Raw genomic sequence first — 115,343 nt, forward strand, 5'->3', positions numbered from 1 at the left:
GTATTCAAAATATCAGTAAAATCGAATAAATCAGTCAAAAAACTTATACCACACTTAAATAAATTATTGACTGCTTCAGAATGGAACTTTTTAGAATTGCCGTTCTTGCTTATGTTTGTAAAAAGAAATAGTATGAATATGGTTAAGGTTGCTCCACTTAAAATAAAGGTCGAGCTAAAGTCAGTTCCTCATCCGGTCACTCGAATTATATTGGTACCTGAAAATATTACTATGCTTCAGCTGCACTTAACGATCCAGTTGTGCATGGGCTGGTGGGGGAATCACTTATTCCAATTTATGGACTACAAAAATGACCCCACTATAATAGCATCTTTTGCCAATGATCCAGAGTATTTTTACGATGGAATGGAAGAAAAAGAGGCACATAAAGTAAAGTTGAAGAAGGCATTTTTCGAGATGCGTGAAGCGAGACCATTTTGGTACTGGTATGACTTTGGGGATGACTGGTGGCATCACATAAGATTCCTTAAGCCCAGCAAAAGAGACATGGCCATATTTGAACTTCAGGAGGGTTCCCCCACCTGTGTAGAGGCGATTGGCACATGCCCGCCAGAAGATGTCGGAGGAGTGCGGGGTTATGAGGAATTCTGCAAGGCAGTCAACGACCCTAAACATCCGGAGTACGAGTCATTTAGAGAATGGGCAGATATCGCTGAAGGCTCGGTATATGATTTTGAGCAGGTCGATATCTTCCAAATCAACGAGGAGTTAGAAACCTATTTTGAAAGCAAAAGCTGGAAAAGAAAGACTGCGGAAGTATTTGCCAAGGGACTTTTTGCATAAAAAAAGCCTGAAGCATCAAATACTGAATACGCTTTTACAAGACCAACTCATATAGTCAGTTCGTGTAAAAACTGACAATGCATCCTACAAACAATATTTTCAGCCTTATCCAGCGATAAACTTTATACGGTCTATAGTCTATTGATGGAAGCAGCTTTTATCTCAGTCGCTGAGTTCTTCACACTCAAACCCTTCTCGCTGAAGCAGTAATTTTACTGATGAGATGATTTTGGGATTCAGCGTTTCGATACGTAGAATCTTTTCAGCATCTTCCAAGTCAAAGTTCCATTTGATTTTCTTTAATAGGTTCTGAAGTGCTGTGTGCAATTTAGCCGCATCATCTGCTGTTTTTACAGTGGTCTTAAAAACTTCAACCGGTGTCATAGGAAGTGAATAATGATGGTTAAAATATGATGTATGTATTAGTTCGGTCTACATGATTTTCTCCCTGCTGGCCGGAGAACCTGAAAGATTTTTAAAGGCAAACTGATCACTATTCCCTTTTTGGTATTTTCGCTTACCATCGAAATTTGATGCATGAATTAAAACCATCAGTAAATGATCAACTAGTGGATCCTGTATGAAAACCCAATATAGAAAACACTATTTTTCAGATCTAAGCCATTTACTAGATTTGTGAGGCCATGGCTGTATCGGATGCCAATATTCCAATCCTCAGCAACTTCATACCCCAATCCGACATTGATCAGCAAATCAAAGGTGTCAAAATTATCCAGCCGTATATCATGCGGTACCGAGCTGTTTGAATGGATTGTTAATACACCAAGTTGTGGGCCCAATTCGAAATAGTATCTGTCCTTCAGCCATTTCAACATTATCGGGATATTGATGTATGAGATATTGTACCTTGTTTTATTTTCGGTCTCCTCACCTTGCAAGGACCAAATAATTTCAGGCTGAATTTTAAAGTTATGGGATAGTTTATAATTCGTATAAACTCCAAACGAATACCCTACTTTCCTATCGCTTTCTGGAAAGGCGTCCTTACCAAAAAGTGTTGCATAGTTTACCCCGGCTTTTATTCCAAACTGATACTTTTCTTCCTCCTGCGCATAAGCATATGAGTAGGAAAAAAATAGCATGATGCTAAAAGATATTATTGACTTCATAGGAATTAAGTTTTCACAGAAATTATATGTGCAAACTTATTCCATCATCAGGTGCAATCATTTGATATAAGTCACAAAATCATCTGGCACGGAGACGGCTCAGGGTTTCTCTGGAAACACCAATAAAGGAAGCAATGTGCGTCAATGAAACACGGTTAAAAATTTCAGGCCTTTGGGACATAATGGTTGTAAACCGGTCGTGAGCTGATCTTAAATGAGTGTAATACAGTCTGTCTTCGAGATAAGCTGCGTAGTCTCCAATTACAGGATTGACAAAAGAAGATACTTCCAGGTGTGCTAGCATTAATGGCTTAATCCCTACCATATTAAATGCAATCAGAACGCTGTCTTCAAGCAATTCAACTGTCTCTCTTGAGGGCAAATCATTGTAATTTCTTAGAGAACCTACCACCTCATTTTCAAATGCAAACCATGTGTTCACCTCTACCCCATTTTGCAAATAGTAACTCCTTGCGGCCCCCTGAATGATAAAATAGGCAAAACTATTGGTTTGATTTTCACGAATAATGATTTGCTTTTTAGCAGGTCGAATCACTTTTATATGAGGCATTAAATGTTGCGTGATTTGTTCAGTCAACTTAGGCTCACATCTCCCGAAGAAGTTATCAATTAAGATTTGATCATCGACCATAGTTTTTTTAGATTTTAAATAATATGACACTTCATTAATCAGCTCAAGACCGACTGACTCCCAGCCTTATGTAACGGATTATTAAAACCGCATCAATTTCGGTAAATTAAGAATGCAGCATATTCGGCATCATCCATGCACCATCAATAATCTCTAAGGGCATACCCTAAGGGATTTTGGAGTATTTGCCGATTTACCAAAACTAGGGTATGAAGAATGTGGATTTGGACAAATTTATGGTTTATTTCGAGAATCACCACCTATACATAGATGGATTTTCCATCCGGCAGATCAGTAAGGAGACTGTCATCAGACAGGGCCAGGTAGATTTCGGGGAGTACAAAATGCGCAACACCTTCCATAAGAGGGCAAAAGAGTTTTTCTTTGCCCTTGTACTTTCCCGCTACAAATATGTCTGATTCACCGACGTATAATTCATCTCACAGCTTCCCTTCATGGTCCATGAAAATGCCTTTGTCTACATCACAGGCATCCCAGAGAATCGGACTTTGACTGGGAAACGGTCTTTGTTATCAACTAAAGTGGAGGGTACATTATCCTGTTTCAAAACCAATAATAATCTAAATCAACGTTTTTTTTAGAAAATAGGGGTTAAATAATTTATTTGATTGCATTCAATGGATTTGTGATTCCTGAACTCCAAACTGCGGCTTCTAAATTCTTGAGGTTTTTTTCCGAAAAGAGAGAAAAGCATTCTTCGATAGGTATTTGCTAGGATTAACATCAATATACACTGTATCCTAAAGATTACTAATACTCACCTTTACTCCAGTCACTGTCCGTTATCACTCCATTCTCACTCCGTATTTTTATGTAATAAGCAATAAAACATTAATAAAGCAAATTAAAAAAAAAGAAAACAAACAAGACTAAACCATTATTATATATGGTTTTAAAAACTAAATGATACCGTATTATCCATAGAAGGTTTATTTATCATAAAAAACGGACCCATGAGTTATATACTATTCTTTTTAACTCCATAGGGCTACTCAGGGATTGCTTTTTATAAAACTTTCAACCAACGAAGCATCGATATGGCTAATGCATCCATTCGTGAGCAGGACTCAAAGGCAAAAAGGGCCCTAACGTTTATTACTCCGTCGACAGGATCCCCTTTGTCAGGCAATATGTTCGTCCTGACCATTCCAGCCCTACTAAACTATAACTGGCAGGCTGGAGCAAGTTTAAGGCAGCTACCCGCTTTGCCGGAACGCTCAGGGAAGCTTTGAGGTTGGGCTTCATCAATGACTGGAAGGGTATGCGCTCTCTTGCCAAAGTGGGGCTGGGCAGAGGTGGTGCATAGATTCATGCGCCAGTAATGATGGTAGGCCTGGATCTGTTCAAGAGCTTTGAGGACCTGGATGAGTTCATCATCTGTTTGGGGAGAATTTCGATTAGGAGCTAGCCTAGAGACCACCGCTTCGGATATCTAATTAATAAGATACCTCTTATCGTTTGTGAAAAAATCAAGTTGTTTATAATCCGCCAATTTTTGTTTTTTGATTGAATCAACTTGATAAGGGTAGTTAGCTGGGGTACTACACCAAAGTTTAAATAGTGTGCGGGGATGGTTGAAGGTGTGGTAGTGACAATATTTTTTAAGAGTTTTTAGGTCAGAAAGGAGTATTTATCAAATAGAAGAGGGAAATAATACAGATAACAAAACTATCACCGTTTATGTGCCGAACTAAACTGATTAGGGATGATCCATGGAATGCTCACTTACATGTTGGTAATCCGATCATTATAGATATATTGATGCCAAGTCTGAGAATATAATAATGTAAGGACTTTCTGGACTGTAATTCCTTTTGCCCTCAATTATCCAAAATTATGGTATTTCCCCATGAATATAATGGTTATACATCACTAGGAATATAACCGAAATGCTTCTTAAAACACTTGGTGAAATAGGAAGGATTGCTAAAGCCTACTTCCATAGAAATTTCATTGATATTAAAATTCTTTTCTTCCAACATCTCTTTAGCTTTTTTGAGTCTGAAAGTTTTGATGAATTCATTTGGGGTATAATTTGTAAGGCTTTTTACTTTTCTGTATAGCTGTATTCGTGAAATCCCCACCTTTTCAGATAGCTCCTCCACCCCAAATTGGGAATTGTTTAAATTCAGGTTTAAAATATCTATTACTTGATTGAGGAAGTTCACATCAGTTTTGGAAAGTTTTCTCATAGCTGCTTCTCCCTCTTTTTTCTCGGTTAGCAGCAGATTTGTTTGAAAGGCCTTCTTCCAATTATCTCTGTTTTCCACCATTTTCCTCAGTCGCAGTGATACTAAATTCAAATTAAAGGGTTTGCTGATATAAGCATCTGCCCCTAAACCTATACCGATCAACCTACTCTCTTCTTCTGATTTAGCTGTCAAAAGCACTATCGGAATATGGCTGAAATTAATATCTTTTTTAATGGCTTCACAAAGCTGGAATCCATCCATTTCTGGCATTTTCACATCTGACAAGATGATGTCTGCCGTTTCACCATGAAGGATCAGTAAAGCCTCTGTTCCATTTGAAGCCTCTAAAATTTTAAAATCCCTGGAAAGATTACCCTTAAGGTATGTCCTTAGGTCATCATTATCCTCTACTAATAATAACACCGGCTTGGCATCATCAATTAACGGTAGAGCCACTTCTTTTTCATTATATTCAAAAAGTGAATTTTCAGCATATAATTCCTTTATATCATTACTATCAGAGAAGTCATCTTTAAAGCTGACACTTTTTAATCCCTTAAAATGACTTTTCCCCTTAAGGAAGCTGATTGAAATGACAGTTCCTACGTCCTTTTGGCTTTCTGCAAAAATATGCCCTTTTTGCATCTCAGTAAATTGCTTGCATAGTGAAAGACCAATGCCTGTACCTAAGGAACTGGTATTTACTTGATAATATCTTTCAAAAATCGCCTCAACATCAGCAATTCCTTCACCATTGTCCATGATCTCAATATTGACCTTATCCGGTTCTTCGGAAATTTCTACGGATATTGTTCCGCCTTTTCCGGTAAATTTAAAGGCATTGAATATTAAATTGTAAAAGATTTTTTCCGTTTTATCCTGGTCTAGCCAAAGTAGATCTTCTCTTAAATCCGCCCGGAATGAATAATTGATTTTTTTTACTTGGGCATGGTGGGAAAAAGAATTAAAAATATTTTTTAGAAAGGAGGAAAAAGGAATTGGGCTGATGACCATACCCATTTTATCATCTTCGATCTTACGAAAATCCAATAATTGGTTGATCAATCTTTGTAACATATTTACATGCTTATATATGAGTAAATATGTTTGCTTATCTTGATAGGAAAGATCCGGCCTGGACAATAACTTTTCTACCGGGCTCAATATCAAAGACAAAGGAGTTTTGAATTCGTGGGATATATTAGCAAAGAAAACCATCTTGGCCCTGGTCACTTCTTCAAATCGGTTGTTAAGAAGAATTAAGGACTCATGCTTTTCAGCCAATTCTCTCCGTTGTTTTTCTATAGCTAGATTCTGCTTGTTTAGTTTGGCATTGGCTTTTAATTTTGATCTGTAGGCTTTAACGATGATAAGAGAAAGAACTAGAAAAATCAACAATAATGCTCCGATCAGTAATAAAATGGTCTGTTGGGCATTAAAACGTAAGAGTTGATCACTTATTAATTTGTTCTGATGCTCTATTTTAGATTGTTGCCCAAAGAGCTGTTCAGATTGTAGGGCAAGTACACGTGCATTGGTGGAGTCAATTGCTGCTGTTTGAAGAATGTATTCTTTTTTTATAGGCTGGCCGGTAAGGATATCAATTGCGGTTTTAATAGCTAAATCACCTCCCGTTGGGTATAAAAAAGTCGCATCAATGTGTCCATCGAGAACTGCGGCAACCCCGCCCTCAGGGCCAGGCAACCCATCTACGCCTAAGACTTTTACCTGTTGAAAGGCCGGAAGTAGGGAAAGTTCTTGTTTGATGGCTTTAGCCATTACATCATTATGGGCATATACGGCATCAAATGGAGGATTATCTCTCAGCAAATTCTGTATGGCTTTCCTGGCCCTATCTTCTACCCAGTAACCATTGGCTTCTCCCACTATCTCAATTTGGGAAATCTCCTGTAATTTTTTTTCAAATCCTGCTTTTCTTTCCTGGGCTGCTGAAGCAGCTAGATCACCTGTAATCTGAACCACTCTCCCACTGCTCCCTAGCAGGGACACCAAATAATTGGCAGCGACTTCTCCGATAGCATGATTATCCCCCCCGATATATGAGGTATAAAGGTCACTATCTATTTTTCTATCTACGAGTATAATCGGGATGCCTTGCAGATATGCTTTTTCTACCACCGATGTAATGGGTTCAATGGCATTGGGAGAGATAATCAACAAGTCTACCCCTTCCTCTATAAATTGCTCAATATCTTGGATCTGTTTTTCATTACTGTAGTTGGCATCCCTGATATCTAGGCTGGCTCCCGGATAAAAAAGCAACTCTCCTACCATTTCCCTATGCATGGTTTGCCTCCATGCATCATCTCCTGTAAGCTGAGAAAAGCCTATTTTGTAAGGATAGTCCTGATTCTCTTGACCCGTTGAACAGCCAAAGACCCCCAGGACCATAGCTATAATAATTAGATAATTTGGATATAAGCCGACGAATACTTTCATGCATTATGTTGGGAAAAGCAAGATGGAGCATGCTCCAACTTGCTTTAATTTATCTTATGGCGGGAGCTTCATAAATTCTGACCATTCCTGAGTCACCCTCTCTATTTTCACTCAAATGTACTTCAAATCTAGTAAAAGGGTTTGTATTAAATACCTGGGCGGTCATGACATACATCCCCTCATTGATAAAAACCTCTACTGAAGAGGCATCTACCACGATATCCATATTGATTTTATATAATTTTTTCCTAAGAGGCATTTCCTGAACGCTGGCAAAGGCCTCATGAAAATCTACTTTTCCTGATTGTGATCTATCTAGATAGACTTTTTGATTGGCGTTGTCAAATTGTATGGTTATATTCTCCCCCGACTCATTGACCAGTTTAAATGACTCATTTTCTCCAAGAGATATGTCTTTGAGAGAGATTACAAATCCTTTTTTGCCTGCAAGGGCGATGGTCTGGTCTTTATCAAATGATTCCGCACTTGTTACCTCTTCCAGCATTTCATAAAACTCGCCTACAGGAAGACTTGCCACTATGTTTTCTCCGCCATCCCGTACTAATTTTAATTCTCTTGCGATGGTCATGGCGCTTCTCCATTTTTGAGTAGGGGTAATGTTAGCATAATCCCAATTACTCATCCAGCCTATGAACAAAGTCCTACCATCTTTATCTGGGATATTCGCCCAGGTCACCCCGGCATAGTTGTCTGTTCCCCAGTCCAGCCATTTTTCTTCTTGATGCTCTGGAGTAAAGGTGATACCATCAAAATCCCCGGTAAAATACTGTGTACCACTACCACCGTTTGGTGCACCCGGATTGATGCTGATGAACATTACCCATTTGGATTGCCCATCATCTCCCGCTAATTCAAACAGATCAGGACATTCCCAAACGCCACCTTTAGCTCCAATGCCTTTACCGAATTCACTTTCCAATGACCAATCTTTCAAATCTTTTGAAGAATACAGATGAATGACATCCTTTACTGCTAAAGCCATGATCCATTTTTCGCTTTGCTCATGCCATGAAACTTTAGGATCCCGGAAGTCTGCAATACCCGGATTGGGCAATACCGGGTTTCCTTCGTATTTCTCCCAGGTTCTTCCCTTATCATTGCTATAGGCCAGACTTTGTACCTGACCCTTTTCCTCATGGTGATGGGTAAATATCGCCACTAAAGGAGTCTCTTCCCCTGTCTTAAAACCAGCGGTATTATGGTGGTCTGCGACTGCACTCCCTGAAAAAATATACCCCAGTTCATCCGGATAAAGCTTAATGTCTTGCTCTTCCCAATCTACTAAATCAGTACTGATGGCATGGCCCCAGTGCATAGGGCCCCATTCTGTACCATCAGGGTAGTATTGGTAGAAGAGGTGGTATTCTCCGTCGTAATATACCATTCCATTGGGATCGTTCATCCAATTTTCCTTTGGTGTAAAGTGGAATTGGGGACGGAAAGGTTCAGTGCTCACCTCACTATAACCATCTTCAACATTAGTAGAATTTGATTTAGTCTGAGAACATGAATATGATGAAATGATAATAAAAGGGATATAAAATAATTTTGATAGTTTCATGTTTTTATAATTTGTTATTCAACGGTAATATGGAATCATGCATGTTTATAACCATTCCGGTGTATGTTTCTTGCATCATGCTCGAATTCATATTTTTAAGTCAGTATGTTAAAATTTGGCTATTTATAAAATTCTGTTTAAAAACTTTATGAGCTAAATTCTGCTCTATCGATAAAGGTAATGCAGTTTTAATAGAAGGGGAAATTTTTACCCCTTCAGGTAAAATCATTTTAAGAATGATGGCTGATATATCAGTGGATAGCTGAGTAGATCCTCGTTTTGGTTTTATACAGTGTTTTTATCATATTAAATTGATGTATTTTGGTAGCAGTTTTACTTGTTTTTGTTTATGTTTTTATTTTTATTTTCCCAAATTGATGCTAATTCCCATGCTTTAAAATCAGCAATTCTTGATATCCCATGATTGGAGAAAAACTCAATTCCTGTCTGTAGTTCATTGGGAAAAGTCAATAAACTAAAGACGATTTCCCCATGATTGGTGAAAATTTCAACAGAAGACTGGTCTACTAATATATGTAGGCGCAACATGTTGTCTACAGGTGCTACTATTGCTGACATAGTGGTCGGAAACACTTCATTAAACTCGGAATTCGAAACATAATCAGTACAATTGGTTCTGTCAATGTTTAAGTTTTGAGTTACCGGATTATATGAAACACCCAATTTTCTCCCTTCTCCTACTAATAGGTTCAACCCAAAAATAGAATCATTCAAGCTGGTGTCCCAAGTGATATCTAGCTCATACATGTTTTTTAATGGGGAAAAACTTTCAATTGAGGTAGTCCCTTCTATATTTAAGTTAGACAGCTGCTGATATTTCTTTCGGAGTTTTTGTAATTCTGGGATAGGATTTTGAATTATCCTTATACCATCCTCAAATGTTTTTAAGGCCATATCCCGGGGAATAGATTGGAATCCTTTTCCCCAATCCGATGGCACTAGGTTTGCATAGTCCCAATTCCCCATCCAGCCTAATATAGTTATGCGGTCAGAGGTTTCATCAATGTCCCTCCATGTACGTCCTGCATAGAAATCTGGGCCGAAGTCAAGCCAAAGTGCATGTTCCAACCGATGATTTTTTAAAACATCAGAAAACATGATATGATCTATGGCTATGAAATCTTTCTCAGAAGACCCAGAATGTACGATTTCAATAAGCGCATTTTTACCTTTAAAATGATGGACATCCCAGCCTTTCCATCTAAACACATCATCATTGTCACCGGAAGTAGATTTCACTATTTCATTGTCAATAATCAAATTGATACCTGTTTGACCGGAAAGATCAGTCCCCGCTATCAAAAAATTGATGGCATTATGTTCAATGGTGAATTCAGGAGAAATAAGTTTACCTTCTTTATAATTTGTATTATTTGATTTGGCATGGCTGTTACCTAAACTGTTGGAGGTATTTATTGCCGTCGGGGAGTTGCCAAAGGCATCCCCCTGAACTTCCCATTCCCCAAAATCCAGTCCATCAAATCCTTCAAATAACTTTCCGTTGAGACCGGTTCCTTTGAGTAAATGTTCTTCAGTATTTGTGTCCAAAGTAAATTTTTCCCCATCAAAGTTTCCAAGGAAATATTGAACCCTATTAGGCCCTTGACCTATCAGCATCACCCATTTCTTATTAGCGCTATCTCCATCAATGCTCAGCTGAAATAAATCAGGGCATTCCCAAAATTCGCTTTGCGCACCAAAAGGACCAAAGTCACTCATGTATACCCACTCCTTTAAATTTTTGGATTCATATAGCTCAATAACCTGTTTATCGGGAAGCGACACTACCATTACCCATTTTTGCTGGGGAGGGTACCAAAATACCTGGGGATCCCTAAAGAATATCTCTCCAGTTTCCAATACCGGATTCTTATCGTAATATTGGAAGGATACTCCATCATTACTCACTGAAATAGCCTGAGCTTCAGGGAGAGAATCCCCAGGATAATGTCTGGTGTAAATTGCCACCATACTATTATCTCCAAACCCTGCAGTATTTTTTTTATCTACCACCACAGATCCGGAAAAATAGGAAAATGAGTTATCATCCCCTTTCATAGGGTGAGCTAATTCCTCCCAATAAACCATATCTTCCGAAATAGCATGACCCCACCAAAATAGGTGGTATATGCCTTGGGAAAATACTAAACCATCAGGATCTCCAATCCAGCCTTTTTGGGGACTAAAATGGAACTGTGGCCTATATTTCTCACTATACTGTCCAACAACAAAATCTGTATAAAAAAACAACACAATCAGAAGGCAGCATGTCTTAAAGCTTTTATAGTCCATATTTACTTGTCTTTGAGACTAAAGTTTTAATATCCTTTGTTTTGTACATACCTATTCTCACTCCAAAAAATCTGATTTTGAGGAATAGGAAGATATTCGTGCTTTGCAGGAGTAAAATTTCCGTCTTGTAGAAATGGCTTTCTGGATTTTTCAACATTAAAGTAAGCATTCATAACATTGCCGGATATTCCCCAGCGAACCAAATCAAAATATCGACTTCCTTCCATAGCCATCTCCAATCGCCTTTCAAATCTAAGGGCTTCCCTGGCAGTATCTTGATCCCAATTTATATTAACACCTGACGAATAGACGGCTACGTTGTAATTAGCCAAAGAAGCCCCTGATTCATTTACCAATCTACCGGTACTTAAAGCAGCTCTCTGACGAATTTTATTGATAATAGGCAATGCTTCAGCATGTCTACCCAATTCAATTAATGCTTCAGCCTTGAATAATAGGACATCAGCATATCGTAATACTATTCTGGCCTTGGTATTCCCATAAAAGGGATCCACGTTTACAAACCCCTCATCATTTGGGGATATATTTTCTTTTAAGGAATTATAATAGCCGTATATTTCAGGAGTCCTGCTCCAGCTTTCGGTGATCAATAAATTTGATTCATATTTCCAGGGAACACCTGGGCGGGCCACAGTATGATCCAGGCGCGGATCTATAGTTTCGTTGCCGAAATCTACATTGGTTTGATTATATGTTGAAAAGAGAGGAATTCCTCCATTATCGGTACGGTAAGCATTCACCAAATTTTGAGATGGCTTTTGAAAATCACAGCATCCTAAGCCTTGGGGAACGGTAAGCATTGCACCATGATTAAGTCTTCCACGTCCCACACCGTCATTGGTAGAATATTGTACTGCAAAAATAGATTCCCTCCCATTTTCATAGGGGCCAGGCAAGAAATTATTGGCAAAATCAGGTTCTAAACTATAATTTCCTAAAGCAATCAATTCATCAACAGCCTCTACTACTTGTTGCAATTGAACCTGGTTGATGTTTACCACTTCATAATTATCATTTTGCTCATATGCCTGATAAAGTTTTGTTTTAGCCAAATAGGCTAATGCAGCACCTTTTGTAGCTCTACCTATCTGTGGTTGCACTGTGGGTAAAACTTGAGACGCAAACTCAAAATCATCTGCTATTTTTTGCCATAGCTCTTCACTTGAATATTCTACGTTTGAGATTAATTTATAATCTTCAGCTAAAACGTTTTCATCAATGTACGGTATTCTGTTAAAAAGAATTTTCAAATTAAAATAATAATGGGCCCTTAAAAATCTCAATTCTGCTTTCCTTATGTTTACCTCAGGATACTCTTCTTGAGTGAATCCATCCATGATTCTTAAACCATCATTAGTTCGTCTGACACCTATATATAAATGAAACCACATACCATCTAATTCCCACATGTCAGGCCTTATATTGGTAAATGTTTCTATAAAATGAAATCCCTGCCCATCCCCGGGATCCCTACCTCCTTTATAAGAATCGTCAGCCCTTACATTTCCATAAGGCCATAAATTGAACGGCCGGTTTATTTCATCATTTCCTAAAGTAGAGTAAGCAGCAATAACAAAACCTTCTGCTTCGGCAGGCGAATTTATCTGATTCTCACTAAGCACTCCACGGGGGGCAATTTCTAATCTATCATGGCAGGAGCTGAATATTAATATTGCTCCTATAATTAGCATTTTTATAATTTTCATATATAATTCTTTAACCTTTAACACTTTAATTAAAACCTAACATTTACCCCGGCTGTCCCGACAGCTGGATTTGGATATCCAAATCCGGGATTTTCAGGATCAATTCCTGTAAATGATTTACTTTTAAATAATATACCCAAATGGTCTCCACCTATATAAAACCGTAAAGATTGTAACCCCATTCTATTAATCATGCTTTCATTGAAGGTATAGCCCATTTGAAAATTTCTTAATTTCAGATATGACCCATTTTCAATAAAATAAGTGGAAAACCGAGACTCCCAATTATTGTCTACAAGACTAATTGCCGGTATATCCGAAGTCTGATTGGAGAGAGACCATGAATTTAACAAACGTGCACCTTTATTTGAGCCCGTTTCCGAAGCACTCCAAAAATCTGTATTATATTTAAAATCGTTTATTACATCCACGCCAAAAACTCCCTGAAAAAATATGGAAAAATCAAAATTTCTATACTCCAGAGAGGCATTCAATCCTATTGAAAAATCAGGATGGGGATTGCCAATCCATGTCCTGTCATAATCGTCTATTACTCCATCACCGTTTAAGTCTTGGTAACGGATTCTGCCTAAACCTTTGCCTGGTTGAATACCATGGGCTTCTACTTCATCCTGTGATCTAAATAAACCATCCGCTACATAACCAAAAAATGAATTGATAGGTCTTCCCAAAATATTTTGACCTCTTCCGTCACCTCCATAGGCATTAACCACTTCTGAAGGCAAATGGGTGATACGGTTTCTATACAAATCAAAATTTCCATTTAACAATAGAACAAATTCATTCCCGATCCTTGTTCTGCTACCAAGTGTTAACTCAAATCCTTTGTTTTCCATAGAGGCACCATTAACCCATTGGTTTCCACCCTCCCCCAATACTCCGATATAAGGAGGCAATAGTAAAATATCATCAGTTTTCCTGATGTATACTTCAGCACTACCGTATAATTTTTGATTTAGAATTTCAAAATCCAACCCCAAATTTGTCATTGTGCTCGCTTCCCACCTTAAGTTTGGATTGGCATTTTGGGTCAGCTTGAACCCTGATGGTAGTACCCCGCTTTTATTTCCATTGATATCATATGATGTACCATTATAGTCTGTTACATATAGATTGTAAATGGCGTTATTGTCAATTTCTTGATTTCCGGTCATTCCCCAACCAAACCGAAGTTTTAAATCATCAATAACTGAGGTATTGTCACTGATAAATGCTTCATCACTGATTCTCCAACCTGCTGAAAAAGCAGGAAAAGTACCAAACCTGTTGTTTTGGCCGAACCTTGAAGATCCATCATACCTTACAGTAGCCGACAATAAATATTTATCCAACAAGGAATAATTTGCCCGGGCAAAATAGGAAAACAAAACATGCTTAGCGGCACTACCCCCGTTATCCTTGATCCCCGTTCCGGCATCCAAATGCATAAATTCATCATCCTCTACGACAAAACCTTCCCTTGAGGCCCAAAATGATGTATAGTTGTCCTCATAAAGCTCTGTGCCAATAATGACATCTAATCTATGGTCTTTTAATAAAAGATTATAGTTTAAAGTATTGGTCCAGGTGGTTTTGACACTGTGGCTTTGATTAGATTCTAAACGATTGACCGGATTATTTAAAAAACCTGATGTATATCTCTTCCTATATTGTCTGGAATTATAATTTCCATAATCGATTCCATAATTAGTTCTAAAACTCAGACCTTCAAATAATTTAACGTCAGCAAAAAAGTTACCAAATAATCGTTGGAAGTCATAATTGTTATGCCTATTGTCTTCCAACAATCTAACTGGGTTTTGACGGTCATTCATTCCCCCTACAGGACCTCCCCATCCACCGTCTTCAGTTCTTACCGGCAATATCGGTAAAGCCTGCATAGCTTCATTCATAGGATTGCCTTCAACTTCACCGGATTTAGTTAAGCTGAGATTTTGGCCTATAGTCACTCTTCCATTCAAAAGGTGGTAATCTGAATTTAAGCGTACTGATAATCTATTAAATTCAGTGGTTTTGATAACCCCCTGATTTTCAAAATAACCGACTGAAAGTAAGTAGTTCCCATTCTCATTTCCATTGGAAACAGAGAAATCATAATTCTGTATTAACCCTACCCTAGAAATTTCATCAAACCAATCCGTATTAGATGATCTCATTGTTCTATTATTGTCCAAAAACTCAGGAACAGATACGCTATTTAATACAGGCCCAGTTTCTGGGTCAACTGCCCAATCAAATGTATACTGTACGCTATTGATATTGGGATCCGTACCATTATTTATATGGGCCTGCCATAGCGCTCTGCCATACCCTTGGGTATCCAGCATTTCTCTTCTGGTGGTAAATGCAGAAACCGAAGAATAAACATTTGCACTGACTTGCATCACGCCTTTTGTGCCCCTTTTAGTTGTGATAATTATAACCCCATTTGCCGCACGCGATCCATAAATGCTCGTTGCAGAAGCATCTTTCAAAACCTGTAAAGATTCAATATCTGCAGGGTTGAGCTCATGCATCCCTGCCTTGGTAGGTACCCCATCAATAATGTACAAAGGATCATTATTATTTAAAGTACCTATCCCCCTTATTCTCACTGTTGCAGGTGCACTTGGAGATCCATTACCGGTAATGGTCATGCCAGCTACCCTGCCCTGCAAAGCTTTCATAGGATTGGCTACTGCTTGCTTTTTCATTTCACCTACATCGGCTACTGTAACGGCACCCGTAATGTCTTTTTTTCTTTCTGTCTGGTATCCTGTTACCACCACACTTTCCAAAGAAATTAAATCCTCTTCTAAAATAATATTTAAAATAGATTGGTTGCCGATTGGCATTTTCTGTGAAATATAACCTATAAAAGAAAATAGGAGTATAGATGATTCATCTGCATTAATACTAAAATTCCCATCAATATCCGTGACGGTACCTCTGTCAGGGGTGCCTTGAATACGGATATTGACACCAGGAATTCCTTCCTCAGTAACATTATCAACTACTTTCCCTGTAATCAATCTTTCTTGGGCTTTCACCTGAATGATCAACACAAAAATTAAAATAATTAGTAGAGCAATTTTTTTCATAAATCTAGGATTTTGGGGTTAATTTGAATACTTAATTTTTTAAACTTGAATAGGTATAAATTCAAGTAGTTTGGTTATAGGCAAATTCCTGTGGAAGAAACAATTATAGCTTTAAATGTTATCTAGGGGCTTCTCCTATGCCATAGTGCATAATTAAATTTATTTTGAATGTGAAGTAATATGTATCTGAGTATTTAGGATTGCCTGCACTTCATCCTTTGTAAACTGCGCATTTGCTCCTACTTTAGTGGCTGTAAGTGCTCCTAAAGCACATGCGAAGTTTAATGTCTCCATAGGTGTTTTTTCAGACAATAGACCGCTGACCATGGCAGCTAAAAAGGCATCACCGGAGCCGACTGCATCTTTTACCTGCACCCGATAACCTTTATGAAAGTAAGCGCTACCTTCGTATCGTAATATTGCTCCATTAGCTCCTCGTGTAAGGCAAACTGTTGGACAATTGAACTCCTCTTCTAATTGCTTTAATGCTGTTTCCGGATCTGAAGAAAGATGAAACCACTTTATCAATATTTCTAGTTCGTCTTCATTGAGTTTGACTAAATCTGCATAGTAAAGCAGGCCTTCAATATTTTCTTTGCTATAGTGGGGAGCCCTTAAATTAATATCGAATATCTTTTGAGCTTTGGAGGCTGATTCTAAAAACTGAAAAAGCGTATTTTTGGATACATCTTGTCTTGCCAACAGGCTTCCAAAAATCAATGCTTCTGCCTCCTCCACCAATTGGATATTATCAGCAGTCAACTGTAAATCATCCCAGGCTACCGGCTCATGGATTTTATAAGAAATAAAATCTCCATTGCCCACTACGCTCACTTCACTGGTGGCTAACCCTTCATTAGACTGTACATATCGGTCAGAAAAACCGGATTGCTTAAAGACTGAAAGCAATTCCTCACCTGACTCATCATTTCCCACACTGCTGATCAGTTCAACGTTTTCTCCAAGTAGCTTTAAATTTTTGGCAACATTAAAAGGTGCACCTCCGGCTACTTTTCCTTCACCAAATTTATCCCAGAGAATTTCTCCTATGCATACTATTTTTTTAGACCCGCTCATACGTGGATTTTTTTGAGGTTATGTATTTTTTTTCTAAATTTTCCAGCGTCATCCCTTTCGTTTCAGGTACATATTTAAAAATGAAATAGAAGGTGAAAACACTTAAGACCATAAATATCCCAAAGGCAAAAGCCCCTCCCATAAAGGCAAGCATCCATGGAAAAGTCTGAACCACTAAAAAAGTACAGGTCCAGTGCAGGAAAGTGGAAAATGACATGGCAGCCCCTCTCAAACGGTTTGGAAAGAGTTCGGATACCACTACCCACATTACCGGGGCAAGCGAGGAACCAAATGATGCGATATATCCCAATATAAAGATCAGCACCCAATACCCTTCCAACATATCAAAATAAAAAGCACCTACCAGAAAAGCCAGAGATATACTCATTCCGGCAGAGCCATAAAGCATCAGGGTTTTTCTGCCTAATTTTTCTATAAGGGATATGGCCACTAGCGTAAAAATAAAATTAATGGCCCCTATCATTACCGGCTGCCAAAACGAAGATGCCAAGCTGGCCCCGGCATTCATGAAAATCGTAGGAGCATAATATATCACCGCATTAATACCGGTAAGTTGCTGCAAGCAGGCCAATACTGTCCCTATTATCAGGACCTTTTTCATCCTCCCTTCAAAGAGTTCAGAAATTTTTACGCTGTTTACATTTTTTAATGAATCTTTGATTTGATCTAACACCATCCGGCTTTCAGTAGGTGAATAGATTTTATCAAGTACGGCTATAGCTTCTTGCTCTTTATTTTTCTTTACCAGCCATCTTGGACTTTCTGGAATAAAACATAGCGCTACTATAAAGATCAATGCAGGTATAGATTCAGAGGCAAGCATATACCTCCAATTGTCCTCACCTACTCCCAGAAAAAGAAAATTGGTAAAATATACGATAAGTATACCTGAGACGATGGCCAACTGGTTAAGCGAAACCATTTGGCCACGAATAGCTGATGGTGAGATTTCTGCAATATAGGTGGGGGATAATACAGAGGCAGAACCAACCCCTATTCCTCCTATTACTCTCATGATAATAAAAAAAGTGAAATTATTTGTCAAGGCTGTTCCCAATGCTGAGGCAATGAACATTATCCCCGTTATTATTAATACTTTTCTTCTACCATATAAATCTCCGAAATATCCAGAGGTCAATGCCCCCACCATACATCCGAGGATCACACATGCCACTGCCCAGCCTTCGAGGGCTTCGTTAAGTTGGAAATGTTCTTTTATAAAGGGAATTGCTCCTGATATTACAGCTGTATCAAAACCGAATAAAAAACCTCCGAGTGCAACGGTGCTGATGATAGTCAGCAAAAATCTATTTTTCAACATGTACCTTGTATTTTGGGTTTGAAATCGATTGAAATGTAGACAATCTTACCTGTGAGGCACTGTGACAAATGATTCAAAATATATAAAAAATGTTACATCGTTAATTTTCTGCCATTAATGCCAATTAAAGGCTCTTGGATATATGTCAAATATGTAAAAAACTATTAGATAAAATATTGGGGACCTAAAAAAGTCACTACCTTGTGATGGTAAGGATTTTTTTAAATTAAAAATAAATCAAAGAGATGCATTTTTTTTTTAGTCTACATACCGCCATTCGATAGGGCTCATTTTCCAAATTAAACTTATATGTAAAAAATATTCATAGATATCAAAACAATTAAGAATACCGAAAAATTTTGCTTAATATATTTTTCAAGTTTAAAGTTCGTCGGAATACGTTGAATTGACCACGGTTAATGCTGAAAACTTAAAGCTAAACCGTAATTCAAATGGTTTAAAAAAATGAGTAAGTGTGGTATATCCCTATCAGTTTTATTAACCTCATATTTTCAGGGTATCTAAATAGTGTTCATTGTCCCCTAATAGAACTAATTATCATCAATGCGTACCAATATTTGGTTATCAGAGATCAGAAAATTGTTTTAAAATATCAATAAATAACTGATTCCATGAAAAGTTCCTGTGAATGACCCTGTATGCAGCTGTTAATCCTCCCGAGTTGAACCTTGGGTTTTATTTTTACTGGACCCAAAATACTGAGCTCATAGGAATACAATTTTACTTATAGAAAAGTATACGGTTATCATTTACCTTCCAAATGGAAAAATAGATACGGAAGGAGGCTACTTGGAGAATTAATGGGGAGTTACTGGGAAAATTACCGGGGGAGTAAAAAAATTCATGCTAATATTAGAAGGGGCTGAGAAAAGAAATTGGATGCACCGTAAGTTTGATCTCAAAAACATTGGCTTTTTACAGGACACATCACATATCATTAGACCTGTTGAAATGACATAAGCTATGCTTCCCAATTATACACACAGGCTGACACTGAAGGGATTGGCCTTTTTGGTTTATTAAGATAAAGGTATATCTTCATTTTTTAGTAAATATGGATAAAGAACTTAGACAATTTTGGAAAAGGATTTTTGGCTTTAATTGGAAATTAGGCCTTGTTTTAATACTTATAGTTTGTATTCCGCGATTCATACTGGTACTGGATGCCAATGCTACTGGAAGTTATGGTGCTATAGGTTTGATAATGACCATCTCAGCTATGGTACCATTCCTTTTTTTAAGTAAACACGGCCGTACAGCGATAGGAATTACAAAGCCCAGAAAATATAGTTGGCTTATAATCGCTTTTGTTTGTGGCTTGGTAGCAAGTCTATTTCTATATTGGCTAGGCCATATTTTGTACGGAAACAGCTATGAAAATTGGTATGGGTATATAGGGAAGTCTTATAATATCCCTCCTGCTATAAATCATCATGATAGAACAATAATGTTTATCATGATGGCCATTACCGGAATGACATTCAGCCCAATCGGTGAAGAACTGTTTTTCCGGGGAATCGTTCATTCAAGTTTTGCAAAATCAATAGGAGAAAAATATGCATCAATAGTGAACAGTTCCGCCTTTGCATTAACACATATTTCCCATTTTGGAGTGGTGTTTATCCATAATAAGTGGGAATTATTCACCATACCTACTATAATTTGGGTTCTGGGTATGTTTTTTATGAGCATATTATTTTTCTTATCAAGAAAACAATCAGGGTCAATTTTAGGGGCAATAATATGCCATTCGGCATTTAATCTGGGAATGATATTCAGTATATTTTATCTGCTATAATTGGACACTGAAATTAAGACCGAGTAAAAAAACTCCGTTCAAAGTAAATCAGTATCGTTACCATGATTAAAACCCCTGCTGTAATGCTGACACTATCAAGCTCAGGACCATGATGCGTCACAAATTGTACCCCTTTAAGGCTAGAATAGATCAAAAGACCTTTATCAGGTTTGCCCCCACTGGGAAGAATACAGGCTTATAAAATAGTCCCGCTTAACCAACATGCCGTACGTCCGATGGATACAGAAATGATCAATTCATTTTGTTTCCATCATTTAGCTGTAATAAATAGTATGTATTCCAATCTTCTTCCCCAAGAAGCCTTTGATTTTTTTGGACAACAATCTGTCCATTCTTGGTTACAATAGGGGTTGAAATTATACCTGATGGCAATTCAATATCCTCTTGGAGTAATTTGTAATCTGAATCAAAAACTGCGGCATATTTTGGTAAGGATTCAAAGAAATCCAACCACTCAGTTAGATTTTCTCTGTCATAATTTTTCACGATATTTTCGTTAGCTCCCTTTTTGTAAATAAGTATTATTTTGTCCTCAAGCACATAAAGTTGTTCTATCATGGATGGGACTATCAATTCCAGCTTGGAGAAGAATTCATCTGAATTTTCCAAATTTGTATATGGAAAGGGGATTTGGTCTTTCAGATTTAAACTGACACTTTCTTTAAAGATCAGGTCTTCACCCTGTTCCTCATAGACATAAAACTTCATTTCAGCCATTAGGAATAAATACCAATCTTTCCCTTTTTTAATGATATGTGGATGGTATAAGAAATGAAAATTGCCGTCTTTGTACCTTGAAGTTTCCGGGATTTCCATTGTCAGCGATACCTCGTTAGTAATGGGATCCAATACCTCCAACAAGGGTCTATTGTAGTATTTTTTATAGAATTTCTCTTGGTCTTCCCAATCACTGAGATCTCTCTCAGGACGGTAATATGCCAATTTATCCCCCAGTTTAAATGTCGGTCTATTAGAGGGATGCATATAAATATAATCCTCAGGTAAAGGAATAGTATTGGTTAGCACTCCTTCATTTGAAAACTGCATTATTCCCCTATGTAAATCCATTATTGAAAATTTACCATCAAAAAACCCAGCTGTATAGACCATGTTAATCGCATTGGGTCCGTAAGTTTTGAGCTCAATATGAGAGGTGATGTCACCTGTATTGTCAAAAATAAAATAGCTTGATTGCGCATCTTTCTTTGCCAAGAACATTCCGTCTTCCATATCAATTAACGTCAATTCTTCCAGGTGATTGACCCTGATTGAATCCGTAATTTCAAATTTATAATTTGTTAAAATGGATTGGTCTATGTTTTTATCATTTGAGCAACCAAACAATACAGCAAAAAGAATGAGGTAGGTAGAATTTTTCATTCCCCAATTTAATGGAATTATAAATTTCAGACTAGTTAATTTATGTTAGGATGGAATGCCCAACTGGTAATGTATCCATAATTAAGTACTTTGTATACTCCGCTGTCTAAATAAAAGGGTTTATTTACTCCTGATAAAAAAACTACCATACTTTCCGATGATACTTATAACCTAACCAGCCAGTCTATAATGTATGTCATCAACCTAAATTAGACATGCTGGAAAATGCTGGCCAATCTTTACCTAAAAATTTTTAAAAGCGGATATAGTATGCAAACCCCAGGTGAAGGGGATCTTGGGCTATCTGCTGGATATGGGTATAGGTAAATTCTCATATCCAAAAATGGGAGAAATGAGATTATCGAAGAATTGATGAAATGATATACTGGAAACTTTAAATCAACGGCCACCCTAACCTTGCCTAATTTCGGTACATCATCAAGCTAAGATATCTATCTAATTTTTTTAATTTTAGAGATATGGTTTGTAAATCGGTAAATAATATAAATAATGAAAAATATAAGTAAAAAAGCATTCGGTCAAATTATTCTTTTCTTGCTTTTCATAAACTTCCAAAATTGTAAAGTACAGGAATCTAACCAATCTTTAAAGATAGCTGACTTTGAATTCACCTCTATTTTCGGAATAAATACCAATGATTATATTAACCAATACTGTTTACTTGGATCAGGTTATTTTAGGGCACCACGGTCAGAAAATTCCGACAGTCTTATTATAGACTGGTTAAACATACATCCCAGGGCCCGAGTGGTACCTGTTTCTACCGTTAAATCTTCCGATTCCAATGGCAACAATACCAACATGGTATATTGTTGGGTAATAGATAAAGAAGACACTTTGAACAACTATTTAATTAAAAACGGTGCCTATCCGGGGGAAACGATGGTGAGACCCCAAACCTGGGATGAACTGGAGACATGGAAAAAAGCCACATACCAGGGCCGGGACAAAAAGGCTAATGTAGAGGTTTATATTGACAATAAGACTTATGAGACTTTCATTGAACAAATTAAAACTGCCGAACTTTATGCCAGAAATAAAAAGCTTGGCATTTGGGAGAAAGCCTTATCTGAATAATGTAAATCATCAAAAGTGACCATGATCAACTTCTGATGATTTTACTATATTAAAATTGAAGCTATAAGAATAGTTTTCTATCTCCAAAACTTGAATGATTATGACCATGCTAGTAAATACCCCATATAAACCCACCTGGTAAAATAAAGAAGATGAATTCCTTTTTAAGCTGTTATTGGTTAGTCAGTAAAACAAATATTTAACCCATCCAACGTACATGTCAAGCTTAATTGTGAACCACTATTCTATTTTAATACTTAGCCCTATCATAGTCTGCCATCCTTCTTTATCAGTTACCCGTATCATTAAGTGGTAATCACCGGAGTCAATATCTTCCGGAACTTCAATTTCTGTGCTCGCCGGGTATTCCCTTAATCCTTCCGGAATAGGATAATTACGGATAAACAAAAAAGGCTTTTCAGGGACTTTGATCCGATCCAGATCACATTCTTCCACCTCGGTACTATGGGTGTGATGGTCAAAATTATGATGTATATCCAGGCTATAAGAACCAAGTTGCACATTGTCATGGAAAAATGCCCTAAACGTAAAAGTCTCCCCCTTATTGATCGTACTGCACTGAATCGGGAAGGCATCCTGATGCAATAATATTTCCGGATATTCGGTATCGATCATTTCATGGTGATCACTGCAGCCTGCCCATAATAAAAACATGGGAAATAGGTAATAGAAAATTTGCTTTTTCATGAGTGAAAGGTTTTTAGGCTATAAAAAGCCTGTCTTCTAATGGGGAAGACCGGCTTTTTTTAATGTTTAGAATCCTGCCACAGTAAATGGGAAATAATAATATGCACTCATATTGTGTGTGTTATTGGTATATATCACTCCATAATAATATTCCCCATTTTCCCAGGAATTATTTCCCTGAATCTGATTTGGAGAAGGTAAATGGTTATCCATAGATGCTCCAATTTCAAGTGCTAATGGAGTAGCATTGCCAGGAAGTTCTAGATAATTGGTAAATAACCCTACCTCCATTAAATTTTTATGTTCCCTTACATCGACAACAATTACCTTTGTAAAATCGATATTTCCAACAGATTCGGGAAGATGGTTTGCGCTCTTTTTAACAATGACTGTATACAGTATGCCATCATCTTTAATATTCCTTATATCTACATAACTTCGGAGCATTTCACCTTTGAGAAAGGTATTTTGTTCAGGATCTACCAATCCTCTGTTCATGATGTAGAAAAAACCATGGTCTACCTTTTCCACCATCAGTGAGTACACTTCCGGGTTGACGGCGAGATTAGCAGCGCTGACAAGCTCTATTGTATGGATCTGTTCTACCACCATACCTTTTTCATCACGTACCCGTACAGTGAAATCGAATTTACCCTCAGGTGCGTCCGCAGGGATGGTAAAATGTTTGTGAACGTTAGTATTTTTGGCTCCCTTGTATTCAATCCATGTGATTTCATGAGCCCATTCTTTAGAATAGGTTTCACCCGACCTCGGCGAGATCAAGACCTGAATGTGGTCAATCTTGTTTAGGGCAGTGACATCCATATCCAAATGGAAATCCCTTCCGATAATGCCTCTTCCATTATTACCGGAGCCGATTTCCATATTTTCAATGCTAATCCCTGCGTCTTCGGGAACCATATCCTCATCATTGTTACATGAAATAAAAGGAATGGACAATAGAAATGCGAAGATAAGACGGATTCCTACTGCAATACTTAATTGGTGTTTTTTGATCGGTTTCATAGATTTATAATTTGTTTTTAATGGGCAGCTGAAGTCTGGAATGGTGCACCCACTCCCCCCGATAGCTATCTGGGCATACCTGTGTGTGATCCCGTAGTTTACATGCTAGATTTAATATGCTTAATGATAGTTAATTTAGGCCTGGCATTCCGTTGTAGGAGGTTTTCGTCATGCTCGAGTCATATGAATGTACAAATGCCTACCAAAGCCTTACTTTATGCAAAATTTTTATTTTCTGTATTTCATGAATTTGAATTAATTATAATATTTATTAAAGATGGGAATGGGTAGTGTTGGATAAGCCTATATATGGAATAGTCCGTCAATCCGGTAGAACCTTAATCCATATTTACCGAAACTTCAATATATTGGAATAGACCCATATTATAAGTGTCATTATGATAGATTATACCTATGTAATAATCACCTGTTTCCCATGTTTTTAGATCGGTAATCGGGGAAGGTTCCGGGACGTTTTTATCATGAGTGGCGCCTATCACGATGGCAGGTTTGCGGATAGTCAAGGGAGTGGTAGACCAATCTATTAAACTCGTGAAAATTCCGGTTTCGGGCATATCTTTGTGCTGCCAAAAATCTGAAACAATAGCCATGGAAAAATCTATTGCATCAATGGTTTCAGGTCGGTGGTTGTGTTTTTTGTTAATCATAAGGAAGTATACTCTTCCATCCCCCTTTATGCCCGAAACATTGCCAAAAGTGGATATGATTTCATTCCTATTCAATTGACGATCTGTGTCATGAGGACCCTGACTGTAATAGACAGTTCTTTTTTCATCATGGTTTTCATCCACCTCAGTGACGCCTAAAATTGATATTTGTGGATCGACAGGAAGATTCTCGGGGGCATAAATGCTGATATTCCGCTTTTCTTCCAGTTTGGTGCCGTTCTGGTCGTTCACGATGATCACAAAATCGTAAGTACCTTCTATTGCATCATTCGGAATATTGAAATGGGCATGGACATTGGCGTTTTTTGCATCTTTATATTGTGGCCATTTTATTTCAAATGCCCACACACCTCTATAGGTCTCTCCTGACCTTTGCAATATTTTTACCTGAATATCCTCAATTCTATCTCCTGCAATAACATCTGCATTGAAATGAAAGTCCCGGCCTATCACCCCTGTTTCATTGTTATTAAGGCCCACTTCTACCTTTTCGATGGTTGGTTCCTGCAAAACAGGGACAATATCCTCCTCATCTTTACAGGAAAATAGGATTACAGAAATCAGTAGGGCAAATAGCAGCGGTATTCTTTTAAAAGGACCGGTTCGGTTTTTTAAAAATAGTTTGTTCATAGGTTTAATTATTTAGAAAGAGGTGTTTTAATTGATAAGATAATGTTACGCCCAGCTTCGGGCAGCTCAATCAATCGATAGAAACTGGTATGGTTCAAATAATAAGTATTAAGCAGGTTCTGCGCCTGAATGCTTAGCTGGACAGGTTGTTTGTATAATAGCGCTTGGGTTCCTACCTGTACATTCAATACCTGATAACCTGGAGTTTTCTTTTCAGGAGGCACTATATTATGCTGCTTGTCGGTCATGCGATAATCTATGGATATGTATGTTGCCTTTAGCCCCTGCATGATCGCAGGCGACCAGGTAAGGTTGAGCAGTAAGGAAGGCGGGGGTGAAAATGGCAAAGTATAGCCTATTTTATCTCCTGAAAGCTGGCGGGCATATACATACTCCCCCAGCAGCTCCGTCCGCAGATTATTTAGCAGCTGATAGCCTAGCTGCACCTCTCCCCCATATCGCATCACTTCACTTTGGGTGTATTGAAACACCTGATTTCCTGCCCCATAATAATAATCATGCTCGGATGTAGGGTTCAGGTAGATGTAGTTGGAAAAATAATTGAAGAAAGGACTCAGCTCCAGGGACCAGTTGCCGCCTTCCCAAATCCCCCCTAAATCAAGCTGGTAGGACTGCTCCGGGGAAAGGTCTGCATTGCCACGCTCATAGCTGAAATAATGATAGTTCACCCCGTTGGCAGCAAGTTCTTTGGCTATGGGCATCCGGAAACTTTTACCAAGATTGGCTTTGAGTTGGACCTTGTTCAGGTTATAATTGATCCCGGCAGAATAGACCAGACTGTTAAAGGACCGGGAAAGGCTCGATGCCCGTTGTAGGTTTTCGGAAATGGATCCACCCTCTTCCGTTATGATATCAGAAGTAAACCAGTCTACGTATTCACTGGATTGGATCTTCCCATAATCGTAGCGAAGGGCAGCATGCAATAGTAGGTTATCCTTTAGGTTAATCTTGTCTCTTGTCGTACACAAATGCCCCTGCCATGACCTGACGGAATGCAGGTACAAGAAAACTCCAGCCACTGATCGCATTGTCCTGATATTCACCACTCATACCTACAGCGAGCAAGTGTTTGCCATAAGACAGATTATCCCGGAGGTTTACCGAATAGACACGTTTATCGAAGGCCCTTTCCAGACTGGAGGAGACCGGCATTTCTGATGGATAGACCGGTGGCATGTAGCCATGGTTGACATAGGCACTGTATTCCTCCCGTAAATTACGCTGGTAACCCAATTCCATCTCCAAACGGTGACCGGAAAATCTATACGCTGTATGGCTTATTATTTTATAATGGTCCACCTGCTGGTTGGGCATCTGTATATCACGGTCTGAGCTATCATGCAGGTCAGTGTCCACCCTCCGGGGTTCCAGTCCATGGGCATTGGCAAAAAAACCGCTTTTGCTGTAGATGTGGCTGAAATATAGAATGGATTTGGCCCGGTCGCCCAGGTAACCTGCCTGTAAATGAAACCCGGTTTCTTTACCCGCTGTATTGCGCAGGTGGTTCCTGTACAGCTTCACGGGAAAATCATATACATGTACCACATCTGTGGGTACTCTATAGTCTCCGTATCGCTGATAGCTCAGGCGGGTGTCAAAATACAACTTTTCATTTCGGCTAAACAGATTTATAGAAGTGCCCAGGAGGTTATTGTTTGACTTGCCGATCAGGTCCACTGATCCACCAAATGTACCGGGATCCGGTGCAGGCACCGGCTTTACATTGATGGCCCCACCAATAGCATCAGAACCATAGGCAAAAGAAGCTGCCCCTTTGATCAGTTCTACTTCTTCGGCAGCAAACTGATCCAGTTCCAGTCCGTGATCCGCTCCCCATTGCTGGCCTTCATGTTTTATGCCCTTGTCGAGTACCACCACCCGATTAAAACCCAATCCACGGATCAGCGGCTTAGACTGACCGGACCCTATCCCTATGGTACTGATGCCCGGAAGGCGCTCCAAGGTATGCATAAGGCTGCCTCCCATGTACTTTTGGAGAAAATCACGTCCCACTACCTCTACATTCAGAGCATCCTCCTGCTTGCGAAAAGGATTGGTCTCCACCAATACCTCGGATAAGAGTTGGTCAGATGGTATAAGTACTACCCTAAAACCCTCCGCTTTTTGGCCGGGAAAAAAATTGATCCGTTGTGTTACATAACCAATATGGGAAATGAGCAGGTAACTATCTTGCTCGATCCCTTCAGAAAAGGAAAAGTGCCCCCTCCTATCCGTGTCGATCATAAGGCTATCCGGAAAAAGCCATATATTTGCCCCTCTCAAAGGCTCCCCGTTTTCATCCACTACCTCGCCTGATAGCTTTACGGATTGGCCAAAGACGGCCCCGGAAACAAATACTAAATACCAAATTATGATACTCTTCATTTGAGCAATACTGCGTTATAGATGATGTAAACCATAGCTTACTCATCTTAATGATTATTAGCAAAAGGTAAATAAATCAGACCTTTCAAGCCCATATGTCAAAAAGTCAAGAATAAATTATCAAATGACATACGGTTTCGTCTGTCGGAATATTCTATAATAAATAATGCTATATGACCACCAAACTAAGATGGACCATAAGCATGGAAATATTTAAAGATATTGCGGAAAGGTTACACGTATAGCCTTTTAGGTTTGAGAGGCCTTTGTTACAATAATGGTTTATTCAATAGCAGAATATTAACAAAAACCTACATGCAACAAAGATGCAAATAATATCTCAATATTTAAAACCCACCCAAATAATTTATTATTGAAGTTAGAGTAGTGGGAAAAAATTAAACGTTAACAGGTTTAAATATAGTGGCTTATCATCGGGTAAGTACTTAGCCTATGAGAGAAGATGGGGGTTATTTTACCACGCTCCTGCCAGGCCAGGCTTTATACCAGATGTTAACCTTTCACAATTAGGAATGGTAAGCTATAATGGTAATAGTCATACGACAAATCATTTTATTTGTGAAAAATTGTGACGAACAGAAGAAACTCACTTACAAGCTGAAATGCCCTTATATATTTGGCGATGATGAGGTACATGAATTTGTTACCTATTGTGGATAATCCAAAGGAGAAAACAAATCATGTTGCTATATATACCATATAGAGTTTGAAGGCAAAGAGATAACCCCAATCCCTATGGAAAATCACGAAAATACGTCCTTTACAGCTGCTATCTTCTTGAATTAAAACAGACTTGGTTTCAAACTGCGTTGCTACTTTTTTTATAATGCATCTCCCTAAAAGTATGGGATTTGGTATTAAACAATACCTCCTTAGCAAAATCAAGTAGTCAAGTATGACCTATATTTTCATGATGATTATATATTTCATGCTCTGCTGAATGCGATTACCTACAACGGTAAACCGTAAAGTAAACATAATCGGTTTGAATGTCTGACCAGGGCGGTGTATTAAACTTACACTTTTCCACTGATTTTCTTTAGATGATTTTTGCCCCATTTTTCCAAAGGCGCAGCTACCTCTTCGGTAGTTAAACAGTATGCTGTGAGGGCATATTCAATCCTTACTGGGTAATCATCTATTACGGTTCTGCTTATCAGTAAGTTTTCTTCTAAGTGCTTCAACTCTTTGGATAAAACACGGTTCGTAATCGTGGGTATAGAGCTAGCTATTTCATTAAAACGCTTATTTCCTGAGTAGATAGATAAAATCACTGGTATTTTCCACTTACCCCCTAGGACAAACATGGTGTCCTGAATCGCCTTTATTTTTTCCTGGAAATTTGTTTCCTCATTTTTGGTTACCATGACAGTACGTTAAACGGATTAAGTATACTTTAGGATACAGGTATCAAATGTATACTTTTTTCTCTATACTTTTGAAGCCACTCAAACAAATAAATCATATGAAATCTAGCATGAGCAAAAGCTCACACACTGGGATGATTATCGGCCAAATCGAGATCATCCCGACCTCCGGTACGGGACAAGTTATGACCATTAAAAAACAAAACATAAACAGATGAAAACAATCTTCATTACAGGTGCTTCATCAGGCATTGGTAAAGCAACCGCTAAACTGTTCCATTCCAAAGGTTGGAAAGTGATAGCAACTATGAGAACACCGGAAAAGGAAACAGAATTAACACAACTGGACAATGTTACGGTTCTACCGTTAGATGTTACAGATGATGAACAAATCAGGTCAACAGTTCAGGCTGCCCTATCACTAGGCAACATTGATGTGGTGCTGAATAATGCTGGTCATGGCTTATTTGGCCCAGTCGAAGCTGTAGATGATGGAGCGATTTTAAGGCAAATCAATACAAACATTTTGGGGCCCTTAAAAGTAATTAGAGCATTCATCCCGTATTTTAGAGCAAAAAGAGAGGGATTGTTTTTGAACACGACTTCTATGGCGGGTCTAACCGGCTTTCCTCTAAGTAGCATTTACAATGCTACAAAATGGGCATTAGAAGGATTGAGCGAATGTTTGTCTATTGAGTTATCGATTTTTAACATCGTAGTCAAAACTATTTCACCTGATGCAACGAAGACTGCATTGTTTACTTCAGCAGATCTAGTATCTCATCCGGTATACGATGGCATGATTCAAAAAATGCTAGGTGGGATTAATCAAAATACTGATCCTGCAGAAATTGCGGAAGTTATCTACGGGGCAGCAACCGATGGAAAAGACAAGTTGCGTTACCCTGCGGGTGGTGTTGCAAAACAAATTTATAGACGGCGCCTAGACATAGGACCAGAGGCTTCCAGGCAAGAAACCACCAAATGGTTCCTCAGTTTGCAAGACACTTGATTGACCTACATCTACTACAGAATAGTAAGCATTTTGAATTCAAAATTCAAGTTGCTTACTATACTGCAATACCTGAAACATTATGAATCCATCAGCAATTGACAAAAAATATCAGGTCAGGGAATAGGAATAATAGTACACTGACCTCATGGCCGTGATAAATTTCACTCCCTTATGTGCATTTTCCACAAATTTAATGATGGTGATCCATAAAAGGCGGAGAAGATTTATTGAAATCCAGTTTTTTCAGATTCAAAACCTGCCATTTATCTTCGCCCTCTATTATTTTAATAAACTGGTTAGCTCTGACCTTTTTGAGAAGCTGTGTACTTTTACTTCCTGCCCATATTATTTCGATTTCATCTATTACACTGTTTTCGCCCAGCCCCACATGCATGGTTAAAGGATTGCTTCCAAAACTCCCCCCGGAATTCACCTCCCGGTATATGAACCTACCTGTGGCTTTATCTCCTAACTTTATTTTCACCTTGCTTCCAATGGCCGACCTATTGGAAGCTGTTCCTTCGAGTTTTATCGAAATCCAATTCTTTGATTCATCGTATGGGTTTAAATAGAGTGAATTTGGAAAATTGTCTCCCTCAAATGCGCCTCCAAGGACTACATGTATATCCTGGTCGCCATCATTATCAAGGTCAGCAAACGAGACGGCATGGCCTTTTTGAATCTGTCCAAATCCACCGGCTGTGGTTACATCCTGAAATTTCTTTCCTGCGGCATTTCTGTAGACTTTATTGGGAATAATGGAGGAAAATCTTGCTTCACCGGTACTCAGGTAGATATCCAGGTACCCGTCGTTGTCCAGATCTCCGAAATTGGCCCCCATCGCATAAGAGATCTTTTCAAGTCCGACTTCTTTGGCTACATTTTTAAATTTCCCATTCCCTAAATTTTCATACAGACGGGCGACTACCGCTGTATGGGGCATTCCCAGATATTCTGCAGCTATATCTTTGGTGACAGCGCCCGCATTTAATCCTTTTCCGTAACCCGGTACATAAAGATCCAGTAGTCCGTCGTTATTGTAATCCCAAAACCAGCAGGTAAAACTGGAAAAGATGTCTGATACACCGGCGGTTTCCGTTACATTTTCAAATCTGGGAATGTTATTATCATCCATTCCAGTGTTCTTTAACAGGATATTGGGTGTATCGCTGTTGATGGTAGAAATATAAATATCGAGAAAGCCATCATTGTCATAATCGCCTGAGACTACTCCCTTTACATAATGAAAGCTATCGGCTGTACTGATGCTTACTCCGGCCATAGCGGCCACTTCTTTAAAAGTTCCGTCCTGCTGGTTGAGGTAAAGCTCACAGGGATGGATGTTATCTTTGGATGAACTTTCATTTCCGATAAACAAGTCCAACCAGCCATCGTTGTTAAAGTCACCCCATGTGGCTGTCTGTGTAGGATGGAAGGAAAGAAGTCCGGCTTCTATGGTAACATCCTCAAATGTTCCGTCTCCCCTATTTTTAAGCAAGGAGTTTGGATATAATCCCAGCGTATCCATCCATGCTCCTCTCAATAATAAGATATCCATATATCCATCATTATCATAATCTGCCTGTATCATGTTAAGACCTCCGCCGATCTGGTCCAATCCGGATTCAGCCGACGCGTCTATGAATCCGCCCTTTTGATCATTGATGAAAAGCTTTAGGGGATGGGTGATAAACCAGCTGGATACCACTATATCAAGATAGCCATCATTATTAAAATCATCTACAATACTGCCACCGGAAAGCTGGTTTACATCCAGGCCAAGGTGCGGGGCAATATCAGGGAAAGTCTTTAAAGGATACTCCGATCTAAAAACATCATCAGGAATAAGAAATTCTTTGGGAACATTTTCGGGATATTCTCCCAGTGTCATATAGGCAATATTAAGGAGCCATTTACTTTCCAAATCCCATGGCATGGCGGCTAAAATTTCTTTATAAAGTTTAATCGCCTCTGAAGATCCGAACGGAAGCTGATGATAACCTTCTTCCCTGATGGGGACTATACAAGAGGCAGACGAATGATGGTGCAGGCAATTTTCCTGTTCTCCAAGCCGCAGATAGGACAAGGCCAGCATTTTTTCAATACTGGCTTCCTCCTCATTACTTAATCCTACTACTGTATAGGTACGTTTTTTAATGTCATAAAATTCCCTGAAAATCTCAATAGCTTCGATCGTTCTGCCGCTATATAATAAAGCTTTGGCCTTTTCATATTTTATGGAATTTTTGCCATAGACATCGCTTGTTTCCAGCAGGCTATCATAGTATGGGTCAATATTAAAGCCGGAATATTGATTTTCCGGAATAAAGAAATAAGATTTGGCGGCCTCATCTACAATGGAAAAAATTTCTTTTTGCTTTTCTTCCTGGGTACAGCCGGTAATGATGAGTGAAAGCGATACAAAGAATAAGAAAAAAAAGATTTTCATCTGTTTATAATTTGTTTTTGAAAGGTCAGAGCTTATCCCTTACCTAAGGTCGGGATAAAATCTCGCATATTTATAATCGTCGCTGAGTATTAAGTTTCCTTAATGCCGGATTTCATAAGTAAAGGAATTGATTTTTTCAGTAAAAAGACACAAAAGCGGCCTATTAATAAATCTGAAGTTAGCCAAAAATGTCAAACTTCCTAAAGCAGCACCAAAATAAGACGATGTGTGGTATTAAAAAATACCAAACCCCCGACCAATAAAAGCAAGTAGAAAACGAAAGCGGGCGGACATGTTCTCGGAATGTATTTAAACATATTCACCAAATATAATAAGAACCTATTCTGGTATGGATGTTATCTGGCAATAGCCTTATTGGAAAGGTTGCGGTTTCGCTTTGAAATTATATAATGTTTTAAAAAAACTTTAAACCCAAAGTTGTCGGCTACTGGATAATTTTCACCTCCGCCTTTCTTATTGCCATAAATGATAAAACAAAAAGCTAACCTCATGGATATCTCCATAAGGTCAGCTTTTCACTGGATATGATAATGTGGCAGTTATAATTTAAATCACCCAAAGATAATAGCTATGTCAAAATTAATATCCCTATTTACTTATCATATGTTCAAGGTCTATCCCACCAAAGAGGAGTCAGTAAACGGTATTGCTCCGAATTATCACCGATTTGATCGCCGTTTCTGTTTTGTTCATTGGTTTCATAAACCATCGCTCTGATCCATTGATTTGGATCATTGATATCAAATATGACGTTATTAATATTGGATGGCCTTTGTAAGGAGGGCCCGTAGATATCTTGGCTATAGTCCATCCTTCTCATATCCACCCAGGTTTCGGGATGCAAAACTTGAGTAATGTATTTTTGCCTCATGATATGGGACAATCCGGAAGTAAGATCATTAAAATGGGTATCGGCCCCATCTTCCATATGGGCGATCCAATAAGCATTAATAGCTGCTGCTTCCACACCTAATTTACGCATATTAGCTTTGACACCTTCTTCATAAGCTCTAAACGCAGCGACGGCATTTCCTGACCTCAACTGAGCTTCTGCTTCAATAAATTTTAATTCAGAATAAGTTATAAAAGGCATAGGAGAGGTTGGTTTGGTATAAAAACCGCCGTTAGGAAACACGCCATAATCAGCTTGGTCAGTGAATTCACCTGAACCACCGGCGCCTCCTGCAAGACCTAGCCCAGGTTTTAAACCGCGGAACGCTCCATCTGACTCAGCCGGGGACATAATGATACCGATACGGGGATCAGTATACTGTGTTTCTGTCACAGGTAAATGCTTTAGTAAATCAACAAAAAACTGGCTCCATGTAAAGTACCTGTGATTGATCCTGTCTGCCGCGGTGAATCCTCCCCAGCTGAACCATGGGTTTTCATCTGTTTGTTGACCTCCTTGTATATATGCAAATTCAGCATCCATGCCATCACCGTCAAATCCATTCTGAACAGCTGTGAGAATTGCATCAGGGTTATATAAACTTGTCTTCTTTGACATATGATTAAGATACCTTGCTTTAAGCGACCATGCAAATTTGATCCATTTTTGAATATCCCCCTGGTATAAAATATCACCATTACTAAAATTCAATGAGGGTCCGGGATTAGGACTTTGAAATGCGGTTATAGCCTCATCCAGCAGCTGATCTATTCGCTGATAAACATCTTGTTGGGTATTAAAGCTAGGTGTAAGGGTTATCTGAGATCTGCCATCGTAATAATCATCTAGTACTATGTCGCCATATTGGTCTGTCAGTAGTCCAAAGTTCATAGCCAAAAGCGTTTTCCCGGCTCCAACAAAGTGGGGATTCCCTTCATCCTCTCCCAATACAATCAGATCTACACAGTTGGGCATGGTAAATACATAGGCATTCTGCCATAGGAAATAACTGGCCGTAAATCGCCAAGTTTCTGCATTTCTATTAGCCCCTGTGGCTAATCCTGTGGTTGCGTATTGCATGATGCCTGCTACTTCTCTGGTTCCTCGCCACATGGCTGCGCCGTTAGAAGTGGTGATGGCACCTATTACCCTTCTGTGTGCAGGAACAATGGTGGGTAGGTTTGGATCCTGGTTGATATCCAGATAATTTTCACAGCTGGAATTAAAAAATAGCAAAATTACCAGCAAGTATATGATATTGTTTCTGTTCTTCATATTTCAATTAATTAAAAGGTAAGTTTAATTCCCAAGTCAAACCCTTTGGTGGCAGGCACGCCCAAGTTGTCAAACCCAAAGGATCCACTCCCACCCACACCAGCGCCACTACCAGAAACTTCAGGATCTACGCCGGAATAAGAAGTAAAAAGGAGCAAATTCCTTCCTGTCCCAAAAACCTGTAAATTTTGAAATTTAAGCCTTTCAGTAATATGTAGGGGAAAATTATAAGCCAAGGTTACATATCTCAACCTCCACCAGCCTCCATCTTCGACAAAATCAAATCCCTGAAATGGATAGATGGACTGATAATAATCTTGGTTTAAAACTACAGCTTGTGTATTTGGCTCACCGGTGGATTCAATGATACCTTCAAATACTCTAGTGTTTCCCCGTTCAGTAGTTTTGGTACTTAAACCTGATCTTACCAAAGTATTTTCTGTGGCGTTATAGATATGGCCACCTATCCGGATATCCCACATAAAGGATAAGGAGAGCGTTTTATAACTTAAAGTATTGGTAATTCCACCTGTCCAATCTGGGTTTCTATCACCTATATTGGTAAGGGTAGACTGGACTTGTGGATATCCGTCATTATTTAGGAGCAGCACCCCATCGGCATTCTTTCTCCAAACAGTTCCATTTATACCAAACAGAGATCCTCCCAAGAAGGCGGCACCTTGTGCGACGTTACCGGCCACCCAGGCATCCGATAGTTCTACCCTGTCAAGTGTTCCAGGCAATCCCCTCACAGTGGCCACATTTTTTGCAAAATTAAAATCCATCGTCCAGCTGAAGTCTCCTCTACTAAGCGGACGGGTATTGATCATTAATTCTACACCTTCGTTATCAATTTGCCCACCGTTCAAGTAAGCAAGAAATGCCCCTGAAGACGGGGGTGTCCTGGTACCAAGAATTTGTTCATCTGTACTCGTTTTGTAGTAGGTGATATCAACACCCAATTTATTCTGAAAAAACCTTACATCCGTACCCAGTTCAATGGAATTTGTAAATTCAGGACGTAAAGAAGGATTGCCATAGTAATCATTGGCATTGGAGATAAATCCCCGGGGAGCTATGGTAAAGGTATTGGTAGCAGTTGCCAATGTGGTGGCAAGAACATGTGGTGGAGCGTCTTTTCCTACCCTGGCCCATGATGCCCTGATTTTTCCAAAGGAAACACCTCTCTCACCGGTGGCCCATCCTATCTCATGTAACAAGTCTGACACCGAAATAGATGTACTGACCGATGGATAGAAAAAAGATCTGGCAGCTACCGGAAGCGTAGAAGACCAGTCATTTCTCCCCCTTATATTTAAAAAAATTATATTTTTCCAGTCTAGGTTTAAATCTCCAAATACACCGATTATCCTTCGCTGGTTAATGTTCTGAGAGATGGTACGGTCCATTTCCACTACATTATTGATACCTGCAAAGCCAGGGTCAATAAAATTCCTTCCGTACCAAGTAGTGGTTTGTCTACGGAAATCTTCTGCATTATGCCCTAAAGTAAGGCTGGCACTAAAATCATTTACCTCCTTTTTGAGCGTGACTAACAGTGTAGAGGTGGATATTTGATTATTTGTAGTGGATTCTGAAATAGCCCCTTGCTCTTCACTGACTATAGTGGTCCCTGGCATTCTGATACCAGTAAAATTATCCGTATAATAATCAGTCCCAAAACGATAAGTGATATTAAGGAATGGAAACGGATCATAAATAATATTACCTGTACCTATTATACGTTCCACTTCACTTGCATTTGGTTTATTGTATGCTCCCCAAAATGGATTATCATTTACACCTATAGTGCGATGTGTCCCATCTACATTTAGATAGTTGCGCATATCATCATTCCTGGGCCAATATACAGCACCCATAATTCCATTTGCACTTCCTTGCGAAACATAGTTACGATCTGTTTGAACATAATTAAAAGATCCGCCAATCCTCAGTTTATCACCCGCTCTGGTATCCCCAGTAAGTCTAAAGGAGTTTCTTTTAAATTCAGTATTAGGCACTATTCCGCCTTGGTCAAGCCGGGAGGCAGAGGCGTAAAATGTGCTTCTATCATTTCCTCCACTAACGGATACATCATGTCTTTGAGAAAATGCGGGTTCGAAAATGCTCCCAAGGTTGTCATAAACGATATCTTCAGCAGCGAAAACAGGGCCCCATGAGCCGATTGCCTCAGGATCAAATACACCGAACTCTCCTTGTTTATATCGGGATTGTAGTTCTGGGAGTTTATTGACTTTATCAAAAGAAAATGAATTACCATAATTTACTCTTGCTACACCGGCCTGACCTTTTTTTGTGGTGATCACAACGACTCCTTCTGATGCCCTTAATCCATATAAAGCAGCTGCTGCAGGTCCTTTCAGTACAGATATACTGGCAATATCATTTGGATTAATATCAATAGCCCTGTTGGATGCCGGGGCGGTAGCTGCACCAAGCCCTCCCTGCCCTACAGGCGTGGTATTGTCAATCGGAATACCATCTACCACATATAAAGGCTGATTGTTACCACTAAGTGAAGTACCTCCACGGATCATCATGATAGCTGAGGCTCCGGGAGCACCTCCTGAATTGGTGATCTGAACTCCTGCAACTTTCCCCTGAAGTGTATTGATGATGTTGGGCTGCTGCGTTTCCAGAATCCTTTCGGATTTAATCTCCTGCACCGAATATCCTAAAGACCGCCTTTCCTGTTCAATCCCAAAAGCGGTTACTACTACCTCTTGGAGTAGATCATCATTCATATCCATGAAAATTTCCCATTCTGCTGTATTTGCAACCTGCTTTTCTTGGGTTTTCATTCCGATAAAACTGAATACAACCGTCTCATTGGAATTGGCTGAAATAGAAAAATTCCCATCCAAATCAGTCATGGTGTCTTGAGTAACATTTCCTTTGACATACACCGATACACCTGGTATAGGACTTATATCTTCCCTGGAATATACAGTTCCCTCAATGACTCTGCTTTGTGCAATAAGGCTTATGGGGATGCAGTAACATAGGGCAAACCCTATAAACTTTAGTAATTTTTTCTCCATACTACAATCTTTTATATTAATATTTAATTCAAAAACATAAACAATATATTAAGTTTTTACTAATATAATAGGTCATATAATAAATTATTTTTATAAAAAAGCGATTTATATTTCCGAAACTGTAATTAGGCTGTTTCGCTTATACGAAAAATTCATGTTACATAATCACCCCATCTAAGGATAATTCTACTCTTACTAATTTCTAAATTTTTATAGGCTAATCTATAATAGCATTTCTCCCAAAAGGCTATCTAGGCCAAAAGATGCATTTATAACAGATTTCTCCATGGTAAAATCATTAAGATCTTCTTTTATGATGGTGACAGGCTGTTTCAACTGCCAGTGTTTGATGACCCCTTTCAGTGATGCTAAAGCTCCTCATATTATTAAGATATAATTTTAACCTAAAAAAAGGTTTTAAGCCAGAATATAATTAACTTCATCATTTGATATACTGCCTAAAGACCTTGAAGGATTGATCTTTCAAAAAATTATTCATTAAATTCGACAGCTGAAAGCTTTTCCATTCCATAATTGATGGTACAGAAGTTAAATTGGTTGAGGGTTTTCACCATAAATAAATACGAACCTAAGAGAAATTGTATTCGTTCTTCCTTTACGACATGCCCTATCTAACCAAAACAAGATGTACAAAAGATAATAAGGGAAAACTTTTTGACAGGTAATCTTAATCTGAATTATAAACAGGCAACCTAACAAACTATATAATAAACTATTAAAATCTAGCAATGGAAGTACAAAACATGCCGGCAAATACTTTTCCCGAAATTTTTGGAGAAGAAGCAGCTATACCCGAAGCATACCGGGTAGCGGAAATACACCAAAGGGAATATCTTATAAACGGTGAAATAGTGTCATGGGATGGCCCGGTAACCAATATTTACTCACCGGTTTGTGTGGCTACAGATGGAGGTATACAGAGGAAACTATTGGGCAGTGTTCCCAATACTACTCAAAAAGAAGCCATGGAAGCATTGGATGCTGCAGTTGCTGCCTATGATAATGGTCACGGAAAATGGCCTTCGATGTCCTTGGAAGAGAGGATCGCCTGTATGCAAAAATTTGTGTACTTAATGATTCAGCAAAGGGATATCGTCATCAAGTTACTGATGTGGGAGATCGGCAAAACGCTCCCGGATGCTACCAAAGAATTTGACAGGACTGTGGATTACATCAATGACACCATCGATGCCCTGAAAGATTTGGACAGGGAATCTTCCAGGTTTCAGCAGGCAGAAGGGACTATTGCCCAGATCAGGAGGAACCCGCTGGGAGTGGTATTGAGCATGGGCCCCTTCAACTATCCACTGAACGAAATTTTCACTACCCTGATCCCCGCCTTGATTATGGGCAATACAATTTTATTTAAACTGCCCAAACATGGGGTACTGGCCCATTATCCTTTACTGGAGGCCTTTAAGGAATCATTTCCTAAGGGAACGGTGAACACCCTGTACGGTAGAGGGGCAGAGATCATTTCTCCCATCATGGAGAGCGGGAAAGTCAATGTGCTGGCATTTATAGGGTCTAGCAAAGTGGCCAACGGCCTGAAAAAATTACATCCAAAAATCAACCGCCTCAGGGCAATCCTAAGCCTGGACGCCAAAAACGCTGCTATCGTAACCAAGCATGCCAATATAGATGTAGCTGTAAACGAATGTCTGTTAGGTGCATTGTCCTTTAATGGTCAGCGGTGTACAGCGCTGAAACTGATATTTGTTCAAAAAGACATTGCCGAAGCCTTCACTACCAAACTTAGTGCAGCGGTAGCGGCATTAAAACCTGGTTTGCCATGGCAGGAAGGTGTTAAAATTACCCCCCTGCCCGAAGAGAACAAGCCTGCCTATCTCAAAGCCTGTATTGATGATGCCCTGTCCAAAGGTGCTGCCATCTTAAATGAGCATGGAGGACATAATGAGGCTACCTTTGTCTTTCCAGCGGTGGTTTACCCGGTCAATGAGCAGATGAGGTTGTACCACGAAGAGCAGTTTGGACCTATAGTCCCTGTCGTTCCCTTTGAATCTATACAAGAACCTATCGACTATCAGATCAATGCTTCCCACGGCATGCAGGTAAGTATTTTCAGCGAAAATCCTGCTGAGGTGGCCCAGCTGGTGGACTCTTTTGTGAACCTGGTCAGCCGGGTCAATATCAACTGTCAGGCGCAGAGAGGACCGGATGTATTCCCTTTTACTGGAAGAAAAGACAGTGCTGAAGGGACCTTGTCGGTATTTGATGCCTTGCGGTCCTTTTCCATCAGATCACTGGTGGCTACCAAGGTGACTGATTCCAATAAAAAATTATTGAACGATATCGTTAAAAACCATCAATCCAATTTCTTGAGTACGGATTATATTTTCTAATGATGAAGTATTTATAGCCGTATAAAATCCTAATACGATCCGTCCTTCAAAGCACCCTATGGCACCTGTCCAAAAGGGTGCTTTTTTTTATATCCGATACTTGACATCCCTGCGCCACGCCTGTAATAAGGATGTTCTGTATAATATTTTCATTTTTAGTGGTTTTAATTGAGGCATAGTAGCACCAATATTAAAAAGACAGGTTTAGCCAGAAAGCCTTTTAAAATGGGACAAATGTGTGGGTCCCATGATTACCTGTTATAACCCGGTGATGGGTATGAGGTAGAGAAAGCCCATTTGGTATGCAGCATAGTCAGTTAAAGGATCTCCTAAACTCCAAGGGAGAAACATTCATCTTACTTTTGAAAAGCTTACTGAACGATTGAGGATATTCAAATCCCAGCTGATAGGCTATTTCACTAACAGAGTATTCTGTGGTGGATAGGATATCTTTGGCTTTTTCTATCAGCTTCTCGTGAATGATCTGTTGGGTGGTTTGCCCTGTGAGTTGCTTTAGGCAATCGCTTAGGTACTTGGATGATAAATTCAATTGTTCAGCCAAATGTGCCGGGCCTGGTAATTTTTGTACATCGGTACTGAGAAAATAGCTGTTCAAAATTTTTTCCACCTTATATAATAGGTCACTATGCTGCGTCTTACGGGTATTGAACTGACGTTTGTAATAGCGGTTGAAATGTGTCAGTAGCAAATCTATCGCAGAGATCATCACATCCTGACTGAAATCATCGATGGGCAGCAGGTATTCCTTCTCAATTTGCTCGAAAATGGTTTCTATGGATTTTTGCTCTTCATCTGAAAGGATCAAAGCCTCGTTAATTTCATAATCAAAAAAACCGTAGTCCTTAATTTTTACACCGAGGGGATAGGTCCTTAAAAAGTCGGGGTGGATAATGACTAGCCAACCCGATTTAGCAAATTCAAAATCCTTATCGATGACAGTAACTTGCCTCGGGGCAAAACAGGAAATGACGCCTTCATCAAAATCGAAAGGTGTCTGGCCATATTGCATTTTGCAGGGGCATGCTGTCTTTAGGGTGATCTGGTAAAATTCACTGATCAGCTTAGTACGGTGTACGCTTTTTACCACGGGCAAATCCTCAAAACGTTGAATGCTGACCAGAGGGTGTTTGGGTTTGGAAAGCCCGACACGCAGGTTAAAATCAGAAATGGTCTTGAAGTGGATGGTGAGTGTATCGGTATTCATGGCTCTCTTATCTAATACCAAATTTACAAATTAATTTCCCAGCTTTTTTCTGTAGGATCCTGCAAAACTTTTAGCAACAAATGCATTCGGCAATAGCACGGAAAATTTTGCTGCTAAACGGTTCATTCTGCCAGAAACGATATAATGTTTTCTACGATCCAGTGCCATTAACATTTCATCTGCCACCTGTTCGGGAGTTTGTGTTGAGCCGCTATATTCCGCTCCCAGTCCTTTGCCTATTTCGTTTTCTATGCCTGCGGCATTATTGAAATTGGTTTTGGTCAAACCGGGACAAAGTAACATGATGTGTACGTTATAAGGCTTACACTCTTGGGTCAATGCCTGGGTAAAATGCCGGACAAAAACCTTGCTGGCGGCATAGGTCGTCATATATGGGATCGGTATAAAAGAAGCCATAGAGGCCACATTGATGATGGTGCCGCTTTTGCGTGCTTTCATCCCCTGAAGAGACAAATGGGTCAGAGCTACCAAAGACGATATGTTAAGCTGCAGCATATCCAACTCAGACTGCAAAGACAGCGCTGCAAACTCACCACCGGAGCCGATTCCCGCATTGTTAATGAGTATTTCGATTTCCAGTCGGCGTTGTTGAGTTTCATCAAACAGCATTTGTGCCGCACCTGTTTTGGAAAGGTCCGCTACTATATATGTTACAGCTGTTTGATAGTCCCTGGCCAGCTCAGAGGCCAATGTTTTTAGCTTGTCCTCGTTTCTGGCTACCAACAAAAGGTGGTGCTTCCTTTTTGCCAAACGCTTTGCTATAGCTTCTCCTATCCCTCCTGAAGCGCCTGTTATTAATGTTACTTTCATAATTTTTTTTCCTTTAAAAATTGATAGTACAAATTTGGCTCAAACCATCAACTTAAAAGTGTCCGAAAGTCGGTTATTTGTGTTCGATAGGCGGGTAGCGCGCCAGTGGCTGCATATATATCAAAGTCAAAACTAGTTCTGTACCAAAAATCGGGAAAGCATGATCCTTAATTCGGTATAATGCCACCTATTATTCCCGGTTCATCGTAGCATCCCGGTTTGTAAAAATCCTGTCTAGTCTCAAAAAGCTATTCTCTTCCCTATTTCCATCCATACGATATTTGGTACCATGTCTGGATATTGTTCCCTTAAGACCTGTTCCGGATAGAAAATAGGTTCGTCACTCAGGTCAAATGTACCGTAGTGCATGGGCATCCAGCGTTTTGCCTTGAGGTCATTGAAAGCATTGATGGCATCTGACGGGCCTGTATGTGCCGGCCTCATAAACCACTGCGGTTCGTAGGCACCCACTCCTATCATGGCCATGTCTATTTTATAATCATTCCCGATATCTTTAAAATGATTTCCATAGCCGCTGTCACTGGCAAAATATATAGTCTTGCCACTTACTAGGTCCTGTAGCATAAACGAGCCCCAAAGGTGCTTGTTGGTATCGGTAAGCCATCGCCTCGACCAATGCTGACTGGGTAAGTAATCGATGGACAGGGTTTCTGCAGTCCTGTACTGCTGGTACCATCCGGCTTCCTGAACCTGGTTATTTACACCCCACCCTTTTAGTATTTTCCCTATCTCCAAACCAGTTAGGATTACCGCTTCAGGATTTAACCTGGCCAGTTGTTTTACACTGTTTTTATCTATATGGTCACGGTGGTTGTGGGAAAGTAATAGATAATCTATATTGTCCAATGCCGGTATATCAAAAGGCACCTTAGTATATCGTTTTAAAAACCTGTTGGGTGCCACCACTGGATCTATCACTAATCGCTTTCCATTCATATCTACTATAAAGGAGGCATGGCCTAGCGGGATGACGGCATTGGTCCTTTTATCTTTTATATCTTTTATCGTCTGAAAGGAAAGTGGAGTCTGTTGTGTTTTTTTAATTTTGGCCCATGGCTTGGCACTTCGCACCCAACGCATGACTTCGCTTAGGGTTTTGATGTCATCTCCGTAGATATTGGAATATAATCCTTTATCATTAAGATGATTGCCTGACCATTCTGACTTTACAAATTTCAAGTCATTATTATATTTTTTTACTGCCATAGGATAAAGTTATACATATGGCTGATATTTTAATTCTCTGATAATTAAAAAAATTGTAAAATTTCCATCTATGGACGCCACTACCTTCAAATATTGTAAAAAAAACAAAACCTTCGCTTAACCAAAGGTTTTTGGTGGGATCTAAGACCATCATTGATACGAAAAGAGATGATGGACACCTATAAATCGGATAAAATGCTATTTTTAAATTTGTCGTATAATACGCCTGTTAACATATTACTTTTCGTTTAAAGGTATTTTTGATCTACAATAAAAAAAAATGATGGCTATAGGTAGACCAGTCATCTAAATTTCCATTATAATCTTTAGATTTGATGAATGAATAAAAAATTATGAAACAGCACCTTACAGCCGTAATATTTGCATTGGCCATCATCATATCCGCTGCTATACTTGGGAATGCCATCGTCAACAGGAACAAAAAATCTGGTACAGTAGATGTCACGGGTCTAGGTGAGCAAAATTTCTCTTCAGATCTGGTCGTATGGGAAGGAAACTTCAGCCGTGAAAGTTTTGAAATCAAAGATGCCTACGCTGCTTTGGAAAAAGACCGACAAACGGTAACGGATTACCTGAATCAAAAAGGCATTCCAAAAGAACAAATCATTTTTAATGCAGTCAATACCAATCCGCTATATGAACAAAACTACAGTAGCAATGGTAATTTTATGGGGCAGACATTTTTGGGTTACCAATTGAACCAGTCCATACAAATATCCTCCAGCGAGGTGGACAGGGTAGAACAGATTTCCAGGGAAATCACAGAATTGCTGCTTCAGGGTGTTAAATTCTATTCCCAGCCTCCGAGATATTACTATACCAATCTTGAAAGCCTAAAGATAGAAATGATTTCCAAGGCGACCGAAGATGCCAGATTGCGTGCAGAGCGGATAGCCGAAAACTCCGGTTCCAGACTAGGGCAGCTCATCTCCGCCAATATGGGAATATTTCAGATCACCGGGCAGAATTCAGCAGAAGATTACTCCTGGGGAGGTACATTCAATACAAGCTCTAAAGAAAAGACAGCCTCTATCACCATGCGCCTGAGCTATAGGGTGAAATAAGAAAACAAGGTAAAAATAGCATATCTGAAAGCATCATGAGCTATCCAGTCATATTTTTCCCTTTCAGCGCCGGATCGTTCATTTAAAACTGTATAAATATGGTGCTTTATGGCTTTTCCCGGTAAAATGTTTCTCATGTCTTTTCAAAATATCAAGACCCAGCAGCTTTCGTTGAAAACTGGTTCTACGGAGCTTTTCACCTAATATAGCTTCATACACCCTTTGCAGGTCATTCATGGTAAATTTTTCGGGCAGCAACTTCCCTCCGATAAGTTTTCGATCAAGGTGGTAACGGAGTGTATCCAAGGCTTTGGTTACGATCTGCTGATGGTCAAATATGAGCTGAGGCAAGGCATCAATGGGATACCAGCCAATAGAATCTGACAGGGAATCTGGCTGCAAAGTAACTTTCTCAACATCAATCAAAGCATAATATGCCACGGATATAAACCTATCCAAAAGCCAATATGACTCATTTACCGCATACCCATTGGCCTCTAATATTCTTTTCATCACCTCAGCACCATGTCTGTTAAAATCGCCAAAAGTATAAAACTGCTCCAAATAAATATTTTCCAAGCCTGTTCTCTCTTTAAGCCCCCTTTCTACGGCTTGGTTAAGTCCTTCCTTTACCCCCACAAATCCCCCCGGCAAGGCATACCACCCTGTCGCATGGTATTCCATCAAAAGAATTTTTAATTGCCCTTTTGAAAAACCAAATATGACAGAATCAAATGCAATATGGGGCAAATAGTCAGAGATGTCGGGGACAGTCATGGTTTAGATTTTAATCCGAAGGCAAGTAAATAGGAATATTGTAGATAAACAATTATTATTGTCTCAATATGTAACAATAGACCTTTAATCCTATGAAATTCAATTTACTTTTATGGCCCTTTCTGGCAGCCATGTGGCTAGGTAGCGTACAGGCCCAACAGGGCTCCAACTATTTACCCGTACAGGCAAAAATAAAAAATGGTCTGATCGAGGGCCATTATGATGTGGAAAGTAATGTGTCAAAATATTTTGGTATCCCCTTCGCCAAGCCCCCTGTCGGAGATCTGAGATGGAAAGCCCCTCAACCGATAGACAATTGGGAAGGCGTAATGAAAACCAAAAAATTTGGTCCAAAGCCCATCCAGCCAAATGTGTTTGGTGATATGGATTCCTGGTCTGATGGCATGAGTGAAGATTGTCTGTATCTGAATGTCTGGACTCCGGCAAAACGTGGTACTCAGGGTCTTCCTGTATTGTTTTATATATATGGTGGAGGTTTTGTAGCTGGTGATGGATCAGAACCACGCTATAATGGAGAGCGTATGGCCCAAGAGGGTGTGGTGGTGGTTACGGCCAATCACAGGTTGAATATATTCGGTTTTCTGTCCCATCCTGACCTAAGTGCCGAAACACAGCACAAAGGTTCTGGAAATTATGGTCTTTTAGACCAGGCCATGGCGCTACAATGGATAAAGGACAACATTGAAACCTTTGGGGGTGACCCCAATAAAATTACGATTGCAGGAGAATCAGCAGGCTCTATTTCTGTCAGTTACCAGATGGCTTCCCCACTTTCCCGCAGCCTTATTTCAGGAGCTATAGGTGAAAGCGGGGCAGGGATATATCCAACTTTGGCTCCGGTCCCTTTAGCAGAAGCAGAAAGAATAGGGCAGGAATTTTTGGAAGGAAATGATATAAAAAGTATTGCCGAATTAAGGGATATGCCTACAAAGGACATCTATGAGATATACACAGCATCGGATCCATTTAGATTCCCTGTCACACTTGATGGATATTTTATAGACAAAACCCTCCCAGAAATATTCAAAGCAAAAGTGCAGGCCCAAGTACCTTTGCTTTTGGGCTGGAACTCTGCAGAAATGAATGCAATGGCATTTATGCAAGGGGCACCTATGACTCCAGCTAATTTCATAGAAAAGGTAAAAGAAACCTATCCTGACCATCATGAGGAAGTATTAAAATTATATGCCCATTCTACAGAAGAGGAAGTAGGCTATTCAGCGACTGCATTGGCCTCGGATAGGTTTATTTCCTACAGTACCTGGAAATGGTTTGATCTGCACCTTCTGCACTCGGACCAGCCGGTCTATCGGTACCTGTTCAGTAAACTGCGTCCTCCACTGGTTGACAGGTCCCTAAGTGCTGGCCTAGCAGGAGGTACAGTGCAACAGGAAAACCCCGGACCTGCACCAAAGGCATATGGCGCTCCCCATGCCATGGAAATCGAATATGCTATGGGCAACCTGCATTTGGTCGACGAATATGAATGGTCAGCGGAAGATAGAGCTGTCTCTAAGGTGATGTTTCAGTATTTTACTAATTTTGTAAAAACAGGAGATCCAAATAGTAAAGGCCTTCCCGAATGGCCAAAAGCAGAAAGAGGAAGTAATAACCCAACGCTGATAAACATCGATATCAATACGCAAGCGGAAAGAGGTCTTTTAGATGATAGGTATCGCTTTCATGACCGGTACTATGGCAAGCATTGAAAAAACGTAAAGTATCATAAATGAGGACTGTAGCCAATTTGTGGTATCATAAGCTCCTTTAATCCTTACTACTAATTCCTCTTAGTTTAGCGTATACCTTGGGTATCTGTAGAGGAGTAATGTATCAAGTTCATGATCAGTCAAGATGTAAACCGAATTAGATTTTCTGCTATACTTCCAAATTAATATAGCTTAAAGGCTTCAGGGTACAACTTTCTGTTTCATCTTCATATTATTTTTTTTCAGGGAAATCTAAAAAAACAGCATACCGGAATCATGTTCCGGTATGCCTTAACCATCACATTCATGGTTACATAAAATTTGGTATCATTTATCTATTTCTCCATGATAAAGGGTGACGCCATTCTTATTGATAATATCAAACTGTATCTTATCAGATGATAGGGCAAATAACATAAACCCGGCCTCAGAGGCAGTAAACTGCGTATAGGGCAAGGAGGCACTCGCTGTCACTTCTGAAGCTGAACCGGATACAATCTGTCTAAGCCCATCTTTTTCCAGATACTGTAAACTGTGGTCATGCCCACTGATGTACAGATCTACTCCGGATTCCCTAAAAAGCGTTTCTAAAGATCTTCGGATCGCTTTTGTATCATAGCCTTCTGTTCTTCCCCCTGTATACATAGGATGATGGCCTACTACAATTTTCCATTTTACAGCTTCGTCATGGCTGGTCAACAATTCTTTCATCCACATTTTTTGCGCAGTAGAATCGGTTTTGGCCACATTGGGACCGTATATGGAATTGGAATAAAATTCGGGAATCAGACTGTTGGTATCAATGTATATAAATAATACCTTGTCTTTGCTTCCTTTGATCGGAACGGTCTTGGTATAATGTCTTTCCGGCATCTGCCATCTTCTGGACACCAAACTGTAGGCGACCTGTGCATCAGGATCTCCCAGATAATCATGGTTTCCCAGTACTACCTGCCAGTCAATCTGTAGATGGTAACTTTTATAAATGTCCTCAAATGAATATTTCCATAAAGGATCCATGGTACTCTTCACCCCGTTTGGATAAAAATTATCCCCGGTGGAAATGATAAAGTCCGGCTTATGTTTTTTCACCTGCTGCAGCAGCTGGTCAGCCACTGCCAGCTGTTGGTCATCACCGTTTCTTCCCCAGTCCCCTATCACGATAAATTTATTGGATTTTTCCAATGGATTGATACCCTGTGCCAATAGATTTTGACTCAGAAAAGCACCCCATATTGTAATCAGAAATATATTGAATCTCATGTTATAAAATTAGTAACCGCTGTTCTGATTTAATTTTGGATTGGAAGCCAACTCGCCCAAAGGAATAGGAAATACCCTGCGATAGGTATCCTGATTGGTCTTTACCGGCAACCCGGTAGCGGCATCTCTGCCCCATGCAGCTTCCCATTTGCCAAATCTGATCTGATCATTTCGCCTCCAGGTTTCTCCGGCCATTTCACGCCCTCTTTCTTCATATAAATTATCCAGATTTACAGCGGTAAAGGGACTGGCCTTTCTGATGGTCCTCACCTGATTCACCAGTTCCAGAGGAGATTGGCCCAATGGATCAGAGCCACCCCTAAGAATTGCTTCTGCTTTTAGCAGGACAAAGTCTGCGTAGCGGAACAATACAAAATCATTTCTCGAATCCCTGTTAGAAGTCCATGTGCCGTCGGGAGTATATTTTACATTTCGGGCCCCTTGGGCTATCTGCTGCGGAGAACGTCCCCTGTCGAAGGTTTCAATATTGACGAAGGCGATTTCAGGATTTAAATTAACATGATAAGTCCCGTCCATCACCGGTCTGCCATCCTTATAGTACTGGGGACCCGCCAGCCATATCTGTCTTCTGACGTCTTCCGCTTCCTGGAACAAGTAATAAAAATCTGCCCAGGTATGTAAACAGTTCCCGACACTGATGGTCGTAGGCAGTCCATAGTTTTCTCTTAATAAAGGGTGTAATGGAAATCTTCCCAAACGCATACCATTGGCGGCAAAATTCTGGTCAAATGGTACAGCAAATATGCATTCCTTTATCTGTGGACCATTGTCCACATCAAAGATTTTCATAAAATCAGGCTCCAGATCAAAACTGGTATTGCCACCATTGGAGGCAGCATTCAAAATCAGATTGAGGGAAGTAATCGCCTCCTGATAGGCCGGGGCACCTGCATAAACTTCTGCATTCATATACAATTTTGCCAGTAAAGCATGGGCCATCCAGAAAGTGGGCTTACCGTAAGTGGCAGTAGAAATCTCCTTGGAGAGGAAAGGCAACGCCTCATTGATTTCACTTTTTATATATTCATAAACTGCAGCGCGCGGACTGTTAGCGGGAAGCTCCAGATTACCATATTCAGGGCTTATGGGTACATTACCATATAGGTCCAAGGCAAAGAAATAAAACAAGGCACGCATGGTCTTCATCTCTGCTATCGTCCTGTTCTTAAAATCACTATCCGGAGCCAGTGATAAGGCGGAGAGAATTTCGCCACACAGGCTTATCCCTCTATACGTCCAGGACCAGACCCCACTGATGTGTGGGTGGGTTTCGTCCCAGGTATGGAGATTCAGCTGTATATAGCGGCCCCCATCGTAGTAATCAGCTCCCCTTGCGGTCAGTACGGCTTCGTCTGTGGTAAGTTCCTGTAAGTAGTAATAATCGATGGCTATATTATCCCTCAACTGAACATACACGGGACCGGTAACGGCAGCAAATTCAGACTCTGTGGTGGGGAATATATCAGAGGTATAGCTAGATTCAATCGGTAAGTCCAAATCTGTACAGCCAAAAGCAAGTACGGCTAAAAGGAGTGTATATATTATTTTTTTCATAAATGTTTATTTATTAGAAATCCAATGTAAGACCTAGTAAAAATCCGCGTGTTCTGGGATAGAAATTATTATTGTCAAAACCTGGTGTTAATCCGCCCAGATTAACCTCGGGGTCTATACCCGAATAATTAGTAAATACAAATAAATTGTTTCCTGTAAGATAAAGGCTTAGGTTTTTGATATCCCTTCGATTTGCAAATGGAAAACTATAGGCCAGGGTAGCATTATCCACCCTTAAGAAGGAGCCAGACTCCAGGTACCTGTCTGAGTAGAAGTTATTGTTGACATCCGTCATGGGCTCACCCTCTGCAGAAAGGGGGATATTTCTGATATATGCCTGGCTGATACTGCTCAAGACGGCACGGGTAGAGTTCAGCACCTGATTTCCATACACTCCTCGGACAAATATGTTCAGGGACCAGTTACCATAGAAAAAGGTGTTCCCTACACCATAGGTAAATTTAGGTTGCGCATTTCCGATCAACCTTGCATCCGCAGGAAATCTTGGGGCAGCGGTCACCCCTCCCTCTGGAGTAAAGAAGGTGGATATCCCAGCCTCATTTCTTCCGGCATACTGGTATAAATTGAATTGCCCGATGGGGTACCCTTCTTTGATCAACTGTGTAAATACCCCGCTCACACCTGCACCGGATCCTGCAGCAGTAGGAATAGAATCAAGCTGATATTCAAAATTGGAAAGTTTCTCTACCCTGTTTCTGTTATGGGCTATATTACCAGAAATGTCCCAGCCAAATTTACCTTTCCGAAGGGCACTAGCCTGTACTGTAAATTCCAGTCCCTGGTTTGAAATCTCACCCACGTTGGCTGTCATGGTAGGGTGAACAAACAAAGTGGTGGAAACCGGATAATAGAAAATCAAATCTGAGGTATATTTATGGTACCACTCTACCGAACCGGTTACCCTTCTCTGCAATATCGAAAAGTCCAATCCCAGGTTAAGCATGGAGGTTTTTTCCCAGCGAAGATCTGTATTCACATTCGCTACAGAACCTAGTGCCTGTTCGTAGTTCCCATTATTATAGTAAGTACCTGAACTGCCAAATCTAAATACCGTCAGCAATGGATCAAAGCCCAATGAATTGCCTGTAACCCCATATCCGGCCCTAAGCTTTAATGTCTGGAATATGGACTGATTGGCAAAGAATTTCTCCTCATTGATCAACCAGCCAAAAGATGCCGCTGGAAAATTGCCCCACCTGTTATCCCCATTGAAAGCGGAGGAACCGTCTTTTCTCATGGAAAACTGGAACAGGTATTTATCATATAAAGAATAATTTACCCTAGAATAAAAAGAGATGATCCTTAGCGGTATCTGGCTATAGTTTCCATAATCCACCCTGAGTGTATTGGTACCCAAGGCAAGATTTTCTGCTCCTGTCACATTTGATACAAAACCATTATTGGTTGACTGAAAGCCATCATTATTCACATCATCCTGCCAGGAATAGCCTCCCAAGATTTTTAATTCATGGACCATATTGTTGACAGGTGTATATTCAAAAAATGATTCGATGACCTTTCTGTGGTTCTGCACACTGAACCTTTTGGCTATACCTCCCACCTGAGATCCGGAATAGGAAGTTCCTTGATATTCTATGGGCAAAATGGATTTACTGTCCTGGTATTGTTTACCTTCAAATTTTTCTATCTGGTATGAACCTGTCAGGTTAAGATTGAAATTCGGCGTGACATCAAATCGTGCTGACATAAATCCCAATATGGTGTTTTGCTGACGCTCATCCTGGTTGAGGTCTATGATGCCCAGTGGGTTAAAGTAATTGGAGGTGTGGTCGATGGTGTTTTCTCTAAAACTACCATCTTCATTCCGCACATTTACCGTAGGCAGGTAAGATACCATTTGACGGAACACTTCTTCTCTTACCAATTGCTGATTCTCCAAAGAATTTGTCAACTGAAAATTCAGTCTCAAGCGGTCGTTAAATCCTTTTTGATCTACAGACATTTGGGCAATCACCCTTTCCCTGGAGGTACCACGGATGATGCCTTCATTTTTGAAATAATTTATACTGGCATTAAAGGTAGCCCGTTCTGTCCCTCCACCGTAGCTCAGGGTATGGTTTTGACTGAATCCCTGCCTACTTACCACATCCTGCCAGTTGGTATTGACGAAGGTGGTATCCTCTCCACTTACGGTATACTGGTTGTCATTAGGAAATAGGTTTTGGCCATTTTTGGCAAGATAGGACCTTAATTCATCTCCCGTCATCATTCTCAGCGAATTGGCGGCCTGATCTATCCCGGCATAGGCATTATACGTAAAACCATAAGTGGGCTGAGCCTTTCTGGTAGTCACCATGATCACACCATTGGAAGCTCTGCTGCCATAAATGGCTGTAGCAGATGCATCTTTTAATACCTCTATTGAAACAATATTATCCGGAGCCACCAGGTTGATAGAAGCACCAGGTACCCCGTCTATCACATAAAAAGGCTGCTGGGCAGCCCCTTCCCTAAGGGTAGAAGCGCCCCTGAGGACAATATTGGGCGTAGCATTAGGATTGCCGTCTCTACTGATCACCAGTCCTGCCACTTTTCCCTGAAGCAGTTGCTCCGGACTGGCCAATACCCCTCTATTAAACTCCTTTGGGGAAACACTGGTAATGGAACTGGTCAGCTTTTCCCGGCTTACTTCTCCGTATCCTATTACCACGGTCTCATCTAGGAGGTTTTCGGTACCGTTTAACCTGATCGTCCAATCACTTCTGCTCCCTACCGGAACCTCCAGTGACTGATAGCCCAGCATAGAAAAAAACAGGATATCATCATTGCTTAATCCAATAAAACTAAAGTTACCATCCATATCGGTCACTTGCCCCCTGTTCTGGTTTTTCACTTGGATGGCTACTCCAAACAAAGGCTCTGATGTCTCCGCATCTATCACCTGACCCCTTATATCTGGTAAAGTAGGCTCCTTTTTAGTTTCGGTAGTGACATTTTTTGCTGGAGAATGTTTCTTTATAAGGTAAATCCCGTTTTTTTCTACCACTTCTACCACCCGCTTTTCTTCCAGCATCCGAAAAATTTCCTTGGCATTATCACCTCCGAAAACCTGGGAATTCACTTTTATACCATTAAGTTCCTGTGCATCATATATCAGATTTAAATTATGGTCTTGCTGCATTTTTTTTAGGCCATCGGTCAGCAGTGTAGCTTTCATCTCTGCTTGGGCGATTGGCTGATTTTGCTGGGCCACTGTATAGTTTGTCAAAAACAATAGCACAATACATATAAAGACATTGGTAAAAGGGAGAAAAAGATGCTCTTTTCTCTTTTTGTTTTTTTTCATTATCTTAGTTATTACTTGTTAATAGATAGTTTAAAGAAGAGAAGGATATTCCTTTCAGTAAGCTATTCCCGGTACCCGGGCCAACGGGTATCGGGTTACTGAATTTCATATTTGTTCTTTTCGGTTTGGTGTATGGATAGGGTATATTTTTCTAAAACTACATTCAAGGCTTCCAATATACTGCTCACCTCTAGTTTAGCATCCAGATTGGCAGATAGTGTAATACCAGTTTCTTTTGGGTGATTTATCTGAATAGGATAATAGGTTGAAAGCAAGGCTACCATTTGTTCAAGAGAAGCCTCATGTAATATTATCCTTTGGCTGTTTAGCTGTTTATAAAAACTTACTTGGCTCATTTCCGATAAACCAGTGGTCTTATCGATGACCAATTGATGGGATGGATTTAAAATTGCTTTTTCTATATCAAGATGGGAAACGGATACTCTGCCACTCGCTACCGTGATGCGCTGTTCCGGCATATTTTTATAGCTTACCACCTCAAAAGATGTCCCGAGTACCTGAACCAATAGATTTTCGGATGAAACCATAAACGGGTTTATGGTATCTCTTTTAACATCAAAAAAAGCACTGCCCTGGAGCTGAACATTTCTTTCATTGCCAAAGGATGAAGGATATGTCAGCGATGAATTGGGTTTGAGCAGTACCTTTGTACTATCAGGCAGCCATACCTCTTGAAATTCCCCATAAACAGTAGTTACGGTGATGTTTTCTACAGTAGGTGAGAAATACGACCATAAAATAGCGGTCAATAACAGCAAAGGCACCAAAGCTGCGGCCACCTTGGCATATGGGAACAAAACTCCCGGTTCCTTAGCCTTGATTTGATCCATCAACCTTTTTTTGGCCAATTTTCTTTTCACATCGATGTCTATAGGCCGGATGGCAACATTTGAAGCCAGATCGTCTAACCAATCTTCTAGTAGCTGCTGCTCTGTGGCAGTGGCCGTACCACTGAGGTAGCGGTCGATAAGCTTTTCTAATTTATAATTTTCCAATGGGTACTTTGTTTGGTAGGAAGTACCACTCCTCTTATCTTTTAACTATTGGAAAATACGAATTAACATAAGCTTAGCAATAGGCGTAAAAAGGAAACAGCTAGTTAATAATCGGGTAATATACGGGTGCATTTTTTTAGTAGCTGCTGCTATCTGATTTCGGACCGTCTGCTCAGATACTGCATGGTGAAAAGAAATTTCCTTTACACTATAGCCTTCAATTTCATGCAGGATAAAAACCCGCTTTTCTCTTTCCGGTAAGGTCTCCAGCTGAAGGTGGATAGATTTAACAAGCTCATCATGTAAAAAATCTTTGATCGGCAACTCAACACTCCCTACCTTATGGATCAAATGATCAAGGTGCCTCCTGCGTATACCCTGACTTCTAAAGGTTTTCAGCACTTTCTTTTTGAGACAGGAAAATAAATAAGTCTTCCAGTCTGTCCTGATAGGAGAGATGATCACCCTGCTTTCCCAGATTTCCATGAAAAGTTCTTGGACAAGGTCTTCCGCCTCATGCTCATCTTCCAAAATTCCAAATGCATACTGGAACAATACCTCCCAGTAAGTATCAAAAAGTCTCTCAAAAGCCTGCTGATCACCTGATCGAATACTTTTTAATATGGAATCTTCTGAAATTTTCATGCGCTATAGGTTCGCCCGAAACAAAGTTAGCCATTATGCGTATCCGTCAGTCCATGTTAAGTGAAAGTCATATAAAGTTCATGTTAGATTAACCAATTAATAAAATTTCAACGGCTTTTATATCCCTGTAGCTTAATGATTTCTTCTATTTTTTTGGGTATCTATAGTATTAAGGCCTGGCCATTTAGACGGAAACGCTAATATAACCTTGAGGTTTTGGGAGATAGATTTATGATAACCTCACCAAAGGGATTATTTTTTCAATACCAGGAAACCTGTTAAGATAATATAAATTGAAGATAATGACAGCTTTATCAGCTGGTTAATTTTAGGCAAAAATCAACCCCTTCCCTATCCATCCTTTTATTATGGCTCGATTGGAACTTAGTTTAGCAAAAATAAATTTTAATCTATGGTCCTCGATAGTAGACTTAAATCACGAGGGAATTTAAATTCATATAAAATGTCATTATTAGAAGATTTACAATGGCGTCATGCCGCCAAAGCTTACGATCCATCCAAAAAAGTAAGCCAGGAAAATATTGATAAAATCATTGAAGCCGCCAGGTTGGCTCCTACTTCTTCAGGATTGCAACCATTCAGACTTATCGTTATATCTGATCAGGAGACAAAAGAGAAACTTGTAGCTGGTGCTTTAAACCCCGACTGTATGAGGGACTGTTCGCATGTAATTGTATTTGCCGCCTGGGACAGGTATACATCTGAGCGGATTGACAAAGTCTATGATCTGACTACTGACGAAAGAGGTTTGCCCAGAGGGGCTTTTTCCAGTTATACCGGAAAACTTAAAGAAATTTATCTGGAACAACCTGCCTCCCTCAATTTTGAACACACTGCCAGGCAGACATACATAGCCTTGGGACTGGCGATGGCCCAGGCTGCCGAGCTTCGGATAGACTCCACTCCTGCAGAAGGCTTCAGTAATGAAGTAGTAGATGAAGTATTGAACTTAAATGATTTGGGACTTAAAAGCGTTTCCCTCATGTATGTCGGTTATGCAGACGCAGAAAAGGATTGGTTGGGCCAAATGAAAAAAGTCAGGATTCCCATGGATGAATTTGCCATTACCATAGGATAATAATATACAGTAATACACACTTGCTGATATCAAATACCCCCAGACGGAGGTGTAATCCTCCGTCTTTTTTCTCTATGTAAGCACGTATAACTTTATACACCGACTAAGAAAAGGTGATCTATAAATTATCTGGTTATTTTTGACATTGGTATTTAGTATAAAAATGGATATTGATTATGAAAATATAGGCTATTTAAAAAACGGTAACCCGCGCCAGCAAAAAGCCTATAGCATATTAACAGATTACCAGCTCTTGACCCGGTTAGGAGCGTATACTCCCATAGTAGTGGGCACCATACCTATCCATTTAGATATCGAAAACAGTGATCTTGATATCATCTGTCATTTTCATGATATCGAAGAATATATTCATTTCATCAAAGAAGCTTTTTCATCTTATAAACATTTCTATATTCAAACCCACATCCAAAAGCAAGAGCCATCTGTGGTAATAAAAATGGAAATAGAAGGCTTGGTGATCGAAATATTTGGTCAGAATATCCCCACCAAAGCACAGTTTGCTTATAGACATATGTGCATAGAACATCAGCTGCTCTGTGAAAATGATGAAAGCTTTAGATTAAAAATTATTGATTTAAAGCGCCAGGGATATAAAACAGAACCCGCTTTTGCAATGATGCTGGGGCTCCGAGGAAATCCATATGAAGAACTGCTGAAGTACGAGAAAAGATAGGTGCGCAGAAGCAGCTTGTTTTTCTGCCAAAAAGGCCTGCCTTCACGTACGGGCATATCACATTAGTAATTTTCTATTCTTTCCTATCAATTAGAAAGTTGAATAAGTAGCTAAGGTACCCTGCACCTAACAGTCTATGGATATCCGCTTGTCTTTCCACGGCCCTTTATTTAGGAAACACACAAAATTTAGGAAGTGGCATCATGCTAAGCTGTATTCATTAAATGAGAAGTACACTTAATAATCACCATTACTAAACACGTAGTCTAACCCGTCATGAGTAGCCCATAAATGTATGGCAGCTATGAGCGTTGGCCATTTTCTGAATGACTTATCTTTTCCTGTTTGGTAAAAACTCTTGATACTTATTTTAAACTCTTATTTACCAGGCTGTAATACGAAAAAGTGAAGTTCCTATACAAATTTATCCCAAAATATAATTAGAATAAAAGTGCAACATAATTGCAATAAAGAATTCATTTTTTATATTTGCAACCCAATTGCAAAATGATGAAAAAAGCTGTATTCTGTATGTTCATGATGTCCATAAACTTTATGGCCCTATCGCAGGAAAAAAGCATCGTAGGGAAAATCCAAGATGAAAATTTCAACCCATTGCCAGGCGCTTTAATCCAACTAGAACCATCAGGGAAAAACATCATTTCAGATAAGGAGGGTAATTTTAGATTTAAAAATACAGGGGACATTTTAGCTCCCCGCATCATAGTATCTTTTTTGGGGTACACTACTATGGATACCTTGATTGGTGCTGTAGATGACGCAGTATACCTGGAGCTTCAGTTACAGAAGAGAAGTTTGGACCTCCAAGAAGTGATCGTGACGGCACAGGAAAACCGTGCCGGACTGGGTACCTCTTCTACGATAGAAAGATCTGCAATCGAACATGTTCAGCCCAATAGTCTAAGAGACGTCCTCCAGCTTATCCCTGGACAATTGGCCATCAATCCATCATTGAGCAGTCCCCAGCAAATCCTCTTGCGGCAGGTCCCCACAGATGCTTCCTCCAATGCAGTGGCTCAGATGGGAACTGCCCTGATTATGGATGGAAGTCCTGTTTCCAATGATGCTAACATGCAGTTTAATGTAAACATTCTTAATTCAGGTCCTAATACCAGTCCTCCTTTTCAGTCGGTATCTGGACAGGGATTTGATTTAAGGCAAATCCCCGCAGACCAGATTGAATCTGTAGAAGTATTAAGGGGTATACCTTCCGCCAGACATGGGAATTTTACCAATGGGGCTATTATAGTCAATACCCGGGTGGGTGCTTTTGATCCCAATGTAAGGATCAGGGCCAATCCCACGATACTGCAAGCCTCTGCCGGCAGTGGTTTTTCTTTTCATCAGGACAGGCATGCGGTAAGCTTTGACCTGGATTTTGCGGACGCCACCCCAGACCCAAGGGATGTGCTTAATCATTTTACCCGACTTACAGGAAATGTAGCCAATAGGATGGTATTTCCAGCTGCTGCGCTCACGATAACCAACCGGCTGGGTATCAATAGAAATATCGCCACGCGCAGAAAAGATGCTGACAATGACCCATCCCAGAGGAGTTGGGAATCAAAGGATGCCAGCTTTAGGTTTAATTCCAATTTAAGATGGCAGCCAGAGGAATTTATTTTTGACGTCATGGAGGCCAATATTACTGCTCAGTACAGTCAACAGCGGTCCTATTTTAATGAATTCATCACCACCAATGTAGGACCCAGACCGATATTTATGATCGATACCACAGCTGCTGTTCCTTATGGCACAGCGAGGTATTATAACCAAACTAGCGTGGAAGGCAATCCACTGAATATATATGGAAGGCTGGAAGGGTCAAAATCAATATCCCTATGGGGAAACAGCCACAGACTGCTTACGGGAATGGAATATAGACTAGACGCCAATCATGGAGCAGGTAGGCAGTTTGACCTGGTGACCCCTCCCAGGCAAAACTACAATGCCGGTGACAGGCCTAGGAAATTTGACAATATACCAACGCTCAATCAACTGAGCCTATATGCCGAAGACAGGTTTACCTTTCAAATAAGCAGCCTGCCATGGCACTGGCAGCTGGGGATGAGGTACGATCACGCATTTCTGTCCGGTCCGGAGCAGCGGAAAGTCAGTGCCGATCTACTTCCCCGTATCAATACCGCTATAGATGTCCTGCCATTTCTAAGTGTCCGTGCAGGGTATGGGATTACTTCCAAAGTTCCCGCCCTGAGGTTTTTGTCCCCAGGACCCAGATTTATAGATTTAATCAATTTTAATTACTACGCTCCTGACCCAGCAGAACGTCTTTTGATCGTCACTACAAGACGAATAGATATTGACACCAGGTCTTTATCCCCCTTTAAATCAGAAAAGATAGAATTAGGCATAGAAGGCAGTGTGGGCAAAACCAACTATGTCATTACCTATTTTAAAGAAGCCACCCGCGGAGGGCCCAGCTTGATACGTGAGCCATATTTGGCAGCCAGGGGACTTTATGATGTGCTGTCCAGCCCAGCCGGAATGCCACCTACCCTCACGGCGCAACCTGCCCGCTATGACACCTTATTCACCGCCTACGATCGCCCGGTAAACAATCAGGACATCATCAATTCCGGGCTGGAATATATGATCAACTTACCAGAATGGAAAGCCCTTAGGACTTCTCTGAACTTTTCAGGCAGTCTGATCAGGACCAATGGTTTTGTCAATGGCGAACAGGCAAACCCCAATTTTATATTTGAACATATCCAAGCAGATCATATACCTTTTTATCAGGCCGGACAAGGTTACCGGACCTTGCAGTGGAACACCTCATTTAGGTTTATACACCGTATCCCTGAAGCCGGGCTGGTGATATCCACATTGGCTCAGACCGTCTGGGTAAACCGGGATAGAATGACCGGGTTCAATCCCTACCCCACCGCCTTATTAAATAGAAAAGGGGAAATCACCCGACTGAGCCCAGAAGCTGCTGCATCACCGGAAAACGAATTATACTGGAACAGGATATCAGATTTACTGCTATTGGAAGAAAAAAGACCCCCTTTATGGCTGTTCAATTTACGGGTAAACAAGGAATTCGAAAAAGGTAGAGGGTTTGCGTTTTATGTGAATAATTTCTTCAACAACCGTCCCCTATACCAAAACAAACGGTCCAACACCTATACGCAAAGAAACATAGACCTCTTTTTCGGGGCTGAAATATTTTACCAATTATAAACCAATCACCAATATGATGAAAAAACAGTATCGTTTAATGATTTTAGCCCTGACTTTATTAAGTCTTTGGGGCTGTAGTGATGATGATTCCCCTCGTGTGGAATTATTTGATGTCAATGTAGTAGCATTATATCCCGAGGATTTCTCCAGTGATCAAGCGGAGGGGGTTACACTTAAATTAGTCAACAATGCTACCGGAGATCAACAGGAAAAAATTTCAGGTGCTGACGGCAGGGCAACATTTGCTGGGCTGGTACCAGGTACCTACCAACTGACAGCCAGCAGGTTTTTAAATGCTCAGGAAGCATCAACATTGACAGGATCCTCATCCGAGATCAACCTTAACTACCTGGACAATAATCTCCTACTAAGCGCTGCTACCGGTCAGGATGCCCTATCTATCAGACTTTCTGGATCTATCAGTGGAAGCCTGGTCATCAGACAGGTATACTATAGTGGCTCCAAAACCCCTGAAAACACCAATTACTTCTTTGACCAATTTGTGGAAATCTACAATAACTCCAGTGAAAGCATTGCATTGGACGGTCTGATGATATCCAATGTGGAAGGACCTTCCGGCCAAATCAATCCAAATACACAGCCTTCTCCATTTGCAAAAGATCAGGAACATGTATACATCAGTACAGCATGGAGGATTCCCGGTACTGGCAGTGATCATATGCTGGCTCCGTTTACCAGTGTGGTAATAGCCCAACAAGGAATCAATCACCGGTCAGAAGAAGCCAACCCAAACAGTCCGGTAAACCTAAGCAATGCTGACTTTGAACTATTTGTAACTGGTTCGCAAAGAGATATAGATGCTCCTAATGTTCCGAATATGGAAATGATTTATCATCCATTCAACGCTACGTATTCATTGGTGACTGTTTTTGGGCCAGGCACGATCATTTGGAGAACAGATGATTTTGCAGCTTTGGAAAGAGCACCTATACCAGATACCAGTCCTACATTTCCTCAAGTGGTAAAAGTACCCGTAGCCAATGTGATCGATGCGGTGGAAGCCTTAAGAAGTGCTACAGACGGTGCATTTAAAAGAGTACCTGCCCAACTGGATGCCGGGTTTACTTTTGTCAGCAATACGTATACGGGAGAGTCTATTGTCAGGAAATCTACTACTGTAGATGGTAATATCGTCATGAAGGATACCAACAACAGCTCAGAAGATTTTGAAATCAAATCCACACCTGCACCTAAATCATTTTAAAAATTTACAAGGATGACTGGCCGTTTATTTTTACTCGTATGGGTACTCAGACTTTCTATATCCGCTGCTCAGTCACAGGAGGTGGATATTACCGATTACCTGGCCCAGTACAACATGGAGTGGACGGCCTCTCATCCTTATTTACTGCAATATGCCTTTCAGCCGTTTTATCAGGCCAGCATAAGACATGAAAACTTCGGAGGTGATTTTAGACCCGCTTTCAGAGATCAAAATTATTCAGATTTTGGCTTTCACTCCAGATCGCAAAAAGCGATAAAAAACTGGAACCTACTAGGAGCATTTTCATACAGGAAAATCCTGGATAGAACAAAACCATATTTACTTCAAAAAGAAGCTTCATCCTACAATCCATATGTGATAGCAGATAACCAAGTAGAAAGCTGGGGGGCAGATCATATAGATTTTTCACTTTCTGCTATGAGTCCAGCCTGGATGGATCGTTTCAGAACATATGCAGTGGTCCGGTATGACGTAAGCAGTGGACACCGTAAAGCTGAACCCCGCCCACTCTACAGACACAGTAAATTTTTACTGGAGATAGGAAACCAAATGCTTTTGAATCAAAACTTCCATATAGGCATAGGAGGTGCCTTTGCACAGCATCTGGAAGAAAATACAGTTGGATCCTTTGCTGTACAGGATTTTTCACTGCACCAATTGAGAGGTATAAGCACTTTTACCAGAAATACTTATCAAGCCTTTCAACGTAACCAAAAAGAAAGCCGCTTAACCGGCAAAGCTTTTCTGAGCTATGCCAAGAATCATGACTGGGGATTTCTCGAATTTGCTACCCAATCAGGTCAATTTGACGCAAGAGATGGAATAGCAGTTCCTGAGGATGGCGGAAGCGTAGAAAGTAAAACTTACGCTACCAGCTTAGGGTTTAACAAATCGTTTTCCGGTAAAATATGGCAAACAGGTGCTAAGTATACCAACCGATCCTCCATTGGCATAGACCCTATCTTTAGGGCGATTAACTATGATTTTGCATCGACCATTTATAATGCGCGGACATCCCTTACCCAACACAATAGCTTTTGGAGACAAATAGCAGTAGATCTAGCCTTTATAAATGAGCAAAGGGACGAAATAGCAGGAGGTAATTTTCTTCATTTCCAAAATATAGAACTTAAGTTGGGTACAGATCTGGTTTTACCCATCCTAAAATCCAATAAACTGTGGCTTAGCCCCTTAATAGGTATCCGGTCTAACCAAAAATCAGCCTACCAACAAAACAGTACGGGGCTAATCGGAGAAATATTTAATCAGGAAATAGATTATTACAGTTCTGATGCGCTCTTGGCCCATATAAAATTAATGTGGCTGTCTCAATTTAAAGAACAACAGCTGATGTTCACACTTCATCTTTCTACAGAAAGAACAGCTGAGTTACATTACAACACCCTGTCCGTGGATATGGGCCTGTTATTTTAAAAAGCAACAATTATGACATCAAAGCACTTATTGATTATCCCTTTCTATCTCATCGCATATTTAGGCACCGCACAGTCTAAACCAGAGCTAGACCCTATAACTTTGGCCGACAGCCTGATTCAGCTGGTAATAGAACAGGAAGGCCTATACACCCTATACGGAGGCCTGAAACCCATCAGTACCGTCCAACATTTCAGTTATGCCATAGACAGTATCAGCGGAGACTATATCCATAAAGGGGAGATAAAAAAAGACTTGATCCGACTTTCACAAAGCCTTAAGTTACTTTCCAATGACAGCATAGGCTATACCGTAATCCCCTTCAAAATGGTCAGCGGAAAAACGAAAACATTTGAAATTCTGGTATACCATAAAGCTGCTTTGAAAAATATGATTTCTGACAAGACGGATTTCTTTCTTCGGCGGGGTATACTGCCGGATGACAATATAGAAAAACTACTGGCTATCTATGAATTTGAAGATAAGTATGACCGTTACAGAGCATATGGACATTTATTCGGATATCCTGATCATGCCGTGGATTTCTTTGTAAATTCAGCCAGGAGCAATGATGAAACTGGAAAATTTGTCGAAAGGGATTTTAACCAGATACCTGTGGCCAGTGGGCAAAAAGGCAGGTTCGTATATGCCGTTCCCAAAGGATATGAACTGGGTGAATCAGATGAGGAAATTATGTTAAGAGCAGGGATTTTATTGGCTAAATTCCAACATGATTGGGAAATGTACCAGTCCCAGCTCAATCCCGAAGAAAACCCATCTTATCTCCACTTTCTTTATTTTTTAGCTGAACAATAGTATGAAACAGATAAAATGGTAAGTCTTATTAAGGTGTATAAGAGAAGACGAAATATACACTATATTTGGTGATCTTACCATATTAACCAAATATATCAGGCTGTGGAACATTTTAAGCACTTACTAACATCTTATTTCGGACCCTTGAACGACCAAGAGCTGGACATGATTCAATCCTATTTTTATGAAGAAAAACTTACAAAAAATAGTTTTTTCACAAAAACCGATAAGGTCTGTGACAAGCTAAGCATCATTAAGTCCGGTATATTAAGGATTTATTCCTTGTCTGAGGGAAAAGAAATCACCCAATGGATAGCCAGTGAAAATTATATGATGACCGAAGTGTTGGGATTTTTCTTTGACCGGCCTAATCGGTGGAATATCCAGGCTTATAACGACGTAGACTTGTGGACCATAGCTAAAACGGATTACTTAAAGCTATGCAGGGACTTTCCAAAATGGATAGATATAGAAAAACAATTGATGTTAAAATGCTTTGTCATGATAGAAAACAGAATTTTCGCACATTTGTCAATGACAGCCCAAGAAAGGTACGAAATGTATTTTGAGCAGAACAGTCTCTTATTCAATAAGGTACCTTTACAGCATATTGCTTCTGTATTAGGCATGTCTCCCGAAACGCTCAGTAGAATTAGAAAACACCATGCCCAAACTTCTTGATTTATATCAAGATGTTATTGCAAATTAATATTGAATTTTGTGCCTTACTACAACATTCAATGATATGACCAAGCACATGACTTATCTTATAAAGCTGGAGGAATTAGCCCAGTTTATTCTAGCCATATGGCTATTTGCCCAAATGGATTTTGCATGGTGGGTTTTTCCGGCATGTATCCTATTACCCGATGTATCTATGGTAGGTTATGCTGTCAATACAAAAGTTGGGGCGTGGGTATATAACCTTTTCCATCATAAGACACTTGCTATTACCATTTTAATCGTAGGATTTAGCATATCTAATGACATACTTTTATTGGCTGGCATCATATTATTTGCACATTCGGCCATGGATAGGATTTTAGGTTATGGATTAAAATATCCGGATAGTTTTAAACATACCCACTTAGAACAAATGGGTTAAGATAATTATAGCTTAGACAAAAAAAGAGGCTGTCCCTACTTATGAGATAGCCTCTTTATTGTTTCTATCAGCCTACTATTCCTGGGCTGCTTTTTCGTTTACTTCACTTTCTGCCAATTGGGTTAATAATTCATCTGTTTTCTTCTCTTCTTCCAGTGTTTCTGTGAGTAGAGAAGCAATATCATCATGCCCAATCTTTTTGGCCAATGCTATTAGGCTGCCATATGAGGCGATTTCATAATGTTCGATTTTCTGGGAGGCAATAATGATTCCCGCATCTCGCACCATGGTATCTGCTTTGGTGTCTTCCAGGATTTCTTTGCCTTCCTCTATAAGTCCTTCCATGGCTTCGCATTTCTTTCCACGGGCAGCTACATCCAGCAGTCCAAAGATTTTTTCCAGTCTTTCTACCTGACCTTCGGTTTCCTCTTTATGCTTTCCTATAGCTGATGCCAATTTCTCTGAAGTAGCTCCTTTTTGCATTTTGCCCAGTGCTTCTACAAGATGTTTTTCCGCCCAGTAGATATCTTTTAACTGGTCCTGAAATAATTTAAAGAATTTAGAATTTTTAAATTCTTGGATATTTTTATCGACTGCCATAATTAAAATTATTAGTTTAGGTTTTAAGTAATGCTGAATAGAGTAAATATGAAATGTTCAATACATAGCATTCATATTGAAGCATAGCATGCTTATGCTTTATATGCGTCCACTCATTTTTTTTTAATATATATTCTTATTAAAAAGAGGTATTCTCTGTGCTGTTATTCTAGCCAGTCTTTTACTTTCTCAGTAATGCTGCCCCCTCCTGTCATCTGTTCTTTCTGAGCATATCCTTTTGGATGAGGTGGTCCTAATTCAGGCTCCTGACCTTCGGGTTTCGCTTTCTCTATAGTGAAAGTGCTTTTACCGTCCATAGACTTGCCTTCGCTCCATCTTCCTTCTGCCATTTTTTTAGGATCGATGTGCGTGGATAGGAAATTATAGTTGAAATGTTGATTTTCTTCTGCCTGAGGAAATGAATTTGGAATAGGATGCATTCCTTCCAAACCTCCGAGTTCCTCCAAAACTGCCAGCCACTGGTTCTGGTGCATGGTGTCCCTTGCTATAAGAAAAGCCAACATGTCTTTCATTCCTTTATCATCAGTAGCTTCCCATAACCTGGTAGCTAATACCCTTCCAGATGATTCTGCCATTACATTGGCATACATATCCGTAGCCAGATTACCTGTACCTACCACCCAAGATCCGTTAAATGGAACGCCGTTACTGTCCACAGCCATTGCTGCCAGTCCCGATGACAATATGTGACGAGGATTGGCACCACCCATGATAGCTTCTAATATTGGACTGTCGGAAGCCATTTTATCCTTGGTCTCGTTAGGAGCTGTTTCTAAGTTGAGCGCCACGGCTGTAGCCAACATTTCTATGTGGGCCATTTCTTCTGTACCTGTTTCCAGTAACATGTCTCTATACTTTACTGGGCCCCTTGCCCCCCAAGCCTGAAACAAATATTGAAGGCACACTCTAATTTCACCTTCAATACCACCAATCGCTTGCTGGAGCATCTTGGCAAATTGGGGATTAGGCTTGTCAACCTTTACTTTGTACTGTAATTTTCCGTCGTGATAAAACATGGTTTGTTATTTAGTGGTAAATAATATGGTTTTCTTTTTTATAAAAATAACTACAAATATGAAATACACACTACCAAAACTGTTCCCACTTCAAAATATTTAACAATAAAATCGTAAAATAATCATAAACTTCATATTAGAGATTTCTATTTACATAAAGTATTATTATCTAAATTCAAAATAAGTAGCCCACATAAGCAAACTGTATCATTTATGCTACAATTTGAAAAAGTGGGCTTTATTATGTAAAAAACAGTTAAGCTACCTGATTAATCATATATGTCTGCTTCCATCTTTATGTGGCTCATGGGAATCCGGCCTTATGGAGAGCCGCCTACCTGAATTTTGGATATTGCTTAGTGCGTAATGTCTACTTATAACCGGCCGGATGAACTGTACTTCATTTTATAAATAATCTGGGCTGCCTAAATTTCCTATAGCCTGATCCTATCAATTCAAGCCATATACCTCGTTTACCGATAGACAGGTTCAATGTCGGGTGATTATAGCCATTTTATTACTATTAGTCCATTTTGGCAAGGACTTAGCGAGCGTTATCAAAAAAAAAAGCGAATAGTACCCTATGGAAGAATCTATTTATTTGATCATCGGAGTAATATTGCTGTGCATTGGCTTCTTCGACTTTTTCTACACTACATTATCTGCCAGCAAATCATCCTTTATCACTTTTACGGTAAGTAAGTTTGTTCATATCAGCATCCTGTCTTTAGAGCGGAAGTTTGGCAGGGGGATTTTTGCCCTTAGCGGTATGATTCTCAACCTTACCATCATACTTGTCTGGATTTTGATTATCTGGGCAGGACTTTATTTTGTATTTACCTATGATGCCGATGCTATTTTAAACAATGAAGGCATAAGGGCTACTGACTCAGAACGGCTGTACTTTACCGGCTATGTCCTTTCTACTTTGGGTAACGGTGACTTTTTTCCCATTTCCACTTATACACAAATGATAGCCAGCAGTTTTTCTTTTTTTGGTTTTATATTTTTTACCACAGCCATGACCTACCTTATCTCTGTCTATTCGGCGGTGATCAATAAAAGGCATTTGTCATTGGCTATACTTAATCTGGGCAACAGCCCTGAAGAAGTAATCCGTACTTTACATAGTGCACAGCCATCCTTTATTTATACGCAGATCAATTCCCTTCAGGAGAAAATAGATTTGGTCAATGAACATTATCAGGCTTTTCCACTTATCCACTACTATCATAATGTAGAAATAAATGCTTCTTTTTCTCTAAATGTAGCCAAACTGGATGAAGCACTGACCATCATGCTCATCAAATCTACATCCCCACATCATCAGGAACTATGTTTTCTTAAAAAATCTATGGATGCTTTATTAAAACGTTTTGATGAATTTCATGATATCCCCAATTTTGAAGACTCTTCAGAAACCTTACATTGGGAATATATAGGCAGTACCAAAGAACTGTCGATAAAGGAATTGGCCAACAATCCACGTATCGCCCAAAGGAGAAAAATACTCACATCCTTACTGCTGCATGAAGATTTAAACTGGAAACATGTATATGAAACCCAAAAGCTGTCCAGTGACGATTAAAAAAATTCAATTTTCTTAATATCTGCATACACATTCCTTTAATGAACCAGCTGACTCATCCATACTTGCGGCCCAATTTTTTGAAGTAAACTCAGGAATCGATATATGATAAAATGAAAAAGCACGATTTATTCTTAGAACAAAAGAGGTTCCCTTACAACCCAATGCTATTTTAACCATTACTTCGTTGGTGACAGGAGGACTGGTGATAACCCTTCTAAAAGAATTGTATCATTGCATCAAAAGCCGAAAAATGAGGTTTGCCAGGTACTGACCTCCCCCGCATGTCCAGCAGAAAGTTTCGGAAACCAAAAAAAGGTGAGATGGCATTTGGAGCTGTGTTTTTAAACGGGTTCTCATGAGAAGGGAGGATTTAAGCCGGCGAAGAATCCTCCAGTTCTTCTTCATTGTCCACATCATAAGTGATCGCCTGAGTAATCATAAATACAGCATAACTAATAGTCCCTAAGGCTACCAGTATAAATAAAGGTGACCAGGTGTCTCCCAAAAAATCAAATGCTTTGTCTGTATTGACTACCCTACCGGCATCCTGCTCTAATCCAGCTTTGATATAAAAAAAGCCTATAATCCCAATGATTATTCCTCTGGCAAAGTAGCCTATATCAGCTATCCAGTGAATGAGCCTTTTCTTCCACGCTCTAAAGTGGGCTATATCCAGACGCTCCCGGTACCCACTGGTCACCCCATAGTAAAACTGTACAATTGCAGTAAGCAGTATCACACCTCCGAACAGGGTGATCAAAACATCCCCCATCGCCATATCTAGCACTGCTGTCACCATTTCCCTTTCTTCCTCCGGATTACCATCTTCCCGTATGCCCGTAGTACCGAAAAGCACTCTAAAAGCTGAATAAGCTATAAATGCATCTGCCATCGAACTTAATGCGATACCAGTTCTTCTGCCGTACCCAATCCATCCATCCCCATATTTATAAGGATCTGTATATGACTCAAAAAGCCTCCATATGATAAAACTCACCGTACCCAACAAAATAAGCCCTACCAAAATCTTACCTGCTAGATAATCATCCAAGAATACCAGGAGACTGCTCTCATCTGCTCCCCCTTCTTTGATCTGCATAAAAGACAGTAAGGCGATGATGCCTATAGCGCCATAAATGATACCGGTACAGATACACCCGAACATGGGAAAGTAATGAATAAAAACCTGCTTTTTTTTTGATAAAGTCATATTGCTTTGTTAGTCCCTATGCGGATGTTCAAATATGGTTCCGATATTCTCTAAATCCTAAAAAACTGATGTGCATCCAAAACATGTAAAGGGCACTGTCCCAATCCCCGTCACGGAAACGAAACCTGGTCCATCAATAAAAAAAAATTGTTCAAACCACTATACCATCAATAATATAATGTTAAAAAAAAGTGAGATCACCGCATTAATAAGGATGATCTCACTCCATTTGTATACTTAACAGGCAAATGGACAATTATGGCAAGATAAAGACAGGGTATGTTATGGAAATATTAAACCTATCCAAATTCATAACCCGGTCTTTTTACTTTTGAACCAAAATATCCCAATAAAATAATGGAACAGCACCGACAAAGGAAATCTGGCCATTTGATCCTGTCTTCATGATCCATCCATCGCCCATTTTTAATGGCATGATGTGATCTCTAAAAACAGTTTCATGGCACATATTATAATGTCCTACTATGATATGGATCCCGTTTGGCGTAGGGGTATTTTTGATGATGGCTTCTACATCATCAAACATAGGATCTTTTGAATTACTATTCTCATGATTCAATCTGGCGTCCTCAATGACAGGCAAGCCGAAATCCATGTATTGTACTGTTTTAATAGCCCTGCAGTATTGACTGGCAGTAGTAGCCGCTACAGGAATATTTAATGCTTTCAGGCTGGCACCTATTTTCTTGGAATCATCGATTCCTTTCTGGCTCATTTGTCTGGCTATTTTAGAATCACAAGATTTAAACCATTCAGGACTAGAGCCCACTTTATCAGTTCCGATATCAGAGTCTCCATGGCGTAGGATTAGAGAATATCCTGCTGGATCATCTTTCATTTTCTTGACAGCGGCAATAGCCTCACGGGCATATGGCTTATTCTTGGTGATCAATACAGGAAGGGTATGTACATTTGACGGTTCATCTTCAAAATGGTACTGCACCCAATATGCTCCTTCCGGCAATTTGTAATTTCCTTGCCCTGTAGGGTTTATTTCAAATGTTTTACGGCTGGGATGGGCCGAAAAAACTGCAGGATTGGTGGTTTCTATATGAATGGGATATTCTTTCTCTGAATACCCTATGACATAGATACCTTCTACATAATCTTCGGATACAATAGCATTATCCAATATTGGATCAGGTTCTTCATTTTGTTCACAGGAGCCTAATATGGTCAATACCAAAGCGAGGCATAAGCTTAAAACTAGATTAAATATTTTTTTCATATAGGTGATAGGTGGATGATAATAGTGCAAAATTTACAACCCCAAAGATACAAAAGCATTTTTGATTTATAATACATTTTTAACACCTTTAAATTCATAAAAAAGCCTATAATAATATTAAGATCTATTATTGCAAATTTATCATCACCATGGTTTAAGTCCCTGAATGTAAGCACATCACACTGTAAATATAAATATTTCTATATTCAAATGTCCTATTTGAAAATATGAAGGATAGGGTATAAAAAAATCGTAAAATATAGACTTAAATATAAAATATCCCTAATATGAAACTAGTAATTTCTGAACATTTCCTGCACTGGTTTCCATTTGTTTTAATTTTGGCAATGCTTCTTCTTCGTACAGGACATAAGGAAGGGGGCAATCCCGAACTGACGCCCTGATAATGTCCCTGGTTCCCCAAGGCTTTTAGAAAATTTTAAGGTATGGCGTTTTTCTCCATGTCTAAGGGTTGTACTATGCTATAGGTATTTTCATTTACCCCCTGAAAACAGCTAAATCACAAAATCACTGAAAATCTAAACCTGTTTATTGATATATTAGATTAAAATTAATCCTCACATTAGGCGCTATGATAATGAGTTGTCTTTTTCTAAAATCCAAGACGTACAGACCCCTCGTAGCCATTATTTCAAGATCATGAACAGCTACCACATATCGATCTTCTATAGTCTTCTTTCCAAGCCCATCTTACTGCCCATAATATGGTTCCAGGTTCTTCTACTCCCTGCTATAGAAACAAATGCCCAATTAAAAAACCTTATTTGGGAAGAAAGATCGGATTTAACCATTTTATTGCCAGCGTCTGTGAAGGTTTATGAACACCAGGGATTATTAACGGATGGCGAACCCATCAAAGCTATCTATGCTTCTATTGACCTACGAGATGAACACCTTAAAATCAGGGCTGTGGGCAGTAATCTCGATAGGGAAACCACTTTGGAATCTTATGAAACCAATCAAGGGATTTTGGCCATCAATGGAGGTTATTTTTCCAACGTAGCTTCTGTCAGCTTATTGATTTCGGATGGGGAGGTCATATCGATGGGACCAAATCAGGGCATAGCAAGGGGAGCGTTCGGAATGCATAAGGGTAAACCCCATATAGGTTGGCCACATCAAACAGACCAGGGAATATTCCTATTTGACCATCCTACAGCTCCTCTTAAGGATCCCAGTGGGTCGGGCGCTGTGCCTTGGATGGCCTCCCAAGCCGTAGGTGGAGGCCCCATATTGGTCAGGGAAGGGCGTATAATGGTATCGGATAAGGAAGAAGGTTTTGGTGGCAGCCACCTATCCAGACACCCCAGAACAGCGATAGGATATATAAATGATGATACCATCATCCTGCTGGTGGTCGACGGTAGGCAGGAAAGCAGTGCAGGGGTGACGCTGGACGAACTGGCAGCGATTATGCTAGATTTAGGCTGCTCTGAAGCATTAAATTTAGATGGGGGCGGATCCTCCACTATGGTGGCCGCATCAGAAATAGTCAACATCCCCACCGATATACCCAATGGCAATAGAAACCTGCTGAGACGAAATGCTTCAGCTCTGGTGGTATCAGAAAAAAGACCCACGGTTCACAAAAAAACATACCTGATCGATACTGACAGTCCCAGTTACATAGAAAAAGGACTTTGGGAAGACAGTAATCTGGCCAACCACTATAACGCAACCCCCGGTAGGATAGCGTCAGGAAATTATTCTTATAACACCGCCACCTATCTTTTTGATGAGATTGAATCTAAAACATATCAGCTAGCGAGCTGGTGGACACCAAGCCCCACCAATACAGATAGTGCGCACTATCTCTTACATTACGGTAATAAGATCGACAGCATTTTAATAGACCAGTCCTCTATACGAAATAGCGGCAAATGGAACATATTAGGAGAATACCCACTGAGTACCGGAGATTATCTTGAACTCATAGGCACTGGTAAAGAAGGTAAAATTGTCGCAGATGCCATTCGGCTGGTAGCTGTAGATAAACTTCCAGAACTGCCCTTGAGAGGGGACCTCAGAGTGGCGGTAATCAGTGACTTGAATTCAGGCCTGGGTGCGGCTGATTATGAATGGCAGGTGGACAGTATCGTACAGAGGATACCACGGATCTGGCAACCAGATCTGGTCATCTGTGGAGGTGATATGGTGGCCGGTATGGGAGTTTCAGATACCCTTACACTAAAAAAAATGTGGGCCGGTTTTGATAAACATATTGCCCAACCTTTTAGAATGGCCAATATACCTTTTGCCTTCACTTTAGGCAATCATGACGGTCCACGGTCCTATCCTATAGAACGTAATGCCACACAAACATACTGGAATGACAGCCAAAACACTACCGGTCTGACATTTGTGGACAATACCCACTTTCCAGATTATTATTCTTTTGTACAGGACAGTGTTTTCATAGTGTCATGGGATGCAGCTTCTCCTACTATCACCGATGAAAATCTTGAATGGCTAGAAAGCCAACTCGGAATGCCTGTCGCTAAAAATGCCAAACTTCGCTTAGCTATGGGCCATATGCCACTTTATGGGGTAGCACAGGAAAGAGATTCAAAAGGCAATGTGCTTGAAAATCCAGAAAGACTGAGAAGCCTACTGGAGCAATATGACGTCCATACCTATATCAGTGGTCATCAGCATGCATATTACCCAGGTAAAAGAGGACGGTTAGAATTACTTAATACCGGTGCAGCGGGTTCAGGGCCCAGAAGCTGGCTGGACATGGATCATGCTCCTATCAATACCATTACTATAATGGACATATTTTATAATCCAGACACCATAATCTATACTACTTATAACATATCTGAAAAAGAAGCTGACAAGATGGATGTCATCAATGATAAAAGCCTGCCCACTGCATTCTTTGGGATGAATGGACATATAATCCGCCGCGATATACTTCCTCAATCACTGGCGGAAGGAAAATTATTGGCTCTATCGTCTCTTGAAGAACTAGGTTGGGTCAAAATAGAGAAATCAGATAATGAATACCTATTTACAGGACAATATAACGGACCTCGCCAAAAAAATATAAAGCTTCTGCTATCTAAAGGAAGAAACAGTGATCAGGGAGAAATTTTACGTACGCTAGAACCTGAAATTAGCCAAGATGGCACATTTAGTGTCATTTTTAAAGCATCCGAGGATTTCCATGAATGGATGTCTGCCGGAACGTTATTTATAAGTATAGGAGATGATATCCGTGCTCAATTATATCCCCCCAGCAATCAGGCTCCTTCCATCCCAAAAATCACTTCTCATCATAGCCGCCATACCTATGCAGTGCGGGATATTGAAGCACTTTATAATATACAATGGGACCCGGTAAAAGATCCAGAAGGGGATTTTGTGACCTATCATTACGAGCTTGCCACTGACTCTGCTTTTGACCATACGGTAATAGAAGCATCCACCGGAAGAAGGCATGAATATAAGTTGACTGAAAAGGAATGGTTTGCACTTTTGGAAGATTTTGGAGAAGGGGAACAGGTAGTGTTTTATCACCGGGTCACCGCTACTGATGGGAAAAACCTCACGGTCTCCCAAGTGAGCCAATTGAAAATGATGAAGAGCTTTGAACCATTGGAAGACTATATAGAAATCCCCGCACCATCGCTACGTTTGGAGGGAAAAGTGGTCAATGCCACAGGTGCTGGATATGGCGCAGCCTGGGATAAGGCGGAAAATCTATGGTTGGCTGATTATGGAGGGAAGTTAATAATAAAAGATAAGATAGGCCAGGATGTGCCATTCTCACCTTTGACAAGCGTCTCTGTAAAGGGGAAAGAATACGCTCTCAATCCAATCAATGGTATCGGAACCGATCTAGACGGGCATATATTAGTCAGTAGAAACAGGCATTTGATCAAAATTAACTCCAGTACGGGAGAAGGTATCGCCATATGGGAAGTACCAGAAGGAAACCGGGCCATTACCTCCCCACGTGTGAATGAAAAGGGTGAAATTTATGTCATGTCCCTATTCGCTGAAGATGCTAATTATGTACTAAAACAGCAAAAAACAGATACTACAAGCTTCGACCTTATCAGAACATTAGATTTACCTGGAAGGATATTGGCCAGAACTTTTGATATGAATCCTGATGGCTATACGATTTACTTCCCCAGCCCAGGTAGTCCCTTTGTCCAAAAATACACCAGTATGGATGGCATAACCTACCAAAGGGAAGAAGATATCACCAGTTCCGCTGCCGGATCCAATGCCCTCTATGTAAACAAAGAAGGCCAAATTTACGTAGCAGTTAGGGCAAATGGGGTTCGACCTTCGACCCTTCACTTTAGAGATGATCATAAAAAAATCATGTGGACCCTGGACCTCCCAGAACTGGACGGAGCAGAAGCCAGAGGTATAGGCCTGTCTCCAGACGGGAAAACCTTAATCATTTGCAGTTATGATAAGGGTGGCGGATTTTTTAAATATGTATTAGAATAAGTTTTTAAATAAATACTCTGTTAATATAAAGCTTGGACTTTTATCTGAGATTCCTCCATTTTACTATTTTCTAAGGCCTCGTACACCACCTGCATGACATTGGTCCGAGTATTTAGTTTATATAGCCTGGTATTTTCCCTTGTAGGATAGACCCGGTTCGAAAGGAATACATAGACGAGCCCATTTTCGGGATCCATCCACCCATAGGTGCCCGTAAATCCTGTATGCCCAAAACTGCTGGCCGGTGCCCCAGCAGCCGCATTGCCGGCAGGATCTCCCGGTCTATTGGGTCTGTCAAATCCCATAGACCGATAGTTACCTGTTTCACAATGCACGCATTTACTGTATATGCTTACCACTTTATCCTTAATAAATTCATGGTCCGCATATGTACCATCATTGAGGTACATCTGTAAAAGTTTAGCCAGATCATTGGCATTTCCAAATAGGCCTGCGTGGCCGCTGATGCCGCCAAACATGGCGGCACCTTCATCATGGATAGTACCTTTTAACAATTGCTTTCTAAAAAGGCTGTCATATTCGGTCGGCACTATTCTATCCATGGGGTAGTTTTTATAAGGATTAAAGGTCAGCGTACCGGCACCTAATGGAGCATAGAAATTTTGTTGAAGATAAGCTGTAAATTCCTGTTCGGAAAGCTGCTCGATGACCTTTGGCGCTAGGATAAAGGATAAATCACTGTATACATATTTGCCCTTTTCAGAAAGCGGGGAAGATAAGATCTGTTGGTACATTTTATCTGCATATCTTCGGTGAATATAAAGTCCATCAGCAGCTTTGGCAGGAAACCTCCTGGAGGAATCTGATTTGAAGGTAAACCATTTGAATTTCCCGCTTTTCCTGACTGTCTCTTTCCAGAAAGGGATCCAGGCATATAGCCCTGCTTGATGGGTAAGGATATCTGAATACAAAAGATTCTCCTTATCGGTTCCTCTGGCCATAGGCAGATATTCTCCCAAAGTCCGGGATTCATCAAATTTCCCTTCTCCTTTTAATTTCATGAAGGCAGCCAGGGAAGTGCTGATTTTAGTCAGAGATGCCAGATCATAAAGATCAGTGAGCCTAACTTCATCCGATTGGTCATAGGTGTGATGCCCAAATGCGTGGTGATAAATCACCTTACCATCCTTGGCCACCAGCACCTGTGCTCCGGGTATGGCCTTTTGGGAAATGGCTTCCTCCACCAAATCCCGTATAGGTTCTAGGTCTTTTGCATCTATCCCCACCGCTTCAGGTTCGGTGTAAGACAAACGAATACCTCCCACCGAACTTAAACCATCCCCCAGCTTAAAGTCGTTGTTAATATTTACAGGCAAGCTTCCTTTTGCCCCTACTCCTCCAAAAATAAGCTGAGAGGCTACATCCTGGGTCATCGAGGTTTCTTGATAAGCAGCGATCACGGCATGCGCATCTCCCAGGTTCTCAAATTTTGACAGGCTGTACACATTTCCAAAAACCGCTACCACAGTTGGTTTGGAGTGGATAAGATCTTTTAGAAACAGGTTCATCTCAGCAGAGATGCCAAAGTTATTCCCTGCTCGGAGCTGTAACTTGTGCACACCGGCAATGACGAGCGAATATTCTTTTAACCGCTCTTTCATTTTTTCCATATCATTAAGACTGGCATTAGGTGAAAGGAAAAGCGTATCCACCTCTCCGTACCGCATCAGACCTTTCTGAAAATCTGTCATTTCTATGGTCCCAATGGCCAAAGCAGCTATCCGGTGTCTTTCAAGGTTTTTGATTGGTATTACTTCATCCTTGTTTCTTAGTAGTGTCAAAGATGCCTCTGTCAGTTGCCGGTTTAAATAAGCCGAATGAGAACTGTTCAAATCACTGATCAGATTTTCGGTCTCTATAGGCTGCATCTTATCCATCCCCAGCCACTGCTTTGCCAGCAATACTTTCTTTACCCTTCTATCTATCTCTTCTTGGGTAATTTCACGATTAGATATGGCTTTTTTGATTTCTTCTATGGTCGTCTTTACGTCCATGGTATTCAGCAGCATGTCGTTGCCGGCAAGCAGGGCTTTCACATCCACTACACCTGGTGGATAATATTTAGCTACTCCCTGCATGTTTAATGCATCAGTAAAAACCAGCCCTTCGAAGCCCATATGATTTTTCAACAGGTCAGTGACAATAGGCTTGGATAAGGTAGAGGCCAAATTCTGTGTGGTATCCAGGCTCGGTATGTTCATATGAGCCACCATTACACTTCCGAGTCCCTGATCGAAAAGTTTTCTAAAAGGATAAAGCTCCAGTGCTTCTAGCCTATGCTTGGAAAAATGGATGACGGGAAGGCCATAATGGGAATCCACATTCGTATCCCCATGCCCGGGAAAATGTTTGGCATTGGCCAAAACCCTTTCATCCTGCATGCCTTTCATATAGGCCAACCCTTTGCGTGTCACATTTTCTTTATCCTCGCCAAAAGATCTGAAGCCTATCACCGGGTTATTGGCATTGTTATTTATATCCACCACGGGTGCAAAATTGACATGTATGCCCAGCCGTTTGCACTGACGGGCGATATCTCTGCCCATTTCATAGATCAGTTTTTCATCTTCTATCCCACCCAAAGACATTTGATAGGGAAACCTCACTGTGCTGTCCAGTCTCATGGCCAGCCCCCATTCGGCATCTATGGTTACCATCAGTGGGATTTTTGATTCACTTTGAAACCTATTGGTCATATGGGCCTGTCTCACCGGCCCCCCCTGAAAAAATATAAGTCCTCCGACATGATGGTTTCTTACCAAAGAACTTATTGAATCTATATGGACCTGGTCTTTATTGGAATAAACGGGAATCATGATGAGTTGGGCTATCCTTTCCTCCACTGTCATGGACCTTAAAACCGAATCAGCCCATTGGCTATTTTCTTTCATAAAATCGGGCTTACCGTCAGCAAGCATTTTATTTTCAGAAGTGCCCTGTAGGTTGCTCTGCGCAAACAGAGCAACAGATAAATACAGGCAGTTAAAAATGGTTATATAAAGAACCCTAAAGCAGAATTGAATTTGAATGTTCATTAAGAAAATAATTTTAAGCACAAAAGGCCCTTCTACCAAATGGTGAAGGGCCCTTTAAGATAATTAAAAGATGGTTACCATCCAGGATTTTGTTCTAATTCCACACCATTTTCTCTGTAAAGCGCTATCTGATCGATGGGTACAGGATCAAGGTATACCCTGGGATTATTAAAAATCCTTTGGGAAGCCGCCACAGAGGCCGGGATGATATACCCCTCACTGCCTTCAGATAGGACCACACTGCTTTGGAGCAGGGGATACGCTGCTCTGGTGATCCAAGCTCCTCTATTGATGGACGGGTTGGCCTGCGTGTCGGTGTATTCAAGTTTTTTCCACCGTCTCAGGTCATCCAGCCTGAAACCTTCCATCATTAATTCTATCCGGCGCTCCCTCCTTATTTCCCAAAGAACAGGTGGAACGGACTGGTCTTGATTGGGATCTGTATAGGCTATTCCGTTTACCGCAAAACCATTGCCGGCCAAAGAAACGGGCGGCATATTGATGCCGGGCCTTGCTCTGAGTACATTGATAGATTTATCCAGGTCAGCCTGAGAGAATGCAGTCCCACCTAAAGATGACAGTTCTGCAGCTGCTTCTGCATAATTCATCAGCACCTCTCCATAGCGTATGACTGGAGCATCGGTTATATTGAGATTTGAAAACCCTTCTACAGAATTTCTGATTTCCTCATTCAAATATTTATGTGTAGCTATTCCCGTAGTACTGTAATTGGGCACGATGCCATTGATCCTGTATTCATAGGAAACAAATGTTTCATATAAGCGGGGATCTCTGTTGGCCATCATCTGTTCACGGGTTCTGTCTCCCTGATATTTGGAAGAAATACCTATAGGCAGACCATCATCAGCCAGATAGGCATCTATGGCATTTTTAGAAACACCCGTCTGAGCTTCTCCGGTATTATTGTAACTCATCAACGAATGCGTCAACATACCTGCTTCATAATGTCGGTATAAAATGACTTCAGGGTTTCCGGCCAGATTTATAGAGGTAAATACTTCCCTATAATTACCCAAAGTATACCTGCCGGAATTGATCAGCTGATCCGCAGCCCATTTAGCGGCTTCGAAATACTCGGAAGCCTTCGTATTGTTCCCGTCATGATATTTCTGCCAGGACCCCTCAAACAACATGACCTGAGACATAAATGCCAGGACCACATCCTTGTTCACTGTAAGGCCGGCGGTACCGTCCTGGGTCCTGACATTTGCTACTGCAAACTGAAAATCTTCCAGCACCCTGTCCATGACAAAGGTCCGAGGATCACGGGGCCTGAAGAGCTGACTGGGGTCCTGATCGCTTACTTCTTCTTCAAACCAAGGTACATCTCCAAACTGATTTACCATATTGGCATATTCCAGGGCACGAAAAAATCTGGCCACCCCGGTCCAGTGATTTATGGCCTCTTCACTCATAGGCACGGTCTGTATCCTATTTATAAACAAATTAGCTTTTCTAATCCATGAAAACCTCCAATAGTTAGTACCGGCAGCAGTTACTGGCTGAAGCCTGAATTGTGCCGGATTACTGGCTGAGAAATCATCATTTAATGACTGACCGGTAAAGTACCTGCCCCAAGTAAATCCACTACCATAACCACTGAAAAATTCGGGATAAAATCCCCAGGCGAAAGTCCGGACGTTTTCTTCTGTAGTCCAATAAGTCTCATCTGTAAGCCTGTCCAGCGGAGGTCTTTCCAGAAAGTCATCCTGACAGGCTACCATGGCAGTGACTATAAGTATATATGCAAATATTTTATATTTCATCTTGATCGGTTTTTACGTATTAAAGCGTGAATTGTACCCCAAATGATAAGGTTCGCTGGAAAGGATAAATCCTACCAAAGGATGCTGGATCATTTAGCCCTGCCGTAGTATATTCTGTCTCAGGATCTATAGGTAAGTTGACATTGTCAAACTCAAAAAGATTTTCTCCACTGAAATAAACCCTCAGGCGGTCAACTTTTATCCTACTGGTCAAGCTACTAGGAATGGTATATCCTACAGTGATATTTTTCATCCTCATGTAAGAAAGGTCCAATAAATACTTGGTCTGAGGAAGAAAATTCCTCATGTTGTTTGATTGTCCATGGTCTGTTGGTCGAGGATAAAATGCATTTGGATTATCCTCTGTCCAGTAGTCAAGCTGATGTGTATACCAGGCCTCTCCAGGTCTAAAGCCTGGGATAAACAATGGGCCATTTGCCCACATTTCTCTCTTCCCCACACCCTGAACAAAAAAGCTAAGGTCAAATCCTTTAAACTCACCGCCTAATCTGATACCATATTGGTATCTAGGCGTAGTATTACCTATCACCCGCATATCACCCGGATCATCCACTGTATTGGTACCACGGTCAATAACACCATCTCCATTTAAATCTTTGTACTTAATGTCTCCGGGACCATAAAAGAAAAATCCGCTTTCAAAGAAAGCCTGTGAAGGAACTCCATCCATTAGCACATACCTACCGTTATCGAGTACAAATTCACCATTGGCGTCGCGCACAAAATCATCTGCAGTAAAAAATCCATCCGTTTCAAATCCCCATATCTCGCCCAATACCCTGCCTGGCCGGTTTTGATTGACACCTCTATTATCAGCAAAATCAGTGATCACCTCTTTAAAATCTGATAACATAACGGAGCTATTGATTCTCAGCCCATTGGTAAACTGGTGAGAATAATCCACGGCTAGTTCCCAACCAGTGGTCTGCAGTTCACCCAGATTCTGTTTGGTGGCCATAGTTCCAAAAGAAGATGGCAAAACTACTCCAGCACTGTGCATATCACTGGTAGTCCTTCTGAACCAGTCGAAGCTCATACCAAATTTATCCCTGAAAAATCTGGCATCCACCCCAAAATCCAGAGTACTGACTGTCTCCCAAGTCAAGGCAGATGGCAAGGCTCCAGGAGTAGTGGTGGTCCGCATATTTTCATTGCCGATCATCCAATTAGCGTTAGACGTATTCATTATCCTATAAATATCTCCAATGAAAGCATTCTGATTTCCAATAGCCCCATAGGATCCCCTTAGTTTCATGAATGATAGCACATTAGATAAAGGCTCCATAAAAGGCTCTTCCGTTAGGATATATCCGGCAGACATAGAAGGGAAAAAGCCCCATCTTTCTGTTGGGGAAAGCCTGGAAGAACCATCATAACGTCCATTTACTTCCAGCAATAATTTATCACTATAGATATAATTAAACCTGCTGAAAAAGCCTAAAGTAGCCCATTGATCTCTATTACCTGTTACAAACATATCCCCGGTAGCCAGAGAAAGTTCCCCCCTATTAGGATCCATCAGGTTCCTTCTTTCAGATCCATGGGTCCAAAGCTCAAAGCTTTCTATATCTGAACCCACCATTACCTTGAACGCATGATCTCTTACATCTATATCATAGGTGGCAAAAGCCCTGCCTACATTCCTTTTACTCCATAATGAATTATACTGGGCCTTATTATAGATGGGACTACTATAGGGGGCATACTCTAGATTTGCACCTGTAGCCCAAAAATTATATGCGGACAAAATGCCGCCTGTCTGATGCAGGTTCTGATTATTATTACTATAAGTATAATCCAGATTGATACTTAGTCCTTTTACTGGTCTTAAAGTAGTGCCTAAGTTTATCCTTGACATGGAGGTATTCTCCTCATTCATGTGTGACTGCTCTACTTCATTGATAGAATTTCTGAAGGGAAGCCCTTCATATGTACCATAAGGATAGACAGCTTGCCATCTAAATATATAGTACCAGGGATCATACGTTTCAGGAGAATAATAAAACGGTCTTGTAAATTTTGTTTCAGAATATAGCACTTTTGCCCTTACTTCCATCCAATCGGTGACAGAAGTACTGATGCTAAAATTCAAATTGTACCTGTCAAACTGGTCAGGGTTGGTCTTCAGAACCCCTTCCTGGCCCAGATATCCTGCTCCAAGGTAATAATTGGTTTTTTCCGTTCCTCCTGAAACTGATACATCATGCTTCTGTTGAGGGGTATATTGCCTTAGAAATAGTTCTGCAGGATCCCATGAACGGTAAAAAAACAATCTCCCGTCACGGATCTCAAAGTCTCTACCCATGACCATTTCAGGACCTAAATCCTGTCCGCCGTATTGGGCTTCCCATTCCCTCATTTTCTGGATACCTACCTGATCAAATGCCATTCCTACGGCACTGAACACATTAGTGGCAGGATTTGAACGCTGTAAAGCCCTAAAGGCCATTTCTGCTCCTTCAGCTGCAGGAGCTATTTCAGGGGTATAAGTAGGGGTATTCCAGGCAAAGTTATTGGAGTAGGAAACCCTAGGTTTTCCGCCTTTAATTCCAGACTTGGTCGTAATCAGGATAACACCCCAGGCAGCCCTGGACCCATAAATGGAAGAAGCAGCTGCATCTTTAAGGACCGATATACTTTCGATATCTTCTGGATTGACCAATTGGAGGCTTTCTATCTCCACATTATCTACCAAGATCAATGGCTGTGCACCCTGTGTATTACTCAAAGTGCCTGTCATACCTCTAAGTCTAATATTAGGATTCTGACCTATCTGACCACTCGGTGTGGTGATGGTCAGGCCAGGTGTAGTCCCTTGTAGCCCCCTAGCCACGTCAGTTATCGGTCTGGAAGCCAACACTTCTGTATCTACAGTCGTAACAGCTCCAGTTACATTGCTCCTTTTTTGAGTACCATAGCCAATCACCACCACCTCATCAAGAGCTTTTTCATCCGCTCCTAAAGTTACATTGATGGTCCTACCGTCTCTAACAGTGATTTCCTGGGATAGCATGCCCACAAAACTAAACCGGAGGACCTCTCCAGGACTTACTTCGATAGCATACTTTCCATCTAGGTCTGTCGAAACTCCCTGCGAAGTTCCTCTTACCAGTACACTTACCCCGGGCAAGGTAGTACCATCATCAGCTGAGGTTACCACTCCTGTCACTACCTGGCCCTGTGCCTGGGCATGGAAATGAATCAAGAGAAAGCATAGCACCCAGATGGCGCTTTGTAAAAGTTTTTTCATGTGTAAATAGTTTATGGTTAAAATTTGGAATTGGCAATAGATATTCAGACCGGAGATCTAACCAGCATATAAAGAAGTGGCTAAAATACCGAAGGCTTGATAGGTTTTTCTCTTCGGTAAATTTTTTCAAAAAAACACTTAAATCCATCCCTGAAAACAGTGATATTACCAAATCACTGTAAAAAATCAGCAGCAGACCATGGGGAAGTTTTTATAAAACTTTACCCCTTATACATTACACTTTAATATAAATTCTATTTTTCATCAGCCATAAGCCTATAAACCATAACAGTAGCATGTAAAAAACGGCAAATAAAAGAGAAGCCGGTTTGCCCTCCGTCCAGACCAGAAAAAAATGCTGATATATCCAGGCATTTAGACTCATTTCTGATATGCTGATGATGCCCATAGTTTTTATCAACGCTCCTGAAAGGATAAAAATAAAGAGGGGATTCTTTCCGAATACTTCAAAAAAATATGTCCAATTTTTGGCTTTATATTTTTCTATGATCACTATCAATATAGCCAGCGAGAGAAAACTCCATCCTAAAGTATACAATACATATGAACTCGTCCATATGGGCTTATTGATAGGAAAAATAACATCCCACCACCATCCTACAGCTAGCATGGCTAATGCAATGAATATAAACAAACCGGTTTTATAGTTCAAAGATCGGGAACCTTGGATCAATCTACCTGCCCAATACCCTCCAATAATATTTACCGCAGCAGGTATAGTGCTCAATAACCCTTCCGGATCAAAGGGAATTCCAAAGCCCTTATATAGATGCTTTTCTGCAAAAATCCATATATCAAATTTCAGTGCAGCATTTCCTTCCAAGCTATAGGGATGTCCCACTTCACCATAATACCACATCACTATCCAATAAGATAACAAAATAATACCCCCCATAAGTAAAGCTCCTTTTAACTTTAAATAATGTATCAGCAGTCCGGCTATCAAATAGCAAAGTGCTATCCGCTGTAGTACCCCCATGATCCTCAATGCGGAAAAATCCTTTAGCACCAGTTCACCCTCAGCAGATCTGGTTATAAAAGGAAATGCATTTAATAGTAGGCCCAAAAGGAAAATAATTCCCGCACGCTTTAATATTTTTTCAATTACCTGCCGGTCTCCCATTTTAGCATATTTAGCCATGCTGAAACTCATGGCATTTCCTATTACAAACAAAAACATGGGAAAGACCAGATCCGTCACTGTAAATCCATGCCATGCCGCATGGCGTAAAGGAGGATAAATATGCTGCCAGCTGCCAGGTGTATTGACGATAATCATCAGGGCGATGGTCATGCCCCTCAGTACATCCAGAGACAGATATCTTTCTGTTAAAGTTGATGATGGATGATCCTGAATAGGTATCACGTTCTGCATGGGTTTATGAATTATTCTTTTCCAATTTTAAGTTATAATTCTCGGCCTTCAAAGATTTAAGCCTGAAACTATTAATCATTTCCTTATTCTATCATTTTTGTTCCAGGGGTATCCTACGGTCATTGATTTTTCATCAACAGACTGTAAAACAGTAAATTATTATCATGTTTATATGTCAATATACCACGTGAATTTTTATGGGCAAAAAAAATGTCTAAATTAACGGTTTACTCCCATCACTACTGAAATCAAAAAAACTAGTCTTTATGATTAAAATCTTAATAGCAGATGACCATCAGATGTTTATCGACGGTGTGAAGTCTATGCTTGGAGAATCGATAGACATCCAGGTGGTAGGAGAAGCGATGAACGGCCATGAAGTGCTGGCTTTTTGCGATACCCATGCCATTGATATCGTGATCATGGACATCAGTATGCCCCTCATGGACGGGATAGAAGCTACCCGTCTGCTGCTCAAAAAAAATCCTCGTATAAAAGTCTTGGGATTATCCATGCACAACGATAGGAATTTTATCGCTGATATGCTCAAAACAGGGGCACATGGGTACATTTTAAAGAATACGGGAAAGAACGATCTGCTTACTGCCATACATGCCCTACAGGAGGGGGAAACCTTTTTAGGGGAAGAGGTCAAAAAAACCTTACTGAACAGCTTTATTAAAAAGCCTAAACCTGATCAGATTGAAAAATTATCCAACCGTGAACAGGAGGTACTGGAATCTATAGCTTCGGGACTGACCACCCAGGAAATCGCCCAACAGCTCTTTATATCTAAAAACACAGTGGAATCCCATAGGAAAAATCTCCTCTACAAACTGAAGGCAAAAAATACGGCAGAACTGGTCAATAATGCCTATAAACAAAAGCTGATTCAGTGATTATCGCAAATCACTATTTTCAGGGATAAAAACTAATCCTTTTCGCTACATATTTGCTGAGGCAAGTATTTTTATCCCAACTATTATTCTTAAGATAATGTTTCTAATCGCTGACAGTGGCTCCTCCAAAACCAATTGGAAGTATGTAAATGCTAATGGAGAAATATTGACCTCTCTAAAAACAGTTGGTCTGAACCCGTATTTTAACACCATTCCAGATATGTCCCAACTCATCCTTACAGAGGTAGCGCCTTATCTGAAGGAGGTCAGCAGCATACATTTTTACGGGGCAGGATGTGGCCATGTATTAAAGGCCAATGAGGTAAAACAAGCCATCAAAGAGGCCATACCAGCCCCTTCCGTTCAGGTAGAAAGTGATATGCTGGGTGCAGCCCGCAGCATATTTCTAGAAGAACCTGGCATAGCTTCCATCCTTGGTGCCGGGGCCAATTCCTGTGTATATGACGGCTATCAGATCATACAGAATGTACCCTCTCTGGGATATTTGTTGGCAGACTGGGGCAGCGGGGCAGTGATGGGCAAAGATATGCTTTCTTTAGTCCTTCAGGAGAAAGTGCCTAAGTACATTCTGGAGGATTTCTACCATACCTACCAAATGGATACAAGGGAAATTTTGGATATGGTCTACAATAGGCCTATGGCCAATAAATTCCTCTCTGGTTTTTCCCCATTTTTATTGAAATACGCCCATCAGGAAGAATCATTTAGGGATATGATCATCGATAACTTCCGGAAATTCTTTGACTATTATATACTAACCTATGGCCGGTATGTGAACCATCTTAAAGTAGGACTGATAGGATCCATAGCGTTTCATTTTCAGGAATACCTTATGGCCATCAGCAAAGAAAAGTCCATTCCTGTGAGGACTATCATACAGGATCCTATGGATGGATTGGTCCGTTATCACTATCAGTTTATCCAAAATACATTCTAAAAATGGGACCTATTAAGTATTGTTTTGTAGCACTTTTCTGTTTACTGGTAGGGCATGTACCGGCACAGCACCTCCCAAAGCGGGAACTGCGGGCGGTATGGATAGCCACCGTGGAAAATATAGACTGGCCTTCCTCTAAGGGGATACCTGCTCAGGAACAAAAGGAAGAATATGTAAAAATGCTGGACCATTTTCAGGCCTTGGGCATGAATGCCATCATCATGCAGGTCCGGCCTACTGCCGACTCTTTTTATCCCTCCAGCTATGAGCCATGGTCAGCCTACCTTACCGGAAAGCAGGGGAAAATGCCTGAGAACTATTATAATCCCCTGGCTTTTATGATAGAAGAGGCCAAAAAAAGAGGATTGGAATTCCACGCTTGGTTTAACCCTTATCGGGCCAGCAATTCCAAAGATTTTTTCCCCTCTGAAAATCATCCGCTGATGAGTCATCCGGAATGGTTTGTCCAATATGGGGGCAAATGGTATTACGATCCGGGTATACCTGAAGCCAGAGCGTATGTCTTTGACGCTATCATTGAAACAGTAAAGCATTATGATCTGGACGCTGTCCATTTTGACGATTATTTTTATCCTTACAGAGTAGCCAATGAAGTGTTTCCGGACAGTCTTTCCTTTAAAATTCATGGTGGCCAATATACCCATATAGAGGACTGGAGGAGGGAGAATGTGGATTATTTCGTGGAGGAACTGGGTGCCAGAATCAAAGCAGAAAAACCTTTTGTCAAATTTGGAATAAGTCCATTCGGGGTTTGGAGAAACAAAAACATGGATCCGGCCGGTTCTGAAACACAGGCTGGAGTGACCAATTATGATGACTTATATGCCGATGTACTGAAATGGCTGCGGGAAGGCTGGATAGACTATATTACCCCACAGATCTATTGGCACATCGGGTTTGATAAAGCAGAATATAAAACGCTAGTAGATTGGTGGAGTAAAAACACGTATGGAAAGCATCTTTATATAGGCCAGGGTGTCTACCGTATGGGAGAAAAAGGTTGGGAAGATCCAGCGGAAATTCAAAATCAAATTTTTTATAACAGAGAATTTGATCAAGTGCATGGTAGTATGTATTTCAGTGCCAAAACATTCATGACCAATAAAGAAGGGCTGAATGAAAAGATAAAATCAGTTTACCCCTATAAGGCTTTAATACCAGCTATGCCTTGGATAGATGCCACTCCCCCAGCGGCTCCAATTCTGGATAACATCAGCGGAAGTCAGGGAGGGGGTATCACACTCGAATGGCGTGACGGGCTTCCTATAAATAATTCCTATTATGTCATATACAGGATACCTGCAGGAGAGGCATTAGATCTGGAAAACCCTAAAAACATCATGGCCATCGTACAGAAAAGCCCATACACCAACCAATATTGGACTGACCATTCTGCAGATCGCCGATCTAGGTATACCTATCAGATCAGCACTTTTGACAGGCTGCACAATGAAAGCGAACCAAGTAACAGCATCCAAATACGGACCAGAGGGAGAAGGGGAACAGTGAGGAAGCTATGACCTAATCCACATCCAGCGGATCTAGCGTGATCCTATGATTAAGTATATTTCATATTCAGCAAGTTTGTGGTCTGAGCAGGACTGGGTATCTTGTATTTCAGAAACGTGATAGAAATATATGGCAGCCTCTATTTTCACAGACTTAAGTATAGCCAAAGATGAGAACAGGTCGATCTTTGAGCGTAGCATTCATTCCATATTATCAGGTCACCAACCCAATCTGATCGGGGTGTTGGTCTCCGGGTTTCCGGGTACAGGCAAATCATTTTTTGTAGAAAACTACCTTTATCCATATGCCCAATCATATCCAATGCTTACCATTAAGCACCACCCTCAGCTCAAGAATATTCCCTTTTCTAGTTTTAAATCAGGCCTCACAGATTTTCTTTCCAATCTTTATAATACTTTAAGTGGCAAAGAATATGAACGTTTCTCCTATAGCCTAAAGACCCATTTTGGGGAAACTTATCCTCTGATTCTCGATTATATCCCAGAGCTTTCACTTTTAGCAGGAAACCATTCTTTTAACCAGGAAGGCGTTGTCCAGAAAATAGAAAACCAGCTTTATTCACTCATCAAAAGATTATTTGAATTTGTAGCCTCCTATTTTCAAAAGCCCGTTTTATTCTTTACCGATGACCTTCAATGGATGGGTACATCTGAAATTAACTTATTGAAGTTTTTGCTCGTGGAGCTGGGAACAGACACTTTGATCTGGGTAGGCGCATGTAGGACCGAACACGAAAAGGTCACTCCCGTCAGCCAGCTGATTGACAGTTTAGGATTTAAAAACAGACAAATAGAACATATTAAAATCAAAAACCTAAATGTACATCAAAGCCGCACTTTTCTGGAACACCAATGGGGAAATCCGTGTGCTTCTGATCTATTAAACCTATGCTTTCAGATTACCAAAGGTCATTTATTTCACTTGCAGTTACTTTCCGATAGCATCATGCAATCGGGTTATATCGAATTAAAAGGGGGGCTCTGGACTGGAGATATACCCGAAATCGCTACAGCCTTTGAAGGGTTGAACCTGCAAAATATCCTAAGCAACTATCTGGGTAAAATCTCCTCCAGATCTCTTGAAATCATGGAATTGATGGCCTGTATAGGTTCGTGTGACAGGGCACTGCTAGCCGATTGTTTGGGTGAAAAAGAAAGCCATGTAATAGGGCTAATCAATGAATGCATTACCAACGGCATCCTGGAACAAAAAGCCGAAAAAATCCAGCTTTCAGACCGGCACGTGGGAGAACTCCTCTATCAGGGCCTTTCGGCGGAAAAGGCAGCCTCCTATCATTATCAAATTGCCATGCTGTATTATAAAAGGCAACAAAACCAAAATGACAACCCCCATACCATACTAGCAGCCAGCCATTTAAACCAGGCATTATCTCAGGTAAGAATCCTTGGGGAAATGCGGTTAGGCGCCAGACTGAATTTCCAGGCTGGCCTATACTCCAAACAAAAAAATGCCTTGGAGCAATCCAAATCTTTTTTTAAGATGAGCTGTGCCCTACTAAGGGAATGCCGGGGAGAAGAAGTATCCTCCCTCCTTTGGGAATCCTATCTGGAACGAGCCACAGTAGAATATTACTTAGGAGAATATGACCTGGCAGAAATACACCTGGACTATCTCCTGGATTCATTTATCAATCTGCAAATAAGGGTCCCTGCTTTCAGACTAAAGATCATCATCAATAATCATCTGGGAAGATATAAAAAAGCACTACAGATATTAAAAGAAAGCCTTGATGAACTAGGCGTAACACTACCTGATCGGAAATGCGTGGACAAAGAAGTGCTGTATCTGAAATCCATAGTGGATAATAATGACATCAATCCTTTTCTCGACCCAGATGCCAATAATTTACAAAACCATAACCAGGAAGTTTCCGATCTCCTTTATGTAGGCGGTATGGCGCTGCACCATACATCAGAGGTACTCATGACATGGGCCGCCCTTCAAATTATATTACGATCTGACTTTACCAAAAATTCCGGCGTCAAGGCCATAGGGTATGTTTCTTATGCCAGAATGAGGATTATCGCAGGGGATATTCCCCTAGGGATGAACTATGGCCAGAAAGCAATAGAAATCAACATGCAACTTTGTGACATGCAGCTGAGGTGTAGGGTATATGGCGTCTATGCATTTTATATCCTGCCGTGGCACGGGCACTTCAGCCAAAGCCTGCATCTGCTAAGTGAAGGCATAGAGGCAGGGAGAAGAACCGGAGATCTTATTGGAGTTTATATTCTTAAAACCCATCAGCTGAACCTTCATTTCATATCAGGACGTCCCCTTTCAGATATCATGGCCTATGAATTTGACCAGTCGCTTCCCGGCGTAGAACTGACCTATTATATCACTCATTATCAAAAGGCACTGGTAAATTTTCTTCTTTGCAACACCCCTATTTTTGCCCTTCCTCAGCAGCAGTCCTTATGGCAGGGAGCGAAGCTCACGGTTCAAGAAGAAATGTTTTACCGAAATTACGTCTGGGCCAGGTATTATTTCTTATTCGGACATTATGACCTAGCAGAAAAAGCTGCCTTTGAAGCTAATGAAAACCGTAAACTTCAGGAAGCATCTCCTTTAGTACCTGCCAATACCATTATCCGGTTCTTGTCCATCACCCAAAACTGGTCATGTTATGGCGTAGAGCAGAAGCAGCTATTTATCCTAAGACTGAAGGCAACTTTAGAAAAAATGGAAAGGTGGTACCGATACTCTCCGGATAACTATGAACATAATTACTGGCTCCTCCAAGCCGAATGGTTACGTATAAATGGGCAACACAAAGAAGCCCGGTACTGTTTTCAGAAAGCATTGGATAATTCAGGAGATAACCTTTATCAGTTGGCCATCACACATGAACTGTACGCGAAATATTTATTTTCCATCAAAAACCATGTAAAAGCCCTAAAGGAAATTCAACTGGCCATAAAAGCTTTTACGGCCTGGGGTGCCATAGCTAAAGTAAACCAATTGACCCAACAATACCGGGCCGCCATCCAACCCGTATCAGTGGCATTGGCAGAGATGGATATGGAAACTGTCCAAAGGGAGCTGAGCAGTGACCTGAACATCGATTCCTTGGTAAATAAACTTATGGTGCTGCTGATGCGGATTTCCGGATCTACCGGGGTAGTAATAAGGATGGATAATGATATGGGTGAACTATCCCCGTGCGGCCAACTGTCTTTGCTGTATCAGCAAGGAGAACTTATGGCAAGCCACCACATAACTATACCTGAATCACTCTTAATGATGGCCCACCGTACCCAAAACCCTCTGATCTTACATGATGTTTTTGAAGAAAACACTATAAGAGATCTGGCTTCCTTAAGAGATAGAAACATCCAGTCTTTTATCATAATGCCACTCACCATTACAGGAAATTTATCATTGGTCATCTATTTGGAAAATACTTTTTCCAAACATTGGTATGATGAGCATAGATTAAAGGAGATCAGAATAGTGGCCAATCAGGGGGCGGTCATCATAGAAAATGCAAAAACGCACGAAAAATCCATCAGGCTGAATGAAGAATTAAGAAAAGAAATGGATGAAAAACAAGTGCTGGCAGAGGTGATCGAAAACCAGAAAGACAAACACTTGAAAGATCTGGTAGATATCCAAGATAAAGAACGCAATAGAATAGCCAGTGAACTACATGATAGCCTGGGGTCACTACTATCCACAGTGAAAATGCGTTTTAATAATCTACAGGAAGATGCCAGTTTTTCATACCCTTTAAAAGCTCAAGATTATGAAGATGCTCTCTATATGCTGGATGATGCTATAGAGGAAGTGAGAAAAATCGCACACTCCATGTCTACCGCTTCACTGAAAAGATTTGGGCTTCCAGCCTCTCTGCAAACTTTTATAGAAAAGATAAATGCTGCTAACCAGCTGGAGGTGGAACTGCAGATATTGGGAATGCATCAAAGGATTTCGGACCAATTAGAAGTGGCCATATACCGGATTTGCCAGGAACTGGTACAGAATGTGATCAAACATGCTGGAGCCACCCATCTCAATATTCAGATGATCAATCACCAAAATCTCGTTAATATCATTGTAGATGACAATGGCATAGGGATGGACCTATCAAAAATCAAACAGGGTTTTGGTTTCCTGACCATTCAATCCAAAGTGTCCCTGCTCAAAGGTACGCTTCACATCGAAAGTAGGGAAGGGCATGGTACCATGATCTTAATCGATATCCCATTATAGAGATATGAATTTATCATAGATGATAAAAAATGTAAAATGTTTAATATGAGATTGAAGCGTTGAAGTTAAATTTTTTGGCAAATCTTTACCATTTATTATTAGAGGCCGTTTTACCTTCAACTTTATAATAAAATGACCCACTTTTTCATAAAACCCAAAAGGTCATTGAATTATACTATATTATAAAGCTATGGGCTTATTTATATTAGAAAATACTGAAAAGAATACTTTTGTCCCCTTTCTTTTTCCTGTATTTTTATATGTTTATGTATTATCCAAAGGCTAGATAGTATCCCGTATGCATATAAACATTCCAATGTAGGATGCTTTCATCTTATTTTATCTCCTCAAAATAAGCATTGCTAGCCCTAATTGAATTTCATTATAAATCTCCAAATGTATTGCCCATGAAAAGCATTTCAGAAATATTGGATCATAAAGACCATAGACCCTTCCCCTATCCTGATGCGGCCTATAAAGTGTATCAGGAATGGCACGAAGCTATTTTTTTACATTGGGAATTACCAGTTGCTGTCTTACAAGGAATGCTTCCTGGCGGACTGGAAGTAGATACCTTGAAGGGCAAAGCCTATATTTCACTGGTGGCCTTCAAAGCTGAAAACAGCAGGATTAAATATTTACCCAGCTTACCGATCATTTCTGATTTTTTGGAAGCCAATGTCAGAACCTATGTCATAAAAGATGGGATTCCGGGAATATATTTTTTAAGTATGAAAGCAAATAAAACCATTTCAGCTTTCATGTTTAGAAGTATAACAGGTTTTCCCTATTACCCTTCCCAAATGCATCATGACAATCAAAGTTTTAGTTCATATCAGCAGCAATCAAAAGACTATTTTGATTTTAGCTATAAAGTAGGCCCCCTCCTTTCAGATAAGAGTGAACTGGACCGGTGGCTTACGGAGCGCTACTGTGTATACTTGGATAAATACAATAAATTTTTGAGATTTAACGTACACCATGAAGAATGGCCCATGCAGCAGTTAGCAATACGGGACCTAAGGATACGGTACCAGTTAGAAGGGTATACCTTGAACAATCCCCAGCCTGTGCTGGCCCATTACTCTCCAGGAGTGGAAGTAGTAGGCTGGCTGCCCGAATTCTTGGACATTTAATATAAGTCTATAATCAGATCATCCTGGGGTGAATGACCCAATTCAACTTTCCCTATCCTGTTACATTAAAAACTTAATTGGCAAGAACATATTAAATTCATTTTTCTGCTGCAATATGTAGTCTACCATATTTATACTTATTACTTTTGAGCAATAGTTAAAATAAAATGTCAGCAGATCTCAAAAGAATAGTTATAAAAATAGGTTCAAATGTCCTTACGCAAAATGATGGTACTCCCGACAGAATAAGGATGGCCGCGTTGGTAGAACAGATTACTTATCTGCGCCAAAAAGGCCTACAGGTCATTATCATCAGTTCCGGTGCGGTAGCCTTTGGCAGAGCAGCTGTTCCCTTTCCTGAAAAAGCCGATCCAGTAGTAAAAAGGCAGATTCTTGCCGCCATAGGCCAGATAGAACTTATCCATTCTTATCAGTCCCTGTTTAGCAAACATGACATCAATGTAGCACAACTTATGGTAACCCAAAGTGACTTCAGGGATAGAAAGCATTACCTGAACATGAAGAACTGCTTTGAAGGCCTGCTGCATAAAGATATCATTCCTATCGTCAATGAAAATGATACCGTGGCGGTCACCGAACTGATGTTTACAGACAATGATGAGCTGGCAGGATTGGTCGCTGCCATGGCAGATGCCGACCGCCTAATCCTGCTGAGCAATGTGGCAGGCATCTATAAAGGCCATCCAGATGAACCGGGGGCAGAACTCATACGCACCGTGGATCAAAAATCCCCCCAAGACCTTAACCAATACATCCTTTCCCACAAATCTTCATTTGGAAGGGGGGGGATGCTGACCAAAATCAATATGGCCATGAAATCTGCTGACCTGGGTATAGGGGTATATATCGCCAATGGCAAAAAAGATAACGTACTGGTTGAACTGTTTGATAACACATTAGCCTGTACTTATTTTATACCCAATAAAGCTAAAGAAAGTCCCAAAAAATGGATCGCCCACAGTGATAGCTATTCTAAAGGTACGGTGATTATCAATGAAGGAGCAGAAAAAGCGCTCTTTTCCGAAAAGATAATCAGCCTGCTGCCCATAGGCATCACTGAAGTATCAGGGGAGTTTACTAAAGGTGACATTATCCGCATCCTCTCTCCAAAAGGCATCAAACTTGGGCTGGGCAAAGCGGCATATGGATATAAGTCCGCATTAGAAAAGAAGGGTCTTAAAAACCAAAAGCCCATTATTCATTACGATTATTTATATTTATTTGACCATTGACCACCATGACCATACTGCCGATTTTAGATCAAGTAAGAAAATCGAGTCGCAGCCTCAACGGCCTAACAGCTGACAGGGCCAATAAAATCCTACTAGACCTGGCTAATATGACCTTAGCTGCGGTACCCCAGCTTCTTGAGGAAAATAAAAAAGATCTGGAAAAAATGGACCCTGCAGATCCAAAATATGACCGGCTGAAACTGACCGAGGACCGTATCCGGTCTATAGCTGAGGATATGCGTAAAATCACTGAACTCCCTTCCCCCCTATCAAAAATACTGGAAGAAAAATCTTTGGACAACGGGCTCTATTTACAAAAAGTCACCGTACCCATTGGCGTGATAGGCATTATCTATGAGGCCAGGCCAAATGTCACCTTTGATGTTTTCAGCCTATGTCTCAAATCAGGCAATGCCCTGGTATTAAAAGGTGGAAGTGATGCCCATGCGTCCAATACGATCATCGTCAATACCATTCAGAAAGCATTGCAAAAAAATGGCATAGATCCCCATATTGTCACGCTATTACCTGCTGGCCGTGCATCCACCAATGAAATGCTGATCGCGGATAAACACATCGATATCATCATCCCCCGTGGCAGCCAGGCTTTGATTGACTATGTTAGGGAAAATGCGAAGGTACCGGTCATAGAAACGGGAGCTGGGATTGTCCATACTTACTTTGACGAGACAGCAGACCTGGCCATAGGTACCTCTATTATAGAAAATGCCAAAACCAGAAGGGTAAGTGTATGTAATGCACTGGACTGTTTGATCATACACCAAAACAGGCTAGGCGATTTGGGAGCTATCACGGAAAGGCTGGCTTTTAAAAATGTAATCCTTTATGCTGACCCACTCTCCTACAGCGCGCTGAAAAACATTTATCCTAATGATATGCTTTTCCAGGCAGAAGAAGAGCACTTCGGTACAGAGTTCCTATCCTTGACCATGTCCATCCGTACGGTAGCTGATATAGATGAAGCCCTAGAACACATAGCCCGATACAGCAGCAAACACAGTGAGGCCATCATCGCTGAGAAAAATGATGTAATAGAAAAATACGTCAATGCAGTAGATGCAGCAGCAGTGTATGTCAACACCTCCACTGCCTTTACAGATGGGGGACAGTTTGGAATGGGTGCAGAAATCGGTATTTCAACCCAAAAACTTCACGCCCGTGGACCGATGGGCCTTGAAGCTTTGGTCACTTATAAATGGATTATCAAAGGCAAAGGCCAGATCAGGCCATAACGGGTCTATTTCTAACAAAAAATCAATGGTTGCTCATCAGTAGCACATACTTATTTTATTGCACTATTAGGATATCTTAACAATCATATCTTCTACATCTTAAAATCAAGCTGTATCTTCGTATACATGAAAGCATTGTTTTTTTTATTTTTTATTTCCCTCATATCATTGACCACATACGGGCAGGTACTGACGGGCAATATCATTGATGCTCAGGATCAGTACAATATGAAGGGGGTAAAGGTACAAAATCTCCGTACAGCCGAATCTTTTACCAGTAATGATAGAGGCTATTTTAGGATGGAAGTATTGATGGGTGATTCTGTGACATTTTCAAAAGAAGGATATGTCACCCATCTTATCATAGTGGAAGATATTGACCATGTGATCATTCCCTTGACTTTTGATGCAGTGGGGTTACCGGCTGCATATGTATATGCTGATCGACCTTCTATGTACATACCGGGTATCTCTTTGGATCGGGACCCAGACCGTAAACCAATGGGACCGGGCAGGGTAATGCCAGGACATAGCCGATCACACACCGACCTTACTCCTGGACTGACCCTGGACGGGCCTATTTCCTATTTTACCAAAAGGGAAAGAAACAAAAGACAATATAAAAGAGCGCTCGAAAAACTCAATAGGCAAGCTCCTTACCTCGAAGTGATTCAGTCAGATTCTATCAAACAAGTGCTGATGAACCGTTTTGAACTCCTTGAAGTAGAACTGGATGAACTGATCATCGGCTTTAATATCTACCATCGTGATCATGAATTTTTAGACATGGACCATGATACTGTCTTGGGTCTCCTGTACGAATTCTTAAATGAGAATGTCAGAAGGAGAAGAGAATATTAAGTGCTACTTGGGAGCGTATACTCTATGCTTCATATGAAGGCATTAAATTTGATGGTAGAAAGTGGTACTTTTAAATTCATAAATAAATAATCGGAAACCATGCACATCACTGAAAAAATAACCAATGACAGGGTAAGATCATTTACTTCTTCTGAAATAAATGAAGCTATAGATCAGCAAATGGAAGAAAATGTAGAATTTTATTCCATTCAAAATCCGGTAACCATCAAACGGAGGATAGAAGAACTTGATGCGGAATGGGATATAGAAAGAATCCTCGAACTGAATGCCTCTACTTTGGCCCTCACCGGTATCCTGCTAAGTGCTATTGGCAGCAAGAAATGGTTACTCCTATCAGGATTGGTTACCGCTTTTATGGCACAGCACGCTATACAGGGATGGTGCCCGCCATTGGAACTTTTGAGAAAACTTAAAGTGCGTACGCGAAAAGAGATAGACATGGAAAAACACTTTCTTCTAAAAGCCCTGGAAGCTAGACCTGATCTCAAGTAAGCATTCCTGATACTACCTACCCTGCCCAGGCAGGGTTTTTTTATGGGTTTAAACAGTTTATTTTATACCTGAGATAATATATTCCTTGCCGTCCTCTGCCACTTCATATTGGATATCCGCTTTAAGATGAAGCATCTCTTCTCCTAGATGTGTGAGAAGTAATCTTTTACAGTTTAAATCTTTATTGGATAAAACCTTGTAAGACAAATGGCCAGCACTTTCTGTGCTATAAAAATTACATTCACAGATGAATAAATCTGCTTCATCAGACAAAGGGATGATTTCCTCTGTCCATTCGGTATCCCCGGAATAAGCGATAGTTACACCATCCACTTCCATTCTTACTCCATGAGGAAGGGTATCTGGGGAATGGATGACAGGAAAGGTTTTTATGACCAGACTTCCGAGGTCCAACTGCTGATGGGCACCATAAAATTTATATATAATATTCAAATCAGATAAAATGTCTGAACCCGGATAAAACAAATCAGCTGCTGCTTTCAGCTTATCGTCCATCCCTATAGGACTGACGATATAGAGCGGCTTTTCCCTTTTGTTTTTCTTTTCTTCTAACAATAAAAATATTAACCCACCGAAATGATCCCCATGAAAATGGGAAATGATCACTGCATCTATGCTATGGGTAGGTATGCGATGCTTTTTTAAGGCCAGCAGGGTAGTCGCCCCGCATTCCAGCAAGAAATTAATATGCGAGGTAGAAAAGAAAAAAGCACTGTTAAATTTGCCTCCACTGCAAAAAGCATCTCCGCATCCCAGAATTTTTAAATTTATGCAGGCCATATGTAGGGATTTTAAATTATGTGGAATAAATATTGATTCTAAGAGATAAAGGATTATTTATTTATAACAAAAAGGAGCGGCAGGGGTTTTTAAAACCAGTAAGCAAATTTTTACGGATAAACTGATACAACCAATCTACTATGGCTATTTTTGAAGAAAAAGTAACGTTAAAAAAATTATGGGAAGTGTTAAAAGCTTCAGGTAAACGATGGAATGATGCCGACCCTTTTCGGCAGGCTGCCATCATCTCCTTTTATGCTATATTGTCCCTACCTGCCCTATTGGTAATTATCATCAGTATAGCGGGTTATTTTTTTGGGGAGGATGCCGTCTCAGGCAATCTATCCAATGAAATTTCCGAAATGATAGGATCAGATGCGGCTGTCATGGTGGAGGAATTGGTAGCCAATGCCAGTCAGGCCGAATCCGGTACCATAGGTATAATCATCGGAGTCGGCGTGATCATATTTGGTGCCACGACGGTGTTTTTCCAGTTGCAAAAATCACTTAACCGCATCTGGGGCGTGATGCCTAAGCCGGGAGGGGCCATGAAAAAATACCTTGTGGACAGGCTTTTTTCATTTGGACTTATCCTTGTCATTGGATTTTTACTGTTGATTTCGCTGGTGCTTTCATCTATGATGGCTATACTCAGTGATTGGCTACAGACCTACCTGCCTTCCTATTTATTCATATTGATCAATATTGTCAACTACCTGATTTCTTTGGGTGTGATAGCTACGCTTTTTGCTATGATGTTCAAAATGCTACCCGATGCGAAAATAGAATGGAAATCCGTATGGGTAGGTGGATTTCTTACGGCATTATTATTTGAGATTGGAAAATTTGGGTTAAGCATATACTTTGGTACAGCAGAACCAGAATCAGTGTATGGGGCAGCAGGATCCATCGTCCTTATCCTGATCTGGATATCGTATGTGAGTATGATCCTTTTTTATGGAGCGGAATTCACCCGTACCTGGGCAGTAAAATTTGGCCATGGCATAAAACCAAAAGACAATGCAATATTGATATCCGAGCATTATGACAACCCCTATCTAATGGAGTAAAAATAGTTTTGAGCATACTATTAGGATAAAACAGCCGGCTGAATAAAAAAATATACAGCCCGCTGTATTGATAGCCAATGTTAATAAAGCGTCAGTGCCCAAATCATTTTCTAATGATCTATAGTTCATCATTTAAATTTACCTCCATATCCGTTTTTTTTGATTTTTCAAAACCATTAGCCTCATGACGTGTTGTTTTTATAATTACTATAAACCATAAAATGACTTATTATGAACAATGACCATAAAAATACACCTTCCCCACAGGGAAAATCAAATCCTTCAGATCCCGGTACCGAAGACAAAGCAGCCATTAAGGAAGGCAGATCCAAAGAAGCACTGGAAAAAGAAGAAGCACTTAAGGACAAATACCTAGAAGAGGATGGTTCCATTCCTCCGCATTTGGAAGAAGGAACCAACCGAAACCCCGATAAAACCAAAAACAGTGAACCTACTTACGGAGGGACAAAGAGTAAATAACCAAAGACCTGGGTTTTATCCAGGTCATTTTTTTAACCTAATGGTTTGAATATGAAACAATTGATTTCAATAGTGGGGCTATATGTTCTTTTGATCATGTGCACGGTAGGCTGGAGAACTGTAAGCGCCCAAGAGTTTATCATAAAAACTAGTGAAAACAGTTATGCTAAAACCTTACAGAAACTCAAAGCTGAAATAAAATCCCAAGATATGGAGCTGATCCAACATATCAATCATACGGAAGCAGCTGATAAAGTAGGTCTGGACCTTTTGCCTACAGCTGTAATCATCTTTGGTAATCCTAAAGCTGGTACAATATTGATGCAAGAAGACCCGAGAGTGGCTATAGAGCTTCCCCTACGTATACTCATATGGAAAGAAAATGAAATTACCTATTTAGGATTCCAAGATCCAATCCGGCTTCTCCAAATGTATAATATTGAAACACAAATAGATATACTAGATAATATGAGACAGGCACTGGATCTAGTCACTAACGCCGCTATACACTGATTTTTAAGCCTACCAATCAAATAATTTGATACTGTGGAAAAATTAGCTTTTTCAGGGAATTTCAGCTAATTTTAAGTGTTGAATTGTATTCACAAGTCCCTTGGCCCCTTATTAAAACGTTGTCAACACTCCCATCTCCAGTTGTTCTACATGTTGGGTGGAATGTATTGGCAATTAAATTAAAAAAAACACCTATGGATATCTCAGAAGTTTCCTCTGATAAGCTCGATCAAAAAAAAGAAAACATGAAAGGTTTGCTGTATCTTCCCACTGGCAGACAAATCACCCTACCCACCGATACTACAAAGGTAGCCTATCAGACCAAGTTTTATAATACCGAAGAAATCTCGGATGAGACCCTTAATTTCAAATTCCTAATGCCTGCCATTGAGGTGGCCAAATCTGAAGATCTTGATTTTATTATAGGCTTTGATGTTTCTATGAACCGAATCATTCTGGCTTATAAGAATCTCGAAGATAAATTTCAGGCTTTCAATGCACATCAGCAGGCTGCCCTCATCTGTGATCATGTGGTACAAACCGTAACAAGAGATAGGCCATATGGAGATTCTGGACTTCTCTTAGTAAAATCAATGATACTTTCCGACCAGCTGGACAGTATAGCTACCAAAAATGGCGTCCCGGTTAAAGTATCGCACTCTGGAGTGGAAGCCTTAAAGGATACCATAGCGACAAATGATGATAGCCATGAAACAGTTATGGCGTTTGATGACAGAAATACGGTGATCCTGGACATTGATTTGGATAAAAATCCGGATCGTATCCTTGAACTGTTCCATTCATTCTTTACTTCCTTACTGTCCAAAGATCTGAGTATTCTGGATAAACATATAGACATCCAAACCAGGTATAGACTATATCTGGAAAAAACGTTCAATATCACAAGGGATACCAGTATAAAAAAACTGTTTGATAAATTCAGGACCAAACCACCTGAAGATGATCTGGCTGATGAACTTATCCTGATCACAGATTATAAAAAGCAGACCTTCCAGAACAAACTGACCGGAAGGAAAGGGAAACACGATTTTGCTCAGATGGATATGGTACAGTTGGAGTATTCCAGTGGTTTAAAGATCACAGTGGAATCTTTTGAAGCTGAAAACAGGCTTGCCATACATTTGAGCAAATATACAAATTTTACCTTTAAGCCTAAATTTGCGGAAACGAGAAAGGCGCTTCATGATAGCCTACTTAAGACGGTAGTCACCCTGGGAAAAGTCTGATCCACATAAAAATTACTACTGGCCCACTGTTCACAGACGGTGGGCCATTTTTTTTTATCGCACAGCATACTTTTTAATTAACCGATCACAACACCAGGTAGACGTTTATAGATAAATTAAAATCAGATTGGGATTTTATGCTTATTTTCGGGAACAGAGATCAACACATTACATCATAACATTTTAAACTATGCGTAGAGGTACAATTTTGGTTTTATTCTTTTGGGTCATCTTCCTTCAGGTCCATGCTCAGGAAAAGAATGAAATAATCGAAAACATCATTAAAGAAGCAAATGAAAATTCCCAGCTGAAAAACCTGGCTTACGAAATGACCGATCTGATCGGCCCAAGGCTGGTAGGAACTCCCCAGATGCAGCACGCTCATGAATGGGCAGTCAAAAAATATGCAGAATGGGATATATCTGCCGAAAACGAACAGTGGGGTGTTTGGAGAGGCTGGGAAAGAGGCATCACCCACATCGATCTGGTCTCCCCAAGAGTAGTATCCCTGGAGGGCATGCAACTCGCCTGGAGCCCCGGTATGAAAAGAGCTGTCACTGCAGAGGTTATCATGATCCCGGATCTTGCTGATTCAGCTGCATTTAAAAACTGGCTTCCCAATGCCAAAGGGAAATTTGTCATGATTTCCATGATGCAGCCTACCGGACGGCCTGATTACAACTGGAAAGAGTTTGCCACTGAAGCGTCATTTGAAAAAATGAAAAAGGAAAGAACGGAACAGACCGAAGCCTGGGCCAGCCGCATTCAAAAAACCGGTTATAACCCGAGGACGATAGTGACAGCTTTGGAAGATGCTGGGGCTGCCGGTATAATAGCCTCATACTGGTCTGCAGGATTTGGAGTGAATAAGATTTTCGGGGCCAATACTAAAAAAATCCCTACACTGGATATAGCCCTAGAAGATTATGGCATGCTTTACAGGATGGTAGAAAATGGCGCAAAACCCCAAATCAGGGTATTGGCAGAATCAAAGGAACTGGGTGAGCAGCCTACCTTCAATACCATAGCCACCATACCGGGTACTGAAAATCCTGACGAATACATTATCCTCTCTGCCCATTTTGACTCTTGGGATGGTGGCACAGGGGCTACAGATAACGCTACCGGCACCCTCGTGATGATGGAGGCCATGAGGATATTGAAAAAAATGTACCCTAATCCCAAAAGAACCATCATAGCAGGCCACTGGGGCAGTGAAGAACAAGGACTCAACGGGTCTAGGGCCTTTGTAGAGGACCATCCTGAAATAGTAGATAATATTCAGGCTGTATTTAACCAGGATAATGGAACAGGTAGAGTCGTAAATATAACCGGGCAGGGCTTTTTACATGCCTATGAATACATACCAAGGTGGCTTTCTGCCGTACCAAGAGAAATCAGTACGCATATAGAAACCAGTTTTCCCGGTACCCCGTCTGGTGGTGGATCTGATTATGCTTCATTCCTGGCTGTAGGTGCACCGGCTTTCTCTTTAAGTTCGTTGAATTGGTCATATTTTAGTTATACCTGGCATACTAATCGGGATACTTATGATAAAATTGTATTTGATGATGTGCAGAATAACGCTATCCTTACCGCCATATTGGCCTATATGGCCAGCGAAGATCCAGAAAAGACATCCAGAGAAAAAAGTGTACTTCCGGTCAACCCCCGAACAGGGACACAAATCAGTTGGCCCACACAAAGAAAAGCCACTAGAAAAGGTGGACTTGATTAATATATATCAAAACCTGGCGCTATTTAGCCAGGTTTTTTTTGTTAACCTTAACTTATTGCTCTCCCCTGTAGTTAAAAGAAAACACAACCTAGCCATATCAGACCAACCTGTTTTAAAAAAATGGACAACAACCTTAAACTGCCACTCCTGCCACTGGAAGAATGGAATAAAAGCAAAATTACCCTACACCTCTTTTTACAGATCATCGGAAAGGTTAAGTTGGCCATGATGCCACGTAAAAATCACTGGTGGAACATTTCCCTTAGGATTTCATCAAAAGGTATCACTACTGGTCCTATTCCCTACCAGAATGGAACCGGCAGCTTTTCTATCGAAATCAACCTCTTAAAGCATACCGTCCAAATCAACAATGCCAAAGGTGAAGTAAGAAGATATGATCTTATATATGGGTTATCTGTTTCCAGGTTTTACGCACTCCTCACAGATCAACTCTATCAGTTAAATATTCCAGTCAGGATAAATAAAGACCAACCTTACGATTTGGAAATAAATGATCCCTTCAGCAAACTCACCCATATCCACCATTATGACCCAAACTATGTGCAGCGGTATTGGAAAATACTGCTGTGGACACACAATTGTTTTTCTGTATTTGAGGGCAGGTTCTATGGAAAGACCAGCCCGGTGCAGTTATTCTGGCATCATATGGATCTAGCTGTGACCCGGTTCTCGGGAAAAAGAGTCACCGAAAACAATATGAAAGGATCGGTGGACAGGGAAGCTTATTCTCATGAAAATATCAGCTTTGGATTTTGGCCAGGGGATGAAAAGGTAAAAGAACCGGGCTATTATGCATATACCTATCCGAGTCCATCCGGGCTAATCAATGAAACCCTGTCTCCAGAAGAAGCAGTATGGGTGGATAATAACGGTAGTCCTATGGCGTTTCTATCCTATCATGAACTGATCAAAAGAAAAGATCCGGAAAAATCCCTGTTGGCTTTCATGGAATCAGCCTATCTGGCAGGTGCGGTACTTTCCGGATGGAACATCCAAGAATTAGAGGTTCCTCCCGTCCAAGAAGTATAATCTCATTGCTTACTATCCATACACCTTAATACTTCATTAACCTAAAGGGGTTAATTCATGATCACCCAAATAAATCCTATGGAAAATAAAATAATGGGTATTTTGTCTATTATAATTTGGATAAGTTTTCCGGTTATAGATCTATATGGACAAACGCCACATCTCTCAGGTAAAATAGAGATCTCTGTCAAACACCGAACCCTTAGCTGCAACTTAAATTACGATCATATTCCTGAAGGCTACGAATTACTATTGAACCAGGCCTTTAAAAATCCAAACATCAAAGCAAATGATATAAGCATCCGAACCAATAAGAAAAATAATTCTGAAAACTATGTAGATGCTGTACAGTACGAACTTCCACCCAATACTCGAGGTAGTATCAACTTGGTCTACGAATATAGAGAAACCAGAGCCAAAAGGGATAAAATTGGCCCTTATGACTGGAAAGGGAATTTAGCCTTTAACCATAACTCCATCCGAGCATCAGAACAGACGGTTTGGTATCCGATATGGTATAACCCTACTGATGGAGTACAGCTTACTGATGTAAAGTACGACTTAGAAATATCGTGCAATGACTGCAGTTCAATATTTTTAAACGGGAGTTTACCCCAGGGAGGACAGTATGGAACACTATCTTCGGATAAGGCTGTGCCCTTATTGCTTTTTGCCGGGAATTTTGATTTTGACATTCAACGGGGCATAGCGCTGGTCAATTCCCCACTGAAGGAAGAACAGGATATAGCTGTAATTGATTATCTGGAAAGGGTAAAAGCCTTTTATGCCTCAAAGATACATATGAGTATAGGTCATGACCTGACCATTATGTCATCAGAACCCACCAGCGCGGACAATGCATGGCTATTTGCGACCTATCCTACCATAGCCATCATAGGAACTGATCATCAGGGCATGAAAGGCTTTTTTAAAGAAGGTAATCTGGATGAGGTCAGGATCAGCTCGCTTGCACATGAAGTCGCCCATTATTATATAGGGAATGTCTTTCAGCCCCGTGGCCCACTTTTCTGGGTTCTTTTAGAAGGAGTGACAGAATACCTATCCTTACAGGCTAACAGACATATATTTGGAGATGCTTTTTACGATGCATTTCTAGAAAAATATAAAGAACAAGTGCAGGGATTACCATTTCTGCATCTTTCAGATATCGGCCATCAGGATGAAGTGAGCAGTCTTTACCGTTATGCCTATGTACCCCTGCTACTTACAGCCATTGAGAAAGAAATCGGAAATGATAGCATGTGGCTATGGATACAGCAACTTATCTCCTATAAAGACACAGAGTATTCCGATTATGCATTTTTCAAAAAGTCATTCATCCAAAGCGGTTTAACTGAAAACACCTTTACAGACTTAGAAACCAAATTTATAAACGGACCAAAGACCGGTTACCATATCCACAACACTGTATTCCCATAAGCATCCATATCGGATAGTTCTTATCTGTTTTTTATTTAGTTGTATAATACCAACCCACTATTTATTGGGAAAAATTATATATAGCATGCATAAGGTAAGCTTTAACAGCCTTTTCGAATTAAAAAGAAAAGCTATCTTTTCGTAAAAAAATACAAACAAAATAGGTAGATAGGTGTTTAAATGTTAAATATTAAAGGAATTATACCTTAAGTAATCATTACAAACATATTTTTAACCTATCCTATACAATGAATTTCAAAAAAAACATCATCCCGCTGGGTACCTTAGCAGCCGCTCTATGTTGGTCATCACCTTCTGAAGCACAGGTCAAAGTGACCAATACTGTATTAGAAGAATCGATCGAAAGCGATGAAACCAACTTTAGATTGATAAAAGTAGTGGAAGGTCTGGAAAACCCCTGGGCAATAGCTTGGCTTCCGGATGGAAGAATGCTTATCACAGAACGGCCGGGAAGACTTCACCTCATAGATGGGGATAAGGTCACCGAACTCAAAAACCTACCTCAGATAGATGTGGAGGAAGACATGAAGTCAGCGGATGACGGCGGAAACCAAGGTGGACTTTTAGATGTGGTGGTACACCCTGATTATACAGACAATGGGTGGATTTATTTTACCTATTCCAGTCCCGGAGATGACGATTCCAACTTCAGTGGAGATGAGGAATACGCCACTGGTACTGCATTGGCAAGAGCTAAACTGGCCGATGACAGCAGTGATCTGGAAGATCTGGAGACCCTCTATACCCAAATACCACGAACAGCTCCGGGAAGACACTACGGTTCACGAATCATATTCCCTGGCGATGGTAACGTAATCTTTTCTATAGGAGACCGAGGGATAAGATATCCTTCTCAGGACCTGACAGATCCTGCCGGGTCTATGATCAGGCTAAAAGAAGATGGAGGCGCCACTATGGATAACCCATTTGTCAACCAGGCACCAGGGAACCTACGACCTGAAATATATAGTTTCGGACATAGAAACAATCAGGCGCTGGCCATACATCCTACCACAGGGGAAATCTGGACAGCTGAGCATGGACCTGATGGAGGTGACCTTCTTTTTAAGATAGAAAAAGGAAATAATTATGGATGGCCCCAAGTGGCCTTTGCCCCTGAATATGATACTTCCGAACCGATTGGCATAGGGGAAGAAGCTCCGGGAGTTACGAAACCAATTCATATATGGAGAGATAATATGGCACCATCAGGTATGGCTTTTTACTTTGGGGGCCAGATTAACAGTTGGAACGGAAGTATGTTTGTCGGGTCCCTCGTTAAAGAACAACTTCACAGACTTACCATAGAAGGAGATGAAGTTACTAATGAAGAAATCCTACTTAAAGAAAAAATAGGAAGAATCAGAGACGTTCGCCAAGGACCTGATGGGTTCTTATATATCGCAACGGATGAAAAAGAAGATGGGGCTATCTACAGATTAGAACCTACAAATAATTAAAAAAGCGGCCGGTAAATCAGTTCAAGAGCCTGAGATATGGCTGTATGAAAATTGATCCAGATACCGACCCGAATAAAAAAGAGGCTGTCCCTATTTGAGAGACAGCCTCTTTTTTTTGTAGAGCCTTTTACAGCTCTTCGGATAATTTGGTCAATACTGATTCTATATTATTGTGTTCCCTTAATACCCCTTCAAATAAATCCCCTATTTTTTCTAACCGTTCCGGTACGGATTTGATCGTAAAATCCCCCATCTTCAGTCCGGTTTTTACTTCGTCCCAGTGTAATGGGGCAGAGACTGTGGCTCCGGGTTTTGGTCTGGCACAGTATGGAGCTGCCAGGGTCTGTCCCTTTCTGTTTTGCATGAAATCCAAATAGATTTTGTCATTTCTCTTTTTGACACTTCTTTCCATACTGGTAATATCCGGTACCAGTTCCTGGACATAATAGCAAAGTAATTTGGTAAAATCTCTAGCCTCATCATAACTATAGCCAGGTGCCAAGGGCAGATAAATGTGTAAGCCACTTGAACCAGACGTTTTACAATACCCTTTTACCCCTCCACGATCCAATACCTCTTTCACTGCCTGGGCCACTTCGATAACCTCTTCAAAGGTATTTTTAGAAGAAGGATCAAGGTCGATAACCGTATAATCAGGAGAATCCAGACTTTCTTTTCTTGATATCCAGGGATTGATTTCTATACATCCCAAATTGGCCATGTAAAGTAAAGTAGCTTCATTTTGACAAAGCAGGTATTCAATACTATCTTCTTTGGATTTACTGTGTACCTTTTGGGTTTCTATCCAATGTGGAAAAATACCCGAGGTATCTTTGTGATAGAAACCTTCCCCGTTAATCCCCTCGGGGTGCCGGTGCATATTTTGGGGCCTGTCCATGAGATATGGTAGCATGGTCTCCCCTACCTGTAAGTAATAATTGATCAGGTCATATTTTGTAAAATTTTCTTTGGGCCAGTATACCTTATCTAAATTACTTACCGGCACGGATACTCCGTCCAGTTCCAAGGATCCTCCTCCATTGGTATTGGTATTTTTGCTCCCCGAGGGCTTAGCCGAATTTTTGGAGTTTTCTTTTTCTATTTCAGTCGGGATTTTATCCATTCTAAGGCCTTTATAAACGGGATGCCTCATATGCCCCGATTTTGTCCATTTAGAAAATTTCACTTCGCAGATCATTTCTGGTTTTAGCCAAACAGGCTTCCTTCCTTTAAGGTTTATCTTTTTCCCAAACGGGGAATCTACTGCCTGCAAAGGCTCAAATAATGCCAGTAGAGCCCTGATAGTTTCTTCATCGAACCCCGAACCACAATTTCCAACATAACGCAGCAGATCCCCCTCAAAAACTCCCAATATCAAAGATCCGAATCCAGCACCACCATCGTTGGCCAGAGTGTACCCACAGATGATGACTTCCTGACGCTCGTGGGATTTTACTTTTAACCAGCTTTCCGTGCGCATGCCAGGGCTATAGGTGGAGCCAGCTTTTTTGGCTATCACTCCTTCCATACCCGAATCTATCGCCTTCTGATAAAAGACACTGCCCATGCCCTCTATGTGGTCGCAGTAGTATACAGACCCTATTCCCTCGATCACATCTGGAATCAGACTCTTTCTTTCCAGTAAAGTCAGCGATGTGGTATCATGCCCATTGAGATGCAATATATCAAACACATAATATCTCAATTCACCTTCTTTATCATTGGGGTAATTTTGCAGAGCCTGAAAAACAGATACTCCGCCTTCATTTAAACTGACTATTTCCCCATCCAGTACAGTATCATGAGGGATATCTTTTAGGCTTTCATAGATTTCGGAAAACTTGTCCTTAAATGAAATGCCATTGCGGGAATACAAATGAACCTTTCCTTTTTGGACACTGGCCAGCGCCCTATAGCCATCCCATTTCAGTTCGTATATCCAGTCGGGTTTATTAAAAATGTGATCCGTTTTAGTGGCCAACATAGGCTTATAAAATCCGGGTAGGATATCCCTATTTCCATCTGATTCATAGTCTATATATTCCTCGGCATCATAGGCAATGTCCAATGCATAGCCATCTTTTTTTTTCATAAAGAGCCATTGGTTTCCAGCTTCTCCCCGCTTGGTTTTCACCAGGGAAAATGTACCTTTGACTTTATTGCCATGGATTGCTATTTTAAGATTTCCTTGAGAAAATTGTTTTGAAAGATCATTCAAGTTTTTTCCATAAGCAGGCTCATAATATCCTGTATCCCAAATAACCATGTTACCTGCACCATAATTACCTTTAGGTATGTTACCTTCGAAATACAGGTAATCTATAGGATGGTCCTCTGTCTGGATGGCCAGTCGTTTATCTTCCGGATTCATGGAAGGACCTTTGGGCACGGCCCAGCTTTTCAGCGTCCCGTGCATCTCCAAACGAAGGTCATAATGGAGCCTGCTCGCATGGTGCCTCTGGATCACAAACCGCAGCTGGTCACCCTCTTTAGCCTTACCTCCTTTTGGCTCCGGTGTGGCTTCAAAATCACGCTTTTTAAAATACTCTTTTAAGCTCATTTAAGAAGCCTTTTTTGTTTTCTTTTTTTCCAAACTCGCCTTAAGCTGAGCCATCAGGTCTTTGGCAGGTGTCGCTTTGCTTTCAAATTTCTGGACCTTTGTTTTCTTACCTGAAGCTTTGGCTTTGATGATTTCGGTCAGCTGATCATTATATACATCTTTGAACTTCCCAAAATCAAATTTTTCAGTATAGTTATCGATCAGGTTCAGTGCCATATCCACTTCCTTTTTAGTCACTTTGGTAGTAGGCAGTTTTAGATCAGAAGGCTTCCTGATCTCATCTGAAAACCTTATTACATGTAAGACCAGTGCATCTTCATACACCCCAAGAAGGCTTAAATTTTCTTTTTGTCTCATCACAAATGTAGCTACCCCCAGTTTACTGGTTTTCTTCAGTGCATCTCTCAGCAGGTTGTAGGATTTGCCCCCTTCTTTTTGAGGTTCTAGATAAAAAGGCTTTTTGAAGAGGAGATCTGCCACATCGGTAGACTCTATAAACGCTTCTATCTCTATGGTCCTGCTTTTTTTGACATTGGCCTGTTCAAAGTCTTCATCCGAAAGCACGATGTACGAATCGTCATCATTTTTATACCCCTTTACGATATCTTTCCACTCTACTTCTTCCCCTGTATTTTCATTAACCCGCTTATAGCGTATGCGTGCATTGTCCGCGCTGTCCAGCATATCCAGAGAGAGCCGACGCTCTTCTGTAGCACTGTACATTTTGACGGGTATGGATACCAATCCAAAGCTTACCGAACCGTTCCAAATAGATCTCATAGAAGTAGGAATAAAAGGTTAAATCAAATATTTAAGGGTGTTTCCATTTCCTCATTTTACAAGAGGACTTATAAAAAGTATTGTGGTTCCCCTTGTTTCATATAGCAACTATAGTACCCAAAAAATCCCATCAAATCTTTTTTACAGCCTTAAAAATTTATAAATTGGGTAGACCGACCTCTGTATTCAAAATTTAAATTCACCACATTACACCTATCATATTGCCAAGGCGACTGCTTATGTTCTCTTTCACCCACTCTTCTGCCTTTCCATATCATTCTCCTTAACGTAACAGCTTATGATGACAAATAAAAGAAGGCCTGGATTACAGCGTCAAGGTACCCTCGATCACTGGCTAACATCATTTTCCAGACAGAGCTTATACCCTATCTGACATCCATTTCTACATGGGATAAGATATGCTAACACTCCTACCAAGATGACTTTATAGGTAATATGGAACATATGACACAGGTACTCATAGTAGGTGCAGGACCCACAGGACTGACTTTGGCCAATCTGCTGGCGAAGTTGAAGGTGGATTTTATGATCATTGATAAAAAAAGCTCCCCTACAAAGGAGTCAAAGGCATTTGGAATACATGCAAGATCCCTTGAAATATTCCAGCGCATGGGCATAGCAGAAGAGGCTCTGGCAGCTGGAAACACGGATATCACAGTCCATGTCTTTCGGAAAAATAAAGCTGTGGCAAAATTTTCCCTTCAGAATATTCTAAATGATGAAACCCCTTTTCCACATTTACTGATCCTTCCTCAATCTATGACTGAGCAGCTTTTAGCTGAAGCACTTGAAGACCAAAATCAAAACATCCTATGGGAGCATGAACTGCTATTTTTTACCAGAGAAGAAACCGGATATACCACTCAGTTCAAAACAGCTTCAGGAAACGTGACTACCCTTCATACCACCTTTATCGTCGGATGTGATGGAGCAGATAGCATGGTGAGAAAAAAAGGAAATTTTGATTTCATTGGAAAATCTTTCAAACCTTATTTCTCATTGGCAGATGCCACGATAAAAACGCCCTTGAACCATGGTAATGTCTACCTTTTACTTTCTCCTATGCACCTATCACTATTATTCTCCTATAAAAAAATGGATAGCTTCAGGCTATTTAATTTTGTAAACAGCACCTTTGTTCCCAACCAGAAAGAGGGACTCTATAAAGAGGATGTCCAAAGCATATTAAACTCAAATCCATATATCAAAGCTGCATTGCAACAACTGGGATGGTCTTCCAAATTTAAAATCCATTCGCGGTTGGCTGATAAATTCCAAAAGGACAATATTTTTTTAGCTGGAGATGCAGCACATGTCCATAGTCCCGTGGGGGCACAAGGAATGAATACGGGAATACAGGATGCTTATAATCTGGCGTGGAAGTTATCCCTTGTACTTTCTCAAAAAGCGAAAAAGGAGCTTTTGAATACCTATCATGAAGAACGGTATCCCATAGCCAGAAGACTTTACTACAGTACTGATATCTTCTTTCAGTGGCTTACCAAAAAAAACAAGATGATGGACTTCTTCCGTATGAATATATTTCCATATGTTTTCAGGATTTTATCTATCCGACTGATCAGAAAAAAAGTATTTAGGATGGCGTCGCAAATTTCAGTCAATTACCGCGGAAGCAGCCTGAGCATGGCTACCTTTCACCCATTCTTTTTACTGAAAGCTGGAGATAGGGCAAGATGGGCCCATATCTATTATAGAGGAAAAACAATTGGGATATTTGAATTATTTGATGAAAGGTATTTTACGTTAATCATCACTAGCCCGGATGACAAGCTACTGCAAGTAAAACTATTACTTCATAATTTACAAAAACTTCCTACTCTGCCGGTAAAGGTTCATTATCTCCAGGCAAAGCCAAATAGAGAATTATATAAAAAATATGGCATCATAAATTCAGCCATGATATTGGTACGTCCTGATGGACATATATCATTCAGCCATCATGCATTGGATATAAAAAAATTAGAAGCATACCTAATGGGTATGCTTCTAATCCATTAAAATTTAAAACAGGGCAATACCGTGCTTTTGCGGTTTCTGTCTTTGGCATTTCCGTATAGAAAGGAATACCTGAGGGACACTTCATGGGCACCACCAGAATCTCGGAGTCCCAAACGGGAGGTGTTAAAATCAAAACTATATCCTATATCAAATCCGGTGTCAAAGGTAAAACCAAATGAGGCTATAATGGCTTCATTGTTTGGAAGACTGTATTTGACCGGCAACCCCCTGTACCATACCCCTAAAGTAATGGGTTCCAGAACCAGCTGGGAACCTACTTCAAGCTGGTTAAAGGGCTGCTGTTGCCTGAAGTTGAAAGCAAACAGAAGCGCTCTCTGCTGGCGGCTGTAGTTCAAATAATTATTCACCCCACCTTCAGGCAGGTTGATCCTTATCCCGCCATGGGCAGAAAGCTTCATGGGCAATATACTGATTTGATCATCCAGAAAGGACATATTGGGCTGATTGAGGTGGAAGCCTGCCAGTCCAAGCCACACATGGTCATTATTGAACAGCATGCCAAAACTGAAATCTGCGAACTGACGCCTGCTGTCCACGGCCAGCTGCCCCTCATAGCGGTCAGTTATGATCCCCCTGCTTATATCCATCTGCGTACCAAGTACCACATCTCCGAAATAAGCATCTCTGGAAACATAACTCGCCTGCCCCCCAAATCTGAGGAAATTATTAAACCCCAACTGTAACCTATAGGAATAGACCAGCCCTACTTCCATCGTGCTCAAGGAAGACCTGCTTTCCTGTGACCCGTTAAACTGTAGGCCAATCCCGCTATTGATATCAAACATATAGTGGTCGATGTAAGCGGAATATGAATTAAAGGTATGATCCAGTCCGGGCCATTGGTTACGGTAATTCAGCCCTACCCTGGTCAGTTCAGCCGAACCTGCAAAAGCCGGGTTCAGGTACATAGGTGCAGCATAAAACTGCGAATACTGCACATCCTGGCCTAAAGCCCGGAAACTGCCTAAAATGAAAATGATCATCCACCACTTTTTCATACCCTTCTTATCTTATAAGCGTAAACACACCCGTTCTTTTGACTTGTTTGCCATCTACTGTGTTAAATGTTCCTTTGTACACATAATTCCCGTTAGGGGCCAGTTTGCCATTCAGCGTACCATCCCAGCCGGGATCCTCCATACTGTTCATCTCATAGATAAGATCTCCCCAGGTATTAAAAATCAGCATTTCATAGGAAGATACCCCTCTCATTTTTGGGAAGAACGTCTTATTTTCCATATCAAGGGGCGTAAATCCTGATGGGATCATGATGAGATAATTCTCGTTTATGTCGATCTGTAAGTCCATTGAAGAGGTGCAGCCATATTGATTGGTTACAGTCAGACTGATCAGATACTGCCCTATATCATCAAACCTAAAGCGTGGGTTCATCTGGTCACTGGTCACCCCATTTCCAAAATCCCAGTGGTACACCAGATTTTCACCCAATGAATGGTTTTCGAAAACCACTTCATCATTTGCCAGTACTTCCCCTTTCTGACCTAGCCCATTGATCTGGTAATCAAATAGGGCCTGCACCGGATCATCGGAAATCTCCACTATGATCTTTTGTTTGTTTGAACCGCAGTTCATGCCTATATAATTGGCCTGAACCTGAAATGCACCACCTTCATACACATCAGGTACCTCTTCCAGCTTATATGTTCTACCTGATGGAACTTCTACCGTATACTCAAAGGTAATCGGATCGTACCCTTCTATGGCTGCAGTAAAATCAATACTTCCTCCCTCACAAAGCACAGCTGGCTGCAGCACCCGGAGGATGGGCGGTGGCATGACGTTTACGATCACAGCATCGGACACTTCTGAGGAACAGTTAAATTCATTTACCGACATCACTTCATATACACCGGTTTCGGAGATGGCGATGGTGGGTCCGGCATCGGAAATCGGCCGGCCATCCTTCAGCCACTGGTAAGCGGTGGCATTTCTGCCTGAAGCACTGAGTTCTATAGATTCCCCTTGACACAGGCGTATGGTCTGATTCTGGTCAGCCCGGGCAAACGCCTGAGAAAAAGACATACCCCCTCCGATAAGGACAGCAAGTGCCAGTCCTTTTACCGAAAGGGGATATGTAAGGGAATTATACAATTAGATCAATGATTAGGGAGCTGTCTGTCTAGAATGTCCCCCTGTTACATTAATAACCGGTTTCTCTGGAGCAGGAGTAACTGTAATCACTGCCATTGTTTCTGAAACTTCACATCCGCCATCATTTACTACATAAGAGATTCGTACACTATAAGTATGTGTTCCTACTTCAGTATGATCATCATTTGTGGCTGAACCTATTATATACGTTTCTTCAGTAGCTTGATCTAAATCTACGCTGGGGCCACCATCAAAAGATTTAGACCATACATAATTCAAAGCATACGTATCAGGAAATGGAGTCTGATCTACTTCTGCGTTCAAAATAATCGCACCTAATCCCAAACTATTTGTCGTCCCATCCGCAACTATAGGAGTGGCATCAGTTGTACAATAAGTCTCCTCAACATCTTGTGGTTCTAAAGGAATTGTAGGTAGTACATATACGGCAATATCTGTCATCTCATAACAACCAGTTTGACCTTCTACAGAATAACCATATACTCGATATATCTGATATCCTGTCCTTGTGGAAACATAATTTAAGTTCCTTCCAAGATCCCCATCCCCGGCTTGAATAGATTCATTAGGTTCAGTTCCATCAGCGTTTAATAAAAACCATTCAAAACTCATAAAAGGAGCTCCAATATTCTGCGATTCATCGACTGTTAATT

80 protein-coding genes (2 of these 80 cut by a window edge) are annotated in these 115,343 nt (G+C 40.6%); 36 read left to right on the forward strand and 44 right to left on the reverse strand.

What is annotated here, in order from left to right; all coding sequences use genetic code 11:
* Nucleotides 1-804, forward strand: the 3' portion of a protein-coding gene (locus EL17_RS02435; protein ID WP_051719752.1) for a plasmid pRiA4b ORF-3 family protein. 9 nt of this gene lie to the left of the window's left edge; only the last 804 of its 813 coding nucleotides appear in the window; the start codon falls outside the window, past its left edge; the stop codon is at nt 802-804.
* Between the two features lie 162 nt (nt 805-966).
* On the opposite strand, the gene EL17_RS02440 is transcribed toward EL17_RS02435, so the two are convergent.
* From EL17_RS02440 to EL17_RS02450, 3 genes are all read right to left on the reverse strand, one after another.
* A complete protein-coding gene (locus EL17_RS02440) occupies nt 967-1,188 on the reverse strand; it encodes a hypothetical protein (RefSeq protein WP_035069632.1) in 222 nt (73 codons plus the stop codon).
* A 182-nt stretch (nt 1,189-1,370) separates the two neighbouring features.
* Nucleotides 1,371-1,934 (reverse strand): porin family protein, encoded by a 564-nt coding sequence (locus tag EL17_RS02445; protein ID WP_084166097.1) that lies wholly within the window; start codon nt 1,932-1,934, stop codon nt 1,371-1,373.
* A gap of 79 nt (nt 1,935-2,013) precedes the next feature.
* On the reverse strand, nt 2,014-2,505 hold the full coding sequence (locus EL17_RS02450; protein ID WP_164674920.1) for a Crp/Fnr family transcriptional regulator: 492 nt from the start codon (nt 2,503-2,505) through the stop codon (nt 2,014-2,016).
* A gap of 290 nt (nt 2,506-2,795) precedes the next feature.
* Between EL17_RS02450 and EL17_RS02455 the strand changes: the two genes are divergently transcribed.
* On the forward strand, nt 2,796-3,005 hold the full coding sequence (locus EL17_RS02455; RefSeq protein ID WP_035069641.1) for a hypothetical protein: 210 nt from the start codon (nt 2,796-2,798) through the stop codon (nt 3,003-3,005).
* Between the two features lie 764 nt (nt 3,006-3,769).
* Here EL17_RS02455 and EL17_RS02460 read toward each other — a convergent pair.
* From EL17_RS02460 to EL17_RS02495, 8 genes are all read right to left on the reverse strand, one after another.
* Nucleotides 3,770-4,027 (reverse strand): hypothetical protein, encoded by a 258-nt coding sequence (locus tag EL17_RS02460; RefSeq protein WP_035069644.1) that lies wholly within the window; start codon nt 4,025-4,027, stop codon nt 3,770-3,772.
* Between the two features lie 442 nt (nt 4,028-4,469).
* Nucleotides 4,470-7,259, reverse strand: a complete 2,790-nt coding sequence (locus tag EL17_RS02465) for a hybrid sensor histidine kinase/response regulator transcription factor (RefSeq protein ID WP_051719753.1) — start codon at nt 7,257-7,259, stop codon at nt 4,470-4,472.
* 49 nt (nt 7,260-7,308) lie between these two features.
* Complete coding sequence (locus EL17_RS02470; protein ID WP_051719754.1) at nt 7,309-8,841, reverse strand: glycoside hydrolase family 32 protein; 1,533 nt, start codon at nt 8,839-8,841, stop codon at nt 7,309-7,311.
* Between the two features lie 333 nt (nt 8,842-9,174).
* A complete protein-coding gene (locus tag EL17_RS02475) occupies nt 9,175-11,154 on the reverse strand; it encodes a glycoside hydrolase family 32 protein (RefSeq protein ID WP_035069647.1) in 1,980 nt (659 codons plus the stop codon).
* 26 nt (nt 11,155-11,180) lie between these two features.
* Nucleotides 11,181-12,881, reverse strand: a complete 1,701-nt coding sequence (locus tag EL17_RS02480; protein ID WP_035069650.1) for a RagB/SusD family nutrient uptake outer membrane protein — start codon at nt 12,879-12,881, stop codon at nt 11,181-11,183.
* Nucleotides 12,882-12,910: 29 nt separating this feature from the next.
* The gene (locus tag EL17_RS02485) at nt 12,911-15,982 is read right to left on the reverse strand and encodes a SusC/RagA family TonB-linked outer membrane protein (RefSeq protein WP_035069653.1); all 3,072 of its coding nucleotides are present in this window, start codon (nt 15,980-15,982) and stop codon (nt 12,911-12,913) included.
* A gap of 159 nt (nt 15,983-16,141) precedes the next feature.
* A complete protein-coding gene (locus EL17_RS02490) occupies nt 16,142-17,059 on the reverse strand; it encodes a carbohydrate kinase family protein (protein WP_035069656.1) in 918 nt (305 codons plus the stop codon).
* Complete coding sequence (locus EL17_RS02495; protein WP_035069659.1) at nt 17,046-18,401, reverse strand: sugar porter family MFS transporter; 1,356 nt, start codon at nt 18,399-18,401, stop codon at nt 17,046-17,048. The genes EL17_RS02490 and EL17_RS02495 overlap by 14 nt, the downstream gene beginning before the upstream one ends.
* Before the next feature lie 1,075 nt (nt 18,402-19,476).
* Between EL17_RS02495 and EL17_RS02500 the strand changes: the two genes are divergently transcribed.
* Complete coding sequence (locus EL17_RS02500) at nt 19,477-20,220, forward strand: CPBP family intramembrane glutamic endopeptidase (RefSeq protein ID WP_035069662.1); 744 nt, start codon at nt 19,477-19,479, stop codon at nt 20,218-20,220.
* A 252-nt stretch (nt 20,221-20,472) separates the two neighbouring features.
* Here the strand turns inward: EL17_RS02500 and EL17_RS02505 are convergent, their stop codons facing one another.
* A complete protein-coding gene (locus EL17_RS02505) occupies nt 20,473-21,621 on the reverse strand; it encodes a hypothetical protein (protein WP_035069665.1) in 1,149 nt (382 codons plus the stop codon).
* A 510-nt stretch (nt 21,622-22,131) separates the two neighbouring features.
* Here EL17_RS02505 and EL17_RS02510 point away from each other — a divergent pair.
* Entirely contained in the window at nt 22,132-22,719 is a 588-nt protein-coding gene (locus EL17_RS02510; protein WP_035069668.1) for a hypothetical protein, read from the forward strand.
* A gap of 240 nt (nt 22,720-22,959) precedes the next feature.
* Here EL17_RS02510 and EL17_RS02515 read toward each other — a convergent pair whose 3' ends face one another.
* The 6 genes from EL17_RS02515 to EL17_RS02535 all read right to left on the reverse strand — a co-directional run bounded on the left by EL17_RS02515 (nt 22,960) and on the right by EL17_RS02535 (nt 29,566).
* Nucleotides 22,960-23,427 (reverse strand): DUF4625 domain-containing protein, encoded by a 468-nt coding sequence (locus EL17_RS02515; protein WP_051719755.1) that lies wholly within the window; start codon nt 23,425-23,427, stop codon nt 22,960-22,962.
* Nucleotides 23,428-23,493: 66 nt separating this feature from the next.
* Nucleotides 23,494-24,453, reverse strand: coding sequence for a DUF4625 domain-containing protein (locus EL17_RS02520; RefSeq protein WP_035069671.1), 960 nt, complete (start codon nt 24,451-24,453; stop codon nt 23,494-23,496).
* A gap of 338 nt (nt 24,454-24,791) precedes the next feature.
* Nucleotides 24,792-25,772 (reverse strand): DUF4625 domain-containing protein, encoded by a 981-nt coding sequence (locus EL17_RS02525; protein WP_035069674.1) that lies wholly within the window; start codon nt 25,770-25,772, stop codon nt 24,792-24,794.
* An 8-nt stretch (nt 25,773-25,780) separates the two neighbouring features.
* On the reverse strand, nt 25,781-26,761 hold the full coding sequence (locus EL17_RS23840) for a TonB-dependent receptor domain-containing protein (RefSeq protein WP_205623523.1): 981 nt from the start codon (nt 26,759-26,761) through the stop codon (nt 25,781-25,783).
* Entirely contained in the window at nt 26,736-28,178 is a 1,443-nt protein-coding gene (locus EL17_RS23845) for a TonB-dependent receptor (RefSeq protein WP_051719757.1), read from the reverse strand. The genes EL17_RS23840 and EL17_RS23845 overlap by 26 nt, the downstream gene beginning before the upstream one ends.
* 1,037 nt (nt 28,179-29,215) lie before the next feature.
* A complete protein-coding gene (locus EL17_RS02535) occupies nt 29,216-29,566 on the reverse strand; it encodes a winged helix-turn-helix transcriptional regulator (protein WP_035069676.1) in 351 nt (116 codons plus the stop codon).
* Between the two features lie 214 nt (nt 29,567-29,780).
* On the opposite strand from EL17_RS02535, the gene EL17_RS02540 reads away from it, so the two are divergent.
* Nucleotides 29,781-30,578: an SDR family oxidoreductase gene (locus EL17_RS02540; RefSeq protein WP_035069679.1), complete on the forward strand. Its 798-nt coding sequence runs from the start codon at nt 29,781-29,783 to the stop codon at nt 30,576-30,578.
* A gap of 193 nt (nt 30,579-30,771) precedes the next feature.
* On the opposite strand, the gene EL17_RS02545 is transcribed toward EL17_RS02540, so the two are convergent.
* The 3 genes from EL17_RS02545 to EL17_RS02555 form a co-directional block, all read right to left on the reverse strand.
* A complete protein-coding gene (locus tag EL17_RS02545) occupies nt 30,772-33,030 on the reverse strand; it encodes a CRTAC1 family protein (RefSeq protein WP_035069681.1) in 2,259 nt (752 codons plus the stop codon).
* Nucleotides 33,031-33,658: 628 nt separating this feature from the next.
* Entirely contained in the window at nt 33,659-35,218 is a 1,560-nt protein-coding gene (locus tag EL17_RS02550; RefSeq protein WP_035069684.1) for a SusD/RagB family nutrient-binding outer membrane lipoprotein, read from the reverse strand.
* 11 nt (nt 35,219-35,229) lie between these two features.
* Entirely contained in the window at nt 35,230-38,280 is a 3,051-nt protein-coding gene (locus EL17_RS02555) for a SusC/RagA family TonB-linked outer membrane protein (RefSeq protein WP_035069687.1), read from the reverse strand.
* Nucleotides 38,281-39,029: 749 nt separating this feature from the next.
* Between EL17_RS02555 and EL17_RS02560 the strand changes: the two genes are divergently transcribed.
* Nucleotides 39,030-40,664, forward strand: coding sequence for an NADP-dependent glyceraldehyde-3-phosphate dehydrogenase (locus EL17_RS02560; RefSeq protein WP_240485923.1), 1,635 nt, complete (start codon nt 39,030-39,032; stop codon nt 40,662-40,664).
* Between the two features lie 313 nt (nt 40,665-40,977).
* Here EL17_RS02560 and EL17_RS02565 read toward each other — a convergent pair whose 3' ends face one another.
* The 3 genes from EL17_RS02565 to EL17_RS02575 form a co-directional block, all read right to left on the reverse strand.
* A complete protein-coding gene (locus EL17_RS02565) occupies nt 40,978-41,889 on the reverse strand; it encodes a helix-turn-helix domain-containing protein (RefSeq protein ID WP_035069690.1) in 912 nt (303 codons plus the stop codon).
* A gap of 30 nt (nt 41,890-41,919) precedes the next feature.
* A complete protein-coding gene (locus tag EL17_RS02570) occupies nt 41,920-42,720 on the reverse strand; it encodes an SDR family NAD(P)-dependent oxidoreductase (RefSeq protein WP_035069693.1) in 801 nt (266 codons plus the stop codon).
* A gap of 240 nt (nt 42,721-42,960) precedes the next feature.
* Nucleotides 42,961-43,947, reverse strand: coding sequence for an MBL fold metallo-hydrolase (locus EL17_RS02575; RefSeq protein ID WP_051719758.1), 987 nt, complete (start codon nt 43,945-43,947; stop codon nt 42,961-42,963).
* Nucleotides 43,948-44,300: 353 nt separating this feature from the next.
* Between EL17_RS02575 and EL17_RS02580 the strand changes: the two genes are divergently transcribed.
* A complete protein-coding gene (locus EL17_RS02580; protein WP_035069696.1) occupies nt 44,301-45,032 on the forward strand; it encodes an SIMPL domain-containing protein in 732 nt (243 codons plus the stop codon).
* Between the two features lie 78 nt (nt 45,033-45,110).
* Here the strand turns inward: EL17_RS02580 and EL17_RS02585 are convergent, their stop codons facing one another.
* On the reverse strand, nt 45,111-45,809 hold the full coding sequence (locus EL17_RS02585; protein ID WP_035069699.1) for an NUDIX hydrolase: 699 nt from the start codon (nt 45,807-45,809) through the stop codon (nt 45,111-45,113).
* Nucleotides 45,810-45,901: 92 nt separating this feature from the next.
* On the opposite strand from EL17_RS02585, the gene EL17_RS02590 reads away from it, so the two are divergent.
* Nucleotides 45,902-47,539, forward strand: a complete 1,638-nt coding sequence (locus EL17_RS02590) for a carboxylesterase/lipase family protein (RefSeq protein ID WP_035069702.1) — start codon at nt 45,902-45,904, stop codon at nt 47,537-47,539.
* A 327-nt stretch (nt 47,540-47,866) separates the two neighbouring features.
* On the opposite strand, the gene EL17_RS02595 is transcribed toward EL17_RS02590, so the two are convergent.
* From EL17_RS02595 to EL17_RS02615, 5 genes are all read right to left on the reverse strand, one after another.
* Nucleotides 47,867-48,802 (reverse strand): metallophosphoesterase, encoded by a 936-nt coding sequence (locus EL17_RS02595; RefSeq protein WP_051719759.1) that lies wholly within the window; start codon nt 48,800-48,802, stop codon nt 47,867-47,869.
* A 9-nt stretch (nt 48,803-48,811) separates the two neighbouring features.
* Nucleotides 48,812-50,377 carry a RagB/SusD family nutrient uptake outer membrane protein gene (locus EL17_RS02600; protein ID WP_035069705.1) on the reverse strand — a complete coding sequence of 522 codons (1,566 nt, stop codon included), beginning with the start codon at nt 50,375-50,377 and terminating at the stop codon, nt 48,812-48,814.
* Nucleotides 50,378-50,390: 13 nt separating this feature from the next.
* Nucleotides 50,391-53,705 (reverse strand): SusC/RagA family TonB-linked outer membrane protein, encoded by a 3,315-nt coding sequence (locus tag EL17_RS02605; RefSeq protein WP_051719760.1) that lies wholly within the window; start codon nt 53,703-53,705, stop codon nt 50,391-50,393.
* Nucleotides 53,706-53,800: 95 nt separating this feature from the next.
* Nucleotides 53,801-54,721, reverse strand: a complete 921-nt coding sequence (locus EL17_RS22480; protein WP_051719761.1) for a FecR family protein — start codon at nt 54,719-54,721, stop codon at nt 53,801-53,803.
* A 45-nt stretch (nt 54,722-54,766) separates the two neighbouring features.
* Nucleotides 54,767-55,366 (reverse strand): RNA polymerase sigma factor, encoded by a 600-nt coding sequence (locus tag EL17_RS02615; RefSeq protein WP_035069707.1) that lies wholly within the window; start codon nt 55,364-55,366, stop codon nt 54,767-54,769.
* Nucleotides 55,367-55,829: 463 nt separating this feature from the next.
* Between EL17_RS02615 and EL17_RS02620 the strand changes: the two genes are divergently transcribed.
* The 8 genes from EL17_RS02620 to EL17_RS02655 all read left to right on the forward strand — a co-directional run bounded on the left by EL17_RS02620 (nt 55,830) and on the right by EL17_RS02655 (nt 64,985).
* On the forward strand, nt 55,830-56,465 hold the full coding sequence (locus tag EL17_RS02620; RefSeq protein ID WP_035069709.1) for an NAD(P)H-dependent oxidoreductase: 636 nt from the start codon (nt 55,830-55,832) through the stop codon (nt 56,463-56,465).
* A 163-nt stretch (nt 56,466-56,628) separates the two neighbouring features.
* Nucleotides 56,629-57,159 (forward strand): DUF4269 domain-containing protein, encoded by a 531-nt coding sequence (locus EL17_RS02625; RefSeq protein WP_035069712.1) that lies wholly within the window; start codon nt 56,629-56,631, stop codon nt 57,157-57,159.
* 507 nt (nt 57,160-57,666) lie between these two features.
* Entirely contained in the window at nt 57,667-60,384 is a 2,718-nt protein-coding gene (locus EL17_RS02630) for a TonB-dependent receptor (protein ID WP_164674921.1), read from the forward strand.
* Between the two features lie 13 nt (nt 60,385-60,397).
* Nucleotides 60,398-61,609: a DUF4876 domain-containing protein gene (locus EL17_RS02635; protein ID WP_035069715.1), complete on the forward strand. Its 1,212-nt coding sequence runs from the start codon at nt 60,398-60,400 to the stop codon at nt 61,607-61,609.
* 12 nt (nt 61,610-61,621) lie between these two features.
* On the forward strand, nt 61,622-63,064 hold the full coding sequence (locus tag EL17_RS02640) for a DUF6850 family outer membrane beta-barrel protein (protein WP_035069718.1): 1,443 nt from the start codon (nt 61,622-61,624) through the stop codon (nt 63,062-63,064).
* A gap of 12 nt (nt 63,065-63,076) precedes the next feature.
* Nucleotides 63,077-63,880: a hypothetical protein gene (locus EL17_RS02645; protein WP_051719762.1), complete on the forward strand. Its 804-nt coding sequence runs from the start codon at nt 63,077-63,079 to the stop codon at nt 63,878-63,880.
* A 102-nt stretch (nt 63,881-63,982) separates the two neighbouring features.
* Entirely contained in the window at nt 63,983-64,561 is a 579-nt protein-coding gene (locus tag EL17_RS02650) for a Crp/Fnr family transcriptional regulator (RefSeq protein ID WP_035069721.1), read from the forward strand.
* Nucleotides 64,562-64,625: 64 nt separating this feature from the next.
* Complete coding sequence (locus EL17_RS02655; protein ID WP_240485924.1) at nt 64,626-64,985, forward strand: DUF4260 domain-containing protein; 360 nt, start codon at nt 64,626-64,628, stop codon at nt 64,983-64,985.
* A gap of 75 nt (nt 64,986-65,060) precedes the next feature.
* Here the strand turns inward: EL17_RS02655 and EL17_RS02660 are convergent, their stop codons facing one another.
* Both EL17_RS02660 and EL17_RS02665 read right to left on the reverse strand, forming a co-directional pair.
* Entirely contained in the window at nt 65,061-65,585 is a 525-nt protein-coding gene (locus EL17_RS02660; protein WP_035069724.1) for a YciE/YciF ferroxidase family protein, read from the reverse strand.
* A gap of 164 nt (nt 65,586-65,749) precedes the next feature.
* Nucleotides 65,750-66,622, reverse strand: a complete 873-nt coding sequence (locus tag EL17_RS02665) for a manganese catalase family protein (protein ID WP_035069727.1) — start codon at nt 66,620-66,622, stop codon at nt 65,750-65,752.
* 583 nt (nt 66,623-67,205) lie between these two features.
* Between EL17_RS02665 and EL17_RS02670 the strand changes: the two genes are divergently transcribed.
* Complete coding sequence (locus EL17_RS02670; protein ID WP_035069730.1) at nt 67,206-68,210, forward strand: ion channel; 1,005 nt, start codon at nt 67,206-67,208, stop codon at nt 68,208-68,210.
* 373 nt (nt 68,211-68,583) lie between these two features.
* Here EL17_RS02670 and EL17_RS02675 read toward each other — a convergent pair whose 3' ends face one another.
* Together EL17_RS02675 and EL17_RS02680 are read right to left on the reverse strand one after the other, a co-directional pair.
* Nucleotides 68,584-69,423, reverse strand: a complete 840-nt coding sequence (locus tag EL17_RS02675) for a DUF1206 domain-containing protein (protein ID WP_035069732.1) — start codon at nt 69,421-69,423, stop codon at nt 68,584-68,586.
* A 325-nt stretch (nt 69,424-69,748) separates the two neighbouring features.
* Nucleotides 69,749-70,672, reverse strand: coding sequence for a histidine phosphatase family protein (locus tag EL17_RS02680; RefSeq protein ID WP_035069735.1), 924 nt, complete (start codon nt 70,670-70,672; stop codon nt 69,749-69,751).
* A 660-nt stretch (nt 70,673-71,332) separates the two neighbouring features.
* Between EL17_RS02680 and EL17_RS22485 the strand changes: the two genes are divergently transcribed.
* Nucleotides 71,333-75,163 carry a phosphodiester glycosidase family protein gene (locus EL17_RS22485; protein WP_051719763.1) on the forward strand — a complete coding sequence of 1,277 codons (3,831 nt, stop codon included), beginning with the start codon at nt 71,333-71,335 and terminating at the stop codon, nt 75,161-75,163.
* A gap of 20 nt (nt 75,164-75,183) precedes the next feature.
* On the opposite strand, the gene EL17_RS02695 is transcribed toward EL17_RS22485, so the two are convergent.
* The 4 genes from EL17_RS02695 to EL17_RS02710 all read right to left on the reverse strand — a co-directional run bounded on the left by EL17_RS02695 (nt 75,184) and on the right by EL17_RS02710 (nt 84,673).
* Nucleotides 75,184-78,219 carry a glycoside hydrolase family 3 N-terminal domain-containing protein gene (locus tag EL17_RS02695; protein ID WP_051719764.1) on the reverse strand — a complete coding sequence of 1,012 codons (3,036 nt, stop codon included), beginning with the start codon at nt 78,217-78,219 and terminating at the stop codon, nt 75,184-75,186.
* Between the two features lie 74 nt (nt 78,220-78,293).
* Nucleotides 78,294-80,006, reverse strand: coding sequence for a RagB/SusD family nutrient uptake outer membrane protein (locus EL17_RS02700; RefSeq protein ID WP_035069741.1), 1,713 nt, complete (start codon nt 80,004-80,006; stop codon nt 78,294-78,296).
* Nucleotides 80,007-80,025: 19 nt separating this feature from the next.
* Nucleotides 80,026-83,277, reverse strand: coding sequence for a SusC/RagA family TonB-linked outer membrane protein (locus EL17_RS02705; RefSeq protein ID WP_035069744.1), 3,252 nt, complete (start codon nt 83,275-83,277; stop codon nt 80,026-80,028).
* 235 nt (nt 83,278-83,512) lie between these two features.
* Nucleotides 83,513-84,673: an acyltransferase family protein gene (locus tag EL17_RS02710; protein WP_051719765.1), complete on the reverse strand. Its 1,161-nt coding sequence runs from the start codon at nt 84,671-84,673 to the stop codon at nt 83,513-83,515.
* Between the two features lie 266 nt (nt 84,674-84,939).
* On the opposite strand from EL17_RS02710, the gene EL17_RS02715 reads away from it, so the two are divergent.
* From EL17_RS02715 to EL17_RS02755, 9 genes are all read left to right on the forward strand, one after another.
* The gene (locus tag EL17_RS02715) at nt 84,940-85,572 is read left to right on the forward strand and encodes a response regulator (protein ID WP_035069747.1); all 633 of its coding nucleotides are present in this window, start codon (nt 84,940-84,942) and stop codon (nt 85,570-85,572) included.
* A gap of 97 nt (nt 85,573-85,669) precedes the next feature.
* Nucleotides 85,670-86,530, forward strand: coding sequence for an N-acetylglucosamine kinase (locus EL17_RS02720; RefSeq protein ID WP_035069750.1), 861 nt, complete (start codon nt 85,670-85,672; stop codon nt 86,528-86,530).
* A gap of 2 nt (nt 86,531-86,532) precedes the next feature.
* Nucleotides 86,533-88,071 (forward strand): glycoside hydrolase family 10 protein, encoded by a 1,539-nt coding sequence (locus tag EL17_RS02725; protein ID WP_051719766.1) that lies wholly within the window; start codon nt 86,533-86,535, stop codon nt 88,069-88,071.
* A gap of 118 nt (nt 88,072-88,189) precedes the next feature.
* A complete protein-coding gene (locus tag EL17_RS02730) occupies nt 88,190-92,320 on the forward strand; it encodes an ATP-binding protein (protein ID WP_051719767.1) in 4,131 nt (1,376 codons plus the stop codon).
* A gap of 407 nt (nt 92,321-92,727) precedes the next feature.
* Complete coding sequence (locus EL17_RS02735; RefSeq protein ID WP_035069753.1) at nt 92,728-93,456, forward strand: YqjF family protein; 729 nt, start codon at nt 92,728-92,730, stop codon at nt 93,454-93,456.
* A 167-nt stretch (nt 93,457-93,623) separates the two neighbouring features.
* A complete protein-coding gene (gene proB, locus EL17_RS02740) occupies nt 93,624-94,709 on the forward strand; it encodes a glutamate 5-kinase (RefSeq protein WP_035069756.1) in 1,086 nt (361 codons plus the stop codon).
* A gap of 5 nt (nt 94,710-94,714) precedes the next feature.
* The gene (locus EL17_RS02745) at nt 94,715-95,962 is read left to right on the forward strand and encodes a glutamate-5-semialdehyde dehydrogenase (protein WP_035069759.1); all 1,248 of its coding nucleotides are present in this window, start codon (nt 94,715-94,717) and stop codon (nt 95,960-95,962) included.
* Between the two features lie 126 nt (nt 95,963-96,088).
* Nucleotides 96,089-96,823: a hypothetical protein gene (locus EL17_RS02750; RefSeq protein ID WP_051719768.1), complete on the forward strand. Its 735-nt coding sequence runs from the start codon at nt 96,089-96,091 to the stop codon at nt 96,821-96,823.
* Nucleotides 96,824-96,922: 99 nt separating this feature from the next.
* Nucleotides 96,923-97,336, forward strand: coding sequence for a YgaP family membrane protein (locus EL17_RS02755; RefSeq protein WP_035069761.1), 414 nt, complete (start codon nt 96,923-96,925; stop codon nt 97,334-97,336).
* Nucleotides 97,337-97,393: 57 nt separating this feature from the next.
* Here EL17_RS02755 and EL17_RS02760 read toward each other — a convergent pair whose 3' ends face one another.
* A complete protein-coding gene (locus EL17_RS02760; RefSeq protein WP_051719769.1) occupies nt 97,394-98,137 on the reverse strand; it encodes an MBL fold metallo-hydrolase in 744 nt (247 codons plus the stop codon).
* A 140-nt stretch (nt 98,138-98,277) separates the two neighbouring features.
* Between EL17_RS02760 and EL17_RS02765 the strand changes: the two genes are divergently transcribed.
* The 8 genes from EL17_RS02765 to EL17_RS02800 all read left to right on the forward strand — a co-directional run bounded on the left by EL17_RS02765 (nt 98,278) and on the right by EL17_RS02800 (nt 107,156).
* Nucleotides 98,278-99,207, forward strand: coding sequence for a YihY/virulence factor BrkB family protein (locus tag EL17_RS02765; RefSeq protein WP_035069763.1), 930 nt, complete (start codon nt 98,278-98,280; stop codon nt 99,205-99,207).
* Between the two features lie 231 nt (nt 99,208-99,438).
* Entirely contained in the window at nt 99,439-99,687 is a 249-nt protein-coding gene (locus EL17_RS02770; RefSeq protein WP_035069764.1) for a hypothetical protein, read from the forward strand.
* 51 nt (nt 99,688-99,738) lie between these two features.
* A complete protein-coding gene (locus EL17_RS02775) occupies nt 99,739-100,200 on the forward strand; it encodes a DUF302 domain-containing protein (RefSeq protein ID WP_035069770.1) in 462 nt (153 codons plus the stop codon).
* 194 nt (nt 100,201-100,394) lie between these two features.
* Nucleotides 100,395-101,447, forward strand: a complete 1,053-nt coding sequence (locus EL17_RS02780; protein WP_035069772.1) for a hypothetical protein — start codon at nt 100,395-100,397, stop codon at nt 101,445-101,447.
* A 190-nt stretch (nt 101,448-101,637) separates the two neighbouring features.
* Nucleotides 101,638-103,185, forward strand: coding sequence for a M20/M25/M40 family metallo-hydrolase (locus EL17_RS02785; RefSeq protein ID WP_035069774.1), 1,548 nt, complete (start codon nt 101,638-101,640; stop codon nt 103,183-103,185).
* Between the two features lie 120 nt (nt 103,186-103,305).
* Complete coding sequence (locus tag EL17_RS02790) at nt 103,306-104,235, forward strand: DUF5996 family protein (protein WP_035069776.1); 930 nt, start codon at nt 103,306-103,308, stop codon at nt 104,233-104,235.
* Nucleotides 104,236-104,313: 78 nt separating this feature from the next.
* Nucleotides 104,314-105,675, forward strand: a complete 1,362-nt coding sequence (locus tag EL17_RS02795) for a M1 family metallopeptidase (RefSeq protein WP_164674922.1) — start codon at nt 104,314-104,316, stop codon at nt 105,673-105,675.
* A 248-nt stretch (nt 105,676-105,923) separates the two neighbouring features.
* Nucleotides 105,924-107,156, forward strand: coding sequence for a PQQ-dependent sugar dehydrogenase (locus EL17_RS02800; protein WP_035069780.1), 1,233 nt, complete (start codon nt 105,924-105,926; stop codon nt 107,154-107,156).
* 127 nt (nt 107,157-107,283) lie between these two features.
* Here the strand turns inward: EL17_RS02800 and ligD are convergent, their stop codons facing one another.
* Nucleotides 107,284-109,716, reverse strand: a complete 2,433-nt coding sequence (gene ligD, locus EL17_RS02805; protein WP_035069782.1) for a DNA ligase D — start codon at nt 109,714-109,716, stop codon at nt 107,284-107,286.
* Nucleotides 109,717-110,496, reverse strand: a complete 780-nt coding sequence (ku, locus tag EL17_RS02810) for a non-homologous end joining protein Ku (protein WP_035069785.1) — start codon at nt 110,494-110,496, stop codon at nt 109,717-109,719. It lies immediately after the preceding gene.
* Between the two features lie 465 nt (nt 110,497-110,961).
* Between ku and EL17_RS02815 the strand changes: the two genes are divergently transcribed.
* The gene (locus tag EL17_RS02815; protein WP_164674923.1) at nt 110,962-112,536 is read left to right on the forward strand and encodes an FAD-dependent monooxygenase; all 1,575 of its coding nucleotides are present in this window, start codon (nt 110,962-110,964) and stop codon (nt 112,534-112,536) included.
* Here the strand turns inward: EL17_RS02815 and EL17_RS02820 are convergent.
* The 3 genes in view from EL17_RS02820 to EL17_RS02830 are tightly spaced (at most 12 nt apart) and all read right to left on the reverse strand, a layout consistent with a single transcriptional unit that may run on beyond the window.
* Entirely contained in the window at nt 112,533-113,555 is a 1,023-nt protein-coding gene (locus EL17_RS02820) for a PorP/SprF family type IX secretion system membrane protein (protein ID WP_035069789.1), read from the reverse strand. The two genes, EL17_RS02815 and EL17_RS02820, sit on opposite strands and share 4 nt — an antisense overlap.
* A gap of 7 nt (nt 113,556-113,562) precedes the next feature.
* A complete protein-coding gene (locus EL17_RS02825) occupies nt 113,563-114,669 on the reverse strand; it encodes a T9SS C-terminal target domain-containing protein (RefSeq protein WP_035069791.1) in 1,107 nt (368 codons plus the stop codon).
* Nucleotides 114,670-114,681: 12 nt separating this feature from the next.
* On the reverse strand, nt 114,682-115,343 hold the 3' portion of the coding sequence (locus EL17_RS02830; protein WP_035069793.1) for a hypothetical protein. It continues 160 nt past the right edge of the window; 662 of the gene's 822 nt are visible here — the last part of the coding sequence; its start codon lies beyond the right edge, outside the window; it ends in the stop codon at nt 114,682-114,684.

This window comes from Anditalea andensis (assembly GCF_000714815.1).
Lineage (GTDB): Bacteria > Bacteroidota > Bacteroidia > Cytophagales > Cyclobacteriaceae > Anditalea > Anditalea andensis.

Excerpts from the sequence above, each read along its gene's own strand:
- EL17_RS02440 (WP_035069632.1), bottom strand. The coding sequence starts at position 1,188 with ATGACACCGGTTGAAGTTTTTAAGACCACTGTAAAAACAGCAGATGAT.
- EL17_RS02445 (WP_084166097.1), bottom strand. The coding sequence starts at position 1,934 with ATGAAGTCAATAATATCTTTTAGCATCATGCTATTTTTTTCCTACTCA.
- EL17_RS02450 (WP_164674920.1), bottom strand. The coding sequence starts at position 2,505 with ATGCCTCATATAAAAGTGATTCGACCTGCTAAAAAGCAAATCATTATT.
- EL17_RS02455 (WP_035069641.1), top strand. The coding sequence starts at position 2,796 with ATGAAGAATGTGGATTTGGACAAATTTATGGTTTATTTCGAGAATCAC.
- EL17_RS02465 (WP_051719753.1), bottom strand. The coding sequence starts at position 7,259 with ATGAAAGTATTCGTCGGCTTATATCCAAATTATCTAATTATTATAGCT.
- EL17_RS02470 (WP_051719754.1), bottom strand. The coding sequence starts at position 8,841 with ATGAAACTATCAAAATTATTTTATATCCCTTTTATTATCATTTCATCA.
- EL17_RS02475 (WP_035069647.1), bottom strand. The coding sequence starts at position 11,154 with ATGGACTATAAAAGCTTTAAGACATGCTGCCTTCTGATTGTGTTGTTT.
- EL17_RS02480 (WP_035069650.1), bottom strand. The coding sequence starts at position 12,881 with ATGAAAATTATAAAAATGCTAATTATAGGAGCAATATTAATATTCAGC.
- EL17_RS02485 (WP_035069653.1), bottom strand. The coding sequence starts at position 15,982 with ATGAAAAAAATTGCTCTACTAATTATTTTAATTTTTGTGTTGATCATT.
- EL17_RS02490 (WP_035069656.1), bottom strand. The coding sequence starts at position 17,059 with ATGAGCGGGTCTAAAAAAATAGTATGCATAGGAGAAATTCTCTGGGAT.
- EL17_RS02495 (WP_035069659.1), bottom strand. The coding sequence starts at position 18,401 with ATGTTGAAAAATAGATTTTTGCTGACTATCATCAGCACCGTTGCACTC.
- EL17_RS02500 (WP_035069662.1), top strand. The coding sequence starts at position 19,477 with ATGGATAAAGAACTTAGACAATTTTGGAAAAGGATTTTTGGCTTTAAT.
- EL17_RS02505 (WP_035069665.1), bottom strand. The coding sequence starts at position 21,621 with ATGAAAAATTCTACCTACCTCATTCTTTTTGCTGTATTGTTTGGTTGC.
- EL17_RS02510 (WP_035069668.1), top strand. The coding sequence starts at position 22,132 with ATGAAAAATATAAGTAAAAAAGCATTCGGTCAAATTATTCTTTTCTTG.
- EL17_RS02515 (WP_051719755.1), bottom strand. The coding sequence starts at position 23,427 with ATGAAAAAGCAAATTTTCTATTACCTATTTCCCATGTTTTTATTATGG.
- EL17_RS02520 (WP_035069671.1), bottom strand. The coding sequence starts at position 24,453 with ATGAAACCGATCAAAAAACACCAATTAAGTATTGCAGTAGGAATCCGT.
- EL17_RS02525 (WP_035069674.1), bottom strand. The coding sequence starts at position 25,772 with ATGAACAAACTATTTTTAAAAAACCGAACCGGTCCTTTTAAAAGAATA.
- EL17_RS23845 (WP_051719757.1), bottom strand. The coding sequence starts at position 28,178 with ATGAAGAGTATCATAATTTGGTATTTAGTATTTGTTTCCGGGGCCGTC.
- EL17_RS02535 (WP_035069676.1), bottom strand. The coding sequence starts at position 29,566 with ATGGTAACCAAAAATGAGGAAACAAATTTCCAGGAAAAAATAAAGGCG.
- EL17_RS02540 (WP_035069679.1), top strand. The coding sequence starts at position 29,781 with ATGAAAACAATCTTCATTACAGGTGCTTCATCAGGCATTGGTAAAGCA.
- EL17_RS02545 (WP_035069681.1), bottom strand. The coding sequence starts at position 33,030 with ATGAAAATCTTTTTTTTCTTATTCTTTGTATCGCTTTCACTCATCATT.
- EL17_RS02550 (WP_035069684.1), bottom strand. The coding sequence starts at position 35,218 with ATGAAGAACAGAAACAATATCATATACTTGCTGGTAATTTTGCTATTT.
- EL17_RS02555 (WP_035069687.1), bottom strand. The coding sequence starts at position 38,280 with ATGGAGAAAAAATTACTAAAGTTTATAGGGTTTGCCCTATGTTACTGC.
- EL17_RS02560 (WP_240485923.1), top strand. The coding sequence starts at position 39,030 with ATGGAAGTACAAAACATGCCGGCAAATACTTTTCCCGAAATTTTTGGA.
- EL17_RS02565 (WP_035069690.1), bottom strand. The coding sequence starts at position 41,889 with ATGAATACCGATACACTCACCATCCACTTCAAGACCATTTCTGATTTT.
- EL17_RS02570 (WP_035069693.1), bottom strand. The coding sequence starts at position 42,720 with ATGAAAGTAACATTAATAACAGGCGCTTCAGGAGGGATAGGAGAAGCT.
- EL17_RS02575 (WP_051719758.1), bottom strand. The coding sequence starts at position 43,947 with ATGGCAGTAAAAAAATATAATAATGACTTGAAATTTGTAAAGTCAGAA.
- EL17_RS02580 (WP_035069696.1), top strand. The coding sequence starts at position 44,301 with ATGAAACAGCACCTTACAGCCGTAATATTTGCATTGGCCATCATCATA.
- EL17_RS02585 (WP_035069699.1), bottom strand. The coding sequence starts at position 45,809 with ATGACTGTCCCCGACATCTCTGACTATTTGCCCCATATTGCATTTGAT.
- EL17_RS02590 (WP_035069702.1), top strand. The coding sequence starts at position 45,902 with ATGAAATTCAATTTACTTTTATGGCCCTTTCTGGCAGCCATGTGGCTA.
- EL17_RS02595 (WP_051719759.1), bottom strand. The coding sequence starts at position 48,802 with ATGAGATTCAATATATTTCTGATTACAATATGGGGTGCTTTTCTGAGT.
- EL17_RS02600 (WP_035069705.1), bottom strand. The coding sequence starts at position 50,377 with ATGAAAAAAATAATATATACACTCCTTTTAGCCGTACTTGCTTTTGGC.
- EL17_RS02605 (WP_051719760.1), bottom strand. The coding sequence starts at position 53,705 with ATGAAAAAAAACAAAAAGAGAAAAGAGCATCTTTTTCTCCCTTTTACC.
- EL17_RS02615 (WP_035069707.1), bottom strand. The coding sequence starts at position 55,366 with ATGAAAATTTCAGAAGATTCCATATTAAAAAGTATTCGATCAGGTGAT.
- EL17_RS02620 (WP_035069709.1), top strand. The coding sequence starts at position 55,830 with ATGTCATTATTAGAAGATTTACAATGGCGTCATGCCGCCAAAGCTTAC.
- EL17_RS02625 (WP_035069712.1), top strand. The coding sequence starts at position 56,629 with ATGGATATTGATTATGAAAATATAGGCTATTTAAAAAACGGTAACCCG.
- EL17_RS02630 (WP_164674921.1), top strand. The coding sequence starts at position 57,667 with ATGATGAAAAAAGCTGTATTCTGTATGTTCATGATGTCCATAAACTTT.
- EL17_RS02635 (WP_035069715.1), top strand. The coding sequence starts at position 60,398 with ATGATGAAAAAACAGTATCGTTTAATGATTTTAGCCCTGACTTTATTA.
- EL17_RS02640 (WP_035069718.1), top strand. The coding sequence starts at position 61,622 with ATGACTGGCCGTTTATTTTTACTCGTATGGGTACTCAGACTTTCTATA.
- EL17_RS02645 (WP_051719762.1), top strand. The coding sequence starts at position 63,077 with ATGACATCAAAGCACTTATTGATTATCCCTTTCTATCTCATCGCATAT.
- EL17_RS02655 (WP_240485924.1), top strand. The coding sequence starts at position 64,626 with ATGACCAAGCACATGACTTATCTTATAAAGCTGGAGGAATTAGCCCAG.
- EL17_RS02660 (WP_035069724.1), bottom strand. The coding sequence starts at position 65,585 with ATGGCAGTCGATAAAAATATCCAAGAATTTAAAAATTCTAAATTCTTT.
- EL17_RS02665 (WP_035069727.1), bottom strand. The coding sequence starts at position 66,622 with ATGTTTTATCACGACGGAAAATTACAGTACAAAGTAAAGGTTGACAAG.
- EL17_RS02670 (WP_035069730.1), top strand. The coding sequence starts at position 67,206 with ATGGAAGAATCTATTTATTTGATCATCGGAGTAATATTGCTGTGCATT.
- EL17_RS02675 (WP_035069732.1), bottom strand. The coding sequence starts at position 69,423 with ATGACTTTATCAAAAAAAAAGCAGGTTTTTATTCATTACTTTCCCATG.
- EL17_RS02680 (WP_035069735.1), bottom strand. The coding sequence starts at position 70,672 with ATGAAAAAAATATTTAATCTAGTTTTAAGCTTATGCCTCGCTTTGGTA.
- EL17_RS22485 (WP_051719763.1), top strand. The coding sequence starts at position 71,333 with ATGAACAGCTACCACATATCGATCTTCTATAGTCTTCTTTCCAAGCCC.
- EL17_RS02695 (WP_051719764.1), bottom strand. The coding sequence starts at position 78,219 with ATGAACATTCAAATTCAATTCTGCTTTAGGGTTCTTTATATAACCATT.
- EL17_RS02700 (WP_035069741.1), bottom strand. The coding sequence starts at position 80,006 with ATGAAATATAAAATATTTGCATATATACTTATAGTCACTGCCATGGTA.
- EL17_RS02705 (WP_035069744.1), bottom strand. The coding sequence starts at position 83,277 with ATGAAAAAACTTTTACAAAGCGCCATCTGGGTGCTATGCTTTCTCTTG.
- EL17_RS02710 (WP_051719765.1), bottom strand. The coding sequence starts at position 84,673 with ATGCAGAACGTGATACCTATTCAGGATCATCCATCATCAACTTTAACA.
- EL17_RS02715 (WP_035069747.1), top strand. The coding sequence starts at position 84,940 with ATGATTAAAATCTTAATAGCAGATGACCATCAGATGTTTATCGACGGT.
- EL17_RS02720 (WP_035069750.1), top strand. The coding sequence starts at position 85,670 with ATGTTTCTAATCGCTGACAGTGGCTCCTCCAAAACCAATTGGAAGTAT.
- EL17_RS02725 (WP_051719766.1), top strand. The coding sequence starts at position 86,533 with ATGGGACCTATTAAGTATTGTTTTGTAGCACTTTTCTGTTTACTGGTA.
- EL17_RS02730 (WP_051719767.1), top strand. The coding sequence starts at position 88,190 with ATGGCAGCCTCTATTTTCACAGACTTAAGTATAGCCAAAGATGAGAAC.
- EL17_RS02735 (WP_035069753.1), top strand. The coding sequence starts at position 92,728 with ATGAAAAGCATTTCAGAAATATTGGATCATAAAGACCATAGACCCTTC.
- proB (WP_035069756.1), top strand. The coding sequence starts at position 93,624 with ATGTCAGCAGATCTCAAAAGAATAGTTATAAAAATAGGTTCAAATGTC.
- EL17_RS02745 (WP_035069759.1), top strand. The coding sequence starts at position 94,715 with ATGACCATACTGCCGATTTTAGATCAAGTAAGAAAATCGAGTCGCAGC.
- EL17_RS02750 (WP_051719768.1), top strand. The coding sequence starts at position 96,089 with ATGAAAGCATTGTTTTTTTTATTTTTTATTTCCCTCATATCATTGACC.
- EL17_RS02755 (WP_035069761.1), top strand. The coding sequence starts at position 96,923 with ATGCACATCACTGAAAAAATAACCAATGACAGGGTAAGATCATTTACT.
- EL17_RS02760 (WP_051719769.1), bottom strand. The coding sequence starts at position 98,137 with ATGGCCTGCATAAATTTAAAAATTCTGGGATGCGGAGATGCTTTTTGC.
- EL17_RS02765 (WP_035069763.1), top strand. The coding sequence starts at position 98,278 with ATGGCTATTTTTGAAGAAAAAGTAACGTTAAAAAAATTATGGGAAGTG.
- EL17_RS02770 (WP_035069764.1), top strand. The coding sequence starts at position 99,439 with ATGAACAATGACCATAAAAATACACCTTCCCCACAGGGAAAATCAAAT.
- EL17_RS02775 (WP_035069770.1), top strand. The coding sequence starts at position 99,739 with ATGAAACAATTGATTTCAATAGTGGGGCTATATGTTCTTTTGATCATG.
- EL17_RS02780 (WP_035069772.1), top strand. The coding sequence starts at position 100,395 with ATGGATATCTCAGAAGTTTCCTCTGATAAGCTCGATCAAAAAAAAGAA.
- EL17_RS02785 (WP_035069774.1), top strand. The coding sequence starts at position 101,638 with ATGCGTAGAGGTACAATTTTGGTTTTATTCTTTTGGGTCATCTTCCTT.
- EL17_RS02790 (WP_035069776.1), top strand. The coding sequence starts at position 103,306 with ATGGACAACAACCTTAAACTGCCACTCCTGCCACTGGAAGAATGGAAT.
- EL17_RS02795 (WP_164674922.1), top strand. The coding sequence starts at position 104,314 with ATGGAAAATAAAATAATGGGTATTTTGTCTATTATAATTTGGATAAGT.
- EL17_RS02800 (WP_035069780.1), top strand. The coding sequence starts at position 105,924 with ATGAATTTCAAAAAAAACATCATCCCGCTGGGTACCTTAGCAGCCGCT.
- ligD (WP_035069782.1), bottom strand. The coding sequence starts at position 109,716 with ATGAGCTTAAAAGAGTATTTTAAAAAGCGTGATTTTGAAGCCACACCG.
- ku (WP_035069785.1), bottom strand. The coding sequence starts at position 110,496 with ATGAGATCTATTTGGAACGGTTCGGTAAGCTTTGGATTGGTATCCATA.
- EL17_RS02815 (WP_164674923.1), top strand. The coding sequence starts at position 110,962 with ATGACACAGGTACTCATAGTAGGTGCAGGACCCACAGGACTGACTTTG.
- EL17_RS02820 (WP_035069789.1), bottom strand. The coding sequence starts at position 113,555 with ATGAAAAAGTGGTGGATGATCATTTTCATTTTAGGCAGTTTCCGGGCT.